67 protein-coding genes, 1 tRNA gene, 2 rRNA genes and 1 pseudogene (1 of these 71 running past the window's edge) are annotated in these 94011 nt (G+C 66.1%); 35 read left to right on the top strand and 36 right to left on the bottom strand.

From position 1 onward, the window contains the following. The 9 genes from purD to Pla123a_RS22385 all read left to right on the top strand — a co-directional run. A protein-coding gene (gene purD, locus Pla123a_RS22345; protein WP_146591192.1) for a phosphoribosylamine--glycine ligase crosses the window boundary here: on the top strand, positions 1 to 927 show its 3' portion. It extends 366 nt beyond the left edge of the window; 927 of the gene's 1293 nt are visible here — the last part of the coding sequence; its start codon lies beyond the left edge, outside the window; the stop codon is at positions 925 to 927. A 686-nt stretch (positions 928 to 1613) separates the two neighbouring features. After that, positions 1614 to 1985 carry a hypothetical protein gene (locus tag Pla123a_RS22350; RefSeq protein WP_146591194.1) on the top strand — a complete coding sequence of 124 codons (372 nt, stop codon included), beginning with the start codon at positions 1614 to 1616 and terminating at the stop codon, positions 1983 to 1985. A gap of 99 nt (positions 1986 to 2084) precedes the next feature. Continuing rightward, a complete protein-coding gene (locus tag Pla123a_RS22355) occupies positions 2085 to 5480 on the top strand; it encodes an FtsX-like permease family protein (protein ID WP_146591196.1) in 3396 nt (1131 codons plus the stop codon). Between the two features lie 115 nt (positions 5481 to 5595). Beyond that, positions 5596 to 6681, top strand: coding sequence for a hypothetical protein (locus Pla123a_RS22360; RefSeq protein ID WP_146591198.1), 1086 nt, complete (start codon positions 5596 to 5598; stop codon positions 6679 to 6681). 222 nt (positions 6682 to 6903) lie between these two features. Next, a complete protein-coding gene (locus Pla123a_RS22365) occupies positions 6904 to 7332 on the top strand; it encodes a MarR family winged helix-turn-helix transcriptional regulator (RefSeq protein ID WP_146591200.1) in 429 nt (142 codons plus the stop codon). Then, a complete protein-coding gene (locus Pla123a_RS22370; RefSeq protein ID WP_146591201.1) occupies positions 7322 to 8611 on the top strand; it encodes an efflux RND transporter periplasmic adaptor subunit in 1290 nt (429 codons plus the stop codon). The genes Pla123a_RS22365 and Pla123a_RS22370 overlap by 11 nt, the downstream gene beginning before the upstream one ends. A 6-nt stretch (positions 8612 to 8617) precedes the next feature. Next, entirely contained in the window at positions 8618 to 12142 is a 3525-nt protein-coding gene (locus Pla123a_RS22375) for an efflux RND transporter permease subunit (protein WP_146591203.1), read from the top strand. Between the two features lie 77 nt (positions 12143 to 12219). Continuing rightward, positions 12220 to 13125, top strand: a complete 906-nt coding sequence (gene pyrF, locus Pla123a_RS22380; RefSeq protein ID WP_146591205.1) for an orotidine-5'-phosphate decarboxylase — start codon at positions 12220 to 12222, stop codon at positions 13123 to 13125. Between the two features lie 206 nt (positions 13126 to 13331). Beyond that, positions 13332 to 14105 carry a hypothetical protein gene (locus Pla123a_RS22385; protein ID WP_146591207.1) on the top strand — a complete coding sequence of 258 codons (774 nt, stop codon included), beginning with the start codon at positions 13332 to 13334 and terminating at the stop codon, positions 14103 to 14105. 133 nt (positions 14106 to 14238) lie between these two features. Here the strand turns inward: Pla123a_RS22385 and Pla123a_RS22390 are convergent, their stop codons facing one another. From Pla123a_RS22390 to Pla123a_RS22425, 8 genes are all read right to left on the bottom strand, one after another. Further along, positions 14239 to 16707: a heavy metal translocating P-type ATPase gene (locus tag Pla123a_RS22390; protein ID WP_146591209.1), complete on the bottom strand. Its 2469-nt coding sequence runs from the start codon at positions 16705 to 16707 to the stop codon at positions 14239 to 14241. Beyond that, entirely contained in the window at positions 16707 to 17492 is a 786-nt protein-coding gene (locus Pla123a_RS22395; RefSeq protein WP_146591211.1) for a sulfite exporter TauE/SafE family protein, read from the bottom strand. The genes Pla123a_RS22390 and Pla123a_RS22395 overlap by 1 nt, the downstream gene beginning before the upstream one ends. A 32-nt stretch (positions 17493 to 17524) precedes the next feature. After that, a complete protein-coding gene (locus tag Pla123a_RS22400) occupies positions 17525 to 17749 on the bottom strand; it encodes an archaellin/type IV pilin N-terminal domain-containing protein (protein ID WP_146591213.1) in 225 nt (74 codons plus the stop codon). Then, positions 17746 to 19170, bottom strand: coding sequence for a cytochrome c oxidase accessory protein CcoG (gene ccoG, locus Pla123a_RS22405; RefSeq protein WP_146591215.1), 1425 nt, complete (start codon positions 19168 to 19170; stop codon positions 17746 to 17748). The genes Pla123a_RS22400 and ccoG overlap by 4 nt, the downstream gene beginning before the upstream one ends. 63 nt (positions 19171 to 19233) lie before the next feature. Continuing rightward, a complete protein-coding gene (locus Pla123a_RS22410; RefSeq protein WP_146591217.1) occupies positions 19234 to 19827 on the bottom strand; it encodes a cbb3-type cytochrome c oxidase N-terminal domain-containing protein in 594 nt (197 codons plus the stop codon). A 24-nt stretch (positions 19828 to 19851) separates the two neighbouring features. Next, positions 19852 to 20025 (bottom strand): cbb3-type cytochrome oxidase subunit 3, encoded by a 174-nt coding sequence (locus tag Pla123a_RS22415; RefSeq protein ID WP_146591219.1) that lies wholly within the window; start codon positions 20023 to 20025, stop codon positions 19852 to 19854. After that, positions 20022 to 22400 carry a cytochrome-c oxidase, cbb3-type subunit I gene (gene ccoN / locus Pla123a_RS22420; RefSeq protein WP_146591221.1) on the bottom strand — a complete coding sequence of 793 codons (2379 nt, stop codon included), beginning with the start codon at positions 22398 to 22400 and terminating at the stop codon, positions 20022 to 20024. Before ccoN ends, Pla123a_RS22415 begins: the two co-directional genes overlap by 4 nt. A 39-nt stretch (positions 22401 to 22439) precedes the next feature. After that, a complete protein-coding gene (locus Pla123a_RS22425) occupies positions 22440 to 22949 on the bottom strand; it encodes an RrF2 family transcriptional regulator (RefSeq protein WP_146591223.1) in 510 nt (169 codons plus the stop codon). A 492-nt stretch (positions 22950 to 23441) separates the two neighbouring features. Between Pla123a_RS22425 and araD the strand changes: the two genes are divergently transcribed. From araD to Pla123a_RS22455, 6 genes are all read left to right on the top strand, one after another. Then, a complete protein-coding gene (gene araD, locus Pla123a_RS22430; RefSeq protein ID WP_146591225.1) occupies positions 23442 to 24137 on the top strand; it encodes an L-ribulose-5-phosphate 4-epimerase AraD in 696 nt (231 codons plus the stop codon). 104 nt (positions 24138 to 24241) lie between these two features. Then, positions 24242 to 25696 carry an L-arabinose isomerase gene (gene araA / locus Pla123a_RS22435; RefSeq protein ID WP_231956597.1) on the top strand — a complete coding sequence of 485 codons (1455 nt, stop codon included), beginning with the start codon at positions 24242 to 24244 and terminating at the stop codon, positions 25694 to 25696. 139 nt (positions 25697 to 25835) lie between these two features. Further along, positions 25836 to 27068, top strand: coding sequence for a galactokinase (locus Pla123a_RS22440; RefSeq protein ID WP_146591229.1), 1233 nt, complete (start codon positions 25836 to 25838; stop codon positions 27066 to 27068). Between the two features lie 229 nt (positions 27069 to 27297). Continuing rightward, complete coding sequence (locus Pla123a_RS22445) at positions 27298 to 27501, top strand: hypothetical protein (protein WP_146591231.1); 204 nt, start codon at positions 27298 to 27300, stop codon at positions 27499 to 27501. Positions 27502 to 27646: 145 nt separating this feature from the next. After that, positions 27647 to 29809 (top strand): Tex family protein, encoded by a 2163-nt coding sequence (locus Pla123a_RS22450; protein ID WP_146591233.1) that lies wholly within the window; start codon positions 27647 to 27649, stop codon positions 29807 to 29809. Next, positions 29806 to 30285 carry a YaiI/YqxD family protein gene (locus tag Pla123a_RS22455; RefSeq protein WP_146591235.1) on the top strand — a complete coding sequence of 160 codons (480 nt, stop codon included), beginning with the start codon at positions 29806 to 29808 and terminating at the stop codon, positions 30283 to 30285. The genes Pla123a_RS22450 and Pla123a_RS22455 overlap by 4 nt, the downstream gene beginning before the upstream one ends. 42 nt (positions 30286 to 30327) lie before the next feature. On the opposite strand, the gene Pla123a_RS22460 is transcribed toward Pla123a_RS22455, so the two are convergent. Further along, positions 30328 to 31797 (bottom strand): hypothetical protein, encoded by a 1470-nt coding sequence (locus Pla123a_RS22460; protein ID WP_231956598.1) that lies wholly within the window; start codon positions 31795 to 31797, stop codon positions 30328 to 30330. Between the two features lie 657 nt (positions 31798 to 32454). Continuing rightward, on the bottom strand, positions 32455 to 34044 hold the full coding sequence (locus tag Pla123a_RS22465; RefSeq protein ID WP_146591237.1) for a sugar porter family MFS transporter: 1590 nt from the start codon (positions 34042 to 34044) through the stop codon (positions 32455 to 32457). 248 nt (positions 34045 to 34292) lie between these two features. On the opposite strand from Pla123a_RS22465, the gene Pla123a_RS22470 reads away from it, so the two are divergent. Together Pla123a_RS22470 and Pla123a_RS22475 are read left to right on the top strand one after the other, a co-directional pair. Continuing rightward, positions 34293 to 35651: a glycoside hydrolase family 28 protein gene (locus tag Pla123a_RS22470; protein WP_197528202.1), complete on the top strand. Its 1359-nt coding sequence runs from the start codon at positions 34293 to 34295 to the stop codon at positions 35649 to 35651. A gap of 21 nt (positions 35652 to 35672) precedes the next feature. After that, positions 35673 to 36182 carry a DinB family protein gene (locus Pla123a_RS22475; protein ID WP_197528203.1) on the top strand — a complete coding sequence of 170 codons (510 nt, stop codon included), beginning with the start codon at positions 35673 to 35675 and terminating at the stop codon, positions 36180 to 36182. Here Pla123a_RS22475 and Pla123a_RS22480 read toward each other — a convergent pair. From Pla123a_RS22480 to bioB, 3 genes are all read right to left on the bottom strand, one after another. Further along, positions 36179 to 37378 (bottom strand): endonuclease/exonuclease/phosphatase family protein, encoded by a 1200-nt coding sequence (locus Pla123a_RS22480; protein ID WP_146591239.1) that lies wholly within the window; start codon positions 37376 to 37378, stop codon positions 36179 to 36181. The genes Pla123a_RS22475 and Pla123a_RS22480 overlap by 4 nt on opposite strands. Before the next feature lie 159 nt (positions 37379 to 37537). Next, complete coding sequence (locus Pla123a_RS22485) at positions 37538 to 40378, bottom strand: DUF11 domain-containing protein (protein WP_197528204.1); 2841 nt, start codon at positions 40376 to 40378, stop codon at positions 37538 to 37540. A 256-nt stretch (positions 40379 to 40634) separates the two neighbouring features. Next, positions 40635 to 41678, bottom strand: coding sequence for a biotin synthase BioB (bioB, locus tag Pla123a_RS22495; RefSeq protein WP_231956599.1), 1044 nt, complete (start codon positions 41676 to 41678; stop codon positions 40635 to 40637). Between the two features lie 553 nt (positions 41679 to 42231). Between bioB and Pla123a_RS22500 the strand changes: the two genes are divergently transcribed. The 4 genes from Pla123a_RS22500 to Pla123a_RS22515 all read left to right on the top strand — a co-directional run bounded on the left by Pla123a_RS22500 (position 42232) and on the right by Pla123a_RS22515 (position 45353). After that, a complete protein-coding gene (locus tag Pla123a_RS22500; protein ID WP_197528205.1) occupies positions 42232 to 42768 on the top strand; it encodes a PSP1 C-terminal domain-containing protein in 537 nt (178 codons plus the stop codon). A gap of 936 nt (positions 42769 to 43704) precedes the next feature. Beyond that, positions 43705 to 44250, top strand: coding sequence for a hypothetical protein (locus Pla123a_RS22505; protein ID WP_146591250.1), 546 nt, complete (start codon positions 43705 to 43707; stop codon positions 44248 to 44250). A 133-nt stretch (positions 44251 to 44383) separates the two neighbouring features. Next, on the top strand, positions 44384 to 44830 hold the full coding sequence (locus tag Pla123a_RS22510) for a GNAT family N-acetyltransferase (protein WP_146591251.1): 447 nt from the start codon (positions 44384 to 44386) through the stop codon (positions 44828 to 44830). Positions 44831 to 44900: 70 nt separating this feature from the next. Beyond that, positions 44901 to 45353, top strand: coding sequence for a hypothetical protein (locus Pla123a_RS22515; RefSeq protein ID WP_146591253.1), 453 nt, complete (start codon positions 44901 to 44903; stop codon positions 45351 to 45353). 45 nt (positions 45354 to 45398) lie between these two features. Here the strand turns inward: Pla123a_RS22515 and Pla123a_RS22520 are convergent, their stop codons facing one another. Further along, positions 45399 to 45722: a hypothetical protein gene (locus Pla123a_RS22520; protein ID WP_146591255.1), complete on the bottom strand. Its 324-nt coding sequence runs from the start codon at positions 45720 to 45722 to the stop codon at positions 45399 to 45401. A gap of 138 nt (positions 45723 to 45860) precedes the next feature. On the opposite strand from Pla123a_RS22520, the gene Pla123a_RS22525 reads away from it, so the two are divergent. Next, the gene (locus Pla123a_RS22525) at positions 45861 to 47462 is read left to right on the top strand and encodes a cation:proton antiporter domain-containing protein (protein WP_146591257.1); all 1602 of its coding nucleotides are present in this window, start codon (positions 45861 to 45863) and stop codon (positions 47460 to 47462) included. A gap of 11 nt (positions 47463 to 47473) precedes the next feature. On the opposite strand, the gene Pla123a_RS24840 is transcribed toward Pla123a_RS22525, so the two are convergent. The 3 genes from Pla123a_RS24840 to Pla123a_RS22540 all read right to left on the bottom strand — a co-directional run bounded on the left by Pla123a_RS24840 (position 47474) and on the right by Pla123a_RS22540 (position 50735). Next, entirely contained in the window at positions 47474 to 47860 is a 387-nt protein-coding gene (locus Pla123a_RS24840) for a methyltransferase domain-containing protein (protein WP_231956600.1), read from the bottom strand. Between the two features lie 441 nt (positions 47861 to 48301). Continuing rightward, positions 48302 to 49342, bottom strand: a complete 1041-nt coding sequence (locus tag Pla123a_RS22535) for a 3'-5' exoribonuclease YhaM family protein (RefSeq protein WP_146591261.1) — start codon at positions 49340 to 49342, stop codon at positions 48302 to 48304. A gap of 166 nt (positions 49343 to 49508) precedes the next feature. Then, positions 49509 to 50735 (bottom strand): lysophospholipid acyltransferase family protein, encoded by a 1227-nt coding sequence (locus tag Pla123a_RS22540; protein ID WP_146591263.1) that lies wholly within the window; start codon positions 50733 to 50735, stop codon positions 49509 to 49511. 167 nt (positions 50736 to 50902) lie between these two features. On the opposite strand from Pla123a_RS22540, the gene xerD reads away from it, so the two are divergent. Further along, complete coding sequence (gene xerD, locus Pla123a_RS22545) at positions 50903 to 51841, top strand: site-specific tyrosine recombinase XerD (protein WP_231956601.1); 939 nt, start codon at positions 50903 to 50905, stop codon at positions 51839 to 51841. A gap of 12 nt (positions 51842 to 51853) precedes the next feature. Here xerD and Pla123a_RS22550 read toward each other — a convergent pair whose 3' ends face one another. Both Pla123a_RS22550 and Pla123a_RS22555 read right to left on the bottom strand, forming a co-directional pair. Then, positions 51854 to 53731, bottom strand: a complete 1878-nt coding sequence (locus Pla123a_RS22550; RefSeq protein WP_146591265.1) for a sulfatase-like hydrolase/transferase — start codon at positions 53729 to 53731, stop codon at positions 51854 to 51856. A 224-nt stretch (positions 53732 to 53955) separates the two neighbouring features. After that, complete coding sequence (locus Pla123a_RS22555; protein WP_146591267.1) at positions 53956 to 55131, bottom strand: AraC family transcriptional regulator; 1176 nt, start codon at positions 55129 to 55131, stop codon at positions 53956 to 53958. A gap of 376 nt (positions 55132 to 55507) precedes the next feature. Here Pla123a_RS22555 and Pla123a_RS25410 point away from each other — a divergent pair. The 3 genes and pseudogenes from Pla123a_RS25410 to Pla123a_RS22575 all read left to right on the top strand — a co-directional run bounded on the left by Pla123a_RS25410 (position 55508) and on the right by Pla123a_RS22575 (position 59160). Further along, positions 55508 to 56821, top strand: a pseudogene (locus Pla123a_RS25410) (glucose 1-dehydrogenase). A 61-nt stretch (positions 56822 to 56882) separates the two neighbouring features. Further along, on the top strand, positions 56883 to 58058 hold the full coding sequence (locus Pla123a_RS22570) for a lactonase family protein (RefSeq protein ID WP_197528208.1): 1176 nt from the start codon (positions 56883 to 56885) through the stop codon (positions 58056 to 58058). 145 nt (positions 58059 to 58203) lie between these two features. Continuing rightward, a complete protein-coding gene (locus tag Pla123a_RS22575; RefSeq protein WP_197528209.1) occupies positions 58204 to 59160 on the top strand; it encodes a mechanosensitive ion channel family protein in 957 nt (318 codons plus the stop codon). Positions 59161 to 59184: 24 nt separating this feature from the next. Here Pla123a_RS22575 and Pla123a_RS22580 read toward each other — a convergent pair whose 3' ends face one another. Beyond that, a complete protein-coding gene (locus Pla123a_RS22580; protein ID WP_146591275.1) occupies positions 59185 to 60855 on the bottom strand; it encodes a formylmethanofuran dehydrogenase subunit A in 1671 nt (556 codons plus the stop codon). Positions 60856 to 60952: 97 nt separating this feature from the next. Here Pla123a_RS22580 and Pla123a_RS22585 point away from each other — a divergent pair, with 97 nt between their 5' ends. Then, positions 60953 to 61459 (top strand): DinB family protein, encoded by a 507-nt coding sequence (locus Pla123a_RS22585; RefSeq protein ID WP_146591277.1) that lies wholly within the window; start codon positions 60953 to 60955, stop codon positions 61457 to 61459. Here the strand turns inward: Pla123a_RS22585 and Pla123a_RS22590 are convergent. Together Pla123a_RS22590 and Pla123a_RS22595 are read right to left on the bottom strand one after the other, a co-directional pair. Further along, positions 61434 to 62756 carry a hypothetical protein gene (locus Pla123a_RS22590; protein WP_146591279.1) on the bottom strand — a complete coding sequence of 441 codons (1323 nt, stop codon included), beginning with the start codon at positions 62754 to 62756 and terminating at the stop codon, positions 61434 to 61436. The two genes, Pla123a_RS22585 and Pla123a_RS22590, sit on opposite strands and share 26 nt — an antisense overlap. A 32-nt stretch (positions 62757 to 62788) precedes the next feature. After that, positions 62789 to 63952 carry a c-type cytochrome domain-containing protein gene (locus Pla123a_RS22595; RefSeq protein WP_197528210.1) on the bottom strand — a complete coding sequence of 388 codons (1164 nt, stop codon included), beginning with the start codon at positions 63950 to 63952 and terminating at the stop codon, positions 62789 to 62791. 273 nt (positions 63953 to 64225) lie between these two features. Between Pla123a_RS22595 and Pla123a_RS22600 the strand changes: the two genes are divergently transcribed. After that, the gene (locus Pla123a_RS22600) at positions 64226 to 65176 is read left to right on the top strand and encodes an alpha/beta hydrolase-fold protein (RefSeq protein ID WP_146591283.1); all 951 of its coding nucleotides are present in this window, start codon (positions 64226 to 64228) and stop codon (positions 65174 to 65176) included. A gap of 69 nt (positions 65177 to 65245) precedes the next feature. Further along, positions 65246 to 66502 (top strand): protoporphyrinogen/coproporphyrinogen oxidase, encoded by a 1257-nt coding sequence (locus tag Pla123a_RS22605; protein WP_146591285.1) that lies wholly within the window; start codon positions 65246 to 65248, stop codon positions 66500 to 66502. Positions 66503 to 66550: 48 nt separating this feature from the next. Here the strand turns inward: Pla123a_RS22605 and Pla123a_RS22610 are convergent, their stop codons facing one another. From Pla123a_RS22610 to Pla123a_RS22645, 8 genes are all read right to left on the bottom strand, one after another. Next, a complete protein-coding gene (locus Pla123a_RS22610; protein WP_146591287.1) occupies positions 66551 to 67852 on the bottom strand; it encodes a M16 family metallopeptidase in 1302 nt (433 codons plus the stop codon). Positions 67853 to 67915: 63 nt separating this feature from the next. Beyond that, complete coding sequence (locus tag Pla123a_RS22615; protein ID WP_146591289.1) at positions 67916 to 68269, bottom strand: hypothetical protein; 354 nt, start codon at positions 68267 to 68269, stop codon at positions 67916 to 67918. Positions 68270 to 68554: 285 nt separating this feature from the next. After that, entirely contained in the window at positions 68555 to 69121 is a 567-nt protein-coding gene (locus Pla123a_RS22620) for a hypothetical protein (RefSeq protein WP_146591291.1), read from the bottom strand. 75 nt (positions 69122 to 69196) lie between these two features. Next, positions 69197 to 70360, bottom strand: coding sequence for an NAD(P)/FAD-dependent oxidoreductase (locus tag Pla123a_RS22625; RefSeq protein ID WP_146591293.1), 1164 nt, complete (start codon positions 70358 to 70360; stop codon positions 69197 to 69199). A 102-nt stretch (positions 70361 to 70462) separates the two neighbouring features. After that, positions 70463 to 71236, bottom strand: coding sequence for a nitrilase-related carbon-nitrogen hydrolase (locus Pla123a_RS22630; RefSeq protein ID WP_146591295.1), 774 nt, complete (start codon positions 71234 to 71236; stop codon positions 70463 to 70465). Between the two features lie 102 nt (positions 71237 to 71338). After that, a 5S ribosomal RNA gene (rrf, locus tag Pla123a_RS22635) occupies positions 71339 to 71447 on the bottom strand. A 110-nt stretch (positions 71448 to 71557) separates the two neighbouring features. Beyond that, positions 71558 to 74364 (bottom strand): 23S ribosomal RNA (locus Pla123a_RS22640). Between the two features lie 1001 nt (positions 74365 to 75365). Next, complete coding sequence (locus Pla123a_RS22645) at positions 75366 to 76841, bottom strand: GGDEF domain-containing protein (protein WP_197528211.1); 1476 nt, start codon at positions 76839 to 76841, stop codon at positions 75366 to 75368. A 379-nt stretch (positions 76842 to 77220) separates the two neighbouring features. Here Pla123a_RS22645 and Pla123a_RS22650 point away from each other — a divergent pair, with 379 nt between their 5' ends. Together Pla123a_RS22650 and Pla123a_RS22655 are read left to right on the top strand one after the other, a co-directional pair. Beyond that, positions 77221 to 78813, top strand: coding sequence for a PAS domain-containing hybrid sensor histidine kinase/response regulator (locus tag Pla123a_RS22650; RefSeq protein WP_146591299.1), 1593 nt, complete (start codon positions 77221 to 77223; stop codon positions 78811 to 78813). Between the two features lie 19 nt (positions 78814 to 78832). After that, a complete protein-coding gene (locus Pla123a_RS22655; protein WP_197528212.1) occupies positions 78833 to 79735 on the top strand; it encodes a response regulator in 903 nt (300 codons plus the stop codon). Between the two features lie 26 nt (positions 79736 to 79761). Here Pla123a_RS22655 and Pla123a_RS22660 read toward each other — a convergent pair. From Pla123a_RS22660 to Pla123a_RS22685, 6 genes are all read right to left on the bottom strand, one after another. Beyond that, positions 79762 to 79834, bottom strand: a tRNA-Arg gene (locus Pla123a_RS22660). A gap of 207 nt (positions 79835 to 80041) precedes the next feature. Further along, positions 80042 to 81019, bottom strand: a complete 978-nt coding sequence (locus tag Pla123a_RS22665; RefSeq protein ID WP_146591303.1) for a DUF1559 domain-containing protein — start codon at positions 81017 to 81019, stop codon at positions 80042 to 80044. Positions 81020 to 81113: 94 nt separating this feature from the next. After that, positions 81114 to 82991 (bottom strand): hypothetical protein, encoded by a 1878-nt coding sequence (locus Pla123a_RS22670; protein ID WP_146591304.1) that lies wholly within the window; start codon positions 82989 to 82991, stop codon positions 81114 to 81116. A gap of 59 nt (positions 82992 to 83050) precedes the next feature. Continuing rightward, the gene (locus Pla123a_RS22675; RefSeq protein ID WP_146591306.1) at positions 83051 to 83989 is read right to left on the bottom strand and encodes a hypothetical protein; all 939 of its coding nucleotides are present in this window, start codon (positions 83987 to 83989) and stop codon (positions 83051 to 83053) included. A gap of 59 nt (positions 83990 to 84048) precedes the next feature. Then, positions 84049 to 84990, bottom strand: coding sequence for a PEP-CTERM sorting domain-containing protein (locus tag Pla123a_RS22680; protein ID WP_146591308.1), 942 nt, complete (start codon positions 84988 to 84990; stop codon positions 84049 to 84051). A 145-nt stretch (positions 84991 to 85135) separates the two neighbouring features. Further along, on the bottom strand, positions 85136 to 85804 hold the full coding sequence (locus Pla123a_RS22685; RefSeq protein ID WP_146591310.1) for a PEP-CTERM sorting domain-containing protein: 669 nt from the start codon (positions 85802 to 85804) through the stop codon (positions 85136 to 85138). Positions 85805 to 86758: 954 nt separating this feature from the next. Here Pla123a_RS22685 and Pla123a_RS22690 point away from each other — a divergent pair. From Pla123a_RS22690 to Pla123a_RS22705, 4 genes are all read left to right on the top strand, one after another. Next, positions 86759 to 89611, top strand: coding sequence for a family 78 glycoside hydrolase catalytic domain (locus Pla123a_RS22690; RefSeq protein ID WP_146591312.1), 2853 nt, complete (start codon positions 86759 to 86761; stop codon positions 89609 to 89611). A gap of 164 nt (positions 89612 to 89775) precedes the next feature. Beyond that, positions 89776 to 90714, top strand: a complete 939-nt coding sequence (locus Pla123a_RS22695; protein ID WP_146591315.1) for a YybH family protein — start codon at positions 89776 to 89778, stop codon at positions 90712 to 90714. A 521-nt stretch (positions 90715 to 91235) separates the two neighbouring features. Continuing rightward, positions 91236 to 92501, top strand: coding sequence for a hypothetical protein (locus Pla123a_RS22700; RefSeq protein ID WP_197528213.1), 1266 nt, complete (start codon positions 91236 to 91238; stop codon positions 92499 to 92501). 300 nt (positions 92502 to 92801) lie between these two features. Then, positions 92802 to 93854 carry a formylglycine-generating enzyme family protein gene (locus tag Pla123a_RS22705; protein ID WP_146591318.1) on the top strand — a complete coding sequence of 351 codons (1053 nt, stop codon included), beginning with the start codon at positions 92802 to 92804 and terminating at the stop codon, positions 93852 to 93854. The last annotated feature ends 157 nt before the right edge of the window (positions 93855 to 94011 follow it).

The following is a 94011-nucleotide window of genomic DNA, read 5'->3' on the forward strand; positions in this document are numbered from 1 at the left end:
GACTACAAGGCGTTCAAGGACGCCCAGGGCGCCCTCAGCTACCTGAACGACCGCGAGGACGTGCCGCTGGTCGTCAAGGCCGACGGCCTGGCGGCCGGCAAGGGCGTGGTGGTGTGCGACAACCGAGCCGAGGCGATCGACGCGGTCGAGCGGATCGCCGGGCGGCGGGAGTTCGGCGACGCCGGCGCACGGCTCATCATCGAGGAGCGGCTGCACGGGCACGAGGCCTCGGTCCTGGCGATCACCGACGGACGGACCATCCTCACACTGCCGCCGGCCCAGGACCACAAGCCGGCCGGCGACGGCGACACCGGCCCCAACACGGGCGGCATGGGCGCGTACTGCCCTACCCCGCTGCTTTCGGAAGAGCAGCTCGCCATGGTCGAGGAGACCGTGCTGGTGCCGACCGTGCACCACATGAAGCGTAAGCGGCGGCCGTTCCAGGGCGTGCTGTACGCCGGTTTGATGATCACCAAGCAGGGCCCCAAGGTGCTGGAGTACAACGTCCGGCTGGGCGACCCCGAGTGCCAGCCGCTGTTGATGCGGTTGAAGACCGACCTGCTCGAGGTGCTCGACGCCGCGGTCGACAAGCGGCTCGAATCGCTGCCGCCACTGGAGTGGGACCCGCGTCCCGCGGTCTGCGTCGTGATGGCGAGCGAGGGGTACCCGGGGGCCTACGAGAAGGGCTTCCCGATCCGCGGCCTGGACGACGCCGCCGCGCTGCCCGACGTCAAGGTATTCCACGCCGGCACCAACATGATCAATGGTTCGGTGGTGAACGTCGGCGGCCGGGTGCTGGGCGTGACGGCCCTGGGCGACACCATCTCTGGAGCGAAACTACAGGCCTACAAAGCGGTTAAGTGCATCCGCTGGCAGGGCGCCTGGTGCCGCAAGGACATCAGCGACAAGGCGATGACCTACCAGTAACGCCGTCGCTGCTAGATCAATATTTGGTGCAAGAACGCGATTAGGGTAGAATTTCGCAGGAACACTCCGGCCCCTGTTTCCGTAGTAACCGCGTGCAAAGACTCCTCCGCCAACTCGCTCTGCTGCTAGCCGCCGCTGGGACCGTTGTCCCGTCGCAGGCGGTTGCGGACTGCCATTGTGCGGAAAAGCGGGCTCTCGCCGCCGCGGGGGCCACACCGGAGTGTTGTGCGGGTTCATCGTGCTGCTCCGGCAAGTCGGCGAAGCACGAGGCCGCCGGTTGCTGCCTCAAAGCGAACGCGGGAGCTGCGGAAGTGGCGTGCTGCTCGACCCTGGGCTGCCGCTGCGAGGGCTGTGATGGTTCGCGTCCGACGCCGCCGCAGATCAATCAGATAAGTTCTATCGGCCACGCCACGCTAGTGGCGACCGCCGTCTACCCGCCGCTGCCGGCAATGCCAGCAGTGGCGCCGCTGCGAGAGAGCGTCTCGCTCTGTCCCCCGACCCCGCTAGCAGGCCCGCCGCCCGGCGTGCGTCCGCAGGCGGTTCTGTGCGTGTGGATCATTTGATAAAGCCGCTTCGTGCGCGACTCCTAGCGGAGCTATCACGAAGCCAAGGTTGAATCAAACGCCCCCGGGCTGCTATACGCCCGGGAGCCATTCCTCACGTAACCAAGTCTGGAGACAAATCTGATGACTAGCTCGTTGAAGTTTGCCGTGCTGCTCGCCGTGATCGCGGTCGGGCTGTTCGCGTACCGCTCGACCGCGGGCGACAAATCCGAGGCCCTGTCGGCCACGACCGCCGCTTGCGATTGCGGCGACGACTGCAAGTGCGACCCGTGCAAGTGCGGCGAAGGCGAGACCGCCTCGTGCTGCCAGGACGGCGTCTGTGCGAAAGAAGGTTGCTGTGCGTCTGACGGCTGCGAGTGCTGCACCGGCGGCACATGCGACTGCGACGCCTGCGAGTGCGAGGACGGCCAGTGCGACGGCGCCTGCGCCGGCTCGTGCTGCACCAAGGACGAGGCCGCCTGCTCGGGCTCGTGCTGCTCGAAGGAAGCCGCCTAGTCTGGCTCAGGCCAATACGAGTGATTGAGACGCCCCTCCGGCGATATTGTTCGCCGGAGGGGTTTTGTAATTTGGCCGCGATCGGCGAAACTTGGGCGTATGAACCGCTCCCAAATCGTCACCCGCAGCCTGCGGTACTACTCCCGAAGCAACGTGGCGCTGGCGCTCGGCGTCGCCGTGGCGACTGCCGTGATGACCGGCGCCCTGCTGGTCGGCGAGTCGGTCCGCGGCAGCCTGCGGGACTTGGTCACCGAACGGCTCGGCGAAATCGACTACGCGTTGGCGGCTCCCCAGCCGTTCCGGGCGAAGCTCGCCGACGAGTTAGCCGCCGCGGAAGGGTTCGCCGAGCACTTCGACTTGGCGACCCCCGCCCTGCTGCTGCAGGCGACCGTCACCCACCGCGCCGACGGCCAGACCCGCCGGGTCAGCGATGTGCAGCTGCTGGGCGTCACCCACGACTTCGGCCGCTTCGACAACACACACGACAAGCTCGAACGGGCGTGGGACATCCCCCCCGGCGAGGCGTGGATCACCCCCAACGTGGCGCACGGCCTGGGCGTCAGCCAGGGGGACGACATCTTCCTGCTGCTGCCGAGCACTAGCGCAATCCCAGCCGACAGCCCACTCGGCGAGAAGCAAGACACGACCGTCGGCCAGCGTTTCAAGGTTGGCAGGATTCTGCCCGATCACGGCATCGCCCGGTTCACCCTGCAGCCGACCCAGCGTCCGCCGAGCTCGGTGTTTGTTTCGCTCGCCGACGCCCAGCAGGCGGTCGAGCTAGAGGAATCGGCCAACCTGCTGCTGGTCGGCGCCGAGAAGCCGGACGCCGACGGCGGCGAGTGGCTCGACGCGGCCCTCCGCCCGACGCTCGAGGACTACGGCGTGTCGCTCCGCTCAGCGGCAGGCGGCAAGGCGGTGCAGATCGAATCAAGACAGCTCGTGCTGTCCGACAAGTTGGTCGAGATCGCCGAGCAGGCCCTGGCGGACGAACCGCGGCAGCCGGTCGTGACCTACCTTGCCAACACGCTGCGGGACGGCGAGAAGTCAATCGCGTACTCGATGGTCTCCGGCATCGACTCGCTCAAGTCGGTCGGCCCGCTACGCAACGGGGTGGGAGAGCCGATTGAGCTAGGGCCGGACGAGGTCGCCCTTAACGACTGGGCCGCCGAGGCGTTGGGGGCGAAGCTGGGCGACGAGATCAGCCTCACCTACTACGCCCCCGAGAGCACGCACGGCGAGCTGACCGAGGAGGCGCCGCTCAGGCTCCGCCTGGCGGCGATCGCGCCGCTGCAGGACGGGAATGGCAAGCCTACCGCGGCGGCCGACCCGGCGCTGACGCCTCAGCTCGAGGGAGTCACCGACGCCGACAGCATCAACGACTGGGACCTACCGTTCGAACTGACCGAGCCGATCACCCAGGCCGACGAGGACTACTGGGACGCCCACAGCACGACGCCCAAGGCGTTCGTCTCGCTGTCAACCGCCAAGCGCCTGTGGGCGACCCGCTGGGGGACGGTCAGCCTGCTGCGGGTTGCGGCGCCGGCGGACCGCTTGACGGACATCGCGGCCCGCCTCCGCGACGCGATCGCGCCGGCCGACCTCGGCCTCGTGTTCCGCCCGATCAAGCAGCAGGGCCTGGCCGCCGCCAGCGGCACAACGCCGTTCGACGGGCTGTTTTTTGGGTTCAGCATATTCCTGATCGGCTCGGCGGTGCTGCTGATTGCGCTGCTGTTCCGCCTCGGGGTTGAGCAGCGTGCGCGGCAGGTCGGGGTGCTCGGCGCCGTTGGCTGGACCGCGCCGCAGATCCGCAAGGCGTTGACGAAGGAGGGCCTGATTGTCGCGGAGCTGGGCGCGGCGGTTGGCGTGCTCGGCGGGATCGCCTACGCGTGGTTGATGCTGGCCGGCCTCCGCACGCTGTGGGTCGACGCGATTGTCACGCCGTTTATCTTCCTGCACCTCTCGCCGCTGAGCCTCGGCATCGGCTACCTGGTTGGGCTGTTCGTGGCGTGGGCCGCCATCGCGTGGTCGCTGCGGGGTCTGCTCAAGGAGTCAACCCGCACGCTGCTCAGCGGCGGCGCCCACGACACGGCGTCTGCCAAGCCGCCGAGCCGCTACGGCCGCTGGCTGCGGCCGCTGCTGCTGACGGGCGCGGGCGGGCTCGCGGTGTTGGCCACGACCCTGCGGGGCGAGGCCCAAGCAGGCGCGTTCTTCACCTGCGGGGTGCTCGCGTTGACGCTGCTGGTGCTCGAGATCCGGCGTTGGATGGTCAGCCGGAACATCACCCACGCCGCGCCGCGTCGGTACGGCATCAACTCGCTCGCCCTCCGCAACCTGGCCCGCACGCCGACCCGCTCGCTCCTGACGATCGCGTTGGTCGGCTCGGCGAGCTTCCTGATCCTGGCGATCGGAGCCTTCCGGCTTCCGCCCACCGAGGCTGGAACCGGCGGGTACGACCTCGTCGCGCAGAGCGACCAGCCGCTGCACTACGACCTCAACACCGCAGACGGCCGCCGGGAGTACGCCTTCCGCCGCGGCGACTCGGCCCGATTTGCCAACTGGCAGATCGACTCGCTCCGCGTCTACGACGGCGAGGACGCCAGCTGCCTGAACCTGTACCAGACGTCGCAGCCGCGTGTGCTCGGGGCGCCCGAAGGATTCGAGCCCCCGTTCGACTGGGCCGATTTCCGCTCGCCGCGCAGCCTGAAGGGGGCGAGCGGCTGGACCGACCTCGCCACGGACCTGGGCGCCGACGAGGACGGACGGCCCGTCGTCCCCGTGGTGCTCGACTTCAACACCGCGATGTACAGCCTCAAGCTCTATGGCGGGGTGGGGTCGCGGCTCACGATCGAGGACTCGGCCCAGAGCGAGGTGACCCTCGAGGTTGTCGGGCTGCTCAAGAACAGCCTGCTGCAAGGCGACCTGCTCATGTCAGAGGCCAACTTCCTGCGACTATTCCCTGATACGGGCGGCTACCGGTTCTTCCTCGTCCGATCGAAGCTCCCCGACGCCAAACTCGACTCGTTCGCCGGGTTGCTCGAAGACCGGCTCAGCGACTACGGACTCGACGTGCAGCCGGCCCGCGATCGGCTGGCCGGGTTCCTGGCGGTGCAGAACACCTACCTGTCGACCTTCCAGACGCTAGGCGCCTTGGGGCTGCTGCTCGGCGCTGTCGGCGTGGCGGTGGTGCAGCTGCGGAATGTCGCGCAGCGGCGCGGCGAGCTTGCGCTGCTACGCGCCGCCGGCTTCACCGCGGGACGGCTGGAGTCGCTCGTGCTCCGCGAGAACCTGGCGCTGCTCGCCGGCGGGCTGGCTACCGGCGCCCTCGCCGCGCTGGTTCCGCTTGCCCCCCAGGCGCTCCAGCACAACACCCGCTTCCCGTGGCTGAGCACGGCGGCGTTGGTTGGCGTAATCGCCGTCGTCGGGCTCGTGGTCGGCTGGCTCGCTACCCGCAAAACCATCAAGCTCCCGCTGCTGCCGGCCCTGCGGAGCGAGTGAAACCGACCCGTCGCTCGGCAAGAAACGCGGCTGACGGGTCTATCGACCAGGCGGCCCGCCGCTTACATTGCAGTTCCGCTCACCTCTACCTCCCTCCCGCCCAAGCGTAAGCCGTATGCGTGGAATGCTGTTCGTCGTCGCGTCGTTCGCCCTCACCGTCTTGTGCTGGGGCGTGTACGGTCCGGTGCTTCACTGGGGAGCGGCCGACATGTCGACGATCCCGGGCGGCCACGCCCGGCTGCTGCCGTTTGTGTGCGTCGGTCTGGCGTACTTTGGGGTCGGCGTCGTGGCTCCGCTGGTCTGGCTCTGGACGCGCGGCGAGCAGGGCCATTGGACCACCAGCGGCGCGGTGCTCAGCCTGATCGCCGGCACGCTGGGCGCCATTGGTGCGTTGGGGATCATCATGGCCTTCACCTTCGGCGGCAAGCCGTCGTACGTGATGCCGCTGGTGTTTGGCGGCGCCCCGGTCGTGAATTCGTTCATTACGATTTACCTGGCGGGCAAGGCTAAGGAAATCGGTCCCGTGTTTCTGGCCGGCCTGATCATGGTCGTGCTGGGGGCGGTCACCGTGCTGATGTTCAAGCCGGCCGCGAAGCCCCACGCCGAGGATTTGAGGCCCGCCGAAGCGGCGGCCGCCGACGTCGACGGCAACGGTGATCGCGAGGGGGTCGTCGACGAGGCCGGGAGCTTCGTGCTGCAGATGCTCTCTATCGCCACGGTCGTGGTCTGCTGGGGCGCGTACGGACCGATGCTGCACAAGGGGCAGGCCGCGATGGCCAACAGCCGCATGCGGCCGCTGCTGTGTGTAGGGATCGCCTACTTCCTGATAGCCGTGGTTGGTTCCGAACTCATCCTGAGCGTTAAGCCCGAGCCAAGTCACTGGAATCCTAGCGGCACTTTCTGGAGTCTGATGGCCGGCGCCGCGGGGGCATTCGGAGCATTGGGCATCATCCTGGCGTTTAATTTCGGCGGCAAACCGGTGTACGTGATGCCGCTGGTGTTCGGCGGGGCGCCCGTAGTCAACACGTTCTTCACGATTGTCGCCGCCGGCAGGTTCACCGAGATCCACCCCTTCTTCTGGGCGGGGCTGATTTTGGTAATCGCGGGCGCCGCGATCGTGCTGGTGTTTGCGCCCCGTGGCGGCCCGCCCAAGGTTGAGAAGAAGGCCGAGAAGGCCCCGGAGCCGACCCCGTCGGCTTAGCTGGCCGCGGCGAGTACCCACTAGCGGCCTAACCGGGGCGCTAGCCGCCTTACTTGGGCGCCTGCAGCCAGTCGGCGCGCCGCGGCAGACCGAACACCGCTGGACACCGAAGTGCAAGCCGTTCTGGCTTCCTTGGGGGAGTACATTCGGGTTCTCAGCGCGTACACTAATTAGTACGCTAATAATTGCGCACCCACCCGTTTGGACCCCACGGCCCCCATCGTGATTAAGTACGACTTCGAAGAGAGCATCGGGTACTGGTTGACCGTCACGCACCAGGCCTATATCCGCAACCTCGAGTCGACGCTCGCGCCGCACGGCATCACCTTCCGTCAGGCTCAGGTGCTGGGATACCTGGCAATCGAAGGCCCGCTGTCGCAGGCAGAGCTTGCGTCGAAGATGCTCATTGAACCCCCCAGCCTGGTCGGGGTGATCGACCGCATGGAGGCCAACGAACTAATCGAACGGCGCCCCTGCCCCAACGACCGGCGGAAGAAGATCATCCATACCCTAGCTTCCGCCAACCGCGTCTGGAAGAAGGTTGTCAAGTGCGCCAAGCAGGTCCGCAGCCAAGCGACCGACAACCTCACCGAACGCGAACAGGCGACGCTCAAGCGTCTGCTCGAAAAGGTCCGCAACAATGTCACCTAAGTTTCTGGTTTTAACGTCACTCGGCTGGGGCCTGTTGGTCGGGACACCGGCGACCGCCCAGCCCGGCGGCGGCGCATCGCCGGCCGTAGCGGCCCGGGCGGTGTTGCGCGAGGTGACCGACTCGCAGTCGTTTGTTGGAACGGTAACCCCGGTGAAGCGGGCGGTCGTCGGCAGCGCCGTGGCGGGCCGTGTGATCGAGTGCCCGTTCGAAGAAGGCGACCGGGTCGAAGCGTTCCAGAAGCTCGCGCAGCTGCTCACCGAGACCATCTCGCTCGAGATCGCCGCGGCCGAGGGTGAGTTCGAACTCCGCACCCAGCAGCTCGCCGAACTAGAGAACGGCTCGCGTCCCGAAGAAATCCAGCAGGCCCAGGCTCGGATGCAGGCGGCCGAGGCCCGCCGCGACTTCCTGGCCGCCCGCCGCGACCGACTGCAAGCGATCTACGAACGACGCGGGGCGGCCATCTCGGAAGACGAACTCCAGGAAGCCCGCGCCAACGCGGCCGAGGCCGAGCAGATCTACCTCGAGGCCTCCGCCGCGCACGACCTGGCGGTCGCCGGCCCTCGCCAGGAGGTCATTTCCCAGGCCAGGGCCCAGGTCCAGATTCAGCAGGCGGTGGTCGAGAAGCTCAAGGATCAGCGCAAGAAGTACACGGTCAGCAGCAAATTCGACGGTTACGTCGTGTCCAAGCAGACCGAGGTCGGCGCGTGGCTCAACCAGGGCGACCCCGTGGCCGAGGTCGTTTCGGTCGACAGCGTCGACGTCGACGTCCAGGTGGGCGAGCAGAGCCTCCCCTTCATCAGCCCCGGCAAGCAGGTCCAGGCGGTCTTCCCCGCGCTCCCCAAGCGGGTGTTCGAGGGCACGGTGCTGGCGGCCGTGCCGCAGGGCAACCTCCGCACCCGCACCTTCCCGGTGAAGGTCCGCATCAAGAACGAGATCACCGACGCCGGGCCGGTGCTCAAGCCCGGCATGTACGCCCGCGTGACGCTGCCCACCGGCGGCGCGGTGCAGGCGGTCATGGCGCCCAAGGACGGCGTCATCCACGGCGGCGTGACTCCCATGCTGTACGCGATCGACGGGGCGACGCCAGTCGGCCAAGCCGCCGCGGTGCGGCCCGTCCCCGTGGAGTTGGGGGTCGCCGAGGGCGGTCTGATTCAGGTTACCGGGCAGCTCAAACAGGGCGACCTCGTCATTGTGCAGGGCAACGAGCGGCTCCGCCCGGGGCAAGAAGTCACCATCACGAAAATCATCGGCGAGGGCGGCGTCTCGGCGCGCAGGTAGGTCTGTATGAACATCGTCGAATCGCTAGTCCGCAACCCGGTCAAGGTGAGCGTCGGCGTCCTGCTGGTGGTGCTGTTCGGCACCGTGGCGATGACCAAGCTGCCGATGCAGCTCACCCCCGAGGTCGAGACCCCCACCCTCACGATCACGACCCGCTGGCCCGGCGCCAGCCCGGCCGAGGTCGAGCAGGAGATCGTTATTGAGCAGGAGGACCAGCTCAAGGGCGTCGAGGGCGTGCAGAAGATGTCGTCGGAGAGCAAAGACTCGTCCGGCGAGATCACGCTCGAGTTCGCCGTCGGCGAGGACATGGACAGCGCCCTGGCCAAGGTCACTAGCGCGCTGAGCCAGGTTCCTGAGTACCCAGAAGATGTCGATCTACCGGTGGTGTCGTCGGCCAACAGCTCGAGCCGGCCGATCGCCTGGTTCATCCTCAGCGTCCTGCCGGCCGACGACGCCGCGATCCAGGCGTTCGCGGAGGCCCACCCGGCGCTAAAGAGCCAGCTCGCTCGGATCAAGGCGACCACCAACATCGGCCTGCGGATGTACCGCCTGCGGGAGCTCGCCGCCGAGCACCCGGAGGCGACGGCGCTGCTGCCACCGGAGGACCTGAAGGTCGACCAACTCAAGCGGTTCGCCGAGGACGAGCTGGCCGACCGCTTCAAGAACGTCGACGGCGTGGCGCAGTCCAACGTGATCGGCGGCCTCGAGGAAGAGCTGCAGGTGATCGTCGACATGGAACGCCTGGCCGCCCGCCAGGTCACGCTCACCGCCCTGCGGGACGTTCTGCGGCTGGAGAACAAGAACACCTCGGCGGGCGACATCTGGGACGGCAAGAACCGCTACGTCGTGCGCCTGGACGGCCGCTTCGACTCGCCGCAGCGGGTGCTGGAGCTGCCGCTGGCGGTCCGCGACGGGGCCCCGGTCTACGTGCGGGACGTGGCGGACGTGCGGTTCGGCTTCAAGAAGCCCGACGGCCTGGTGCGCCGGTACGGCGAGGAAAACATCGCGGTGAACGTCGTCCGCGAGACCGGCGCCAACGTAATCGACGTCATGACCGGCCTGCACGAGGTCAACGACTACCTCAACACCGAGATCCTCAACCCCAAGGGCCTGACCCTCGCCCAGGTGTACGACGAGACCGACTACATCGAGTCGTCGGTCAACCTTGTGCAGCAGAACATCTTTGTTGGCGGCGCCCTGACGATGGTCGTGCTGATGGCGTTCCTGCACCTCGGCTTCCGCACGCTAATGGTGGCGCCGCTGGTGCTGGCGACCGCGGTCGCGTCGGTCTACGTCAGCCCGTGGTGGTTCGTAGTAAGCCTGGCCCTGATGGTCGGCGCCGGGCTGTGGTTCGCCCGCGGGGCCCTGGTCGTCGGCCTGGCGATCCCGGTGAGCATCATCGGCACCTTCCTAGTGCTGCAGGGCCTAGGGCGTTCGCTGAACGTGATCAGCCTGGCCGGAATGGCGTTCGCAGTCGGCATGCTGGTCGACAACGCGGTGGTGGTGCTCGAGAACATCTACCGTCGGTACACGTCGCTCGGCGAGTCGCCGCTGGTCGCCTCGGTGCGGGGTACCCAAGAGGTGTGGGGCGCGGTCTTGTCGTCAACGCTCACTACAATCGCGGTGTTCTTGCCGGTCGTGTTCGTCGAAGAAGAGGCGGGGCAGCTGTTCCGCGACATCGCGCTCGCCATTAGCGCGGCGGTTGGCCTGTCGCTGGTCGTGTCGGTCACGCTGATCCCCACAGCCGCGAGCCGGCTGTTCAAGCAACACCGCTCGACCGGCCCCGACGGCAAACCTGCCGAGGAACCCCGCCCTCCAGCCACCGCCAGGGCGCTCAACCGGGTCGGCGGCGGCCTGATCGGTTCGGTGGTCGCCGTCAACCGCTGGGCCCAGGGCGGCGTGCTCCGCAAGCTGGCCACGGTGGTGCTGCTGATTGGCCTGGCGGTCGGACTGAGCTGGTCGCTGTGGCCCCGCGTCGAGTACCTGCCGACAGGAAACCGCAACCTGGTGATTGGGTTTGTGGTGCCCCCGCCCGGCTACAACATCAACCAGCTGCTCGAGCTCGGACGCACGGTCGAGGCGGAGCTCAAGCCGTACTGGGACGTCGAGCCCGGCGTGAATGTCAAAGACCTCGACGCGCCCGGCATCTACGACTACTTCTTCGTGGTCCGTGGTCGCTCGGTGTTCATGGGCGTGCGTGCGCTCGACCCGCTCCGGTCGGGCGAGCTGGTCGACCTGCTGTCGCCTGCGCTGCGTAAGTCCCCCGGCGCGTTCGGCATCGCCAAACAGACCAGCCTGTTCGAGAACGGCCTGAGCGCCGGGCGGACGGTCGACATCGAGATCACCGGCCCCAAGGTCGAGAAGCTGGTCGGTATTGGCGGCCAGATGTTTGGCACGTTGAGGCCAACCGATCCGACCTCGCCTTACTTCGGCTGGCAGGTGCTGCCGAAGCCGAGCCTCGACCTGTCGAGCCCCGAGCTGCACGTGACGACCAAGTCGCTCAACGCCCGGGCGGTCGAGATGCCGGCTCAGGACCTCGGCTTCGCGGTCAACGTGATTGTCGACGGCGCCTACGTGAGCGACTACTACCAGGGCGGCAAGAAAATCGACCTCACGGTGATGAGCGAGGGCCGGTTTGCCGACCGCACGCAGCGGCTCGACTCGGCGCCGATCGCCACGCCCGACGGCCAGCTGGTGCCGCTCAGCGCGGTGGCCGACATCGCCTATGGCAGCGGCCCCGAACAGATCAACCACCGCGAGAAGGTCCGCTCGGTGACGCTGCAGGTGACGCCGCCGGAAAACGTCGCGCTCGAGGACGCCATGCAACGGATCGACGAAGAGATCGTCGCCCCGCTGAGGGCGAGCGGCCAGCTTGAGGGGGGCTACCGCATCGCGCTGGCCGGCACCGCCGACAAGCTCAGCGAGACCTGGAAGGCCCTCCGCTTTAACGTGATGCTGGCGCTGCTGATCACCTACCTGCTGATGGCCGCGCTGTTCGAGTCGTGGATGTACCCGCTGATCATCATCCTCAGCGTGCCGCTCGGCGCCGCGGGCGGCGTGCTCGGTTTGTGGGTCCTGAACCTGTTCGTGCTGCAGCCGCTCGACGTGCTGACGATGCTCGGGTTCGTGGTGCTGATCGGCACCGTGGTAAACAACCCGATCCTGATTGTGCACCAGTCGCTAATCCACCTCCGCGAGGACGGCATGACGCCACGCGACGCCATCCTGGAGAGCGTCCGCACCCGCATCCGCCCGATCTTCATGACCACCACCACGACGGTGCTCGGCCTGCTGCCGCTGGTGCTCTTCCCGGGCGCCGGCAGCGAGCTGTACCGCGGTATCGGCAGCGTGGTGCTAGGGGGACTGATCGTGTCGACCATCTTCACGCTGCTGCTGGTGCCGACACTATTCAGCCTGCTGCTGGAGATCCTGCCGCCCTCGGTGCAGGAAGACCACCAGGGGTCCGCCCCGCGTCGCCTGCCTGAAGAGATGATGCGCCGCCCGTCGCCCGCGGAGAGCTTTGTTGGCTAGCCGCGGCCTACGCTTCGGCCGGGCGATTGGCTATCCTGTGGGGGCTCGAATCCCCTCATCCCAACTATCAGCCCGCCGTGCCGAATTACGCCGATACGCTCGCCGAACTTGTCCGCAGCCACAAGAGCCCGCTGGTCGTCGGCATCGATCCGCGGTGGGACCAGCTGCCCGACGCGCTGCGTCAGGGGGAATCGCTCGCCGACAAGGCCGAGGCGTACCGGCGGTTCTCGATCGGCGTGATCGAGGCCGTGGCCGAAATTGTCCCCGCGGTCAAGCCGCAGGCGGCGTTCTTCGAGGAACTCGGCCCTGCCGGAATGGCCGCCCTCGGCGACGTCATCGCCCGCGCCCACGGCAACCGGATCCAGGTCATCCTCGACGGCAAGCGGAACGACATCGGCTCTACCGCCGAGGCCTACGCCCGCGGCATCCTGGGCCGCGAGAGCCCGTGGGGCGCCGACTCGCTAACGGTCAGCCCCTACCTGGGCGATGACAGCCTGGCGCCGTTTGTCACCACCGCCATCGAACGCGACGCCGGGCTGTACGTGCTGGTCAAAACTTCCAACCCCGGCGGCAAGCTCTGGCAGGACCAGCTCATTGACGGCAAGCCGCTGTACCGGCTGGTCGGCGAGCACGTTGAGCACCTGGCCGAGAAGACCGCCGGCGAATGCGGCTACGGGATCGTCGGCGCGGTGGTCGGGGCGACCTACCCCGAGCAGCTCGCGGAACTCCGCCAGGCGATGCCGCACACCTGGTTCCTGGTGCCCGGCTTCGGCGCCCAGGGGGGCGCCGCCGCGGACGTCGCGGGGGCGTTCGACCAGAACGGCCTGGGGGCTGTCGTAAATAGCAGCCGCGGTGTGATCTTTGCCTACAACCGCCCCGAGTACGAGCGTTTCGGCCAGGCCCGCTGGCAGGAAGCCGTCCAGCAGGCCGCCCGTGACGCCACCGACCAGCTCCGCGACGCCACGCCGGCGGGCTCGCTGTAGCGGCCGCCGACAGCCTCACGAGCCAGCTCACGGGCCACCTTCTAGGCCGGCTCACGGTGCGGCTCTCGTTTTTTCTCGAAACCCACCGCCAAGGCAGGGGTTCAGAATCTAGACGCCCGAGCCACGACCTCGCCCGGTCTCGGCGGCCCGTTGGCCGCTTGCTGGCGACGCGTGTGCGGGCCTTATCGAACACAGGAGCTTTCAAGATGCGGAACATGATGATTGCGTTGACGGCCGTGCTGGTCGTGGCGTTGGCGGCGACAGACGTGATGGCCCAAGGCCGCGGTGGTCGCGGCGGCGGCTTTGGCGGGCGCGGCGGCGGTGGCGGGCAGATGGGCGCCATTCGCCTGCTCAGCGTCGAGAAGGTGGCCCAGGAGATTGGGCTGACCGACGAGCAGTCCGCCGAGATCCGCGAGTTTGCTCAAGAGCAGCGTGGCTCGCGCCCGCAGCGGGGCAACTTCCGTGACATGACCGACGAAGAACGCCAGAAGATGCGTGACGAGCGCGCCGCGCAGCAGACCGAGCAGCAGAAGGCCGAAACCGAGAAACTGGCGAAGATCCTTGACGAGGGTCAGCTAAAACGGCTTGAGGAGATTAAGCTCCAGATTCAGGGCGCCGGGGCGCTGCTGGTTGCGGACGTGCAGTCGAAGCTGGGCCTCTCAAGCGAGACCGTGTCCGCCCTCGAGAAGGCGGCCGCGAAGAACCGCGAAGAGATGATGTCGCTGTTCCGCTCCGGCGACCGCGACGGCTTCCGCGAGAAGGCGACCGAAATGCGGGCCTCGATGGAAAAAGAGATGCTCGGCCTGCTCACCAGCACCGAGCAGGAGCAGTTCACCGCGATGCAGGGCGAGAAGCTTGATGTCTCGATGCAGGATTTGATGGGCGGCCGCGGTCAGGGTGGCCAGAACGCCCGTGGCAATCGCGGCAACCGCGGTCAGGGAGGTCGGCCGCAGCGGGATGGCGGTTCGGAGCTCGAGTAGCCCGATCGCCGGGCGCCAGACCAATCGGTTACGGCGCGTCAGCAAGAACCAGTAACGAAGCGTCGCGGGGCCCGGCCCCGCGACGCTTTTTTGTGTTTGTCTTGGGACTGCGTCGCGGCAGACTCGCCGTGATCTACCACCGCCCGCCACGCAGACCGGCGGCCGCCGAGGCGAGCACGGTCGCCGAACTAATCGGCATCAAGACCGCGGCGACCAGCGGCGTGATCAATCCCGCGGCGGCCAGCGAGACCGCGACCACATTGTAGGTCAGCGAGATCGCCAGGTTCCGGCGGACCACCTGCATCGCCCGCCGCGACAGCCGCGTCAGTTCGACCAGCGGCGCGAGCCCGTCTTCAGCGAGGTAGACGTCGGCCGCGGCGAGCGAGGCCTCGACCCCGCCGTGCACCGCGACGCCCACATCGGCCGCCGCCAACGCGGCAGCGTCGTTGACGCCGTCGCCAACCATGACGGTCGGGCCCCGCTGATCGTCGCGTTGTCGCACGATCCCGAGCTTCGCTTCGGGGGTCATGATCGGGTGGGCCCGCTCGTTGGGGACGCCCACCTGTTGGGCGACGAGCTTCACCACCTCCGGCGCGTCGCCCGACAGGATGCTTGGCTCCCAGCCGAGCTCGGCGAGCTGGCGGAGCGCCTCGCCGGCATCAGGGCGGGTCTGATCGGCCAGGGCGGCAAGCCCAAGGAATTGGTCGTCGACGGCGATCAGCACCACCGTCTGCCCTAGGGCCTGGTGCTCGTAGACGGTGTCTTTCCACAGGTCGCCGATTGAAATGCCCCGCCGGCGGAAGTAGCTCGGCGCGCCGATCGAAAGCCGCTTGCCGCCGTGCTCCGCGGTGAGGCCGCCGTCGCCACGCTCTTGGATATCTGAGAGCGGCGGGCCGCCCTGCCCCTCGTCATCGGACTCGAACGCCTGCCGCAGCGCCACCCCAACCGGGTGCTGCGAGTCGTGCTCGGCGCCGGCCACGACCTCCTTGAGCCAGTCGGGGCCGATCCACTGCACCACGCTCGGCCGGCCGGCGGTGATGGTGCCGGTCTTGTCGAGCAGCAGCCGGCCGCTCGTGGCGAGCCGCTCGATCGCGCGGGCGTCCTTGACAAGCATATTGCGGCGGGCGGCGGACCCGAGCGCCATCGCCATGGTGAGCGGCGTCGCGAGGCCGAGCGCGCAAGGGCAGGCGACAATCAGCAGCGCGACCGTGTGATCCACTGCCACGGCGCCGCCCGCGTGGGCCCACCAACCGGCCAGCGTGACCAGCGACAGGCCGGCCACCACCGCCACGAACCACCCCGCGACCCGGTCGGCGAACTGCACGATCGGCGGCTTCTCCCGCACGCCCTGATCGACCAGACGCATCAGGCCGCCGACGCGGGACTCCTCGCCGGCGGCGAGCACGCGGACCCGGAGCACGCCGCCCAGGTTCTGGGCCCCGGCGAACACCTTGTCGCCGACGCCGACCGCCACCGGCCGCGACTCGCCGGTCAGCAGCGCCTGGTTGATCGAGGACTCGCCCTCTTCGACCGCCCCGTCGGCCGGGATCAGATCGCCGGAGCGGACCTCGACCAGCTCGCCGAACACCAGCGAGTCGGACGGCCGCTGCACGACCTCATCGCCCTGCACGACGCGGCAGCTCGACGGGGCGAACGAGAACATGAGGTTGACGGCCTCGTCTGCACGGCGTTGCTGCCGTGCCTGGAACCACCGGCCGACCAGCAGCAGGAAGACCAGCACCGACAGCGAATCGAAGTAGATGTCGCCCCGGTTGAGCACCGTGTTGACCAACCCGGCGGCCCCGCCGACGCTCAACGCCAGCGCGATCGGCAGGTCGAGGCTCGGCCGCCGCGTGCGGAGAGACGCCCAAGCGCCGCGGAAAAAAATGGCCCCCGGCCACGCGAGCGAGGCTAGGCCAAGGCCGGCGCTGACCCAGCGGAACAGCAGTTGAAAGTGTGCCTCGATGCCCGAGAACAAGCCCGCGTACAGCGCTAGCGCCAGCAGCATGCTGTTGGCGGCCAGCGCGCCGGCCACGCCGAGCCGCACCATCTGACGGCGTTCCTCCTGCCGGCGGACCTCCTCGGACGAAACGCCCGCCGCCGCGTGCGAGGGGTACCCCAGCCGGTCGAGCGTCTGGGCGACCTTCGACAGCGGGACGGCCGCCGGGTCCCAGGTAACGCGGACCAGCGAGGCCCGCAGGCTGAGCCGCGCCTCGGCGACTCCGGGCAGAACGTCGGGCAGGCGTTCGACCAGCCACAGGCAGGCCGCGCAGTGCACGCCCTCAAGCCGCAGGTCGGCGACCCGCCGGCCGGTCGCGGTCTCGCGGGTCTGGCTCGCCAGGAACTGCTCGCTGTCGAACGCGGCGTACCGCTCACGGGTAGCTGAGCCGCGGCGCGGCTTGGCGGCGACCGACTCGCGGAGCCGGTAGTAGCGGTCCAGGCCGTTCGCGTGGATCATGTCGTAGACCGTGCGGCAGCCGTTGCAGCAGAACTGCCGCTCGGCGGCGGGCTCGATCAGCCCCTTCGGCACCGGCAGCCCGCAGTGGTCACACGCCGTGGACGGTTGCGTCACGGTCTGCTCTTTCAAGGCGGCGACGGGCATCACTCGCCCTCATTGGTAGCCGCGGCCGCGTCCGGTCGACAGCAGGGTGGGAGTTCAGTGGGGTCCGGGACCAATTCCTCCGAGTCCTCGGCAGCCGCGGCGGCGCGCGCCAGCGAAGCCGGGTCGAGCCCGGCCCGGCCGACCAGCGTGAAGACGCCGACTCCGATCAGCGCCGCCGCCGTGATCGCCGGCATCCGGGAGCCGAGCACCCCCATCGCCGCGCGCAGGCCCATGCCGAGCGAGATCAACATCGGCAGCGTGCCGACCCAGAACACCGCCATTACGACCGCGCCCGCCAGCGGCTGGCCGGTCCCGGCGGCGGTGATAGCGAAGGCGTAGAGCCAGCCGCACGGCAGCAGCGTGGTGAGCAGCCCGATCGCCAACGCCCGCCGGACCGGGGGGAGCGTCAGCGCGACCCGCTGCCCGGCTTGCACGGTCTTCACCCACACAGCCGGCGGCTTGGTGTGCCTGAGCCGCAGCCCAGCGACGCGGGCCAGCTCGAGCAGGCCAAACAGCACCATCAGTCCACCGGCGGCGGCCATCGCCAGCGGCTGCAGGCCGGCAAGCGTCGAGGTCAGGTCGACCAGGGCTCCGGCGGCTCCTGCGGCGGCGCCGAGCAGCATATAGGTAGCCAGCCGCCCCAGGTGGTACGCCAGGTGGAGCCGGGTCTGGGGCGTGTCGCCTGAGTCGTTCACCGCGAACGCCACAAATGGCCCGCACATGCCTGCGCAGTGCAGCGAGCCGAGCAGGCTGGCAATCAGGACAGCGGTGGTGAGGGCTAACATCGAGGCTTCGGTTCTCGGCCGTTCGAGGGCCGTTAGCGTTGTGGGGCCGCAGCGGGCTGGCTGCTGGGAAGGGTTACGGTCGCGGGGCGGCCGAGCGTGGCGTCGGTGTAGGACGCGGGGGGCGCCTCGGGGGGGACCGCCAACGCGAACGTCATGGCGATCAGCATGATCGTCATGTGCCCCCCGAGCAGGGCGCAGATGATGACCGGCCAGCAGATCTGCTGCCAGAAGGTTGGTTCGTTGGGCGTGTCGTTCATTCTGGTTTCTCCGCAGGCGTCTGAGCCGCCGGGGCGACGTCGCCGATCAGCCGCAGGGTGTGGGTGCGCTGCTCGCCGGCGTCGTCCGAGATAAGCAGCGTGGTCGATAGTTCGCCGCGGCGGAACTCGCCTGGCGGGGTCAGCAGTCGGAGCGGCTCGGTCAGCCGCTCACGCGGGTCGAGCCTTAGCTCGAGCGGCCCCCCCGCGATCTCTACCGTCTCGGGCGACTGCACCTCGATGCGGTAGGTGCGGGGCTCGTGCGTGCGGTTCTCGACGATGAAGCGGAACACGTTCTCGTTGAGCCCCTCCTCGGTAGTGCGGTAGGGCCTGCCAACATTGCGGAGCGCGTCGACGTCGAACGTGCTCTTGGTGGCCAGCAGGGTCACGAACGTCAGCGCCAATAGCGAGATGACCGACGCGTAGACAATTACGCGGGGGCGGACCACCTTGGTCGGAGCCCCGTCGAGCGCCGCCTGCGAGCTGTAACGGATCAGCCCCTTCGGCAGTCCGATCTTGTCCATCACCGAGTCGCAGGCGTCGATGCACTGGGCGCAGCCGACGCACTCCAGCTGCAGCCCCTGCCGGATGTCGATGCCGGTCGGGCAGACCGCCACGCACATGTTGCACGCGACGCAGTCGCCCAGCCCGGCCGCCGCGCGGTCGCGTCCCTTGCCGCGGGGCTCGCCCCGCTTCTCGTCGTAGCCGATGATGGCCGACGAGCGGTCGAGCATCACCGACTGGAACCGCCCGTAGGGGCAGCCGATGATGCACAGCTGCTCACGCCAGTAGCAGAAATCGAACATCATCAGGCCGGTGATCGCCGCCACCAGGGCGAACGACCCCGGGTGCTTCCACGGCGTGCTGGTCCAGATCCACTCGTGGAGCTTGTCGGCGCCGATAAAGTAGGCCAGGAACGTGTTCGCCAGGTGCAGGCAGATCGCCAAGTACACCAGGTACATCACCGCCTTCCACGGCCCGGCCACCTTCATGTCGGGCGCCCCGCCCTTGCCGCTCCGGCCGGAGAAGAACCGCTCGATCGGGCGGAACACGAACTCCAGGTAGACGGTCTGCGGGCAGGCCCAGCCACACCACACGCGGCCGGCGATTGCCGTGACGAAGAAGATCGACAAGAACAGCATCACCATGAACACCGCCAGCAACACGGTGTCGGTCGGCAGGAAGGTGAAGCCGAAGAACGTGAACTCGCGGTTCGCGACATCGAGCAAGATCGCCGGCTTGCCGCCGATCTTGATGAACGGCAGCAACGCGTAGACCGCGATCAGCACGTACGCGACGATCCGGCGGCGGGCCCAGAAGACGCCCTTCGCCAGCCGTGGGTGGAGCCACCTCCGGCTGCCGTCGTGCTCGAGCGTCGAGAGCACGCGTTCTTCTGGCTCTAGCAGCGGAAGGTCTTTGGACATAATTCGGCGGTGATGCTCTTGCTCTTGTCGGCGGCGCCGGGCGTGAGTCGGCGTTTGGCGTGGTTAGCTCTCAGGCCAGGCAGGGATCTCGTTCCCCTCGGCCGGCTTGCCGCCCGGAACATTCTTGCCGCGGAGCGAGGCAACGTACGCCGCCACCAGCACCACCTCGTTCGGGTGCAGCCGGTTGCCCCAGGCGGGCATCGCGCCGGCCTTGGCGCCGTTCTGCACGACGCCGGCGATGTCCTCGATCTTCTTGACGTTGATGTACCGATTGTCCGTCAGGTTCGGGCCCGAGATGCCGCCGCCCTCCGGCCCGTGGCAGGTGATGCAGTGCGTCTTGAAGGTCACCGCCCCGACGGCGCTCCACTTCGGGTCGTCCATGTACTCCAGGAGGGTCTCCTGGGTCGGCTCCAGGGTGCCGATCTCACCGAACTGCAGCCGCAGGTTTTCGGCGTACGCGCGGTCGTACTGCGCGGCCAGCGTGTTGGCCTGGTACGGAGAGTGGAACACCAGCAGGTAGACCGGCGCCAGGGCGACGGTCGCCACGAACAGCCAGTTCCACCAGCCGGGCGTCGGGTTGTCGTATTCCTGAATGCCGTCGTACTGGTGCCCAGAGAGCTTGTCGGCTTCCGCTGCTTCGTTGGGGTTGTTGGACATATTTTTAGTAGGATCGGTTTGGGTTTATTGGTGGGGCCTGGCGTCGTGGTCCTCGAGCGGCATCTGCGACCAGTCGCGGACCTGCCGGCGTGAGCGGGTCAGGATCCAGGCCGCCACGCCGACGAACACCGCGATGAAGATCAGCATGCCCGTGACCGAGCTGAACCGCAGCAGGGTTTCTGTTGTTGACTGGTTCATCGGTTGAGCTCCTCACTCTGGGGTTTGGTCATCGCCGTCGTGGGGGGCGCGGCGTCCTCGTCGGCCACTTCCTCCACCTGCGCGGCGGGTGCATCGCTGCTAGGGGCCTCGCTGCTAGGGGCCTCCGGGGCCGCGAACAGGTCGGTGCCGAGCCGCTGCAGGTAGGCGACCAGCGCCACCACGCGTTTGTCGGACAGGTCGATCTCCTTGCCGTCCAGCGTGCGGTAGGGGCCGGCGTTCTGCTGCACGAAGTCCGCGGCGATCTGCTTCGCCTGCGTCTTTGCGTCGTCGACCGACTGGTCGCGGTCGTCGCCCTCGTACTGGTCGTACGGCACGCCAAGGGTCTGCATCGCGGCGATGCGGACCGGGATCGACTCGAAATCGATCTTCTTCTTCATCAGCCAGGGGTACTTCGGCATCACCGAGCCCTCGTTCATGCGCGCCGGGTCCTGGAAGTGCAGCACGTGCCACTGGTTGTTCTGCTTGCCGCCCTCACGCGCCAGGTCGGGGCCGATGCGCCGCGACCCCCACTGGAACGGGTGGTCGTAGACGCTCTCGCCCGGCTTGCTGAACTCGCCGTAGCGTTTGGTTTCGGCGACCATCGGGCGGATCATCTGCGAGTGGCAGTTGTAGCACCCCTCGCTGATGTAGATGTCACGGCCGGTGAGCTCCAGCGGCGTGTACGGCTTGACCGAGGCGATGGTCGGCACGTTCGAGCGGATCACGAAGGTCGGCACCAGCTCCAGCAGCGAAGCGGTGGCGACCGCCAGCGTGGTCATCACCGTGAACTTCACCGGCAGCCGCTCCCACACACGGTGCCACCAGAAGGTCGACCACACGTCTATCTTCTTGGCGTAGTCGGTGACCATCTCGAGGTCCGACTCGGGCGCGGTCTCGGGGGCGAAGTCGAGGTCGCTCAGCGCGGGCGCCTCGTGCACCTGCTCCTCGTACTCGGCCGGGCGGGCGGCCCAGGTGCGGTAGATGTTCCAGCACCCGACCAGCGTGCCGCCTAGGTAGAGCGTGCCGCCCAGCAGCCGGATGAAGTACATCGGGATGATGGCGCGGGTTGTCTGGACGAAGTCCGGGTAGGCGAGCTGGCCCGACTCGGTGACGCCCCGCCACATCAGGCCCTGGGTCAGCCCCGCGACGTACATCGAGACGACGTACAGCAGGATGCCGATCGTGGCGGTCCAGAAGTGCAGGTTGGCCAGGCCCTGGCTGTGCAGCTTGGTCTGGTACAGCCGCGGGGCGAGCCAGTAGATCATGCCGAACGCCATGAAGCCGTTCCAGCCGAGGGCGCCGGCGTGCACGTGGCCGATGCCCCAGTCGGTGTAGTGGCTGAGCGAGTTGACCGCCTTGATCGACAGCATCGGCCCCTCGAAGGTGCTCATGCCGTAGAAGGTAATCGCCACGACGAAGAACTTAAGCACCGGGTCGCCGGTCACCTTGTGCCAGGCGCCGCGGAGCGTCAGCAGGCCGTTGATCATGCCGCCCCAGCTCGGCATCCACAGCATCAGGCTGAAGACCATACCGAGCGACTGGGCCCACTCCGGCACCGCCGTGTAGTGCAGGTGGTGCGGGCCGGCCCAGATGTAGATGAACACCAGCGACCAGAAGTGCAGAATCGACAGTCGGTAGGAGAACACCGGCCGGTCGGCCGCCTTCGGCAGGAAGTAGTACATCAGCCCGAGGAACGGCGTCGTGAGGAAGAACGCCACCGCGTTGTGGCCGTACCACCACTGCATCATCGCGTCCTGCACGCCGGCGTAGATCGGGTAGCTCTTGAACAGCCCGGCGGGGACCACCAGGTTGTTGAAGATGTGCAGCACCGCCACGGTGACGATCGTGGCGATGTAGAACCACAACGCCACGTACATGTGCCGCTCACGCCGCTTGATCAGCGTCATGAAGAAGTTGACGCCAAAGAAGCCGGCCCACACCAACGCGATCGCGATGTCGATCGGCCACTCGAGCTCGGCGTACTCCTTGCTCTGCGTGATCCCGAAAGGGAGCGTCAACGCCGCGCTGACGATGATCAGCTGCCAGCCCCAGAAGTGCAGCCGGCTGAGGGTGTCGCTGAACATGCGGGCCTTGCACAGCCGCTGCGTGCTGTAGTAGATGGCCGCGAAGATGGCGTTGCCGGCGAAAGCGAAGATCACCGCGTTGGTGTGCAGCGGACGCAGCCGCCCAAAGGTGATCCACTCCAGGCCGCCGTTGAGCCACGGCATCGGCAGCTCCGCCGCGATGATCAGGCCGACCAGGAAGCCTACCACCGCCCACACCAGGGTCGCGGTGACAAACATCCGCACGATGGCGTCGTCGTAGCTGAACCGCTCGAGTCCTGGAGCGGCTTCTTCGGATTGGGGCGTCGTCATATTACCTGCGAGAAAAACGATCGGGTTGGTGGGGATTTACTACTTGGCTTCGTTGAGCGCGACGCCGTCGGGGACATCGTGGGGGGCGCCCACGGCGGTCCCGTTGGCGGACGTTTCGTCCGCCTCTTGCTGGCCGCACCGCAGGGGCTTGCCGTCCGGCCCAAACGCCAGATCTTGAATCGTGGTTTCAGTAAACCGACGCTGCATGGATTCCTGCACTTCGTCGAGCAGCTTGTGGAGTGGACACAGCGCCTTAGAGGCGCCGGCGCCGTGTGACGGGCACGAGTCAAACCGACGCACCGGGTCGACGCAGTTCACCACTTCGATAACCGTCAGCGATTCCGGATCGCGCTGAAGCTTGTACCCACCACGCACCCCCCGCTGAGCAGAAACAATATCTGCACGCGTTAGGGGCTGCAACACCTTCGGCAGGTAACTCAGCGGCACGTTCGTGCACCCAGCGATACTCTGGGTCGTCTGGGCGGTGTTGTGCTGCGCGAGGCACGTTACCGCTCGCAGGGCGTATTCGGCGGTTTGGGAAACTGGCATCGGAGGAACTCTTTCAGCTTGGGCATGCGCGACGAAGGATAACTAAACATCCGACTCTGGATGTCCGTTATCGCGGGGGGTAGGCAATCAGTGTGCCACTCGCCGCTCTCCCGCTGAGGTGGCCGTGCTGCCAGATAAGGTCGGGGGCGACATTTCGTCATCTTGGCCCGACGCAGCAGCGTGCCGGCGGTCTCCGAGAAGAGTCGCAGAGAAAAAAGTCGTGCGACCGAATGTCGCGTCGCACCTCCCAGCCATTCGCTCCGCGACACCGGAATCGCCCACCGGGGCCGTGACAGTTCCGCACGCCCGTCACATCACAAAACCGAACTCCCAGAAATGTAAAATTCCTAAAAAAAGGCGACAAAAACGGTTCAAAAAATGGCCGACTGGAACGAGACTATAGGGAGGTCGACGCGTCCCACCGGCTAGAGCCTCACATTACGGCCAGACGCAATTGCGCCCAAGCGGCTTCTGCACCCTTCTTTTCCCCGCATGAACACAACTCAACTCAAGCAGGCGGTCTGCCAGGCGAACCTCGATCTCGTCGCGCACGGCCTCGTGACGCTGACCTGGGGGAATGTGAGCGGTCTCAGCGACGACCGCCAGGTATTCGCCATCAAGCCGAGCGGTGTGCCCTACGCCGACCTCCGCCCCGAGCACTGCGTGCTGGTGAGCGTCGAGACCGGCCAGGTCGTTGAAGGCGACCTCAAGCCCTCCTCCGACACCGCCACGCACCGACTGCTCTACCAGGCGTTTGCCGGCGTCGGCGGGGTAACCCACACCCACAGCGCCAAGGCGACCGCCTTCGCGCAGGCCCGCCGCGAGATCCCCTGCTACGGCACGACCCACGCCGACCACTTCTTCGGCTCGATCCCGGTGACACGTCCCCTCACCGAGGAAGAAATCAACGCCGATTACGAGGGCAACACCGGGCACGTCATTATCGAGCGGTTTTCCGGCATCGACCCGGTGGCGATGCCGGGCGTGCTGGTTGGCAGCCACGCCCCTTTTGCCTGGGGCAAGGACGCCGCGCAGTCGGTCAAGAACGCCGTGGCGCTCGAGGCAGTAGCGGCCATGGCGATCGACACCCTCGCGCTCAACCCGGGCACGCCGCCCGTTGACGACTTCCTCCTCCAGAAGCACTATTCTCGCAAGCACGGCCCCAACGCCTACTACGGACAGAAGTAGGCGGGTCGACGCCTCGCGACCTCACCCACGCCGCAGCGAGCGGCCCGAAACACCTTTTTCCTCTTTTTAAGAACGCCCCTACTCTCATGTCGGCACTTCCTAGCGTGAACGAATCCGAAGTCTGGTTCATCACCGGCAGCCAGCACCTCTACGGTCCCGAGACCCTCGAGCAGGTTGCCGTCCACTCGCGCGCAGTCGCCGCTGGGCTCGACCAGAGTGACGCGGTCCCCACGCGGGTCGTGTTCAAGTCGGTTGTGACCACCGCCGAAGAGATCCGCCGCGTGATCCTCGAGGCCAACGCCTCGGACAAGTGTGTCGGCCTGGTGGCGTGGATGCACACCTTCTCGCCCGCCAAGATGTGGATCCCGGGGCTGAAGCTGCTGCAGAAACCGCTGTGCCACTTGCACACGCAGTTCCACCGCGAGATCCCCTGGGGGTCCATCGACATGGACTTCATGAACCTGAACCAGTCCGCCCACGGCGGCCGCGAGTTCGGGTTCATCTGCACGCGGCTCGGCGTGCGGCGGAAGGTGGTCGCCGGCCACTGGCAGAACGACGACGTGCAGCAGTCGGTCGGCGCGTGGACCCGCGCCGCGGCCGCCAGGCACGACCTGCGGACCGCCCGCTTCGCCCGCATCGGCGACAACATGCGTGACGTGGCGGTGACCGAGGGCGACAAGGTCGCGGCCGAAGAGGTGCTCGGCTTCTCGGTCAACGGCTTCGGCGTCGGCGACCTGGTCGAGCACATCAGCGCGGCCTCGGACGCCGACATCGACCGCCTGTGCAACGAGTACGACGAATCGTACGAGATGGCCGACGAGCTCCGCTCTGACGGCGGCCGCCGCGACTCGCTCCGCGAGGCCGCCCGGATCGAGCTGGGCCTCCGCGCCTTCCTGACCGAGGGCGCCTTTGTCGGCTTCACCGACACGTTTGAGAACCTGACCGGCATGCGGCAGCTGCCCGGAATCCCGTCGCAGCGGCTGATGGCCGACGGCTACGGCTTCGGCGGCGAGGGCGACTGGAAGGCCTCGGCGATGGTGCGTGCGGCCAAGGTGATGGCGGCCGGCCTGCCGGGCGGCACGTCGTTCATGGAAGACTACACCTACCACCTGCCCGCCGGCGGCGAGCAGTTGGTGCTCGGCTCGCACATGCTGGAGATCTGCCCCTCGATCGCCGACGGCCGTCCCCGCTGCGAGATCCACCCGCTCGGCATCGGCGGCAAGGAGGACCCCGTGCGGCTGGTCTTCAACGTCCCGGCCGGCCCGGCGGTCAACGCCACGCTGATCGACATGGGCGACCGCTTCCGCATGGTCCTCAACGAGGTCGAGTGCCTTGACCCGCCGGAGTCGCTCCCGAAGCTGCCGGTCGCCCGCGCCCTGTGGAAGCCGCTGCCGGACCTCAAGACCGCCGCGGCGGCCTGGATCTACGCCGGCGGGTCGCACCACCCGGTGTTCTCCCAGGCGATCACGACCGAGCACTTCGAGGACCTGGCCGAGATGATCGGGATTGAGCTGCTGGTGATCGACGCCGACAGCAAGCTGCGGGATTTCCGCTGCTGAGCCGCGGGGCTCACCGGCGGCCGCCGCGCGGGTTGACTCGCCGCGGCCGGGCTAGCGACAATGTAGGGCTACCTATTGCATCCTCGCGCCGGCAGTGCCTACGGCTCCGGCGCGTCGCCCTTAGCCCTGTCGTGTCGCCATGCCCGAGTCGATCCCCGCCGAAGTCCGCGAGCAGCTTGCGTCGCTCGCTAAAGAAAGCCAGCTGGACGTGCTTGGGGGCCGGGTGCGGCGTTCGTCGTCGCGGTTCTGCCTAGGGGTCGAGCACGGCGACTACAACGGCACCGAGCTGTTCGGCGTCGGCACCGACCGCTTCATCTGGCTTGCCTACAAGCCCAACGACTCCGGCCGCGTGCGGCTCAAGAGCGCCAACTTCCCCGAGGACGGTCTGATCGACTTCCCGGTCGACCAGCCGCCTGCCCCCGGCGAAGCGCCCGACTCCTGGGCCCGCTTCCCGTACGGGGTCAGCTACATCCTGGGCCGCGAGGGGCACAAGCTCACCGGCGGGTTCGACGCCGTGCTGTACGGCAACATCCCCGGCGGCGGCATGTCCCGCTCGGCGTCGCTCGCCCTGAACCTGATCGAGACCTTCCTCGAGTGCTCCGGCATCGAGGGCGTTACCGGCATGCCGGTGGTCGAGCTCGCCAAGGCGGTCGAGAACGACTACATCGGCTCCCCCTGTGGCAACCTCGATCAGATCATGATCTACTTCGCCAAGGCCGGCATGGGGACGCACTACAAGCCGTCGGACGGCTCGATCGACCACGTGCCGCTGCCGGAGACCGCCGAGGAGTTCCGACTGGTGAGCCTCGACACGGGCACCGTCCGGCCCGGACTGGAAAAGTCGACGTACAAGATCCGCGCCCAGGAGTGCGCCGAGATGGCCACGTTGTGCCGCGAGCGGTTCGGCATCCAGACCCTCGGCGACGTTAAGACCGAGGAGCAGTACCAGGCCATCCGCGACGCCTTTAACGACGCCAAGCCCAACCTCGTCAAGCGGCTCAAGTACATCTACGAGGCCCAGCAGCGGTTCGACACGATGCTCGACGCCTGGCGGCGGGGCGACCTGACGACCGTCGGGCAGGTGTTCCGCCAGGACGGCTACGGCCTGCGTGACGACTACGAGATCTCCGGACCCGAGCTCGAGGCAATGTGCGAGATCGCCCGCACGGTGCCCGGAGTGCTGGGCGAGCGGATGCTGGGCGGCGGCGACAAGGGGGCTTCGGGCGCGATCGTCAAACCCGGTGCGGTCGACGCCCTCCGCGCGGCGGTAAACGAGCAGTACCCCGAGCGCTGCCCCGAGTTCGCCGGCAAGCAGAACGTCCACTCCTGCAGCGTGGTCGACGGTCTGACGCTGTGCGAAGGACTTGACTAATCCTCCCCGCCGGAAAACTCGCTCTTCGGCGTCACCCCCGCTGGAGGGGCGCCGCACACGCCGTACTTGCAAGCCGCTGGCCGTTGGCTGCTGATTCCTGAAATTCGCCAGGTTCCCCTTGGCGTACCCGATTCACTCGACGACAATAAGGGCACAGGCGCCTACTCGTTGACGAGATTGCATCGGAGTTATTCTGATGGCAAGGTGTCCTTCGTGCGGGTCGAGTTCGATGACCCGCAGCCAGACGCAAGACCGCCGCGTCTATCGATTCTTCTTCGCCGCAAAGGCTCGATGCAATCACTGCTTCGACGTCTTCCTGGCCCCCTGCTGGTCGGTCAAGGAAGAGGTCCGTCGCATCCGCTTCCGCCCGCAGCTGGTCAACGACCTGAGCGGCAGCCAGAAGCGGTCGATCTTCCGCTCGGACGTGGTCTAGCGCGTCGTCCTCCGGACCCACTTGGGCTCACCTGACTTTGTCGAGGAGAAGATTTCCGCTCGCAGGTCAGGGCGCATTCGCTAGAACCAGCGCGAGCTGCACTCGAGACCTACCATTCCGGAGCGATACCGACTAGAAAACTGCGATGCCCTCTGACCCCGCATCGCCCGAAACAGTCCAGGAAATTGCCGCCGAGTTGAGCCTGCCCCCCGCCCAAGTACGGGCGGCGGTGGAGCTGCTGGACTCCGGCAACACCATCCCATTCATCGCGCGTTACCGCAAGGAAGCGACCCAGGGTCTGGACGAGATAGCGCTCCGGGCGATCGAGGACGCACTCGATCGCGTCAAGACGCTTAGCGCCCGAAAATCGACTGTGCTGAAGTCGATCACCGAGCAGGGGCTGATGACGGACGAGCTGCGCTGCAAGATCCAAGGCTGCGGCGATCTGCGTGCGCTCGAATCCCTCTACCTGCCCTACAAGCCAAAGCGACGCACCCGGGCGACCGCCGCCCGCGAGCAGGGCTTGCAGCCGCTGGCGGACCTGTTGATCAAACAAGAACCGCTTTCGCAGTCGAAGCAGGCCACGCTTCGCCCCTACGTCGACGCCACTCGCGGCGTGCCCGACACGCAGACGGCGCTGCAGGGGGCGCTGGACATCATTGCCGAACAATGGGCGGACGATCCCGAGAACCGCACCTGGCTGACCGAGCAGGCGAAGTCGTTCGGGTTGATCACGTCCAAGGTGAAACGAGGTAAGAAGGAAGAAGCCGAGAAGTTCGAGCTGTACCACGACCATCGCGAGCCGGTCCGACGGGTTCCGTCCCACCGGCTGCTTGCCATGATGCGAGGCGCCGCGGACGGTGTCCTACGCGTGGGTGTAGAGCTGGAGGGGACTCGGGAGATTGGCGAGCTCCGCCGCCGGCTCGTCCGCAATCGGCAGTTCGAGTTCCACGACGAGCTCATCGGGACGGTGGACGATTGCTACCAGCGGCTGCTGCTGCCCGCCGCCGAGTCCGCCGTGCTGCAAACCGCCAAAGAGCAAGCCGACACCGAGGCCATCGACGTGTTCGGCAAGAACCTGCGCGAGCTGCTGATGGCCGCCCCGGCGGGCCCGCGGGTCACGCTCGGCATCGACCCCGGCTTTCGCACCGGGTGCAAGGTCGCCGTGGTCGACGGCACCGGCAAGTTTCTCGCAACCACCACCATCTTCCCGACGCCTCCGCGGAGCGACACGGCCGCCGCGGGCAAGAGCCTGCTCGCGTTGATCGAAGAACACGGCGTGGAACTGATCGCGATCGGCAACGGAACCGCCTCACGCGAGACCGACGCCTTCGCCGCCGACCTGATCAAGGAGCAGGGACTCGAGATTACTCGGGTAATGGTGAGCGAGGCGGGCGCCTCGATCTACTCGGCCAGCGAGCTGGCTGCCCGCGAGTTCCCCGACCTGGATGTCACGGTCCGCGGAGCGATTAGCATCGCACGGCGACTGCAGGACCCGCTCGCAGAGCTCGTCAAGTCGGACCCCAAGTCGATCGGCGTGGGGCAGTACCAGCATGACGTCAACCAACCGCAGCTCCGCAAGTGCCTCGATCGGGTGGTCGAGTCGTGCGTGAACCATGTCGGCGTCGACCTCAACACGGCGAGCGTGCCGCTGCTCTCGCACGTGGCCGGAATCGGACCCAAGCTGGCGGAGAACATCGTCGACTACCGCAATTGCAATGGCCGATTCACCGACCGCAGGCAGCTAACTTCCGTCGCGAAGCTCGGCCGAAAGGCGTTCGAACAGGCGGCAGGGTTCCTCCGCATCCGCGGCGGCGATCAGCCGTTGGACAACTCGGCCGTGCACCCCGAGAGCTACGAGTTGGTGAACCGGATGGCGAGCGATTTGCAGACCACGGCCAAGGCGCTCGTTGGCAACGCGACCCTCAGCGAGAAGCTGCGTCCGGAAGACTATGTGGATGAACGGTTTGGCATTCCTACGATCGTTGACATTATCTCCGAGCTCGGCAAGCCGGGGCGGGACCCACGCAGCGAGTTCCGCGCGGTCAAGTTCAATGACAGCATCAACAGCATGGCCGACCTCAAGCCCAACATGGTGCTGGAGGGGGTGATCACCAACGTGACGCACTTTGGCGCCTTTACCGACATCGGGGTGCACCAGGACGGGCTCATCCACGTCTCGCAACTGGCCAACGAGTACGTCAGTGACCCTAACGCGGTCGTCGCCGTTGGCGACGTCGTCAAGGTTAAGGTGCTTGAGGTGGATGTCGCCCGGAAGCGGATTTCTCTAACCCGCAAGTTCTCATGACGGACGCTCCGAGCAATCCGCCCCATATCTGGGTCGACGCCGACGCCTGCCCCGGCGCCATCAAGGAGATCCTCTTCCGCACGGCCCGCCGGCTCAAGCTGAAGCTAACCCTGGTCGCGAATCAGACGATGCGGGTCCCCCCTTCGGCGCTGTTCCAGCTGATCACCGTGCCCGACGGCGCCGACATTGCCGACGATCGGATCGTCGAACTGCTGTCGCCCGGCGATGTCGTGATCACGGCCGATGTCCCGCTGGCAGCCCGCGTCGTGGAGAAGGGGGCGGTAGCGATCGGGGTTCGCGGCGAGCTGTTTGACGACAACACGGTGCACGGCAGGCTAGCGTCGCGCGACTTGATGGAGCAGTTCCGCTCGGCGGGCGTCGACACCCGAGGGCCGAAGCCGCTCTCGCAGAAAGACATCCAAGCGTTCGCCAACCTGCTGGACCGAACGCTGACGCGCCGCCTCAACAAGAAGTGAGAACGCGCATCCGCCCCGGCGGCCAGCACGGCGCCCATGCGGTTACGGCGAGAGGAACCCCTCGCGTTCCGCGGCGATAATCTGCTCGTACTCTTTCAGCCGCTCCGGCTTGTTCAGGCGGCGGAGGTTCTCGGCCAGGATGACGTTGTCGGCCACCCGGAGGAACCGCTCGTACTGCACTCGTGTCTGCTGGGCGTCGGGCCGCGTCTGCAGCTCTTGCGTCTGCTGCAGGTGCCGCTCGTACTGAGGGTGGTTCTGCACGGCGTCGACAAACTCCTGCTGGCGTGTGGTGAGGAGCTCGATGCTCACCGGATTCAGGGTGTTGGCAAGTTCCGGCCAGCGTTCCAACAGGTCCGCGACGATCTTGCTCTTGGCGGCGGAGGGGCGCCGGCCGCGCCGGCGGCGGCGGTTGCTGCGGGCTTCCCGCCTAGCGTCGGCCAAGCGGCCCTCGCCTTCCAGCTCCAGCTTCTCCGACAGACCGGTGAGGAGGGCCCGCTGCACCGGCGAGGCGTGCTCTAGCACCACGCTGTACGGGGGTTCGTCTTGCAGCAAGTCGTTCGACCCGTCCCCGAACTCGCTCTGCTCGCTGAGGAACTCGCCAGAGGTCTTGATCGGCAGGTCGATCGTGTCGGCGCTAAGGATCGTGTAGGCGTGCGCCTCTTCGAGCGAGACGCGACCGTCGCGGTCGTAGTCGGGCGGCTCGATCGCCTCACCGAAGCGGTCTCTCCCCGCTACCGCGGCCCAGAAGTAGGTGCTGTACTCCACGTAGTCGCCCTCGTCGACGCTGGGCGTGCAGCCCGCCGCGGGGCGGTCGTGAACCGTGGCGTAGAAGCCAACCCGCCCCTGAGGCGACAACCCGTTGGATGGATCCCCTCCGCGGTACATCAGGTGAGAAAAACCACCCGTGTAGCACTGCACCATCACCATCACAACATCGACCCGCGGATCGAGGCGATCCAGCAGCCGGACGAACTGAGTCATCCGCAGGGCTGAGTTGCCCCACATCGCGATGGAAGTGTCGTACGCCCTACCCCGATCTCGGCTGCGGTGTCCGTGAGCGGTGACGTAGATGAACAGCTTGTCCCCCTCGGTCATCTGCGGCCCAAACTCGGCAAACCAGGCGTTGACATTCGCAGGCGTTGACGCGTTGCGGACGTTGGGCACCTGGTGGTTTCGGTACCCCAGGCCGAGGTCACGGGTGCTGCCGAAGAGCTCGGCCATTAGCCGGTTTGCCAGCGGGACTTGGCTGGGGTCGTGGACCTGGAGGTCCTTAGCCGAGCCGTGGCCGTCGGCAAAGAAGATGTCGTGTCGCTCGACGCCGCCCCCCTGCCCCGCCAGGACGCGTTGGAAGAAGAGCACGTTCTTCTCGAGCGAGGCCTGATTCCCTTCTGGGGCGTAGCCGCCGCCAATCGTGAGCACGAAGTTGCGTGCGTCGGCGAGCCGACAACCGAACAAGATGACCACCAACGCGGCAACCCTTGCCGTGCGGGGGAACAATAGGTGCAGCGTCATCAGGGTGAGCTGGGCTGAGCGGACGGGGAAGCGACCGAGGACGACGGGAGGACGCGACGAGGGGGGAAGCGACGAATGGACGAAGCGACGGCGATTCACCGAGGCGACAAAGCTTGCAGATAGAACCCCGCGACCGGCAATTGGCCTCGTGGACAAAGCCAATTTGCCTCGAAAAGACGCGGCTCTCAGCTCGCCTATCGCCCGCTCGCGGAACGAAGCCCGCGGTTGGAGCCCCCCTTAAGCGTGCCGGTGCGGCCTTGCCGCCTGATGCCTGGGCCCCAAACCCTTGGCGGATCAGAAATCTCCCAGAGTCCCGATTTCTTCGTGGAAAAGGGGCGCCCCGCGCGGTCCAATGGGGTGTTTGAGTCGATGAACCGCGGCTTCCGCCGGCGGGAGTGACAGCGCCGCGAGAATCGGCGGAATGCAAAACGGCCCTGAGTGCTCACCGCGAGCCGGCGGTGACTTTTGTCCCTCTGCTGTGCAAGAAGGGACAAGAGTCGCCTCTCGTCGCCCGCGTGAAACACCGTAACCCTTTCCTAGGAAAGCGGTTAACGCCAACTTGGATCGCCAGAGCGGCGGACTTTTGTCCCTATCATTGCGTAGCGCAAAACGGGACAAAACTCGCCGAGGCGAAAGTTGACGTGGCTGCGGCTTGGTTTAGCCCCGCCGCGAGGCGAACTGCTGCTGGATTTCCTCGAGCGGCACGCCCTTGGTTTCTGGCATGAGGGTCATCGCCCAGACGATCTGCAGCACCATCATCACAGCAAAGAACGCAAAGATGTACCCGGGCGCAAACGCGGCGGCGGCGACCGGGAAGGCCATGGTTACCAACGCGGCGAACACCCAGTGCGTGCCGGAGCCGACCGAGTTGCCGATCGCGCGGTGCTCGTTCGGGAAGATCTCTGAGATGAACACCCAGATCACGGCGCCCTGCCCTACCGCGTGCGAGGCAATGAAGGCAAAAATCCCTAGCAGCACCAGCCGCCCACCAGAACCGGCGGCCGCCGACGCCTGCTCGGCGAGCCGCTCGGCCGACGCCGCGAGGCCGATCGGGTTGTCGACGCCCGGCAGCCCGGCCGGGCCGGGGGCGTAGCGGGGGTTGCCGGTCGCGTCGGCGAGCTTGGTGCGGGCGGCGGTAGCGTCGTCGAGGACGTCCGGTTCGTCGGCCAAATCATCGACGAGGCGCTCGAAGGCCGGCTTCGACTCCAGGGCGACCGCTGCGACCTCGAACGAGGCGGCGTTGGCAAAGAACACCGCCGAGATCAGCGACAGCGAGGCAATGTAGCCAACCGAGCCAATCAATATCAGTCTCTTGCGGCCGAGGTGGTCGATCAGCCACAACCCGACCAGCGTGAACAACAGGTTGACCAGGCCGATGCCGGTAGACTGGATCATCGCCGCCTGCTCGCCCAGGCCGGTCATCCCCAAGATCCGCGGCGCAAAGTAGAGAATGGCGTTGATTCCAGAGAGCTGATTGAAAAACGCGATGGCGAACGCCAGCAGCATCGGCGTCAGCAGCCAGCCGGGCGCCTTCTGCGCCCCCGACTCCTCGGCCCTGGCGGCGGACGAGATCTCGGCAATCGCCGCCTCGATCTCCTCGGTTCCAGACTGGGGGTGGATCTCCGACAGGACGCGACGGGCCCCGTCGGTGTTGCCGCGGAAGCTGATCAGCCAGCGGGGGCTCTCCGGGATGCCAAACGTGAGCAGCGTGTAGATCAGTGCGGGGAGCGCCTCGATGCCGAGCATCCAACGCCAGGCGTTCTCGGAGAGGTTGGAACCAAGCAGGTAGTTGCTGAGGAAGGCGATCAGGATGCCGAACACGATATTGAATTGGAACATGCCGGTCAGCCGGCCGCGCCAGGCAGGCGGGGCGATCTCCGCGATGTAAAGCGGCGCCGCCACGGTCGAGATGCCGACGCCTACACCGCCGATGAACCGTGCAATCATGAACGAGTAGGGGCCGGTCGCCAGACCAGACCAGACCGCCGACACCAGGTACAGGACGCCGATCGAGCAGAGCGTCGCCTTGCGTCCTATGCGGTCGGTTGGCAGGCTGCCGGTCAGGGCGCCGAGCACGGTGCCCCACAGCGCCGCGCTGGTCGCGAGGCCGTGCATCACGTCGCTCATTGACCACAGCGACTGGATCGTCTGCTCGGCCCCCGAGATGACCACCGTGTCGAATCCGAACAGGAAACCGCCGAGCGCCGCAACTACCGCACTCCAGGCCAACCGCTTTGATGGAACCATCCGTCTACGCCTTCGATAAGCAATCGAGAAGAAACAGGGCCTAGTACGCGACCGTCATTGCGCAGGGATGACAGCGGTGCTCGACAACCAATCAGCGGAACAGTGTAGCAAGAATGCGAACGACGTGCTCCCATTACCGCAGCAGCCGCGTTGATCATTGCAATTGAAACCTTCCGGCTCATCTTGGACCTCGCCGAAGTGCTAGAATTCAGGCCTCGTCCAACTCGTCTCGCACACTCGAAAATAGCGTGAACAAGCAAATGCTCATCCGCCGACTACGCACGTCCTCCTGGCTGCTCGCCACTCTGCCGCTCGTCGCCCTCTCAGCCGCGACCTGTTCTGCCGACTCGCCGTGGGACCGCGCCGCGGAGCTGCTCCAGCAGATCCAGGCCCCCGAATTTCCCGACCGCACGTTCAACATCACTGACCACGCCGCCAAGACAGGCGGCGACAGCCGCGCCGCCATCCAGGAGGCAATCCAGGCGTGCCACGACGCCGGCGGCGGCCGGGTCGTCGTGCCGACCGGTGAGTGGCGTGTCGACGGGCCGCTGCACCTGCTGTCGAACGTTGACCTGCACCTAGAGCGCGGCGCGACCCTGCGGTTCAGCAACGACCCCAACGACTACCTGCCGCTGGTGCTGACCCGCTTCGAGGGGACCGAGCTGATGAACTTCTCGCCGCCGATCTACGCCTTCGAGCAGGAGAACATCGCCCTCACCGGCGAGGGCGTCATCGACGGCCAGGCGGACGACGACAGCTGGTGGGAGTGGAAGGGCAACGGCACCAAGGACGGCAACGACCTAATCGAGATGGCCGACCAGGGGGTTCCGGTCGCCGAGCGGCGGTTCGGCAAGGGGCGGAAGATGCGGGTCAATTTCGTGCAGCCCTACCGCTGCAAGCACGTGCTGATCGAGGGGATCACCGTCAACCGCTCGCCGATGTGGTGCCTGAACCCGGTGCTCTGCGAGGACGTGGTGGTCCGCGGCGTGCGGGTCGAGAGCCACGGCCCCAACAACGACGGCTGCAACCCCGAGTCGTGCAACCGGGTGCTGATCGAGGAGTGCTTCTTCAACACCGGCGACGACTGCATCGCCATCAAGTCGGGCCGCAACGCCGACGGCCGACGGCTGGCGACCCCCAGCCAGAACATCATCGTCCGCAACTGCACGATGCGGGACGGCCACGGCGGCGTGGTGCTCGGTAGCGAGATGTCCGGCGGGATCGAGAACGTGTATGTCGAGCACTGCCAGATGGACAGCCCCAACCTAGAGCGGGCGATCCGGCTCAAGTCGAACTCCCGCCGCGGCGGCTACCTCCGCAACCTCTACGTCCGCGACATCGAGGTCGGCGAGGTCTCCGATGCGGTGCTGCGGATCAACCTCCGCTATTTCAACGAGGAGGGCGAGTTCTTCCCCCAGGTCAGCGACGTGCTGCTCGAGCGGGTAACCAGCAAGAAGAGCAAGCACCCGCTCTACCTGATGGGGCTGCCGGAGAGCCCGATCCAGGGAGTCGTGCTGCGGGACTGCGACTTCCGCGGCGCCGCCAAGGCGAGCCTCGTCCAGGACGTCGCTGAGGTTAAACTGGAACGTGTCAACATCGGTGAGTAATAGCCGCCGCGAGCGTTTGCCATGTGCCCCCTGCTGGAGAACCGCGTGTTCGAGAACGAAATCGCCATCAATCAAATGCAGCTCGCCTACTTCGACCGCATCGTAGCGGGCCTGCCCGCCGAACGACATTTCCACGCCGCCCCCGGCCACGGCCACTCGCCGGCGTGGGTCATTGGTCACTTGGCGATCGTGGGCGAGATGGGCTGCTCGATGATCGGTGGATCGCTGACCCACCCCGCCTGGCTGCAGGCCTTCGGCCCCGGTTCACCGCCGTTGGTCGAGGCGTCAGACGAGTACGCCCTCGATCAGCTTGCGCCGGTCGTGCGGAGCTCGTACCCGGAGTTTCAGCGGCTAGCGGCCGCGGCCGACCCCGGGCGTTTGGCGCAGCCGCACGGCGTGGACCTGTTCGACGGCACGCCGATCCAGACCGTGTCGCACTGCGTGTCGGTGCTGCTGACCAACCACTTTGCGTTCCACTTGTCGCAGCTCTCGAGCTGCCGCCGCTCGGCCGGTGGGGCGCCGCTGTTCTAGCCGCGGCGACGCGCACCGACAACGATCGAAGAAAGGAGCAGCAACACACCCGCGGCCGGCTCGGGCGCCGCCGCGTAGCCGCTGGCGGCGGCCTGCACCGCGCCGAAGTTGGCCCGCCAGATTTCGTAGTCTTGGTGGTCGTAGAGCACGCCGAAGCCGGTCCGCCAGACGCTGTAGTCCGCCGAGTCGACACGGCCGTCCTGGTTGAAATCGCCGGCGAGCAGGGGCGGCGGCAGGAGGTAGTCAACGACAACCGGCAGATGGTCGCTCGCCATCCGCAGCGCCGCCAGCACCTCAGGCGAGGCGCCCGTTCCGGTCGTGATGTCTCCGCTCAGCTGGTGGGTACCGTTGTTGCCGAATGTGCGGTAGCTGCCGGGCCAGTAGTCCAGGCCCACCTCGTCGAGCAGCTCCCCGGTGACCAGCTGGAAGTCGAACCGGTCGTCGACGCCACCGGTGACCTGCCCTCCGAACAGCGAGGTCGTGGTCGGGCTCTGCGTGTGCACCACCTTGAAAGCCGGGTCGTCGTGCCAGTCGCCCGCCGCGTCGACCGGGTCGAACACCTGGCCCGGGCCCGATGAAAGCAAGGTCTGGTAGGCCGGCTCGGCGCTGTCGTAGAGGTTGAAGTCGCCCGTCAGAATCGCCGCGACGCCTTCGCCCAGCGCGTCGAGGTCCTGACGCACCGCCCGGGCCTCGACGTCGCGACGCGCCTCGTTGGACGAGCCGCTGGAGGCCTTGTAGTGGTTGCTGTAGAGGTAGAACTCGGCGTCGGCGCCGTACCCGTCGGGCACAAGCTGGTAGCGGAGCGTCGACCGCGCCTGGGCGCTGGTGTTGACCTCGCCGAAGGCGACCGCCCCGAGCAGGTCGATCGTCTGGGTGTTGTAGATGAGACCCGGCAGCCCTCCCCCCGCGGTCACCGCGTCGATCGGCGTCGGCGCCGCGGCGTACACCCCGGCGCCGTAGAGGTGGTTGAGCAACGCCAAGATCGTGTTGGTCTCGCTGCCCGACTGCTCTTGCAGCGACAGCACATCCAGCGGCTTGGCAAAACCGTTGACCTCCTCGATGCCAATCGCGGACAGCACCTCCGACATCCCGTCGCGGGCTCCGCCGTTCGTGTTCCAGGTCGCGATGCGCAGTTGCGCAAGCAGGCTCGTCGGCGCGAGCAGCAGCAAAAGCACTACACGAATGGGGAGGGGCATCGTACGCGGGGCTTCCGTGACCAACAGCAAACCGGCATCCTAGATTGGCTACGCAGTTTGGACGAGCGTTCGGTCGGCGGTTACCCGACTGCCTGCGGACAAACGCGCGCGCGGTGGCGGATTGCTTCATCGGTTGCGCGCAAGCTTGCGGCTCGCCACTTACCGCGGTGCGCTAAACCGATCCGCAACGCCGGCCGAGCGCGCCCCGTCGTCGCTAAGGTTGACCTGCTCTTCTGCGTAGAACCGAGTGGTCTCTTCGGCCGCGAGCTTGATGTCGAGGTCCTGGCAGAGCACCTCGGCGCGGAAGATGTGGGCGCCGGGGCGGGTCGCCTTGGCGTGGATCATCAGCACCAACTCGCTGCCAATTGTCAGGCTGTCGATTGTGCGGACCGCGACGCGCCCGTCGGCGATGCTCGCCTCGGCGCCCTCGACGCGGTAGGGCTCGATCCCTTCGGAGAACAACCCAACCACCTTCACCTTCTGGGCCGAGTTGGACCCGCGGTTGCGGACCCGAACCTCGTAGACCACTTCGCCGCCTACCGGCAGTGGGCCCTTGGGGTCGCGGATCTCGAGCTTCAGGTCGGCCAGGGCAATCACCTCGGTGGTGGCGGTGGTCGTCGCCGAAGCCCGGCGGTCGGCGTCGGCGGCGCCCATGGCGAACTCGTTCACGCCGGGTTGGCTGATCACGCCCTGCAGCTCCATGTAATAGTCGTCGCCCGGCCGCAGGGAGCCGACGCCCCACCGCAGCTGGCGGCCGGTCGTGTCGACACGGCCGTTGCCGCTAGCCTTGGACACCTCGAAACCGGCCGGCAGGTTGACGCGGAACTCCACGCCGTCGGCGGTCGCCGTGCCCGGGTTGCGGACCCGGAAGTAGTAGGTCGCCGAGGCGCCGGCGTACTTGCGGGCGGGACCCCGCCAGTCGACCTCGAGCTCCGGCTTGCGGCAGAAGATGCTCTTGCTCGCCTGCTCGTTCAGGTTCCCCATGGCAATCGCCTGGGCCTGCAGCTTGAGCTCGCCGGCCTCGGCGCCGGTCACCTTGAATTCAATTGTGCGTGATTCGTTCGGCAGCAGGTCGCCGATGGCCTCGGTCATCGCGCTGGCCGCGTCGCCCGGTGGCTGCACCCGCACGCGGACGTCCTCGGCGGGCCCGGTGCCGGGGTTCGACACGTGCAGTCGGAACACCTGCGGTGTGCCGAACAGCACCTCGTCCGGCCCGTCCAGCGAGACCGCCAGCTTCGGCTCCTGCACCTCGACCACCGTGCGCGAGCCGGTCGGGGCGTGCTTCCAGTTGACGCCCAGCTCAATTGGGCGGCCCTGACGGGCGACCAGCTTGAGGTCGAGGTGCTGGGTACGGCTCGGTTGCAGCTCGGCCATCTTCCACAACACCTTGGTCGCGCCGGCGTCGGTCGAGGGCGGCTCGACCAGGCCAACCGTGCTCCGCGAACCAACTACCTCGGCCCACTCTGGCACGGTGATGGTGGTCGCCAGTTGGTCGGCGGTCTCGTCGCCACGGTTGGCGATCGAAACCCGGTAGACCGCCTCGCGTCCGATGATTATCTGCTTGGGCCCCGACACCCGCGACACGATCTGCGGCATCCGCTGGCTCATAAGCAGGTCGGCGTCGCGGCTGTAGGTCGGCTCCGCGGTCACCGTGGGCGGCAGCATGGTGTTCTGGTTGGGCGTGCTCTGGTCCTGTTTAGTCTGGCTCGAAGCGGTCTGATTCCACTCCTGCTCCGGGGCCGCCGTGCGGGGCTCGATCGACTGCTCGACCGTGCCCTCGAAACGCCGCTTGGCGACCTCCTGCTCGAAGCCATCGCTCGCCCCGACGGCCGGAGCCGCCGCAGCCGAAGCGACCGAAGGAGTCGCGGCCTGCTGCTCCTCGCCAGCCTGGACGGGCAAGCCGCCGACCCGCGTTCTTGTTTCCGCCACTTCGCGGTCGGCGCCTACCCACTCGTCCTGCGGAGCGGCCTCGGCCACGGCGGGCTGAGCGGCGTTTTCGATCGCCGCCTCGGGCTCGTTCACGTCTGCCGCGGGTTCCGTAGCCGCCTGAGCGGCCAGGATTGCTTCGATGCTGTTGTCGGTTGTGGTCGTTTCGGGCTCGTAGGTCTGGGCGACTGCCGCTTCCGGAGTCGCCGCTACGGCTGTGGTCTCCTCGTTCAGCGGGGCCTCTGCCTGCTGATCCTCGCTCGCTACCGACTCGGCGGCCATGCTGCTGGCGACCGCGGCGGCGATCGACCTGGCAGTGGCGTCGTCGGCCCGTTCCCTGTTGCTGCCGCCGCCGAGGTAGGCGGCGCCGAGCAGCTCGCGGCGCAGGTCGGCCTCGTGGACCATGGCGGTCCCGCCGGCGGTGGCCTGGCCGACCGATGGCGGGGCGACGGCCGCCTCGTCCAGCGGAGCGACCCCCGCCGGCGACAGCACGCTGCCCGCCCGGGCGGTGCGGCTGCGTCCCAGCACCACCGGGTCGGCGGGGCCCTCGGGACGCGGGGCCAGGTTCTTGGATTCAGTCGGTGGGGTGGCCTGCGGCGCCGGGCTCGGTTCACGCGAGGCGACCCGCGGCTGCTGGCCCGTTTCACCGTTCGACTGCACACGCAGGTCGCGGATGATGCGTGACCGGGCGGACCCGGTGTCGGCGGTCGTCTGGCGACTCTCCGCGGTGTGACGCAGGTGCGCCGAAGTCGGTCGGCGGTTCGCCTGCCCTTCGGTGGTCGAACCCGCGAACATGTCGCCCGGCAGCAGGTCGCTCGGGTTGAGCCGCGGCATCCGGCTGGCAAAGCGCGACCGGCCCGTGTCGGGCTCGGCTGACCCCGCCCGGCGATTCGCGGCCGAGGCCTCGATCGCGGCGCGGGGGTCTTGCTGCTCTTGGTCGTCGCTGCCCCAGCCCAGCCGCAGCGAAGCAAGCCGCTGCGCGAACGAAGGCTTCGAGTCTTCCTGGGCCAGCGCGGAAGGCGCGGAGCTCAGGGTGATGGCTATCAGGAGAGCGAGGGGGGTGATGTGCCGCATTTTCGGTCGCATCCTTGCGTTGCATTCGCCGCGTATCCGGCGGCTGCTAGCGTTCCCCCCACAGGTGCTCGCAGCCGCAGCGTGACGGTACATTCCGCCCGCTATCCACGGAGTATCGACGCCGGCGTCCTTGCCGGTTAACCAAACCTGGGATTTTTTTCCGGTTATCCCGAGTCGGCATCGCAGGCAAGGTGCGCAGCCGCCTACTGTCGACTGCGTTGCTAGCACTCAACCCACAGGCCTCGGCAACGCTCGCCTAGTGGCTGCAGATACTCGCCTCGCTCGACGTAACGATCTCGAACCCGAGGTCCTTGATCATTGCGTAGTCGGCGTCAGGCGCCTGGCCCTTGGTAGTCAGGTAATCGCCGACGAAGATCGAGTTTGCCGCGTAAAGCCCCAGCGGCTGCAGACTCCGCAGGTGCAGCTCGCGGCCGCCGGCAATACGGATCTCGCGGTCGGGGCAGACCAGGCGGAACATCGCCAGGGTCTTCAGGCAGTACTGCGGCGTGACGTGCTCGGGGACCTCCAGCTCGACCCCCTCGATCGGAATCAGGAAGTTGACCGGGATCGAGTGCACGCCGAGCTCACGCAGCTCAATCGCCATCCCGACCAGGTCCTCGTTCGACTCGCCCATGCCGACGATGCCGCCAGAGCACATCTCGAGGCCCGCCTCGCGGACCGCCTTGAGCGTGTCGACGCGGTCGGCGAACGTGTGCGTGGTGCAGATCTTGTCGTAGTGCTCCTCGCCCGTGTTCAGGTTGTGGTTCACCCGGTCGACGCCGCAAGCCTTGAGCCGCTGGGCCTGCTCGTCGGTCAGCAGGCCCAGGCAAGCGCAGATGTGCAGGCCGTACTTCTCCTTGATCTCGGGGACGATCGTCTCGACCGCCTTCATCTCCCGCTCGTTGGGGCCGCGGGCAGAGATCACGATGCAGTACGTGCGGGCGTCGCGTTCCTTAGCGACCCGGGCGCCGTCCAGCAGCTTCTCGCGGTTGAGGATGTTGTACTTGGGGATCTCGGCCTCGCTCTCCTTGGACTGCGAGCAGTAGCTGCAGTCCTCCGGGCACAGGCCGCTCTTGGCGTTCATCAGCAGGTACAGCTGCACCTGGTTGCCAAAATAGTGGCGCCGCACCCGGTACGCCGCGTCCAGCAGGCTCAGCAGCTCGCTGTCGGGACACGTCAGGACCTCGGCGGCCTGCTCGGCGGTCAGCGGATTTCCGGCCAACACCTGGTCAGCAAACGACTGCCAGCGGCCCCCCTCAATGGTTCCGTTGGTCGAAGGGCAATCAAGCGTTTCGGACATCTCAGCTCCGTGGTTCATACCGGGTTAGCCCAACATTATCCCGAGCCCTACCGCCCGCTGGCAAGACCCAACCGCCGCCGTCCTCCCGCAACGACTTCTGACTACTTTTGTCCCCAATTCCGACATCCGTTTGTAGGGACAAAAGTCGGCTGCCATTTCGTCCGCCGGGGGCGGTTTCAGTCTGACATAGCAGTGTCTGCGGTTTTTCACTTCGCGTGAGACAATCGACTTTTGCCCCTTTCTGCTCGTTCGATGGGACAAAACTGCCGCCCAGCGACTGACTTCCAGGCAGCGGGCTCCTGAGCAAGCCCTGTGGTGGCGCCACCGACGTCGATTTCGCAGCGCCGTAGCGGCCGAGCTCACGGCCCACTGCGGGCTCCAAGAATCCAGCGTGCCCCTATTGGACCACCCCGGGGGGCTCTTTTCAGTAAGGAAACGGGGCAGCAGGCGAGAAACGCCTGGTCGCCGACTCCCGCCGGGGCGGCGGTTGAAGTAGCCCTCCGCGGCCTGGTGCGTCACAATGGAGACTCACACCGCCTCTATTGATAACCCTATGCACCACTTTGTCCGCGTCGGCCTGCACGGAGATGTCGGCCGCTTCCGCTCGACCGACAGCGCCCGCTACCAGCGGGGGCGGCGGGTGATCGTACGCACCAGCCGCGGGCTAGAGACCGGCGAGGTGCTGAGCGTCGCCGAGTCGGCAGAGAGCCAACCCGACGGCGACCTGCTGCGGGCGATGACCAGCCAGGACCACCTGCTGGCCGAGCGGCTCGAGCAACGCCGCGGCGAGGCCTACGACGCCTGCGTCCGGCTGCTGGCCGAGCGGCGCCTGCAGGCCGTGCTGATGGACGTCGAGCACCTGTTCGACGGCCAGGGACTGTACTTCCACTTCCTGGGCGATGTGCCCCCCGAGGTCGAGGCCCTCACCGCCGAGCTCTCGGAGGCCTACGAGGCCAAGGCCCAGATCGGCCGCTTCGCCGAAACCCTGTCGGAGGGCTGCGGCCCCGGCTGCGGCACCGAAGAAGCCAAGGGCCAAGGCGGCTGCGACTCGTGCGCGGGGTGTGCGGTGGCGAGTGCTTGTAAGAAGTAGAATGGGGACGGACGGAATCGCCGGTAGGTTGCGGCCCAGCCGCCGTGTTTCTGACCTGAATGCGAGTTCTCCGTGCGTTACTCATGGCGAAGTGCGTTGCTCCTCATGACCGCCGCTTCATTGGTGGCAGCCGCGGTTGCAACACTGCCCGAGGAAACTCTGGGCAAGTTACTAGCGAGTATTCTCATAGTCCTCCCGATCCTGAGCTCTACCGCAATTGCAGTCGCCATCTATCCACGCCTTGACGGTCTCGTTCGCCGAACAACCGTCGCATGTGCACTAGGAATGGCTTGCGTGATCGCCCTCGGATTGACAATCACTCACCGGCCGCCAGACGGCTACGCTGTGCTTGGGCTTCTTGGAGTGGTGGGAGTTTGGATTCCGCAACTTGGACTTGTTGCCCTTCTGGCGTGGGTCCGCCGGGATCAGTTGATAGAACAAGAACGCGACGAAACATAACAGGTCAACGTGCGACGCTAGTGGTTCCAAGGACTTACATGCTCTCATTGGCCAACGGCCAATCCCACCGTAGCCTAGGGCAACGCCCTAGGATGGGATACCCGGCAGAGTCCGTTGGCTGAAGGCCAACCTCAACCCACGGGCAACATTGAGATTGGCCTTCAGCCAATGGGCCTGGATTTCGCCCACGCAGCTAGGGCGTTGCCCCAGGCTACGGTGAGGTTGGGCGTTGCCCAACGACACACTTGGCGCTGCAATCCTCTAGGCGTTCGCCATCGCTGCCCCGGGACGACGTCATCAAATAGCTCCCTAACCGTCCTCAATTTGCTCTGCTGCGTGTGGCATCTCGCCCAGAAACCGGCTTGCTTGCATTGGCGACCGGCAAAGCGCAAGATCCATGCGGCCGGCCGTCTGCCGTGTCGCCACGGCCCGCCAGTTTTGCCTGCCTCTTTGGTTCCTACCTCTTGGAGAACGCTAATGCGTTACCTTCTACGCTCCTTTGCTGCGCTCGTCTGCGTGGCTGCTGCGGCTACCTCTTCCGCCACCCCGACGCTGCAGTTTGCCAACGACACCGGCTCCAGCGTGACGCTGCAGGTCGTAACCGATGACTCTAGCTCGATCGGCGCCGAAGTCGCCATCGAGATCAATGCCGGCCCCACCCTGGAATTGACCGGCGCGACGGTGAACACGGCGTTCTGGGACTACGCCAACCCAGGCGATAATCCTTTCATTCCAGGCGCACCGGTTGGCGGCGACTCCTTCGGTCTGTGGACGGACTTTGCACTCGGTCAGGTCTTCGCCGCTTTTGGCTCCGGGTTCAACCCGATGGGCGTGCATGACTTCATCACCATCGACTACACCGGGTCGGGCTCGCTCATGGCCGAGGGTTTCCTCGCACAAAACGGGGTCCTCGGGGCCATTCAAACCGCGAATGTCGACCTCGTCGGCGTCCCCGAACCGGCCGCCCTGGCACTGGGCCTGCTGCCATTCGTCGCGCTCGCCGGGCGTCGCAACCGCCGCTAGGGAAGCAACCGCTCGCAGAACCTAGTTCGTTACCTCCACAGCCCAAGGGCCGCGCACGGCGTAGCCTCTGGGCTTTTTTCGTGCTTCGCACTCGCTGCTGCCGAACGGTCGCCCGTGGTAGAGTAGCGGCATCATGCCCAACGAAATCATCACGCCTGTCCCGCCCGGATCCGACCTGTACGCGCTCGCCCTCCGGCTGCGGCGGGAGGTGTTCGTGCACGAGCAGCAGGTGCCGGCCGAGCTGGAGTACGACCATCACGACCTCACTGCGCGGCACTTCGTCTCGCTGGTCGAGGGCGATGTGGTCGCCACGCTGCGGGTGATCCTGCTCGACGAGCACGACAAGATCTCCCGGTTCGCGGTGCGGCGGTCGTTCCGCGGCCGCGGCGTCGGCCGGCGGCTGCTCGAGCACGTGATCGCGATGCTGGCGGCCGAGGGCCGCACGCGGCAGTCCCTCGAGGCGCAGGTCTCGGCGATTGGCTTCTACGAGCGGCTCGGCTTCACGGCCTACGGCGAGGTCTACCAGGACGCCGGGATCGACCACCGGCGGATGGTGAACTACCCGCGTGAGGAAAGATGACCTATCTATTTGACGTGTGCCCGCGATTGCCCGGCCGGAGTGGCCTCGCAAGCCCTAGAAGATCAATTCAATGCCTGTATCCGCAGTGTTGACTTTCCAGAGTGGGGAGACGCCCGGTCACGACGCGCCTCGGTCGGTCGATCCAGGAGGCAAGTACACCTTCGGGGACAACTTTCCCAAGATGATCGACCAACTTGATGAGTCAGCCCGCCAGCTAGGCGTCCCGGAGCCCAGCTCGTTCATCTGGTACAACCCCTTACTTTCAGAGGGAGAACTCAACAAACTCACTAGCGAGGAATTCAAGACCCTCGAGGCAAAGTGCAATGCGACCGCGTTCTGGGCTCCCATGGAGAAAGGTATCGCCACGTTCAAAGCGTTGGTGGATAAGTACCCGCTCTATTCCTACCTCAACGAGGAAGACGGCACTCGATACTTTATTGCCTTTGAGGTCGCTTGCTACCACGCCGTTCTTGTCGAGGCAGCCGAGAATGGCGAGACCGGCTTCCACCTGGAGATCTACTAGCTACGAAGAGGTTGGACCTCGCCCAACATCGGTTCGGCAGCTACGCTACTCACCCAGGTCGCCGAGCGCGGCCAGGTACTCGCTCATCTCGCCGGCGGCGTGGGCGTCGCCCTGGGCGCGGGCGGCCTCGATGCCGTCGCGGAGGTAGGCGCGGGCGTCGTTGATGCGGCCGAGCTTGGTCAGCTGCTGGCCCGCCATGAAGAACGCCGCGACATAGGGCGGGTCGTCCTTGGTCAGCTCGTCGAGCTTGGCGAGGCTGGCGTCGTGCTCATCGGCGTTGTCCAGCTCCATCGCCAGGCTGTACCGCAGGAAGGTGTCGGTCGGGTCGTCGGCGAGCATCGCCTCGATCTTTTCGCGTCGCGTAGTCATGTCGCAGCAGGCTGGGCAAGGTAGGATTGAGGGCGACCCGCAGGGCCGGCTTGCCGTCGGGGCGGCCAAGTGGGATTGTACACCGGTCCGAGCCAAGGTTCGACGCCTCCCCACCGCAAGTCTCCCGCCCCTACCTGCATGCCCGACCACGTCCTTACCGACCTCTTGATCATCGTCACGGCGGGCCTGGCGGCCAATATCGTCTGCCAGCGGATTGGCGTGTCGACCATCCTCGGCTACCTGATCGCCGGGGTAGTACTCGGCAAGGCCGTGCTCGGCTGGGTCGCCGACGACGCCCACGAGATCGAGACCCTCAGCGAGGCGGGCGTGTTCCTGCTGCTGTTCACGGTCGGCATCGAGTTCTCGATCGACGAGCTGAAGCCACTCGCCTGGCGGCTGCCGGTCGGGGGGAGCGTGCAGATGCTGCTGGTCGCTTTCCCGGTGGCCGTGTTCTGTTATTGGGCCGGGCTGTCGGCCGCCGCGTCGCTGCTGGTGGGCGCCGCCCTGGCGTTCAGCTCGACCGTGGTGGTGTTCAAGGCCCTCGGCGAGCTCGGCCAGTCGTCCACACCGCACGGACGCCGGGCGATCGGCGTCTTGCTGTTCCAGGACATGGCGCTGGTGCCGCTGCTGCTGGTCGTGCCGCTGCTGCAGGGCGAGGCCGCGCCGGGCTGGCGGGAGCTGACGGAGCTCGCGCTAGCGACCGTGGCGTTCATCGGCGCAGTGGCGCTCGCACGGATCGTGATCAACGGCTACCTGGCGCCGGCGCTGTCGGCGCTGCGGAGCCCCGACCTGATGGTGCTGCTGGCGGTGGTTGCGCTCGGCGGGATGTCGCTGTTCGCCCACCGGCTGCACCTGCCGGCGGCCCTCGGGGCGTTCGCGGCGGGTCTGCTGTTCGGCGGCAACCGCTGGAGCGCCCAGGTCGACTCGCTGGTGCTGCCCTTCCGCGAGACTTTCTCCGCGGTCTTCTTTATCAGCCTTGGGCTGCTGCTCAAGCCGGACCTCAACCCGATGATCGTCGGGCCGATGCTGCTGGCGTTAATCGCCATCAAGATGCTGGCGGCGACCGCGGCGATGTGGATCACCGGTTTGCGACCCCGCGCCGCGCTCGGCATGGGGCTGGGCCTGGCGCACGTTGGCGAGTTCGCGTTTTTCCTAGGGCGTATCGCCATGGAGTCGGGCGTGCTGACGCGGGAGGAATACCAGCGGATGGCGGCCGTGGCGCTCGGCTCGCTGCTGATCACGCCGCTGCTCCTGCGGGTCGGCCTCAAGTGGACCGACGGCCGCGGCGAGAACGTCGACGAGGCCCCGAGGACCGAGCTAGCCAAGCCCCACATGGCGGTGGTGATCGGAGTCGGCCCGGTCGGCAAGCAGGTCGCCAGCTTCTTGGAGACCCGCGGCGTTGAGGTCACGATGGTCGACCGCAGCCCGGTCAACCTGTACCCATTCAGCCAGCTCGGCTTCACCACCGCCGCAGGCGACGCCACCCACGTCGACGTCCTACGCGCGGCCCACGTCCCCGACGCCGGCATGGTGGTGGTGTGCGTGCCCACTGACTCCGACGCGCTGCAGATCGTCAGCACGGTGCGCCGCCTAAACGCGGCCGCCAACGTCGTGGTGCGGTGCCGCTACCAGAGCAACGCCGAAGGGATCAGCCGAGCCGGCGCGGCGCTCGTGGTAAGCGAAGAGCGGATGACCTACGAGCGGCTGGTGGCGGAACTCGAGGGGCGGCTGAGCGAGTGATCAGAAAAAAGTTAAGACTTCGTGCACATAAAGATCTCTTTGGTCGACGGGTAAGCAAGCCCATAGCGTAGCGTCTCTTCTTCGGGCATGCCGTCGACACTTAACACTTCAACTTCAAACCCGGTGTCCCTTAGGCGATTGGCAATGTCGAGCCCAAATAGCCTGACATGGTCTTCCTGCTTGAAGTGCTTGAGCCGATCAGCAGGGGTAGTTACCCGAGGATCTTCGAAGGTCTTTTCTCCGTAGATCGGGACCATCACCAACGTCAATCCGCGAGGTCGAGATACGCGGAACAGCTCTGACATTGCCAAGCGATCGTCCTCAATGTGTTCGAGAACGTGCGAACACCAGATGAGGGAAAAGAGATTGTCCTCCAGCTCGAGATTTGTAATGTCCATGAGACGCATCGCTTCGGGTGACATTAAATCAACGCTGAGGTACTTACCCGAGATCGATCGGAGCCAAGGCTCGATAAAACTCTCTGGAGCGAAATGTAGCGTGCTGTCGGCGTGCCCCGGCAGTTTCTCTTTGAGTGCGTAGTGGGCAAACCGGTGCCGCTCGGAAGATCCACACGACGGACAAATGCAGCTCTCAGCAGGCTTATTCGGAAAGGAACGCCGAATAAACGCGTGACCTGTCCAACCGCAAATTGGGCATTCCTTGCTCGAGCCCATGGATAAGTACGCTATCCTGATTGGCTTTAGAAAACCTGACAACACTCGCTTCAGTTTTCGCTGCACTCTGAGCCTCCGCGTACCTGTAGTCACCGTGCGTAAGAGATCCATTCTAACATCGACTGTCTTTGACAGGCGATGAAAATATTGCGGGCCGAGGGACCATCACTCCCCGCCGCGGTACACCTGCTGCCCCAGCACATTCCGGCGCGAGCTCAGCGCCGCGTCGGCGTCAGTCTCTGAGAGGATGACCATCATCATCTGCAATTTGGCGTCGGTGTCGTCGGCGTAGTGGACGATCAGGGCCTCGGGCGTCATCGGTGGCTTCGGGCTGCCCCACTCGGGCAGGCGTTGGTGGCTGATGATGATGTGCTCGAGCCGCAGCATGCTCTCGGCGTCGGGCGCCTCCTGGCCGTCGCGTTCCATGGCGGCGGCCGCCTCGCGGATCATGTCACGGCCCTGCAGGATGTGGCCGACCAGTGAGCCGGCGGCCGTGTACTCGGCGCCAACCGGCGAGGTCCGCAGCTCGCGGAGCTTGCCGATGTCGTGCAGGATGGCGCCGGCGGCCACCATGCCAACGTCCAGCGGCGGCGTCATGTCGGGGTAGATGTCGGCGTACCGCTCGGCCAGCAGGAGGGCGTTGGTCGCCACGTTGCGGACGTGCTCCAGGTAGCCGCCGGCGAACGCGTGGTGGTTGCGGCTGGCGGCCGGCCAAACCAAGAGGTCGTCGCGGTGCTCGTCGAGCAAGCCGAGGACGAGCGTCTGCAGCGGCCCCTCGGCGATCTTCTCCTCGGCCATCGCGCGGAGGTCGGCGAACATCTCCTCGAAGTCGAAACGCGACCGCGGCTGGCACATGGTCGGGTCGAAGCCGTCGGCCTGGTCGGTCTCCTCGACCGGGCGGATCAGGCGGATGTCGAGCTGCGGGCCGTAGGTGGTCTCGTGGTACAGGGCGCGGAGCTTGTAGAACCCGCCGACCTGCCACTCGGTGTTGCACTTCTGGGCGTGCGGGGCGTCGCTCCAGATGGGGAAGCTCACCTGCCGCCCGGCATCCTGGAAGGTCACCCGCCAGTAGGGCTTGCCGTCCTTGGTGGTGAGCTGGGTCTTCTCGGCCAGCAGGGCGAAAAAGTCGGCCTCCTGGCCGTTGGTCAGCTCGCCCAGCGGGGTGATGGGCGAAGATTCACCGGACTTGTCGAATAGCTCTGCCAACGCTCTGCGATCCTTAGCGTGAATGTTGAACCGCCAAGACGCCAAGACGCCAAGGCTCGGGAGGATAGTCTAACGGAGTCGGCGGCCGGTAGGCGAGCGCCGCCCACCCAAACCAAGTGCCAAACGCTCGCTAGCGTCGTTCTTGGCGACTTGGCGACTTGGCGGTTTAGGACTCCGCCCGCGCCGCCAGCTCGGCCCGCCGCTCGGCGACCATGGCGTCGAGCATCCCCTGCAGCGATTCGGCGGTCTTAGTCATGGCCGGGTCCTGGGCGGCGGAGCGGTCCCGCTCGGTGTCGACTTCGATCGCGTCGCCGACCTGGATGACGCAGTGCAGCGGGCCGTGGTACTTCGACTCGTCGGTGAAGTCCTCCTCCATCCGCTCGATGGTCTCGAGCAGCCGCTCGGGCAGATCGTGGCCGCCGCCGATGTAGCCCTGGGGGTAGTGGGCCAGCTGCTGCAGGTAGTAGCACTCGGCCAGGTCACGCCACCGCTCGGAGCGTTCTTCCGGGGTCACCTTGCCGGCGATCATGTCGGGCAAGATCACGGAGCGGAGCGCCTTGACGCGGCCGACCACGCCCTTCTCCTTGCCGACGGTGCCCCATTTCTCTTCAAGCTTCTCGAGCACCTCCTGCATCAGCCGGTCGGCCCGCTCGTGCGGGTCGCCCTCGCGGGCGGCGCCGAGGTACTCGATCTCCTTGGCGGCCAGGATCGCGCGGCCGAGTTTGCCCAGCCGCTGCGTGAGCGTCAGGTGCGTTTGCGGCTGCCAGCTGAAGCGGTGCTCGAGCGCGTCGAGGTCGGGACCGATCGTGGCCTCAACGTCGCCGTCGAAGTAGTAGCGGATTGCGACCGGGTGGATCACCACCGGCGGGCGTCCCTGCTTCTGGCGTTTCTTGGCCGCCTGCCGCGCGATAAACGCAGGCCCGTCCATGAGATCCATCACCAGGTCGCAGTGCCGGCTGACGGCGCCCTCGGGGAACATTACCAGCGGACGGCGGCCCTGCACGAGGATGTCGATGGCGAAGTTGACCGCCTGGCGGTCGTTCCCCTCACGGTAGACGCTGAATGCGCCCATCCGGCGGATCAGGAACCGCTCGAACTTGTTCTGCTCGAACAGGTGCCAGCTCGCCATCGCGAACAGCTGCGTGCCGGCCTCCTTCGAAAGCATGCCGAGCACCATTGGGTCGGACAGGCGGCTGTGGTTGGGCGCGACGATCACGCCCTTGCCCTCGTCGATCGAGGCCCGCAGTTTCTCGGCTCCGCGGACGTCGAACGAGGTAACCGAGAAGTTCTTTTCGAGGTAGCTGCGGAGCCAGAAGCGGATCGCCCAGCACCAGAAGCCGGACTCGACCGGCGGGACAAACTCGTACGGCTTTTCGAGGATGATATTCTGCATAGCGACGCGGGGCGGTATCGTGCGTGGGTGAGGGGCCGGCGGCGGCTGACTGCAAGCTTCGGCTAACCGTTACAGGCCCCCTCAGGATAACCAGCAGGGCGAGTTTGCCCCTAGGGGGCTTTTCGGCAGCTGGACCCGCCGGACACCGGCCGCCGATTGAAATAACCATGGCCCCCCGCAAGAAGAGCATCAAGCCGAAACGCCAAGCCGCCGCCGAAGAGGCGTCGCGGATGATCGAGGCGTTCGCCCGCTACCTGGCGAGCGAGTGCCACCTGTCGGCCAACACGGTGACTGCCTACCGGCGGGACATGCGGCGGTTCTTCGGCTGGCTCGCCGGGCGGCGGATCGAGAGCCTTAGCGTGTCGGACCTGTCCGACTACCCCCGCGCAATCACCGCGGAGGGGCTCGCGCCGGCCAGCGTCGCGCGGCATGTCGCCTCGCTGCGGATGTTCTTCCGCTACCTGCAGCTCGAGGGGCAACTCAACGACAACCAGGCCGAACTGCTCAATACCCAGAAGCTGTGGCAGCGGATGCCGACCGTGCTGTCCCCCAGTCAGATCGACAAGCTGCTGTCGGCGCCGGTGCGGGGCGAGCCGCTCTGGCGGCGTGACCGGGCCCTCCTCGAGACCCTCTACGCCACCGGCTGCCGCGTGTCGGAGCTGTCGAACCTCTGCGGCCGCGACGTCCACCTTGAAGACGGCTTCTGCGTCTGCCACGGCAAGGGCGACAAGCAGCGGGTCGTGCCGCTGGGCGAGCAGGCGATCGCGATGCTGCGCGAGTACCTCGACAAGGAACGCCCCAAGCTGGCCGAGCGCCGCGACCCCCAGTCGGAATTCCTGTTCCTCTCGTCGCGCGGCCTGCGGCTTCAGCGCGAGCGGGTGTGGGAGCTCATCAAGAAGTACGCGGCGGTCGCCGGCGTCACGTCCGACCTCAGCCCGCACAGCCTGCGGCACAGCTTCGCGACCCACCTGGTCGGCGGCGGGGCCGACCTGCGGCAGGTGCAGGAGATGCTCGGGCACGCCAGCATCGCCACCACCCAGATCTACACGCACGTCGACCACTCGCGGCTCAAGAAGGTGCACGACACGTTCCACCCGCGCGCGTAACGCCTTGCCGACTTACTCGCCGAGGGCGGCGCGATCGACTGCCCGCTTTGCCACACGCTGAACATAATCGTTTGGGTCGTCCAGCGACTTCCGCAACGCCTCGACAACCGACGGAGCGTCCCCAGCGCGGTCGTCCAGCGCCAGGGCAGCATGGTGACGGACCCAGGGGTCGGGTGACTCGAGTCCTGCGAGCAGCGTTTTCAGAGCCGCCGGAGCAGCATGGTCGGGGTCGCGCAGCAAGGCCGCTGCAGCCGCGACGCGCACCACGCCGGCTGAATCCTCCAAAGTCGAAGCAAGGCGCCGCCGGGTCTCTGGCGTCAGCTCCGGTTGGAGCGGCAATTCGCCCACAACCTTGACCGCCCAGTAGCGTCGGACCGGGTCCTCCGCGGACAGCTCGGCTAGCGCGTCTGCTTCGCGCTCGGCGGGCGGCCGAGCAGGGGCAAGCATCTGCAGAACCGCCTGCAGGCTCTGGCGGGCGCTGGGGTTTTCGTAGATCTGCTGGCAGTCCCCCAGCTCGGCTTCCCGCTGACGCAGTATCGGCTCGGGGATCAGGCCGAGATCGCCCGTTGCGAGTTGCCACTCGCGCAGTTCGGCACGCGTGCGGGCCAGCACCTCCCGGTGCTCCAATGTGGGGTTGTCGGCTAGGTTGACCAGCTCGTGCGGGTCACGATGCAAGTCGTAGAGCTCCTCCGCCGGCTTGCGGACCGACATGTACAAGCGGCTCGCCTCGGGCAACTCGCCGGCGGCGGCAAGGCGCCGGAGTTCCTTCATCGTGGCGTTGCGTTCCCCGTAGCCGATCCACTGGGTGTAGGGCTCCCAGGGCATGAAATTGCGGATGTACCGGTAGCGTTGGTTGCGGACCGAGCGGATCAGGTCGTTGCGTTCGTCCATCCGATCGCGGGTGCTAACGGCGTACTCGCGCGGCGGCTCGAGGTCGGCGCCCAGGAACGCCCTGCCCTGCAGGTAGGAAGGTAGCGGCGCGCCGGCCAGTTCGAGCACGGTCGGAGCGAGGTCGATAAAGCTGATGAGCTGATCGTCGACGGCGCCGCCGACTCCCTGGCCTGCCGGCCGCAGGGCAGGCGGAAGGTAGACAATCAGCGGGACCCGCACACCCGAGTCGTACGGCCAGCGCTTGTTGCGGGGCAGCCCGGCGCCGTGATCGGACCAGAAGAACACGATCGTGTCCTCCTCCAGGCCATCTTCCCGGAGTTGTTCCAACAGATCCGCGGCGTCGTAGTCTGCCTGAGTGATGTTCTCGAGGTAGTTGGCCCAGTCGCGGCGTACTGGCTTGGTGTCGGGGAGGTAGGGCGGCGGCATCAAGCGGTCAGGGTCCAGCCGGTCCGCAGCGGTCAAGTCTGGCGTGATACGGCGGCGCCCCTTGCCGCGCGGCCAGACCTTGCTCTCGTGCGTGTTGGTGAGGTTGAACACCGCAAAGAACGGCTGCCCCTCCGTCCGGTTCCGCCAATGGGCGTTCTTACTCGAATCGTCCCAAGGTTTGCCGGCGTCGATCAGGTTGTAATCCGTCTTGGAGTTGTTGGTGCAGTAGTAGCCCGCCTCCCGGAGGTGCTCGGGGAAGCAACGCACGCCTGAGGGAAGCGTGGTCCGGCACCGCATGTGGTGGGCGCCGATGGACGTCGGGTACACCCCGGTGATGATCGAGGACCGGTTGGTAGCGCAGACCGGGCACGTGGTGAAGGCTCTTGTGTACCGCACGCCTCGCGCGGCCAAGGCATCGAGCGTGGGGGTGTTGGCGTCTTCGCAGCCGTAGCAGCCGAGGTGCGGTCCAATGTCCTCCACGGATATCCAGAGGATGTTTGGGCGGGCGGGGCCAGCCGCCAAGGCGGTCGCGGCGACCAACAGGCACCAGCAGGCGCCAACAATCCGGAACATATCGCTGCGCCCTCTCAAGAATGCCTAATCTACGAACAAATTGTCGCCGGCGGCTACGGGCCGCGAACCCCCATGATCTCTTGCCGCCCGGGCGCCTGTCAAAGGACCGCCTCTGGCTCGCGGCGTTCCTCTCCAGGTGAGCGTCTGTAGCGCCAGCGTTGCTGCTTGCCGAAGGGCACGCCTCCCCCGGTGGTTCGCCGGAGCCTGCCGGCCCGCGAACGCTATCAATACGACGCGACCTTGCTGTTCTGTTTCCGGTAGGCGCTGGGCGGCACGCCGGTCACCTTCTTGAACGCGACCGAGAGGTAGTCGGCGTGGGCGAATCCGGCCCGCATCGCGATCGCCGCCAGCGGCAGGTCGGTCTCGCGGAGCAGCGCCTTCACCCGCTCGATGCGGATGCGGATGATCTCCTGGTGCGGCGTGCGGTGCAGCAGCTTGCGGAAGCGGTACTCGAGCGCCCGCCGCGAAAGTGGAACCGCTTTCAGGATGTCTGCAATAGCAATGCCCTCGCAGGCGTGCTCGCGGATGTAGCGTTCGGCGGCAATGATGTCCTCGTCGTCGATGGCGAAGATATCGCTCGAGCGGCGTTCGGCGATCCCGAGCGGCGGCATCCGGTAGACCTCCGAGGTCACCGCCTCGCCGTTCATTATCTGGTCGAGTAACTCGGCGGCCTTGTAGCCGGCGCCGTACGCGTCCGGGATGACGCTCGACAGCGGCGGCGTGCAGATCGAGCAGAGCCGCTCGTCGTTGTCGACGCCCACCACCGAGACCTGCTCCGGCACCGCGACCGCGATCTCGCGGCAGATATCGAGGATCTGCTGGCCGCGGAAGTCGTAGCACGCCATCACGCCGACCGGCTTCGACAGCTTTTTGAGCCACTTGCGGAGCCGGTCGCGTTCCTGGGTGGACGAGTAGTCGTCGTCGTGCACGGACTTGGCCATAAACAGGCTGCACTCCAGGCCGAGTTCCTTGCAGACCGCGGCGAACTGATCCTCGCGGGCGTTGGACCACAGGAAGGATCGGTCGCCGCAGAACGCCAGCGAGCGGAAACCGCGGCTCGCCAGGTGCCGCGCGCCCTGGTCGGCGATTTCTTTGTCGTCGGTCTCGACGCAGGGGATGTTTCCGATCAGCCGTGCGGCGCTGACGTCGACGGTCGGCACATTCAGCCGGCGGACCTTTTCGGCGACCGCCTCGTTCTCGATGCGGGCGATAATGCCATCGCCCTTCCACTCCCGGAGCCAGAGCGGCGGGCTTGCTCGCCGCTCGTGCTCTCCCATGTAGATCGACCACCGCGCGTGCTGCCGCTGGTAGGCGACAACCCCGTCCATCAGTCCTCGGGCGTAGGCGTTGGAGGTCTCGATGAGCAACGCCACCGAGCGACGCTTGAGCTTGACGGCCATGAGATTCCCTGAACACGGCGTAAGAAAGGTTAGCCTTGCGATTCGACCGCTCAGCGGCGGCCGCCCTGGGGCGGAACCGGGATCGGCAGAATTCCAGCCTTGGAAAGTCGTCGCGGCGCCTGACCGCCACTGCCCCGCTAGCCGCCAACCCGGGACCGTTGGCGACGGCACTTCTGCGTCGAAAAGCAATTCCTACCTGTCGAATGCCGCTTGCCCTAGCGGATTGGAAAGAAAAGAGGCGGACATGCAAACATTCGCCTGGAAAAGTACTATAACACATCTTCGAGCGGGCCAATTGCCTTTCTCGAGCCAGAAAGTGTGGGCTCCAGCGGCCAGGTCGATTTCACGCAAACCTTGCGTCTGGCCCGGCGACGTGATGGCGACCAGCCCCGACATCACGCTCGGGGTCTCCAGGGTAGCGATTGACTTAATGGCGATCATGGAGCGGCCGATGAGCCAGGGCACGAGGCGCCATCAGCTGGCGATGTACGTCGTGTACGAGAGCCCATTGCAGATGCTGACGGACAGCCCAACGCAGTACCGCCGCGAGCCGGAGTGTCTGGAGTTCCTCCGCGCCGTCCCCACCGTGTGCGACGACACGCGGGTGCTGCACGCCAAGCTGGGCGACTACGTGGCAGTCGTCCGCCGCAGCGGCGACGCGTGGTTCGTCGGGGCGATGACCGACTGATCGCCGCGGGACCTCTCGTTCCTCGGCCCGGGCGGGTACACTCTGGAGTCTTGGGCCGACAGTGTGAACGCCGACCAAAACGCTACCGACTACCAACGCCAGACACGCGCCGTCGCCGCGACCGACAGCCTGGACGTCCACCTCGCACCCGGCGGCGGCTGGGCCGGCTGGATCCGCCCGGCGCGCAACGACGAGGGGACCCATTTGAGCAGCAACCCGTTCGACCTAACTGGGAAGACCGCGATCGTCACCGGCGCGAGCCGCGGGCTCGGCCAAGAGTTCGGCCGCGCGCTCGCGCAGGCGGGCGCCGACCTGGTGATTACCAGCCGCAAGCGAGCGGACCTGGCTGATTTTCAGCAGGAGATCGAAGGCCTCGGGCGCAAGGTCACCGCGTTAGAGCTCGACGTCCGCGACCACGCCAGCATCCAGCAGATGGCCGCCGAGGCCGAACAAGCCTGCGGCGCGATCGACATCCTCGTCAACAACGCCGGCTGCAACGTCCGCAAGCCGGCCCTGGACGTCAGCTGGGACGACTGGAACCTGGTGCTCGACACCAACCTGCGGGGGACGTTCTTTGTCGCCCAGGCGGTCGGCAGGGGCATGGTTGAGCGCCGCTACGGCCGCGTGATCAACATCGGCTCAGTCACCTCGGTCGCCGGCTACGCCGGGTTGGGACCCTACTGTGCTAGCCGCGGCGGCGTGAAGCAACTCACCATGAGCCTAGCGGACGACTGGGGACCCCACGGTGTGACGGTCAACTGCCTGGCGCCCGGCTGGTTCCGCACCGAGCAGAACAAGGTGCTGTACGAGAACCAGGAGTGGCTCGAGTACCTGGTAGACCGCATCCCGCTCCGCCGCCCCGGCCAGCCGGGCGACCTCCGCGGCGCCGTGGTGTTCCTGGCGTCGGACGCGAGCGCGTACGTCACCGGCCAGACGCTGCTGGTCGACGGCGGCATCTCGACTGGGGCGACTCGCGCAACCGTGCCGGAAAAGAATGCTTAGCACGCAAAACCGCCCAGCACCGCATGTTTCGACAACGCACCCACCGAACCCGATGGCACCCATGCTCTGTACGCCCTCAATCTTGCTGCGGCAGTCCCTTGTTGCGACGATCGGACTGCTAAGCGTGTGCTTGCAGACTCCCTCCGCGCGGTCCGGCGAGCAGGTGGAGCTCACCGCTTACGTCGGCACCTACACCGGCCAGACAACCAGAGGCATCTACCGTCTGGACGTGGCGATTGACGGCGACCAGGTCGAGGGCGCCGCCGACTTAGTGGCAGAAACCGAGAACCCGTCCTATTTGACGCTGACGGCGGACCGCCAGCGTGTCTACGCGGTTGGCGAGATCACCGACTACCAGGGGAAACAGGCCGGCAAGCTGATTGCCTACCGGCGCGAGGACGACGGCCGCCTCGCCAAGCTCAACGAAGTCGCCGTGTGCGGGGGCGCGCCGTGCTATGTCTCGCTCGACCGGGACGAACGTTTTGCGTTGGTCGCGAACTACGCCGACGGGACTGTCTGTTCGCTGCCAATCCTCGCGTCGGGGGAGTTGGGAGCAGTCGCCTCTAGTCGGCAGCACGCTGGCAGCAGCGTCATCAAGAACCGGCAGCAGGGCCCGCACGCCCACTGCGTCGTCGCGGACCCGACCAACAGGTTCGTGCTGGCGACCGACCTTGGGGCCGACAAGATCTTCGTCTACCGGTTCGACGCCAAAACCGGCGAGCTCACTCCGCACGATCCGCCGGCGCTCGCGATGCCGCCCGGCTCGGGGCCGCGGCACCTAACCTTCCACCCCAACGGCAGGCTGGCGGTGGTCATTAACGAGCTGAACGGAACGCTCACCTCGATGAGCTGGGACGCCGACTCGGGCCGACTCGCGATTGTCGACTCCGAGAGCACCCTGCCACCGAATGTAAAGCAAAAGTCGTGCGCCGATGTCCACGTGCACCCCAACGGGCGTTTCGTTTACGGTTCGAACCGCGGCCACGACAGCATCGCCGTGTTCGCGATCGACGCGTCGACCGGCGAGCTCGATCCGGTCGACCACGTGCCCGCGCGGGTGAAGACTCCCCGCAACATCGCGCTCACGCCGTCGGGCGACTACCTGTTCGCCGGCGGGCAGTATTCGGGCGACATCAGCGTGTTTGCGGTTGACCCCGAGTCGGGTGGATTGGAGCCGGTCGGCGAGCTGTTTGCGGCGCCGACGCCGGTTTGCATCCGGTTCGCGGGGCGAGAATAACTGAGTTATTCACTCGCCTGGTCACCTGCCGGCCAACCTGACCGAGATAGTGCCGCTCGCTGAACGATCCCCCATCACGGGTGGTCGAGCCAGAGCCACGCCCCATAATAGGGCATCCTCGAAGCCAACCCTGCAGGCCAATGTGATGTACTTCTTGCCGCTCGCGCAGCAGACCCCATCTGAATCTCCCGGCGATGCGGCCGAGCTCGATACGCTCGAGATCCACGACCTGAACGACGCCACCCAGACGATCATCGCCAGCTTGTCGTCGATGCTTAACGACTTTTTGGCGCGTCTGCCGCTGATCGCCGCAGCGTTCTTGGTGATCGGCCTTACGTGGTTGGCGGCGGCCATCGCGGACCGGGTTACTCGCCGCACGCTGGCCCGGGTGCGGCTGCGCAGGAGCCTGAAGGACCTGGTCCGGCAGATTGTGTACGCGGCGGTGTGGGTCGTTGGCCTGCTGGTGGCCGCGGTGATTGTGTTCCCCGGAATGACGCCGTCGCGGGTGCTCACCGTGTTCGGCCTGAGCTCGATCGCGATTGGTTTCGCGTTCAAGGACATTGTCGAAAACTTCTTCGCCGGCGTGCTCATCCTCTGGCGGTTCCCGTTCGAGACCGGCGACTTTATCGAGTGCGACGGGATCGAAGGGGCGGTCGAGGAGACCACCATCCGCATGACCACGCTGCGGCAGGTCGACGGCCAGCTGATCGTGCTGCCCAACGCCCGGCTGTTCAAGTCGCCGGTGCGGGTCATGACCAGCCGCCGGGTGCGTCGCGCCCAGTTGATCTGCGGGGTCGACTACGGGACCGACCTGGCCGCCGCGCAGCAAGCACTTACTGAGGCGTTGACGCAGTGCGAGTTGGTTTCGAAGGACCCGCCGCCAGAGGTGTTCGCCCGCGAGTTTGGCGGGTCGAGCATCGACTTCGAGATCTGCTGGTGGAGCGGCTCGACGCCCAAGGAGCAGCGGGCAGCGCGTGACCAGGTGGTGCAGGCGATCAAGTCGCAGCTCGACAACGCGCGGATCGAGATCCCGTTCCCGCACCGCACGCTGACTTTCAAGGAGCCGCTGCGGCATGCTCCGTCCGAGGCCGACCAGGCATAGCGGTCCTGACGGCAGGCACCCGCGCTACCCCGCGGCGTCGTTGCTTGGGGTCACCTCGACCGCGGCCAGCTCGTCGTCGCGGATGCCGTAGTGGCTGAGCTGCACGGAGTACTCGCTGGCGAACCAGCGCTCCAGATCCGCCAACGGCGCCGCGTCGAACTCCGGCGCGACGCAGAGGGTCTTGCCGTCGGGCGCGGCGCACGGCTCGTAGTCGTCGATGATGACCTCGCCCCCCTTGATCACGTACCGCGGCAGGGCGAACATCTCCGCGGCGTTGTCGCTCGGCGTGTAGAGCGTGATGTCGGCGTCGGCGCCGACGTCGAGGCGGCCCTTGTTCGTCAGGCCGAGGATCCGCGCCGGGCTCGCCCGGGTGATAATCGCAATCTCCTGCAGCGTGTACTCGCGGTCGATCCCGGCCAGGCCGCAGCGGTCCCGCAGTTCGGGCGGGCACCCCGCCAAGACGGCGTTACGGTGGTCGCGATCCATCAGCAGTCGGATCAGTTCGGGGTAGGCGAGGAACGAGCCGCCGTTGGGGCTGTCGGTGCTGAGCGCCAGCCGCCACGGGTCGTCGATTAGCAGGTGCCACTCGAGGCCGACCGCCCACTGCAGGGCGTTGAACAGGTTCTTGTGCTTGTACTCCATCGGCAGCACGCCGCAGCCGGCCTCGACTTCGGTGTCGTGGCAGTACCAGCGGTCGCCGGTGGTCTTGTAGAGGTAGTGCCCGAGCGGCCCGTCGCCGGTCATGCTGGTCGTGGCGCCGAACAGCACCTGGCCAACGTCGACGGTTAGGTTGCCGTGGCTGTTAACATAGTCGACCAGCGGCTCGACGCGGCTGCAGAGTGTCCCCTCGTCCTCGCCGCCGCCGCCGTAGCTGTGGAACTGGATGTGGGTCAGGTGGGCGCGGCAGCCCTCCAGCGCCTGCATGCTAGCCAGCGTCGTCCGCCAGTTGCCCGGCATCCCCAGCTGGTTGCAGTGCAGGTGCACCGGGTGGGGCAGGCCGAGCTCGCCCGCCGCCTGGGCGACGCCGCGGATGATCTGCCGCGGCGTAACGCCGTAGTGCGGCAGCTTGTCTTCGAGCCCCTGCAGGGCGCCCTGCCCTGTTTGCTTCCAGACTTCGACCCCGCCGGGGTTGACCAGCTTGGGCGCGTACCCCTTGGTCGTCCCCAGTAGCCACGCCAGGTACGACCGGAGCCGCGCCGGGTCGCCCTGCTTGAGGCAGTCCATCACGTAGTGGTTGTTCCCGAGCAGGACGTAAAAGCCCTTGTCGATGCACGGCGTGTCGGCCAGCTCCAGGTGCGCGTGCCGCGCGGCGATCGGCGGCACGGCCGCGTCGAACGCCGTGGTGTACCCCAGCCCGGCGTACTTGTAGCCGGTGGTGAAGGTGCTCGGAACGCTCCCGAGCGTACCGCTCCGGAAACCCTCTCGCCGGGCTAGCCGCTGGTCGGTTGCCCGTTTGTCGTCGCAGCGCAGCCGCCGGGCGGCGTTGACTTTGGGGCCGGCGATGTGACAGTGCATGTCCACCCCGCCCGGCATCGCCACCAGCCCCCGCGCGTCGATCACTCGGTCGGGCCTGACCGCCGGCTCTGACGGCGGTTGGATCACGCGGCCATTGTCGACCCACAGGTCGACAACCCGCCCGTCGATTCCGTTGACGGGGTCGTGCAGCGTGGCGCCGGAGATCTTAAGCATCGTCATGGAGGCAAACGTTTGTCGGCGGGCATTTTGATCGCTAGCCGGTAGTAACCCGAGCCGCTATCTTAGCCGGTTGTGCCCCTTGTCGCAGGAGTCCCTTATGAGTCGCACTCGCATCGACGCCGCAGTCGCCCGGATGAAATCGACCCGCGCGGTCCTGAAGTCGTTCCTCGCCGACCTGCAGCCGGACGAGTGGTTCTGGATGCCGCACGAAGGCGTGACCAACGTCGTGTGGCAGGTGGGGCACATCGCGGCCGCGCAGTACGGGCTGTGCATGGTGCGGGCGCGGGGCGAACAGGTCACCGACCAACTGCTGATGCCGCAGGAACTGCGTGAGCGCTACGGCCGCGCGTCGACGCCCAGCGCCACCCCCGCCGAGAACGTCGACCCGCACGAGGTGGTCCGTGTGCTCGACGCAATCGGCGAGCACGCCTACAGCGAGCTCGCCCTGCTCGACGACGATTTCCTCGACACACCGCTCGATGACCCGCACCCGATGTTCAAGACGGGGCTCGAGTCGGTCGAGTTCGCGGCTTCGCACGAGCTGATGCATATCGGTCAGGTGGTGCTGCTGCGGCGGCTCATGGGGCACCAGCCACGCCGCTGACCGCCGCCCGGTTGAGCTTCGCACTGATCCGCTGCTGAAGTTCCTGCAGCACAGCGTGGTGCGACAGCGCGGTCTGGTTGTCGACGCGGTGCAGCTGGTTCTCGAGCGGCAGCGCGACGCCGTCGCCGCGGAATACCGAGCCGCCCGGTGTCGAGCCCAGCGGGGCGACGCCAATCTGCACCGCGGCCGCGACGCTGGCCTTGGCTTCGTTGGTGAGCACGACCATGGGTGTCAGGTCGAGTTGCTCGCGGGCCTCCTGCGGTAACTGCTTCAGGCCCTCGTCGGCAACCACTAGCACGGCGTCGACCTCGCCACCAGAAAGCAGCACATCTGTGTTGAACTCGCCCGGACCGTACTCGGGCCGGCCCGACGAGAACGAGACCGCCATCGGGAAACCGGTCTGCCAGGTCAGCACGCTGCTTGCGCCGGCGGCGTTGCCCGCGGCCGGAAGCGACGCGGTCACCACCCGAGTCTGGTCTTGCACTTGCTGGGCGAGCTGCGTGAGCTCGATCAACTCCGCGGGTCCGCCTGCGGTAAGGGCCTCATCGTAGAACACCGCGGCGTGCTTGGCCCCGCGTATCCAACCCGCAAGCTCTGCCAACTCGTTAGCGGGGAAGCCCGCCTCGGCTGGCCTCAGTTGCTTCTCGGTCAGCGCGGCCCGCAGCCTCGCGAGCGCCTCGATACCCTGAGCCGCCGTCAATGGGATCGTGTGGTCGGCGTGTTTGGTGGTCTCGCTCTGTGGGCAGCCGACACACACCACGCGGCGGTCGGCCCTGCCCCGCGGCAGCCAGCAGCTCTTGGGTTCGACGCTGTATCGCTGGAGGTGTCGCGGGTGCGTCGCGGCGGGGTCGCAACGCCAGAAGATTACCAGGTCGGCCCGCTGGGCGATCTCGCCCCACGACGCCTCGACCGCTCCGATCGACTGCTGCGTTTCGATTGCCGCCCGCTCGCCTGGAGTGCAGGTTCCATCGATGCAGCCGCCAAGCAGCTCGGCGATCGCTACCGCTACCCGCTGCGCGTTTACCTCGGCGCCGCTCAGGCCGCATACAAGCGGCGCCCGGGCCGCCGACAGCAGCTCGGCAGCGCGGTCGAGCGCCGCGTCGAGCGTAACCGGCTGCCCGTCGATCAGGCACGGGGCGGGCCGCCACGACGCGACCTCGGCCAACCACTTTTCCCCCAAGGAACACGCCGGCCGCACCACCGGCGGCCGCCCTGCCGACAGGTCCACCCGCAGGTCGTCGCACAGGCAGCCGCAGCCGCAGCAGACCAGGTCGCGGATCGTTGTGGGGTTTGCCATCCTGGCCTCGTTGATCGCTGCGGTCGAGTCGGCTACGCGTCGGCAGGCTTGTCGGCCTCCGCTGGCTCTTGCTCTTCGGCGGGTTTGTCGGCGGGATCGTCTGTTCCGGCGGGCTTGTCCAGCGCCTCGAGCTCCTTCTTCAGCTCGGCTTCCCGCGTCGTCGAGGCCTCGAGCTGCTGCTTGGCGTCGGCGAGCTGGGTCTCGAGCGTCTTGGCCTGCTCGGTAGCCTCGTTCTTACGGGCGGCGACCTGCTCGAGCTCGGCCTTGAGCCGGTCGCGGACGACGCCGGGGTGGTCCCAGCCGAGGTTGATCTCGAGCGTAGAGTTCTCGGCCATCAACTGCTTGGCCGCCTCGTAGCTGACGGGTGCCTGCCAGACGTAGAGCCGCTGCAGGGCCGGCAGCTTGCCGACCTTGGCTAGTGTGGCGTCGGTGACCTCGGTCCCGTACAGGTTGAGGTACTCGAGCCGCTGGAGCGAGGCCAGCGCGTCGGCCGACGCGTCGGTCACCGCGGTCTTTTCCAGATGCAGCCTTGTCAGGTTCTGGCAGGCCGCCAGCTTCGCGACGCCGGCGTCGGTCACGGCGGTCCCACCGAGGCTGAGCCAAGCGACGTTCGGCGCGATCGCCACGATGGCGTCGAGCGACTCGTCGGTCACCTGCTGCGGGTTGCTCGGGTACGAGAGGCTCAGGAGTGGGCTCCCCTCGTACAGCGGCACGATGCTGGCGCCGGCATCGGCCAGCGCCTGCACCTTGGCCGCGTCTGCCGGGTCGGGCTCGGGCAGAGGCTGCGGCTCTGCCGCAGCGGCCTCGTCGTGCTCCTTCATCGGCTCTGGGGTCGCCGCGGCAGAGGTCAGCACGGCCCCCTCTTCGATCCACTGCTTGATCAGCTCGATCTGCTCCTTGGGCAGCGGGTCGCCCCCCTTGGGCATCAGCAGCTTGTCGCCCGGCTCGAGGATGAGCCGGTCGTAGACGCCGCTCGACTCGGCGTCGCCTTGGAGGATCAGCCCGTCCTCGATCACGGCCGCCAGGCCGTCGGTGTGCAGGGCGAGGTCGCCCAGCTGCCGCTTCTCGCCGTGGCACTTGGTGCAGCTCGCTGCGAAGATTGGCTTGATCTGGGTGGCGTAGTCCACCGACTCGGCGCTCGCCGGAAGCGTAGCGAACAACACCGACGCGAAACACAACACACGGGGGCTTCTCATGAGGAGCAACGCTGCTAACGGAGTGGGGGCGGGACCAAGCACCTTATTGTACCCAGAGCCGCCGCCGCCAGTCGAGCATCCCGGCGCCGGGCAGACACGCCCATTTTCGCGGGAATCAGCGTGATTTTTCCGTCCAAAAAGTTTGTTTCGCCATTGCCGCCAAGCCGCCGCACAGCGGACGACGCCGTGGTATGCTGCCCCCAAGCCACGCCCCGCTCGGTTTAGGCGGAGCCTGGCGCGTGATCGATTCTTACTCAGCATGTGAGGCGTTCGATGACCAATCCCATTTGGGCAGCTAGGCTGCTGTTGCTCGCCGCGGTAGTCTGCCACGCCGGCGCCAGTGTCTGCCCGGCCCGCACCTGGCAGGACAGCGTCGCCCGCACCATTCCCGGCGTGCCCGAACTCGGCGCCGACGGCGCCCCGATCGGCTACCTCGAAGAGCCGATGGGCTACCGCTACTTCCTGCCGCAGGACTACGACCCGAGCCAGGAGTACCCGCTGGTGCTGTTCCTGCACGGCTCGGGCGAGTCCGGGACGAACAACACGTCGCACGTGTCGATCCATATCGAGAATTTGATCGAGCAGACCTACGCCAACTACCCGGCGATCTTGGTCGCCCCTCAGCTCAATCGTTCGGTCGGCTTCTCTCCGTACAGCTCGGTAGACCGGACCGATGAAGTGCTCGACGCCGTGATTTCGGAACTGCCAGTCGACGAGCAGCGACTCTACATCACGGGCCTGTCGATGGGGGGCTTCGGGACGATGAACTACCTGCACTACTACAACGGCTACCAACTCGGTGGCGACCGGCGGTTTGCAGCGGCCGCCGCGATCGCGGGCTCAACGGTCGACTTCGCGGTCGCCGACGCCCTCAGCGAAACTCCGATCTGGCTGGTCCACGGCAGCAGCGACCCGGTCGTTTCCGTGAGCTACTCACGCGAGTCATTCAACACGCTGATCGGCGCCGAGCCAGACGCCACGATTGATTTCACAGGCGGGGGACGCACGGGCCGCTTCGCCGAGAGCGGCTCCACCCGCTACCTCGAGTACCCGGGGGTCACCCACAACTCTTGGAGCCGCTTCTACGGCTCGAACGATTTCTACGACTGGATGTTCTCGCAGTCGCTGGTCCCCGAACCCACCTCGCTGGCGTCGGGCGTGCTCGGCCTGGTGTTGCTTGGGTCGACGTCCCGTCGGCGTTGTCAAAACTCGGTTGTCGACTAGAGTGCTCGGGCGAGTTCGGCCACAGACGGTCGACCACGAACGGTTAGCTTGAGGAGGGTGAGCAACGGCATGCAAGAATGGGATGTGATTATCGTCGGCGCCGGCATCGCCGGGCTGACCTGCGCCGAGGAGCTCTGCTTCAAGAAGCTGAACGTGCTGGTGGTCGAGGCCGCCGAGACGCCGGGCGGCCGCATCGCCACCGATGACCACGATGGATTCCTGCTCGACCGCGGCTTCCAGGTGCTGCTCACCAGCTACCCCGAGACCCGCCGCCGGCTCGACTACACCCAGCTGAACCTGTGCCGCTTCGAGCCCGGCGCCCTGATCTGGCGCGACGGCGAGTTCCATCGTTTCACCGACCCGTGGCGGCGCCCAAAGCGGCTGGTTTCCACCGCCCTGTCGCCGGTCGCCACGCTGTCGGACAAGCTGCGGGTGGCAAAGTTCCGCCGCAGCGTCACCTCGCCGGACCTCGAGCAGCTCTACGAAAGGCCCGAAACCACCACGATCGAGATGCTGCAGCAGCGGGGCTTCTCGTCGACGATTATTGAGCGGTTCTTCCGCCCGTTCCTCGGCGGCGTGTTCCTGGACCACGAACTTCAAACCTCGAGCCGGCTGTGCGAGTTCGTGTTCCGGATGTTCTCTACCGGGGACGCCGCGATCCCCGCAGCCGGCATGCGGTCGATCCCACAACAGCTGGCAGATCGGCTGCCGCCGGGCGCGCTGCGGCTGAACTCGCCCGTCAACTCTGTCGGGAAGGGGATGGTCGAGCTCGCTTCCGGCGAGCGGCTAGCAGCCAAGCAGGTGGTCGTGGCAACCGAGGCCCCGGCGGCGGCCCGACTGATCGGCCAACCTTCGGCTGGTGAGCCATTGGCAGGCGAAGCCAACCGCGTGGCCTGCCTGTACTTCGCGGCCGACAAGCCGCCGGTTAAGGAGCCGATCCTGGTGCTCAACGGCGAGGGCCAGGGCCCAGTGAACAACCTGTGCGTGCCGAGCCAGGTGGCGGTGGGCTACGCCCCACGCGGCCAGTCGCTGATCTCTGTCACGGCGCTCGAGTGGGACAATCTGGACGACCTCCAAGCCGCGGTGCTCGAGCAGCTCCACGGCTGGTTCGGGCAGGCTGTCGACTCCTGGCGGCACCTCCGCACGTACCCCATCGAGTACGCCCTGCCCCGCCAAACCCCGCCGGCCCTCTCGCCAGTACAGAAGAGCCCCCGCACCACGAATGGCGTGCACACCTGCGGCGACTACTGCGACACGGCTTCAATCAACGGCGCGATGGCGTCGGGGCGGTTGACGGCCGAGGCTGTTGCAGGGGAGATGGGGTAGGGTTTCCGCAGGCCAGTGCGCGGCGCTTTGAAGCTCTTACTGCCGCGCCTAAGAGCGGCCGCCCCCTGCGAGGATCCGCTTGCGAAGGGCCCGTCGCTTGGTAATCGGCACGCCGCCCATCACAAAGGCGTACCGCCGATCAGGAGCGAGCAGCACGGCGAGCCGGGCGTTGACCTCACCAAGCGTCATCGCCAACAGCCCCGCGATGTAGTCCTGCGCGATCGGCAACCTGGTCAGCTCGGGTCGCAGGTGCTCGTAGGCGAGCCAATTGGCCGCGTACCCAGGCCACTCAAAGCACCGCTCTACCTGGCGTATCAGACGACGTTTGATCCGTTCGAGGGAATCTTCTGTTGGACCACTCCGCAGCGCATCCGCCTGCGAGAGAACAACCTCGACCGCCCGCAGCACGTCGCGAGCGGGGACAATAGCCACGCTCCGCACCCCGGAGTCCTCGTTCGAGTCCCACGGTGCCGCGTCGACGTGGTAGGCCATAGCGGCCTCGGTCCGCAGGGCGCCAAACAGCCCACTCTTTGGCCCGCCACTCAGGGCGCAAGCCGCGATGTCAGCGGCGAGCCGGTCGGCGATCGCCAACTCCGGCGCGATCCACCACACATCGATCCTCGCGTACGCCCCGCCCTGCACCATAACGCGGCCCACCGGCGCTGTTGGCAACTCGGTGCGCCCCGCTAGCAGCGGCGTCGCGTCCTCCAGCGGTCGGGACGCCAGCGTGGAGGCGAACCGCTCGATCAGTTCACCGCGCGGCTGGGGTCCTGCCAACGCCAACGACGCTCGCTGCGGAGCGAAGTGCTCGCGGCGGTACCGCTCGACCACCGCCGGCGTCAGCCTGCCGAACCTCCGGACTTCGGCCCGGACGTTCGCACGCCAGTTCACCGCGCCGAGCACCCGGAGCTGCTCCTTGGTCAGCGAACCAAACCCCTCCGCGGCGTCGCCGGCGCCGGCCCGCAGCTCGTGCCCGCAGATTTTCGCCTCGGCCGCTAACGCCGTAGCGTCGACCGCTTCCGGGCAGACCATTCCAGCCAGGCACGCCAAGGCGGAATCGGTCAGGTCTCGGTGGCAGGAAATCGCGTAGTGGGTCGTTTCGAACCCAACCTCGCCGTTGACGGCACCCCCTTCGGTCAGGATCTCCTCGACCAGGGCGGCGTTCTGCCCCCCAAAGGCTAGGTGCTCGCACAGGTGGGTCAGCCCCAGCTCCGCCTTGGACTCCGACCGCCGCCCGACCCCGTAGACTAACGCGGCCGCCAGCGTCGGCGACTCCGGACGTTGCACCGCCGAGACGGTGAGCCCACACGGCAGGATGCTGGCGGCGATGTGGGGATGGGTTTCGGGCAAGGCGGACCTCGGAGGGGAGGCAGTTGAGTAGTTCGTGGTCTCGGCCGCGGGCGATTCCCCTGGTCACGGCCGACCCCCCGGCGACGGCCGAGCCCTACGGAGCAGGTCGAGGATCTCGCCCTGGATCGCATTGACCTCGTCGCGGAGCACGTCGGCGGCCGCGCCCGTCAGCCCGCCCCGCAGGAACGCGGCGCCGCGGAGCGCCCGCTTCAATTGCACAACGATCAGGCCGCGCTCGTCCTGGTCGAGTTCGTATGGGGGAGGAAGCGACAACGCCTGCGCCAGACCGCCGCAAACCTCGGCGGCGTGCCGCAGCAGGTCGGGGGCGACGCCGTCGCCGCTAGGCGGCTCATCCGTCAGGCGGAGCAGCAATTCCGTGGCCCGTTCGAGCAGCGGGTCGCGCGGCTTGTGTTTCACGCGATCTCCCCGCCACGACCCATCATCAACCGAATCTTCTCCGCCCGGACTGTCGAACGACGCGTCATCGGTCGATCTTGACCGAACTGAGCTCGGCGGATTGTCAAATGCCGATTCGACCGCGTCCTCCACCGAGTCGCCCTCGAGCAGCGACTCCTCGATCTGACGCTGCAGCCGCAGGGCGTTGGCCTCGCTCTGCCGGCGGAGCTCGTCCCAGCGGCTTTCGACGTCTGGCCAATTCGCGAATTGACCGTCGTCGGGCGACGCGGAATCGCTCTGATCCTCCTACCGCCAGGCCCGGTGGACCAGTTCCGCCACGCGTTCAACCCGCTTGGCGACAATCGCCGGGTCCTCGCGGGCCTCGCTGCTGAGCGGGTGGTCGTCGAGCTTCTGAGCGAAGGCCTCGATCGCCCGGGTGGTGCGGTCCATCAGCTCGGCCAGCCGCACTGGGTCGCGGTGGTCCCAGTACTCGGCCTCGTCGTTCACCGTGAGGTTGGGGGCAAAGTGCTCTTTGACGCCAGCCAGGATCTCAATGATCGCAACGTGGCCCAGCGGCGTGCCGTACTGCGTTTTGACGAAGCAGGTCCGCTGCTCGGTCGCTTGCGACTTCTCGCCTAGGGCCCATAGCGGCGTGATCCACCCGTCGGGCGAGAACAGGAGCGACATCGTCTCTTGCCCGGGCTCGACATTCAGCAGCAGCCCGCGGTAGTACTGCCCCGGCTCTTCCGCGGGGAGCCGGAGGAGTTCGACCTGACCGCCAAGTCCGAGGACCAGGTCGATGACAATGTCCTCGAGCGACTCCAGGCGAGTTGGGTCGGCCAGCTGGCCTCGGTAATGGATAGTGACGCCCATAGCGTATAGCCTACCCGGGTTCTCGACCGTCTGCCCTTCGTCTGACTGTTGACCGGCAAAGAAACGCCGGCGGAATCAGGTGGAGGCCTTCCGATTCACTTCTTGCCCCGCCGGAGTTCGTTGGCGATCCCCGTCAAAGACCCCGCGGCGGTGGAAGTAGACCTGGCTGGCAGCCATCCGCATGGGGCGAGTCGCCAGCAGGAGATTGAACGCGGCGTCCGACTGGAAGTGGTCGAACAGGAACCGGAGGAGTCGTTTCGTGCGAAACCGTGGGTAGGTGGCCGGGAACCAGCCGCCGGGGTCCTCGCAACGCCCCGACAGAAAATCGGCGACCGCGTGCCCCGCGGCCAGTCCGTGCTTGAGCGCGGTGTGGATGCCGCCCGCAGTCACCGGCGAAACAAGGCCGGCCGCGTCGCCCACCAGCAACGCCCGCTCGGTTGCCGTCGGGCGGACAACCCCTCCACAGGGGATGGCGCCGGCCCGGATTGAGGAAGGGGTAGCGTCTCGCACATCGACCACCGACGCTATTTTTTCGAGAAAGCGTTCCATCACGCGTTTCAGGGCTTCGGGGTCGGGACGCATCCGACGGGCGAGGCCTATCTGTGTGACTCCGACCCCCGGGACCAACCATCCGATGTAGCCAGGCGCCAGCTTCCGGTCGAGAAAACAGTGCAGGCGATCGCTCTGCTCAACCTCCAAGCCGCGGTACTCGTACTCCACCCCACCGAGAAACGATCGGTTTCTGCCGAGCTGCAATTCTCTCGCGACTACCGAGTTCGGCCCGTCGGCGCCGATGAGATAACGGGTAGCCCCAAGCCCCGGCAGCGCAAAACCGCCGCGGTTGCGGCTGGCAGTGGTAAAGGGCGTCGAACAGCAGACTTCTACGCCCGCGCGACGGGCCTGCTCAGCGAGCCATCGAAGGACTTTCGGCGTGTCGGTCGCCAAGAAGTAGTAGCCGGGCGCCTCGAGATCGAGGTGCCGAAGATTCGGGGCGAAGAGCCGCACCCCGGGCACCGCCCGCACACTGTCGAGGGGCAGCTGGTCGAGCATCGCAATCTGATCGACCGCGTCCTTAACAATGATGCCCGTGGTGTGCAGCTTTTCGCCAGGGTCCGCCTTCCGCTCGAGCACCCGGACGCGGAAACCTTTTTTCGCGAGGGCGGTCGCGCAGGCGAGACCCGCGAAGCTGGCGCCGACAATGGTGCAGTCGGCTGGGTCTTGGCCTTGTCCTTCGGGCATTGCGCCGCGTCCGTTTTGAGGCAACGAGTCGGAACCGCTATTTCGGTTCTACGCACCGCCACGGCAGAAGGTGCGCGCGCCCACGACTAGACCGGACGCCGCCTACCGCCAGACTCGGTCCGCTAGTGATGGCACCTTCTTGCGGAACGCCTCAACGAGCCCGAGGTCGATCTCGGCGGCGATCATCTCTTCGCCCGCGCCCGCTTCGGCCAGAAGCTCGCCCATGGGCGAGATGATGCGGCTATTCCCTAGAAACTTGAACGGTCCGTCACTCCCCGCCCGGTTGGCGGCCACCAAAAAAGCCTGGTTTTCGATCGCGCGGGCGCGGGAGAGGTAGTCCCAGTGGGTAGGCCTAACGCTGGGCCACGCCGCGACATTGATCCAGATCTGAGATCCGGCCGCGGCGGGGCGGCGGTACAGCTCCGGGAACCTCAGGTCGTAGCAGATCGAGAGCCCCCAATCGACGCCCTCGTACCGAACGCCCGACGCCTCGCTGCCGGGCGCGCAGTGCACTGCTTCGCTGGCGGGGGGCGGCGAGTAGAGGTGGACCTTCCGGTACTTGCCTACCAGCTGCCCGTCGGCTGTGATGAACGCCAGCGAATTGTAGATCGAATACCCGTCGCGTTCGGAGAGCCCGGCGACAACGGCGACCGACTGGTCGGCAGCCGCCGCGGAGAGTTGGTCGATGGCTGGACCGGGCCAGGTCTGCGCGGACTCGTGGAATTTCTCTGGTAGGTAGCCGGTGTCGCTCATCTCGGGGAACACGACGGCGTCGCATTCCTGCCGGCGGGCCTGCCGGACGAAATCGCCCATGCGGTCGACGTTTTCACTCGGGCTGCCTGGCCGGCACTCGAGTTGTGCGATGGCGATCTTCATCGGTGGGTAGCTGCTCTAGATGACAGTGCGACAAGCTACCAGTATGGAACGATTAGCGCACAAAAAAACCCTTCTGGGACGAATCCCAGAAGGGTTAAAAAAACCTGGCGATACCTACTTTCGCACTGGTAGGCACTATCATCGGCTCTGGAAGCTTAACTACTGTGTTCGGAATGGGAACAGGTGTTTCCGTCCAGATATGGTCGCCAGAAAAAACCTAGGGGGCGGCGAAGCCCGCCTAGGCTTAATTTGGTATTGCAAGAGTGGCGCCCGCGGAACGGGTTGTTCCGCGGCTCCTAGACTCAAGAGCTTTGGATAAATGTAGCCAAGCGTTCGTCCATTAGTACCGGTTAGCTGAACGTATTACTACGCTTACACATCCGGCCTATCAACCTGGTCGTCTTCCAGGGGACTTTCGGGCATTGCCCAACGAGACCTAATCTTGGAGCGGGCTTCACGCTTAGATGCCTTCAGCGTTTATCCTTTCCGTCCTTAGCTATCCAGCCGTGCCGCTAGCGCGACAACTGGTACACCAGAGGGACGTCCATCCAAATCCTCTCGTACTAAAGATGAACCTCCTCAAGTCTCGTACGCCCACAGTAGATAGGGACCGACCTGTCTCACGACGGTCTGAACCCAGCTCACGTACCACTTTCATTGGCGAACAGCCAAACCCTTGGGAGCTTCTTCACCCCCAGGATGTGATGAGCCGACATCGAGGTGCCAAACCGCTCCGCCGCTATGGACGCTCGGGAGCGATAAGCCTGTTATCCCCGGAGTACCTTTTATCTGTTGAGCGATGGCCCTTCCATTCGGGACCACCGGATCACTAAGCCCTACTTTCGTACCTGTTCGACTGATAAGTCTCACAGTTTAGCACCCTTCTACCTTTACGCTCGATGCGTGATTGCCAACCACGCTGAGGGTACCTATTGGGCTCCTCCGTTACTCTTTGGGAGGAGACCGCCCCAGTCAAACTGCCCAACTGACACTGTCCGTTGCCTGGCTTCACAGGAATCAACGTTAGAACTAAGCCATGAACAGGGTGGTATTTCACCAACGGCTCCCCCCGATCTAGCGACCGGGGATCAACGCCTCCCACCTATCCTACACAGTACATAGCACAGCCCAATATCAGCCTACAGTAAAGGTTCACGGGGTCTTTCCGTCTAGCTGCGGGAACGTGGCATCTTCACCACGACTACAATTTCACCGGGTCACTGGTTGAGACAGTATTCCTCTCGTTACGCCTTTCATGCAGGTCGGAACTTACCCGACAAGGAACTTCGCTACCTTAGGACCGTCATAGTTACGGCCGCCGTTTACTGGGGCTTCGGTCGAAGGCTTCGTTCTAATGAACTAACTTCCTACCTTAACCTACCAGCACCGGGCAGGCGTCAGTCTCTATACGTCCACTTACGTGTTAGCAGAGACCTGTGTTTTTGATAAACAGTCGGAGGAACCGATTTACTGTGGCCAGCCGAAGCTGGCATCCCTTATCGCGAACTTACGGGATCATTTTGCAGAGTTCCTTAACCAGTGTTCTCCCGAGCGCCTTAGACTACTCGTCTCGCCTACCTGTGTCAGTTTTAGTACGGTCGCCGTGCTTCAACCCTTGTGAGCTTTTCTTGGACGTCTTTCAGATGACATACCCAACGTAAACGGGGTTAGCCTTGCGGCCAGGCACATTTCTAATCGTGCCCTCACCATCGGGACGCCGTCCCTCACTTAGTCCACACGAGCGGCGCAGGAATATTAACCTGCTGTCCATCGACTACGCCTTTCGGCCTCGCCTTAGGAACCGGCTAACCCTGGGCGGAATTACCTTCCCCAGGAAACCTTAGGCTTTCGGCGAGCAGGATTCTCACCTGCTTTATCGTTACTCATTCCGGCATAATCACCTGTTGGCCCCACCACCGCTCCTTACGGTACGGCTCGTATCTGACCAACAGCGCTCTCCTACCACTTGCCCGAAGGCAAATCTATGGTTTCGGTGTCGTACTTACTCCCGTTCATTATTGGCGCAGAAATGCTCGACCAGTAAGCTGTTACGCACTTTTTAAATGATGGCTGCTTCTAAGCCAACATCCTGGTTGTCACAGCAATTCAACTTCCTTAGTGACTGAGTACGACTTCGGGACCTTAACCGATAGTCTGGGTTGTTTCCCTCTCGACCGCGAAGCTTATCCCCCGCGGACTGACTGCCGAGATAGTTATGTTGGTATTCGGAGTTTGGCTCAGCAGGGTACCCCGCGAAGGGCCCCAAACCAAATCAGTATCTCTACCCCCAACACATAGTGGCTCGACGCTAGCCCTAAAGCTATTTCGGAGAGAACGAGCTATCTCCTGGTTTGATTAGACTTTCACTCCTCCCCACAAGTCATCCCCTCAGTTTTCAACCTAAGTGGGTTCGGTCCTCCACGCGGTACAACCCGCGCTTCAACCTGCTCATGGGTAGTTCACCAGGTTTCGCGTCTACCGCCTACGACAATGCGCCCTATTAAGACTCGGTTTCCCTGAGGCTTCGGCCCGTAAGGCCTTAACCAAGCCGCAAACGGTAACTCGCCGGATCATTATGCAAAAGGCACGCCGTCACACATCCCCGAAGGTATAGTGCTCCGACCGCTTGTAAGCGCATGGTTTCAGGTTCATTACCTCCCCTCGACGGGGTTCTTTTCATCTTTCAGTCGCCATACTGATTCACTATCGGTCATTAAGTAGTATTTAGCCTTACGGGATGGTCCCCGTGGATTCAGTCGGGGTTTCACGTGACCCGACCTACTCAGGTGTCACTCGGTTGGTTGTGTAAGTTTCGCTTACGGGACTTTCACCCCCTGTGGTCCAACATTCCAGATGGTTCTGCTACCACACAACTTCCCATGTGAGTGATCCTACAACCCCGCGGGGGAGACCCCCACGGTTTGGGCTGTTTCGCTTTCGCTCGCCGCTACTTACGAAATCGATTTTTCTTTCTTTTCCTGCGGTTACTTAGATGTTTCAGTTCACCGCGTTGGATTGGGTATCCCGGGATCATCGCTTGTTTGTCAACTCCCCCAGGCATTTCGCAGACTTCCACGCCCATTCTCTTAATGCCAAGACATCCCCCATGCGCCCTTAGTAGCTTGGCTACATTAATCCAAAGCTCTCTCATCGCATTTCACCCGCCGGGCAAGCCCGCCGCGTGTCACTTGAATCAAGAACTGGCTTAATCGACTACTAATCCGCCGGCTATGGGATGATCCACCCCACCAAGCTTTCGCTTGGCAGCCGACGGAGAGTAACGCTTCTTTTCTTTAATCTAAGAGCTCGGCGGGAAGGCAAACACAGCCATGCCTTGGGAGGCATGGCAACCTTCCCGTCGAAGATGCCACTCTTGCTTCTACCAAATTGTCAAAGATCGCGTTGGCCCTGACTCCGGCTGGCTGCTCTCGCAACCGGCCCTTGCCAAAAGCCCCGGCCACAATCTGCCGGGTTCGCTTCCCCGCGGTTAAGCGGCTGGCGGGGATAGGGCCTCAGGAGGCCTTACCCCCGGCGGCCGTCAGGCCCGCTTGGGGAAACGAGAAGAATATCAGCAACTCACTTCCTTGTCAAAGGCCCTTTGGGAGAATTCCAAAAATGTTTTGGAGCGGCTTTCCCTTCCGCGGCCTCGGACACCCAGCTGGACCCTGTCGCGAGCCGAACCCTTCCTTGGAATGAATCCATAGGCTTTGTTCGCGACCCCTTCGACAGGGCCTTCTTCGACTGGGCGAAGAAGGATGCTGCTGGCCCTGAGCGAACTCAGGAATCAACTGCATCGGCAGGATTATAGCGCAGCCTGAAACAATCTCAAGAGGGGGCGCAGGCTTTTCTTTCGAAGCCCTGAAAAGCATGAGCGATTTGCCGAGAACTACCGGCAATCAGCCGCCAACGTGGTCACAGAAAAACGCGTTTATTGATCGCCGCGCCGCCAATGGACCGAGGCCCACCAACGGAAGGCCGGTTTCCGTGCGAGCAGTCTCTACGTGGCGGCTTCATTCGCCGCGCAGTCATGAATAGTCGACTGGTTGGTCGATGGCGGCTGCTGTTGCGACGCCGCCCTGCCCTGTCCGCCGAGGTCGCTCCCGCGCCCCGCTTGGCTCGTCCGCAGCGGCTACACCAGCAGCGGCTCGGAGCTGCCAGCGACTTCGCCAACGGCTTCTTCGGCCCGCTTCAAGATCAGGGTCGCGGTGTCGAGTTCCTTGATGCAGGTGAACGCGAGCTTGGCGTCGAGCTGCAGCAGGGTGTCGCCCATCGGGACCGAGCACATCGACAACGCCGAGCTAGCCCGGCGGGCGATCGTCTCGGCGTCCTCGGCGGTTGCGTTGGGCAGCATCACGCCGAAGCGTTCGTTCTCGAGCAGACTGATGGCGTCCATCTCGCGGAGGCTGCCGACCAGGAACTGCGCGACCGAGTCGAGCATCCGCCGGCTGGCGGTCTGCCCGTACTTCGATTGGATCTCGGCGATGCTGTTCAGCTCAACCACGAGCACGGCGAGCGGGGTGTCGTTGCGTTGCGACTCGGCGACCCGCTGTGTCAGCTGATTGACGAACATGGTCCGCGTCGGCAGTTGATCGATCAGCAGCTGGCCGTCGGACTTGTCGGTCTTGCCCGCCTTCAGGACCTTGCCCTTGGCGATCCTGTCCATCACGGGCACGCACTCGCCGTCGATGTGGGCGTAACCGCAGTTGCGACCGGCGTCCTTCGAGCAGTAGAGGGACTCGTCCGCGCGACGCAGGATGTTCTTGGCGTCGTCCATCCGGTCGATCTGCGCGACGCCGATGCTGGCGGTGACCTTGAGCTCCTTGCCCTCGTGCTTGATCAGCTCTTTCTCAATGCCGGCCCGCACGCGTTCGGCTAGCGGCATTGCGTCGTCGAGTGTGGTGGCGGGCAGGACCACGGCGAACTCCTCGCCGCCGTAGCGGCAGGGGATGTCCATCGTGCGGGTTGACGCCTTCATCGAGGTGGCGACCCGCTTCAGGACCTCGTCACCAGCCTGGTGGCCATGGGTGTCGTTGAAGTTTTTGAAATGGTCGACGTCGAGGATTACCAGGCAGAACGGGGTCTTTTTGCGTTCCCATTCTGCGAAGCGGCGGCCCAGCTCGTCGTCGAAGGCGCGGCGGTTGGCTAGGCCGGTGAGCGAGTCGGTGCGGGCCTCGCTCTCGTGGACCGCGATCTCCGACGCCTGCGCCTTGATCTGCTTCTCGGCCTTCTCGAGCTTCTTCTGGAGCAGCTCGTTGGCGGCGACGATCTTCGAGAGCGAAGTCGAAACGATTGCCTGATCGATCACGCCGTCGGCGTCCTCGGCCTCACGCAGGTCGGCAGAGATCTGCGCCACGCAGCGGGAGTGGTTTCCGACGTCCGTCGCCACGCCTGTCGCGAGGTCGTGCAGCTGGCCGGTAGCGAGCAATGCCCGCTCGAGGGCGACTCGTTTCTCGAGCGCCCGTTCCTGCTCGTTGACGTCCTCGTTGGCTTCCCTGGGATCCCGACCGCCGTAGAAAAACGCGCCGGCAACGAACCCGATCCCGAGCGCCAGGCCCGCAAACAGCAAGTTGATCAGCATCCACGGTAGTGAAGAACTGGCGACCATAGCATTCGTCGGAGTTGAGAGTGGGAGGGCGGGGGAATGCCCCTTCTGCCAAGGTGTGTCGTCGGTGCAACGCTGTGGGCGTTGGCAAAACATAGGTCGGGAAACGACCACTGCAACACGATGTGGCGAAATCAGGCATTCGCAGACACCGGCCGCCGCAATCGTCCGCATGGCCGGGGGAATCGCTGAAGGCGTTAACGGACCGAGACGCCTCCGGAAAACCGCAGCCCCAACTCGGGCAATTCTGTAGTGGTTTGCCTCCAAATAAACCGCGCAAAATCCGAACCCAACCTAATAGATATTCAGTTGGCTTTTATGCGAGAAAAACCACTTAAGCGATGTCCTTTAGTCGCCAGCCCCCACACCAGGGGCGCCCGCTATGCAAGAACCGACCAACAATCCCAGCTTCCGCCGCGCGTCGGTCCAGAGCGCCCCTTGGGAGCGTGCGCTCATGGGCTCCAACGACGGACTGTGGGAGTGGCGCCCCAACGGCGAGACCTGGGCCTCGCCACAGTTCTGGCGGTTGCTCGATTTCCCCGAGGACGGGGCCGGCGCGCCGCAGGACTTCACGACGCTGATCCACCCGTCCGACTACCCCCGGTCCATGGAGACGATGCGTGCGTGCTGCGTCGACTGCAAGCCGTTCGACCTGCAGTTCCGCATGCAGAGCAGCATCGGCGAGTTCCGCTGGTTCCGCGCCCACGCACTGGTCTACAAGGACGCGTCGGACAAGCCGTTCTCCCTGTCCGGCTCGATCAAAGACATTACTGATTTCAAACTCAGCGCCGAGGCGAACCGCGAACGCGAACGCCGGCTGTTCCGGCGGCAGCGGATGGACGCCCTCGACTGCCTGGCGAGCGGCATTTCGCACGAGTTCAACAACCTGCTGCAGGCGATCCGCGGCTACATCTCATTCGCGGCCGGCAGCCTCGACCCCGAGCTCGAGGCCTTCGACGACCTCTGCAAGGCGACCGAGGCGGTCGACCGCGCAGCGCTGCTGACCCGCCGCCTGCTCGACTTCGCGGGCGCCGAGGAGCAGCCGGAGCACCTGATCGACCTGCACGAGACCGTGCTCGGGCTGGTGGATCTGGTGCGGCCCATTATCGGCGGCGACCTCAGCTTCCGCAGCGACCTCTGCGAACAAACCCTGATGGTCCGAGGCGACGAGACCTCGCTGCGTCAGTCGCTGCTGAACCTCTGCATCAACGCCCGGGACGCCATGCCCTCTGGGGGCGAGTTGCTGGTCCGCACCGAGCTGTTCGAGCTCAGCGCAGAGCACGGAGCTTCAATCGGGGAACTCAAACCGGGCCCGTACGCCCGCATTGTCGTCAGCGACACCGGCTCGGGCATCCCCGAGCACCACCGCGATAAGGTCTTCCAGCCGTTCTACACCACCAAGGAGATCGGCAAGGGGACGGGCCTCGGGCTGCCATCGGTGCTGGGGACGGTCGAGGGCTACGGGGGCCACATCGAGCTGCAGACGCAGGTCAATGTCGGCACCACCTTCGCCATCTACCTGCCCGTGGAACGCGGTGCCCTCGGATCGACCGAGCCGCCGCCAACCGCCAACGGCGGCAGCGTGCTGTACGTCGAGGACGACCCGGTGGCCCGGGGAGTCGGCCGGCGGATGCTCGAGGCCAGTGGCTTCGCGGTCACGGTGGCCGACTCGGGGATCATCGCCCTGGAGCTGCTGCGTTCCCGCGGCGAGACCTTCGACGCCGTCGTGCTGGATATCTCTCTGCCCGGGCTTACCGGCCCGCAGGTGCTGCGTGAGGCCCGGAGCTTCCTGCCCGAACTGCCGTGCGTGATGTGCTCGGGGCACGTCCTGCGGTCGCACCGAGGGATGGACGGGCTCGACATCGACGCGGTGCTGCTGAAACCCTTCGACGCGTACCAAATCTCACAGGCGATCCATGCCAGCCTGTCGCCGGCCGGCCGCGTCACCGAACTTTCATCCCAAGCTGTGCGTTAGCTTGCCTAGGTGCGTCCTTATGGAATTCACTGGATACCGAGCCCTGGTGGTCGACGACGAGCCCTACGTGCGCGACCTGGCGTCGCGCTCGCTGGCCAAGCGTTCGCTGCAGTGCGACGTCGCCTCGGACGGCGAAGAAGCACTGGTCCTCGCCAGCCGCTACGCGTACGATGCCGTCATCACCGACCTGCGGATGCCCCGCTGCCACGGGCACTCGCTGGCCGCCGAGCTGCTGGCCTGGCCGAACCGCCCCAAGATCATCGTTCTGACCGGCCTGGCCGAGCCCCGCCTGGTGGAAGACCTGCGTCACCGCGGCGTCGACGAGGTGCTGCACAAGCCGATCGACTTCGACGAGCTCGCCTCGCGGGTCGCCTCGCTCATCGACCCGGCCTTTGTCGACGACGACGACATCGAGAGCCCCAAGAGCCAGCTGCTGCTCTCCAAGATCGAGATCTCCCTGACCGAGCTGAGCGAGATGTTTGCCGAACGGCTTGAGGGCATCTTCGAGGTCGACGAGGCCCTGATTGATCCTCCCTCGGCGGTCAACGACTACATCATCCGGCTGGAAGAGGAAGAGGCGCTCGCAGAGCAGAACGCCCCCAACGGCAGCAAGAAAGCCAGGGCCGCGGAAGTCATGAAGCGGCGCCGCGAACGCGCCCGGGTCAAGGCGGTGGCGCTCGCCGTCCCGGTGACCCGCCACTTCGTCCGGTGCGGCCAGCCCTTCAGCCTCGCACTCCGCGACGTCTCGGAGTCGGGCGTCCGGCTGCTGCACACCAGGGCGTCCTCGTCCGAGTACTTGGCGCTGAAATGGTCGTGCCAGACCCTGCCGTTCCGCGAGATCGAGGTCGTCAGCAAGGTGATGCGGTGCGAACCGCTCAGCCGCTTCTACGACTACGGCTGCCAGTTCGTGCTGGCCGACTAGGGCGCAGCGAGCAGCCCCGCAGGAAGCGCCCCCGGCAGGATTCGAACCTGCGACACACGGTTTAGGAAACCGATGCTCTATCCCCTGAGCTACGGGGGCTCGCTCTCAAACCGTTGCAATGTAAGCGGTTGCGCTGATCCTTGCAACGGACTCGAGGCCCGTCGGCCGGGTGGCGTTCAGAGGCGTCAATGTGCGAGGATGCTTGCTCCAGGCGCCTGCCGGCCCGCACTCCAACCGGAAAGCCCCACGGCGATGACTCACCGGGGGGCCGTGTGTCGCTTGAGCTAGGCGTCTGCCTGGGGTCGCTCAGAGGTCCCCCAGATTGACGACCTCCTGCCCGTTGCGGGTCACGAAGGCCTCGAGGATCTCGAGTTCAGTGCCCTTGCTCATCGACCGGCCGCTGCCGTCGGCGAGCGTGACGATCATGACCTGGGGGTGGTCGGAGCCAAACCAGCAGGGCCGGCCGTCAACGATGACATCCACCGGCGACTGGGCGATGGCGCCGCCCTGCCGCTGGCCGAGGTTAATGCCGCGACCACCGTTCGGCAATGCTGCCTTGACTATGTTGATATCAGCTCGGCCCATGATGCCGCCTGGGTTGTCATCGCCGTCGTAGATCGACGCCCGGGCCGACATCCAGTACGAGTTCTCGGACACTAAGAAGGTGTTCGACAGGCCGTCGACGAGCTTCTTGAAACTGGTGCGGCCCTTGAAGTTTCCACTCGTATCGTTGCGCTTTGGCAGGACAATGGCGCCGTCGAAGTACTGATCCATCGACGATTGGCTGCTGGAACGGAATGTGCTCGACACGCACGCGTAGTCACCGCGAATGCCAATCGGGTCCCCAGCGGCGTTGGATCCGGACACGGGGATCTGCTGTCCGCGGGGGATTGTGAGGTCTCCGTCCCTGCCACGTGACGGGCAGTGGTACACGGGAATCACCGACTCGCGGAAGACTTGGGGTTGGTCGTCAAATCGCTTGGTCAGGTCGACCTGATCGGCGATGTTCCCCTCTTCCATGTAATCGAGGATAATCCCGGCCCACGTCAGGTACTGGTCCCGCACCCGGCTGGGCGGCAGGTATTTCGAGGTGTCGTGGTAGTTGTGGATCGCCAGGCCCATCTGCTTGCAGTTGTTCAGGCACTGGTTGCGGCGGGCGGCCTCGCGGGCCGACTGCACGGCGGGCAGCAGCAGCGCGATCAGCACGCCGATGATGGCGATCACCACCAGCAGCTCTACCAGCGTAAAGCCGCCGGGCCGACGTCGACTCGCTTTCAATCTCATGACTTTCACCTCCTGTAAGTCGGGCAGCACGCGACGCAAAGGACTGCGGGTCCTGCCGTTCTCTGCCTCTCGCCTGGGGTCGATAGTAAGGGGCTCAGGCCGCCTTGCGGCGGCGTGAGACAAGCGGCGCGGCCGCGATCAGGCCCAGCAGCATGGCGGTCGGCTCGGGCGCCGCCGCGGCGGCCGCCGAACCAGCGCTGGCGTTCGAGATGCCGTAGTGATTCCGCCAAAGGAAGTAGTCCGCCTGGACTACGTTGCCGCTGGCGTCATTCGAGCCGTTGCCGTTCAGCACGCTGTCGCTCTGGCCCAGGTTGTCGCGCCAGATCGTGTAGTCGGCGCCGTTCACGAGGCCGTCATCGTTGAAGTCGCCGAACAGGGCGGCGCCGGCGAACGCCTCGTAGATCACGGCGCCCGACACCCCCTGCTCTTGGCCGAGCAGCAGGAACTCGAACTCCAGGTCACGCGAGCCGGAGCCGTCGCCGACGTACACGTTGCCCAGGTTCATCGCGTCGCCGGGGGCGATCTCGGTGCCGCCCGCATTGATCGCGAACTCGCCGACCAGCGAGCTGTCGACGCTCAGCAGTTCGAGCCACGAGCCGCTGCCCTCGACCTCCTGGTCGTCGAGGCTGCTCCAGCCCGCCGACGAGAGCGACTGCGAGTCGGACTGCACGTGGTAGCCGTCGATCTGGACGGCCGAGCCGGACGTGTTTCGGAGGTAGGCCTCGCCGGTGACCGGGTCGACCTGCAGCAGCAGCGTGTTGACTGCCGTGCCGGTGTAGCTGACCACGCCGTTGATGATGGCGCCGTCCGACGCGCGTGAGTAGGTAAACTGCAGGTCCTCGGCGGACTCGCCAAAGCCGCCCGCGAACGGGTTGTAGACCGAGCCGAGCGAGGTCGACGCGCCGGACGCGAAGGTGACTTCGCCGGAGGCCTTGAGCTCGCCGACGGTGTTCGCGTCGGCCGCGACCGGGATCCAGTCCGACCCGAAGCCGGGCCGCCCATTAAGGCTCGACCAGCCGCTGCTACGCAGGGCGCCAACGCCGTCCGACGCGAGGAAGTAGCTGTCCATCGAAAGGGTCGAGCCGCCGGGCTGCGTGATCGTGGCGACCCCGGTGTCGCGGTTGACCTCCATCACGAGCACCTCTTCGAGGCTCACGTTGGCCTGCACCCGGCTAGCGACGTCGGCGGTGCTGAGGATGAGCTTCTGGCCGAACGGCAGCGGCGAGGAAGACTCCAGGTTGCTGAAGGCCCCGCTGAACGCGTTGGCCTCGAGCACGGTCCAGCTGCTGCCGATCGACGGCGCCGCATCGAAGTTCATCGTCAGCGTGCCGCCGAGGGTGGCGGTTTCACCGGCGCTGATCATGCCGCTGCTCGCGCCGCTCACCTCGACCTGGTAGTTCGAGCCGGCGCCGAAATTGAGCGTCGTGGTGGTGCTGAAGTCGGCGTTGGGGTAGACCTGGGTCGTGCCGTTGAGGACCGCGGCGTTGGGGGTCAGGGTCGCCGTGCCGGCGCCGGACGCGGCGCCCACGGTGATGGTGTTGGCCGCGTTGACGCCCGTGGTGAGCGGCCCCTGGGCGGTGAGCGTGCCGCCTGGAAGCACCGTCACGACGCCGACGCCGGACGGGCCGACGCTGATGCCGCCGTTCCACAGGTCCGCCGTCGCCACGGCCAGCACGCCTCCGCTGCGGACCTCGAGGGTCCCGGTGTCGGCGATTGTCGTGCCGAGCGCGACCTGGCCGGGCGACGTGCCGCCGTCGGTCTGCACAAAGGCCAGGCGGCCGTCGTCGATCACGGCGCGTTCGTTGAATCCGGCGCTCGGCACAAACATGTTCTCGAACGGGTCCAGCCAGTTGTCGTCGACAAAGTAGTCCCCGCTGGCGGGCTGGAAGACAACGTCGGTCTGGGCCTGGGCGGCGCCGACCAACGCCAGCCCGGCGAGGAGTGTAGCTGCAGTCTTTAGGGAGAGTCTCATGGCAGTCAGGCCTTCAAGGTTGGTATTCAGATGAGCGTGCGGAACGGCGAGCAGGGGTTTCAGGCGGTCCCCTCTCTCCGGCCGCGACGGGCGCCAATCGCGGCGACCGCGACCAGGGCGGTCGCGAGGCTTGTCGGCTCAGGAATGCCCAACGAAGCGAGCATCGCCGGCGTCACGGCGCCCGGGAAGTTCGACTTCCACTCGCGGAAGTCGAACAGGTCGACCCGGCCGTCGCCGGTCAGGTCGCCGGTGGTGCGGACCGCGCCGGTGCTGCGGAAGTTGGCGGCGATGATGTCGAGGTCGCTGATCATGTCGCCGTCGAGCTCGAAGGCGTCGACGTCGCCGTCGCCGTCGACGTCGCCCGGGGTCGAGGGGCCGGCGGTCGCCGAGGCGAACGCGACCGCGATGTCGCGGTCGCCGCTGCCGGAGAAGCCGCCCGACTCGGTGTAGAAGGCTCCGTCGGCGTAGAGGTCGCCGGTGTTCAGCGTGTGGACCAGGGCCCCGATGTTGGTCGTGGCGTCAAAGTTGCTGATCTCCAGGCCGTAGCCGGTGGTCCCCTCGAAGCGGGCCGGCAGCTCAAAGATGTCGCCGGCGGTCAGCGACACGCCGATCCGCTCGTCGGTGTCGATCGTGGTGGGGAAGCTAAAGGTAGTGACCAGGGCGCCGGGCGACCACGGCGAGGCGTTCACGTCGTCAACCTCGTAGAGGTTCAGCACCAGGCCGCCGTTCGCGTCCTGGACGTCCAGGCCGACAATGATCTGCCCAACGTCAAACGTGGCGGGGTTCTTGAAGGTCTGCCGCAGCATGCGGTCGGCGGCCACGTTGCGCGACGCAGTCGTGCCGGCGAGCGGGTTCACCGTGAAGATCGACGGGAAGTCCGGGAACGCGGGGTCCGCCGTCAGGCTGACAACGGCCAGGGCAGACGATCCGGCGGCGAAAGTCGCGCCGACGAGACACGTGATGGTCAGCCTCTGAAGTAGGCGCCAGATTGAGGTCATCAGAAACTCCTAGAAGTTAATCGCTGGTGTGCGTGGTGGTACGGCTGAGCGGGCGGCGGCTAGCCCCGCGAGCGGCGGCGGGCCGCGGCGGAGAGTCCCATCAGCAGCAGGCACACCGCCGAGGGCTCGGGGACGTTCAGGAAGGCGATGTCGGAAGCGCTGATCGTGGCGCCGGTCGCAAGGTAGGCGTCCTTCCACTGGCGGAAGTCGGCGAAGTCGACGAACTCGTCGCCGTTGAGGTCGCCTTCTGAGCGGAAAGTAACCGGCTGCAAGTAGTTGGTGCGGATCGGGTCGAGATCGTCGAACAGCTCCACGACCATGTCGCCGTCGGTGTCGCCGGGAACCGGCGGAGCTTCGTTCGTTTCGAGCAGCCAGATGCCCCAGTCGCGGGTGCCGCTGGCGGGCGCCCCGCCAGACTCGTCGTAGTAGGTGCCGCCGATGAACTCGTCGGCGCCGCTGTTCGAGTGGCGTAGAAGCCCCAGACTAGTCGCCTGGTCAAGGTTTGAGATCTCAATGCCGTAGCCCTGCGCGTCGGTATTCCGCGCGGGGAGCGTGAATAGATTGCTCTCGGTCAACGCCAGGCTCAGACGTTCGGTCGTCGCCGGGAGGTCCACGTCGAGCCCCAGCGTGATGGTTTCTAGCGGGTCGCCGATCGGCGCCCAGCCGCTGGCGTTCACGTCCTCTACCTCATAGAAGTCAAGCACCATGCCGCCATCGTTGCCGTTGAGGTCGACGGCCAGAATGATCTCGCCAACCACAAACTCGGTCGGGTTCTGGAAGGTCATCCGCAGCTGGCGCGTCCCCGCGATACCGCGGCTGGCCGGGCTGAAGTTCTCTGGGTTGAGGGTCTCGACCACTGCGCCGGTCGGCACGGCAGGGTCGGCGCTGAGCGTAACCAACGCGTGGGCCGAGGGCGCCGTGGCGGCGAGTGCGGCGGCGGCGCCGACGGCAATCCCATGCCGACGGACGAGTTCTATCAGACGAAGTGCGGAGTTGATCATGAAAGAATCCTGTTGTTGCCGCTGCCTTGGTAATCAAGCTCGCTTGGGCGGCCCGCCGTTTGCCGGGCCGCCCAAGCGGTTTTGCGAGTCAAATTGAGTCCGGACGCAACCATCCGGAGTAGGGTAAAAACGCCGCGTCGGCAGGCTAGCCGCGACCGCGACGCGTCCCCACGCCCACGACGCCGAGCAGCGTCAGCAGGAGCGAGGCAGGTTCGGGGACCGCGCCGGTCAGGGCCAGGCCAAAGTCACGCGTTGACGAGGTGCTGCCGTCGTCGCGGCGGTACATGCCGGCCGTGTAGAGGTCGGTCCCGTCGTTCGAGTGGTTCCACAGAAACGCGGTGCCGCCGGCGGGGTCGGCGCCCTGCACGCTCAGCGCGTAAGCCCCGGGGCTGAGCGAGAACTGTTCCGACGCGTCGAGCAAGATCTCGATGTTGCCGGCCCCACCGCTGGCGCCCAAAGCGGGCACGTTGATCAGGGCTCCAATCGGGCTGGTTTCGTCGGCAATCGAGGCGCCATCTAGTGGGTCGGCGATAGCGTACACGCCGACCGTCAGGGGTTGATTCTCATAGCCATTGGAGGACAGGTAAATCTTCTCAACCGTGATCGCGCTGCCGACAACGAAGCTCTGGCGGTTGATGCGGGCGGTGTTAACGCCACGCGCGCCGGGCGAGTTATTGTTGGCGTCGACGGTCTGCACGCCGCCGGTCGGCCAGGCGGCGTCCGTCGCGGTGATGACCGCCGCGTTGGCGCTGGGCGCCGCCGCCAACAGGCAGACAGCCGCTGAAGCGAATAGGAATCTCGAGGTGCAAGTCATGAGTTCTCCTCAGTGCTAGCCCTGCGAAAAGCAAGACCAACCAGTAACCAAGAAACGTGATAAGGGTCGCTGAAAGTGCGGACGAAACGGTCGCCGAGCCTGTCTGCCCCACCCATCCAAGTCGATGGACGGCAGGCGCGGACGACGTAGTAGTTTTCTGTTCTAAAAGACGACAACGATTGGCGACAGCCAACCACGACGCGGGCGCTTGATAGCGCGTTAGTGAGCAGCCTTGCGTCACCGCTCGGCCGACAAACGACAGCAAATCTGAAAAGCGGAGTCTAAAGAAAAGGTTAGTTATGCGGTCGATTGTCACCACCTAAAACTAAGGTGTCAACACAGTCGAAGCCAATGACTCAATAGAAGGCAGCCGCTCTGAACGGCCCTTGATTCCAGTACTTACAGCAACTCGCACCAACTTGCGAGCCTGGGCGCCGCGCTTGCAACCGGCGACCGCCGATGGCTGCATTCGGGGCCCCTTCAACTGCACTCGCATGCTGGCATCGTGTCCGCTAGGGGCTGCTTCTTTTTTGGGGGCGCCCCGCCATTTGCGTGAACCACCAAGCGGCCCATTTACGCCCCGCCGCGGCCGATTAACGCAAGCGGTGTTTGCGTTGAACGCCTGCGTCCGTCCGTCGAGGCCGACCGCGGCCGAGCTGAGCGGACTTAGCCTGAATAGGCGTGCGACTCGAGCTTTCGACCTCTCGATTGTCGGCCCTACCGCTGGCTCTGGATCCGAGACCACCGCATTTCATCGGCGGCAAGGACGCCGCAGGGCTGCTTTGCGTCGCGGCTCCCGATCGCGGTAGACTAGCTCTCCTACCGTTTCCTCATTACGCCGGGGCGCGGGCCGCATGACGAATCCTCCGGCCGGCACGCCCTCGAGGCGTTTGCCGTGCCCGTGCCTGGCGCTAGCTGCCTAGCATCCCGACCAGTATCCGAGAGTCGATAACAATGAAGCTTCTTCTCGCCCCGGCCGCATTGCTCCTCGCTGCCTGTCAGGTCTTCGCGACCCCGCCAGAGTCGCTGTCCGTTGGTGAGGGCTTCACCAATCCGATCGGCTACCACGACGCCACGCCGGCCTTCTCCTGGAAGCTTCCGGCGGGTGTGGAGTCGCAATCCGCCTACCGGATCGAGGCGACCTCCGGCGAATCCCGGTGGGACAGCGGGTGGGTCGAGTCGGCGCAGTCGACCTTTGTGCCGTACGGGGGCGAGCCGCTGGAGTCGCGGCAGCGGGTCGAGTGGCGGGTGCGCGTCCGCGACCAGGACGGCGCCGATTCTGGCTGGAGCGAGCCGGCCAACTTCGAGCTCGGCCTGCTCACGGCCGCCGACTGGCAAGCCCAATGGATCCGCCCTACCACCGAGGAGGAACACAACGCGGGCGACTACGAGCTCGTCAGGGCGGTCTACCGTTCGGTTGCCAACCCAGACAAGAACATCGACGTCACGGCGATTGTGCGCGAGCAACCGGACGGCTTCTCGGTCACCAACGACGCCATGGGGAGCGACCCCGCGCGCCTGGAACCGAAAGAGCTACTGATTGAGTACAAGCACGCCGGCGTCGCCAAGACCGTGACCTACCCAGAGAACCGGCCCGCCAGCTTCCCGCCCTCTCGCCTGCTCGGGGAACCGGTCGGCGTGCTGCGGCGCGAATTCTCGGTCGCCAAGTCGGTCGACCGGGCGCGGCTGTACGTCACGGCCCGGGGGTTGTTTGAAGTCAGCCTGAACGGCCAGCGGGTCGGCAACGACCACTTTGCTAATGGCTGGACCCCTTACCACAACCGCATCGACACCGTGACCTACGACGTCACCGACCACCTGCGAAAGGGCGAGAACTCGCTTGAGTCGCTGCTCGGCTACGGCTGGTACGCCGGCCGGCTGACCTGGACCGCCGGCAAGCAGGGCTTCTACGGCAAGCACCCCGAACTGCTGCTGCAGCTGGAAGTCACCTACGACGACGGCTCGACCGAGTCGGTCGTGTCGGACGGCGGCTGGGAGGGCGCGTTCGGCGGCCCCGTGCAGACCTCCAGCATCTACGACGGAGAGGAGTACGACGCCCGCGACACCAAGATCTCCTGGGCCCCGGTCGTGGCCAACGCGGATCTCGGCGAGCAGCAGCTGATACCCAAGCCGTTCGCCCCGGTCCGCGAGACGCGAACCCTCGCCGCCCAGCAGATCACCGAGCCGGAGCCGGGACGCTTCGTGTTCGACCTCGGGCAGAACATGGTTGGCTGGGCGCGGCTGCAGATGCCGGTCGAGAAAGACCAGCAGATCACGATTCGCTTCGCCGAGATGCTCAACGACGACGGCACGCTCTACACCGTCAACTACCGCAACGCCAAGTCGGTCGACTCGTACACCGCCGCCGAATCAGGGGTGATCGACTGGCAGCCGCGGTTCACCTTCCACGGCTTCCGCTACGTCGAGCTGTCGGGCCTGCCCGACGGCGTCGCGCCGCGCAAGGACTGGGTAACCGGCGTCGTGACCCACTCGGACCTGAAGCCGATCGGCGAGTTTAAGTCGTCGCACGCGAAGCTCAACCAGCTGCAGAGCAACATCCTGTGGGGCTGGCGGGGCAACTCGGTCGACATCCCCACCGACTGCCCGCAGCGCGACGAGCGGCTCGGCTGGACCGGCGACGCGCAGGCGTTCTGCCCCACGGCGATGCTCAACTACGACTGCCTGGCGTTCTGGAAGAGCTGGCTCGGCTCCATGCGGGACGACCAGTTCCCCGACGGCCGCGTCCCGCACGTTATCCCCGACGTCCTGCGCGGCGGCGACAGCCCCGGCTGGCAGGACGCCGCGACGATGATCCCGTGGGAGGTCTACCTGCGGACCGGCGACAAGGAGGTGCTGTCGGAGAACTACGAGATGATGGAGAAGTTTGTCGGCTGGTACCGCCAGCAGTCGGTCGACTGGCTGTCGCCCAACATCAAGGGCTACGGCGACTGGCTGCAGCCGTACTCCGACCGCACCAAGGGCGACACGCCGCACGCGCTGCTCGGCGCCGCGTTCCACGCCCACAGCACCGAGATCCTGGCCAACTCCGCCCGGGTCCTCGGCCGCGAGGAGGACGCCCGCCGCTACGCCGACGAGGCCGCCAAGATCAAGCAGGCGTTCGCCGCTTACTACCTCGACAGCGGGGGCAAGCTGCAGAACGCCCCGGAAACGCAGACCGCCTACGTGCTGACGCTCGCGTTCGAGCTGGTCCCCGAGGAATCGCGGGCCAAGGTCGGCAAGCACCTGGTGCGGCTGATCGAGGAGGCCGACGGGCACCTCCGCACGGGCTTCCTGGGAACGCCCTACCTCACCAAGACGCTCGACGACATCGGCCGCCCCGACCTGGCCTACGACCTGCTGTTCAAGGAGACCTACCCCTCGTGGTTCTACTCGATCAATCAGGGCGCCACGACCATGTGGGAGCGGTGGAACAGCTACACGCGGGATAAAGGTTTCGGCGACCCCGGCATGAACTCGTTCAACCACTACGCCTACGGGGCGATCGGCCAGTGGATGTACGAGCGGGTGGCCGGCCTGGCGATCGACCCCGCACACCCGGGGTACAAGCACTTCTTTGTCCGGCCGCTGATCGGCGACCAGCTCGACTCGGCCCAGGCCGAGATCGAGACCCCCTACGGCCGAGCCGCCAGCGCGTGGGAGAAGCAGGGCGACCGGGTCGTGATGGAAATTGTGGTGCCGCCCAACACGACCGCCACGGTCGAATTCCCCGACGGCCGCGAGCCGGTGACCCTCGCAGCGGGCGAGCACCGCTTCGAGTCCCGTTTCCCATCCCACCCGGTGAATTAGCGCCGCGGCATGGTTTTGTGCCTTAACTTCCCCGATCGGCGTCGGCTGCTGGCCCGACGCTACGGGGGCTTGCGTGCCCGCAAAGTTTGACACGCCGACGATCGGCGGCGAGAATCCGGCTAACCGCCGAGCTACGGCGGACGCCTCCTACTGGGATTCTCGCAATGAAACGCCTCTTCTCCGCTGCGCTGCTGGCGCTGACGCCCTTGTCGTTCTTTTGCCACGCCGCGGCGGCCGATGACAACTCCGCTGCCGGCGTGGCCGACGCCGTGTCGGAACGCCTCAGCGCGTACCTCACCGCCTTCAACGACCACGACGCCGACGCGGTCGCCGCGTTCTGGGCAGAAGACGGGGTGTCGACCAACGAAGAGACCGGCGAACGGGTGACCGGCCGTGACGCCATCCGCGACGACCTCGCGGCGTTCTTCTCCGACAACCCCGCGGCCAAGCTCACCGGCGAGGTGACCGAGGTGCGGTCCGTCCACCCCGAGGTGGCGATCGCCGAGGGCGTGGCCACGCTGTTCCTCCCCGAGACCGAGCCGACCCCTTCGGCGTTCACCGCAGTGATGGCGAAGACCGGCGGCCAGTGGCTGCTGGAGAGCTCGGGCGAACGCCCCCTGCCGACGCCCGAGTCGTCGGCGACGGCGCTCGAGGAGCTGAGCTGGCTGATCGGCCGCTGGCAGGACGACACCGAGGGCGTGGCGGTCGACACGACGGTGCGGTGGTCGCCGAACAAGGCGTTCCTGATCCGGTCGTACCGCGCCGAGTACGACGACGGCGGGTCGTTCGAAGGGACGCAGGTCATCGGCTGGCACCCGCTCGACAAGTCGTTCCGCACCTGGAGCTTCAACTCCGACGGCTCGTTCGGCGAAGGGGTCGCCTCGCGCAGCGGCGACGAGTGGCTGCTCAAGTCGACCGACGTGCACAGCGACGGCGTGGTCTCGACCTACACGCAGGTGATCCGGCCGGTCGACGAGCAGACCCTGGAGGTCCAAAAGATCGGCCGCACCGAGGACGGCGCTCCCCTGCCCTCGACCGAGCCGATCACCGTACGGCGGGCGCCCGACGCCGCGTTGACGACCGAGCAGGAGGCGCAGCCGTGAACACCCCAATCAAACTAGCAGCGGTCGCCCTGGCGCTCGCCCTCGCAATGCCTGACGCGTGCTCCGCCGTCGGCCGACGCGGTGGGGGTGGTGGCGGTGGTCGTGGCGGCGGAGGCGTTTCCCGCGGCGGTGGCGGCGGTCGCCCCGCCATTAGTGCTCCCGGCGGCGGCCGCGCGCCAAGCCGGATGCCCAGCGCAAATAGAGCCCCGAGCGGCGGCCGCGCGCCGAGCATCAGCCGCCCCAGCACGCGGCCATCGACGCCGTCTATGACGCAACGCCCCAACGTGACTCGGCCCAATACAGGACGGCCCAATACGGGGCGACCCAGCACCGGGCAACCCAGCGGCGCAATCAAGCCATCAACCCAGCCCGGCCGTCTCCCCGCGGCGCCGTCGGCCCGCCCCACCACCAGACCGAACAACCGCCTCCCTAGCCCGCCACAGACCAAGCCCGCCACTCGCCCGTCGACCCGGCCATCATCACGCCCGCCGAGACCCCCGGGGCAAGGCAGCGGCGGCTCGGTGGGTCGTCCCGGCGCCAAACCACCGACCAGCCTGCCAGGGGGCGTCCATCGCCCGTCGACCAAGCCAGGCGCCAAGCCGGGCAACCGGCCGGGGACCCGCCCCTCGCCGGGTGACGTCGGCGATTTCCTGGGGATCGGCAAGCCGGTCCGCCCCGAACGCCCGACGACCCTGCCCGGCCGTGTGCCCGGCGGCGTCGGCGACCGGCCCGGCCAAGGCAACCGGCCCGGCCAAGGCAATCGTCCCGGACAGGGCAACCGCCCGGGCGATGGAAACCGCCCCGGCAACGGCATCGTCGACCGCCCTGGCGGCGGACGCCCCGACCGGCCGGTCGTGCGTCCCGGCAGCGGGGGCGGGCGGCCAGGCTACGGCAATCGGCCCAGCTACGGAAATTGGCCCAGCAACAACGTCATCAACCAACGGCCGAGCTGGTCGAACATTGGCAACAACTACTACACGAACGTCAACAACCGCTGGAACAACGCGATTACCCGCCCGGTGAACCCCGGCTGGCGCCGCCCGGCCGACAACCGCCTGGGCTACTGGAACGGCTGGGGGACCGGCGTCCGCCACCACTGGAACCATTACCACCAGCACCAGTACTGGTTCAACAGCGGCTGGTGGGCGTACCACCGCCCGCCGCTGGGGGGCTGGCACTACCACTACGCGACGCGCCCCTACCGCTGGAACTACTGGTGGGGCGTGCCGACCTGGGCGGCCTACAACAACTGGTTCACCTGGTCCACGCCGGCGACGACACTGTCGGAGCCGATCTACTACGACTACGGCTCGGACGGCAACGTGGTGTACCAGGACAACTCGGTCTACCTCGGCGGGACCGAGGTCGGCACGGCCGAGGAGTTCGCCGCGTCCGCGATGGAGCTCGCCACGGTCGAGCCGCCCGAGTCGGCCGAAGCAGCCGAAGAGGCCGAGTGGATGGCGCTCGGCACGTTCGCCGTGTCGACCGACGAGCGCGACACCGACCCGAACCTCACGGTGCAGCTCGCCGTCAACCGCGAGGGCGTCGTGAGCGGCACGCTCTACAACGTCGACGCCGACCAGGCCCAGGCCGTGCAGGGCCGCGTCGACCCGGAGACCCAACGCGTCGCGATCCGCTTCGGCGAGAACGAGGAGCTCGTCGCCGAGACCGGCCTGTACAACCTCACCCAAGAAGAAGTCCCGGTGCTGGTGCACTTTGGCGGCGACCAGACCGAGACCTACCTGATGGTGCGGCTGGAGGCTGGTGAAGACGAGGGCGAGGAGTAGTCCGCGCCTAGTCTAAAGAACTGGCGGCCCGGTTCCCGACTTCGGGAACCGGGTTCGTTCATTCTCACCGCACGCGTCGACGGCGGGTGATCGCATGCCCACAAGAGCGTGAGCATGGCGCCTGGCAGTTCCCCTCAGCAAGCGGGTAACAAGGCGTAGTAGACTTATTTTCTTTCTTTCGTCGCGCAGAACGGGTATCCTGCTGTGCGTGCACGCACTCCGGTGGCGAGCCCAAATTGCTCCGTTCGGAGCTCGCTCGTCTCCGCGCTCTACTCCTAGACATTTGAGGAGGTTCAGCTCATGAGTTGCATCCTGATGCCGCGCTTCGCGCTTGCTGCGGTCTTGTCTTTGCTCTGCTCGCCTGCGGTCTCGGCAGTCATGATCGATACTGTGTCGGTCGGTGACCCAGGCAACGCTGGCGAAGTCAAAGGGCAGGGAACCTTCGGCGCTGTGAACTATGATTACCGCATCGGTACATACGAAGTGACAAATTCCCAGTACGCGGAATTCCTCAACGCCAAAGCCGCCAGCGATCCGCTCGCGCTCTACAACTCCGTGATGGACGCAGATATCCGCGGTGGCATCACGCAGAACGGCTCCAGCGGCAGTTTTACTTACTCGGTCAAGCAGAACATGGCCGACAAGCCGGTGATTTGGCTATCTTGGTACAGTGCGCTCCGTTTCACCAACTGGCTCCACAACGGTCAAGGCAACGGCGACACGGAGACCGGCGCCTATTTGCTTACCGGCGGAACGCCGATTCCTAGCAACGGCAACTCCATTACGCGAATCGCGGGCGCGCGCTGGTTTCTTCCCTCAGAGGACGAATGGTACAAGGCTGCCTACTACGATCCGACGCTCAACGGCGGATCGGGCGGTTACTTCGACTATGCCACCCACAGCGACCTTGGCCCAACCGTTGCGACGGCCAACTCTAATGGCGATATTTCTAATCCCGGCACGAACATCGCCAACTACGATCGCGGTGCGGACTGGGTCAATCCCAGCTTGACCACCGATCTGACGCGAGGAAGCGTGACGACCGTTGGAAGCGCCGGTCCGATGAGCGAGAGCTATTACGGCACGTACGATCAAAGCGGTAACGCCGAAGAATTCCTCGAAACCTTCTCTCTGGGCAGTAGTAGCCGCCTTGTCCGCGGTGGCAGCTTCGACACTGGCTTGGCCGTGGATATTTCTTCTGCGTTTCACCTGTCTCTCAACCACGCCTCGACCGGCAACAGGACCGGATTCCGAGTGGCCGCCGTGGTTCCAGAACCTAGCGCATTCCTGCTGGTGTTTGCGGCCGCCGCTTGCTACAAGGCGAAGGCCTACGGAAACGCGCGGCGAACCTGACCGGCACTGAGACGCCGCAAGCGTACAGTATCCATGCTCATTGTTGACCATTCGACGAGTGATGAGCCGGGTGCCATGTTACGCCGTTAACCCTCTGACAGTAGTAAGATTGGTCTTGATGCGGTGGCTTGGTCGCCTTAGAGGCGGTGTGGAAGAT

This window comes from Posidoniimonas polymericola (assembly GCF_007859935.1).
GTDB classification, from domain to species: domain Bacteria; phylum Planctomycetota; class Planctomycetia; order Pirellulales; family Lacipirellulaceae; genus Posidoniimonas; species Posidoniimonas polymericola.

Coding starts and splice junctions, on each gene's coding strand:
- Pla123a_RS22350 (WP_146591194.1), top strand. CDS start 1,614: ATGACTAGCTCGTTGAAGTTTGCCGTGCTGCTCGCCGTGATCGCGGTC.
- Pla123a_RS22355 (WP_146591196.1), top strand. CDS start 2,085: ATGAACCGCTCCCAAATCGTCACCCGCAGCCTGCGGTACTACTCCCGA.
- Pla123a_RS22360 (WP_146591198.1), top strand. CDS start 5,596: ATGCGTGGAATGCTGTTCGTCGTCGCGTCGTTCGCCCTCACCGTCTTG.
- Pla123a_RS22370 (WP_146591201.1), top strand. CDS start 7,322: ATGTCACCTAAGTTTCTGGTTTTAACGTCACTCGGCTGGGGCCTGTTG.
- Pla123a_RS22375 (WP_146591203.1), top strand. CDS start 8,618: ATGAACATCGTCGAATCGCTAGTCCGCAACCCGGTCAAGGTGAGCGTC.
- Pla123a_RS22385 (WP_146591207.1), top strand. CDS start 13,332: ATGCGGAACATGATGATTGCGTTGACGGCCGTGCTGGTCGTGGCGTTG.
- Pla123a_RS22390 (WP_146591209.1), bottom strand. CDS start 16,707: ATGCCCGTCGCCGCCTTGAAAGAGCAGACCGTGACGCAACCGTCCACG.
- Pla123a_RS22395 (WP_146591211.1), bottom strand. CDS start 17,492: ATGTTAGCCCTCACCACCGCTGTCCTGATTGCCAGCCTGCTCGGCTCG.
- Pla123a_RS22400 (WP_146591213.1), bottom strand. CDS start 17,749: ATGAACGACACGCCCAACGAACCAACCTTCTGGCAGCAGATCTGCTGG.
- ccoG (WP_146591215.1), bottom strand. CDS start 19,170: ATGTCCAAAGACCTTCCGCTGCTAGAGCCAGAAGAACGCGTGCTCTCG.
- Pla123a_RS22410 (WP_146591217.1), bottom strand. CDS start 19,827: ATGTCCAACAACCCCAACGAAGCAGCGGAAGCCGACAAGCTCTCTGGG.
- Pla123a_RS22415 (WP_146591219.1), bottom strand. CDS start 20,025: ATGAACCAGTCAACAACAGAAACCCTGCTGCGGTTCAGCTCGGTCACG.
- ccoN (WP_146591221.1), bottom strand. CDS start 22,400: ATGACGACGCCCCAATCCGAAGAAGCCGCTCCAGGACTCGAGCGGTTC.
- Pla123a_RS22425 (WP_146591223.1), bottom strand. CDS start 22,949: ATGCCAGTTTCCCAAACCGCCGAATACGCCCTGCGAGCGGTAACGTGC.
- araD (WP_146591225.1), top strand. CDS start 23,442: ATGAACACAACTCAACTCAAGCAGGCGGTCTGCCAGGCGAACCTCGAT.
- Pla123a_RS22440 (WP_146591229.1), top strand. CDS start 25,836: ATGCCCGAGTCGATCCCCGCCGAAGTCCGCGAGCAGCTTGCGTCGCTC.
- Pla123a_RS22445 (WP_146591231.1), top strand. CDS start 27,298: ATGACCCGCAGCCAGACGCAAGACCGCCGCGTCTATCGATTCTTCTTC.
- Pla123a_RS22450 (WP_146591233.1), top strand. CDS start 27,647: ATGCCCTCTGACCCCGCATCGCCCGAAACAGTCCAGGAAATTGCCGCC.
- Pla123a_RS22455 (WP_146591235.1), top strand. CDS start 29,806: ATGACGGACGCTCCGAGCAATCCGCCCCATATCTGGGTCGACGCCGAC.
- Pla123a_RS22460 (WP_231956598.1), bottom strand. CDS start 31,797: ATGACGCTGCACCTATTGTTCCCCCGCACGGCAAGGGTTGCCGCGTTG.
- Pla123a_RS22465 (WP_146591237.1), bottom strand. CDS start 34,044: ATGGTTCCATCAAAGCGGTTGGCCTGGAGTGCGGTAGTTGCGGCGCTC.
- Pla123a_RS22475 (WP_197528203.1), top strand. CDS start 35,673: ATGTGCCCCCTGCTGGAGAACCGCGTGTTCGAGAACGAAATCGCCATC.
- Pla123a_RS22480 (WP_146591239.1), bottom strand. CDS start 37,378: ATGCCCCTCCCCATTCGTGTAGTGCTTTTGCTGCTGCTCGCGCCGACG.
- Pla123a_RS22485 (WP_197528204.1), bottom strand. CDS start 40,378: ATGCGGCACATCACCCCCCTCGCTCTCCTGATAGCCATCACCCTGAGC.
- bioB (WP_231956599.1), bottom strand. CDS start 41,678: ATGTCCGAAACGCTTGATTGCCCTTCGACCAACGGAACCATTGAGGGG.
- Pla123a_RS22500 (WP_197528205.1), top strand. CDS start 42,232: ATGCACCACTTTGTCCGCGTCGGCCTGCACGGAGATGTCGGCCGCTTC.
- Pla123a_RS22505 (WP_146591250.1), top strand. CDS start 43,705: ATGCGTTACCTTCTACGCTCCTTTGCTGCGCTCGTCTGCGTGGCTGCT.
- Pla123a_RS22510 (WP_146591251.1), top strand. CDS start 44,384: ATGCCCAACGAAATCATCACGCCTGTCCCGCCCGGATCCGACCTGTAC.
- Pla123a_RS22515 (WP_146591253.1), top strand. CDS start 44,901: ATGCCTGTATCCGCAGTGTTGACTTTCCAGAGTGGGGAGACGCCCGGT.
- Pla123a_RS22520 (WP_146591255.1), bottom strand. CDS start 45,722: ATGACTACGCGACGCGAAAAGATCGAGGCGATGCTCGCCGACGACCCG.
- Pla123a_RS22525 (WP_146591257.1), top strand. CDS start 45,861: ATGCCCGACCACGTCCTTACCGACCTCTTGATCATCGTCACGGCGGGC.
- Pla123a_RS24840 (WP_231956600.1), bottom strand. CDS start 47,860: ATGGACATTACAAATCTCGAGCTGGAGGACAATCTCTTTTCCCTCATC.
- Pla123a_RS22540 (WP_146591263.1), bottom strand. CDS start 50,735: ATGCAGAATATCATCCTCGAAAAGCCGTACGAGTTTGTCCCGCCGGTC.
- xerD (WP_231956601.1), top strand. CDS start 50,903: ATGGCCCCCCGCAAGAAGAGCATCAAGCCGAAACGCCAAGCCGCCGCC.
- Pla123a_RS22550 (WP_146591265.1), bottom strand. CDS start 53,731: ATGTTCCGGATTGTTGGCGCCTGCTGGTGCCTGTTGGTCGCCGCGACC.
- Pla123a_RS22555 (WP_146591267.1), bottom strand. CDS start 55,131: ATGGCCGTCAAGCTCAAGCGTCGCTCGGTGGCGTTGCTCATCGAGACC.
- Pla123a_RS22570 (WP_197528208.1), top strand. CDS start 56,883: ATGCTCTGTACGCCCTCAATCTTGCTGCGGCAGTCCCTTGTTGCGACG.
- Pla123a_RS22575 (WP_197528209.1), top strand. CDS start 58,204: ATGTACTTCTTGCCGCTCGCGCAGCAGACCCCATCTGAATCTCCCGGC.
- Pla123a_RS22580 (WP_146591275.1), bottom strand. CDS start 60,855: ATGACGATGCTTAAGATCTCCGGCGCCACGCTGCACGACCCCGTCAAC.
- Pla123a_RS22585 (WP_146591277.1), top strand. CDS start 60,953: ATGAGTCGCACTCGCATCGACGCCGCAGTCGCCCGGATGAAATCGACC.
- Pla123a_RS22590 (WP_146591279.1), bottom strand. CDS start 62,756: ATGGCAAACCCCACAACGATCCGCGACCTGGTCTGCTGCGGCTGCGGC.
- Pla123a_RS22595 (WP_197528210.1), bottom strand. CDS start 63,952: ATGAGAAGCCCCCGTGTGTTGTGTTTCGCGTCGGTGTTGTTCGCTACG.
- Pla123a_RS22600 (WP_146591283.1), top strand. CDS start 64,226: ATGACCAATCCCATTTGGGCAGCTAGGCTGCTGTTGCTCGCCGCGGTA.
- Pla123a_RS22605 (WP_146591285.1), top strand. CDS start 65,246: ATGCAAGAATGGGATGTGATTATCGTCGGCGCCGGCATCGCCGGGCTG.
- Pla123a_RS22620 (WP_146591291.1), bottom strand. CDS start 69,121: ATGGGCGTCACTATCCATTACCGAGGCCAGCTGGCCGACCCAACTCGC.
- Pla123a_RS22625 (WP_146591293.1), bottom strand. CDS start 70,360: ATGCCCGAAGGACAAGGCCAAGACCCAGCCGACTGCACCATTGTCGGC.
- Pla123a_RS22630 (WP_146591295.1), bottom strand. CDS start 71,236: ATGAAGATCGCCATCGCACAACTCGAGTGCCGGCCAGGCAGCCCGAGT.
- Pla123a_RS22645 (WP_197528211.1), bottom strand. CDS start 76,841: ATGGTCGCCAGTTCTTCACTACCGTGGATGCTGATCAACTTGCTGTTT.
- Pla123a_RS22650 (WP_146591299.1), top strand. CDS start 77,221: ATGCAAGAACCGACCAACAATCCCAGCTTCCGCCGCGCGTCGGTCCAG.
- Pla123a_RS22655 (WP_197528212.1), top strand. CDS start 78,833: ATGGAATTCACTGGATACCGAGCCCTGGTGGTCGACGACGAGCCCTAC.
- Pla123a_RS22665 (WP_146591303.1), bottom strand. CDS start 81,019: ATGAGATTGAAAGCGAGTCGACGTCGGCCCGGCGGCTTTACGCTGGTA.
- Pla123a_RS22670 (WP_146591304.1), bottom strand. CDS start 82,991: ATGAGACTCTCCCTAAAGACTGCAGCTACACTCCTCGCCGGGCTGGCG.
- Pla123a_RS22675 (WP_146591306.1), bottom strand. CDS start 83,989: ATGACCTCAATCTGGCGCCTACTTCAGAGGCTGACCATCACGTGTCTC.
- Pla123a_RS22680 (WP_146591308.1), bottom strand. CDS start 84,990: ATGATCAACTCCGCACTTCGTCTGATAGAACTCGTCCGTCGGCATGGG.
- Pla123a_RS22685 (WP_146591310.1), bottom strand. CDS start 85,804: ATGACTTGCACCTCGAGATTCCTATTCGCTTCAGCGGCTGTCTGCCTG.
- Pla123a_RS22690 (WP_146591312.1), top strand. CDS start 86,759: ATGAAGCTTCTTCTCGCCCCGGCCGCATTGCTCCTCGCTGCCTGTCAG.
- Pla123a_RS22695 (WP_146591315.1), top strand. CDS start 89,776: ATGAAACGCCTCTTCTCCGCTGCGCTGCTGGCGCTGACGCCCTTGTCG.
- Pla123a_RS22705 (WP_146591318.1), top strand. CDS start 92,802: ATGAGTTGCATCCTGATGCCGCGCTTCGCGCTTGCTGCGGTCTTGTCT.